This is a genomic window from Gluconacetobacter brunescens (assembly GCF_048695475.1).
Taxonomy (GTDB): domain Bacteria; phylum Pseudomonadota; class Alphaproteobacteria; order Acetobacterales; family Acetobacteraceae; genus Gluconacetobacter.
Window position 1 is genome coordinate 54,843 of the sequence record NZ_JBLHEN010000003.1, and the last position, 111,637, is coordinate 166,479.

Consider the following 111,637-nt stretch of genomic DNA (forward strand, 5'->3'; position numbering starts at 1 on the left):
CATTCTTGTCGCCGTTTCAGGTGTGGGCGGTCTGGCGCTTTCAGGACGTGAACTGATGGCATTCCGGGTCAGGTCTGCGTTCGAAGCGGGAACTGTCATGCTGGTTCTGGCATCGGTCATCATCGTCTTTGCCATTGTCCTTCCGGGCCGAAAAAAAGGGAGGCTCTCTGTCGGACGGGAGCCAGACGAAGAGACGGCGGAAGAAGCCGGTCTTTATGCAAACGAAGTGCCTTAAGCCAGGAGTGGGTTAAATGCAAAAACGGAATCTGGGGAATGCCGGTCTTGAAGTTTCGGCAATCGGTCTTGGCTGTATGGGGCTGAGCTTTGCCTATGGTCCAGCAACAGATCGCGTGGATGCGATCCGGCTTCTGCGCACGGCGGTCGAGAAAGGTGTGACTTTTTTTGATACGGCGGAAGCCTACGGTCCGTTCCTGAATGAGGACCTGCTGGGAGAGGCTCTGGAGCCCTGTCGGAACGACGTTGTCATTGCAACAAAGTTCGGATTTCAGGATGGAGACATCAGGAAGCCCCTTAACAGTCGGCCCGATCATATCCGGCACGTTGCCGAAGCATCGCTGAAGCGTTTGCGTACGGATGTCATCGACCTGTTCTATCAGCACAGGGTGGATCCGGCTGTACCGATCGAAGAAGTCGCGGGAGCGGTGCGGGATCTGATAGCAGAAGGGAAAGTCCGCCATTTCGGGCTGTCAGAAGCAGGCGTCGACACAATCCGCAGGGCTCATGCCGTGCAGCCAGTGACGGCGCTTCAGAGTGAGTATTCCATGTGGTGGCGGGAACCTGAAAAAGAAATCATCCCGACGCTGGCAGAACTCGGAATTGGGTTTGTGCCTTTCAGCCCATTGGGGAAGGGGTTTCTGACCGGAGCAATCTCGCCAGACGCCAAATTTGGTGACAATGACTTCAGACATCTTGTGCCACGTTTTTCCGCTGATGCGCTTGAGGCCAATCAGGGGCTGATTGATCTTGTTCGGGAACTCGCCGCTGGCAAAGGCGCGACGCCAGCTCAGATTGCTCTGGCATGGCTGCTGGCACAGAAGCCGTGGATCGTACCCATTCCCGGCACGACAAAGATTTTTCGTCTTGAGGAAAATATCGGAGCAGCTTCGGTCAGTTTGTCTGAGGATGAGCTTCTGAAAATGGATCAGGCTCTGTCGCAGATAAAGGTCATGGGCGATCGCTACCCTGCTTTTTTGCAAGCCATGTCGGGCCGCTAAATAACCATGCAGGCCGATCTGTCTTGAGCAGACAGGATCGCGCAACCGTCTTGAAAGTATGAGATGTGAACAAATCTCGAAAAACTCTTCTTGTTGTGGGTGCGACTGGCAGCATCGGTCGTCATGTTGTCGATGGAGCATTGCTGAAGGGGTATCGGGTCCGTGCTCTGGTCCGTCATCCCCAACGGGCTGGATTGCCAGAAGCAGTGAGCATGACTGTGGGCGATCTTACCAGGCCGGAAACACTGGCGAATGCTGTTCAGGACGTGGATGCGGTTATTTTCACCCACGGGACACATGGCAGCATCATTGAGGCAGAGCAGGTGGATTATGGCGGAGTGCTCAATATCCTCCGTCTGTTGCCTGACAGTGCGGTGCAACTGGTCCTCATGACCGCTATTGGGGTCACGGATCGTAAGGGCGCTCATGACTGGAAGCGTCGGGCAGAACGGCTTGTCCGCGCAACAGGCTCACCTTACACCATCGTTCGCCCAGGCTGGTTCGATTGCAACAAGCCGGATCAGCACCGGCTTGTCTTCCTTCAGGGTGATGCACGCCAGTCTGGAACGCCTAGCGACGGCGTTATAGCGCGTGCTGATATCGCCTATGTGCTGCTCTCCTGTCTTGAATGTGCGAGTGCCTCGGGAAAGACATTCGAACTGGTGGCGGAAACGGGGGCAAGACAGAATGATCTGGAAGAATTGTTCTGCAACTTAAAAGCTGATCAACCATACAGCATGGATGGAGCTTGTGATGTAGCGAACATGCCTCAGTCAGGTGAGCCATTGGAAGTCAATATCGCGCTTGATGCCTTTGAGCAGAAGCAGGCGCGATGATTGTTTCGGAAATTGCTCTCACCCATTGGGAGGAAACATGAGTGTTGAGACCTCCCCCTTGCAGTATCTTCGAATGAAGATCGGGAAAGCTGAATCTGAAATAACAATCTTCCTGAAAAAGGCTAACCGCGAAGCAGATCTGGTGAGACTGGGGTTCGACATACTCCGGCTGTGTGATGACGTTGCTGCCCAACTGCAACAGATCAGCCCATCGAAGGCCCTGGCGTGCAGGGAGGGGTGTGACCTATGTTGCCGTAATCTCATTCAGATCAATCCGATTTTTGCGGTTGTGGCGTTGCAGGAAGCGAGACGGTCTTTCGATGAAGAACAATTTGAGGTTCTCAAAGAGCGGCTGGTATCAGACACGCCTCACTGTCCATTTCTGTTTGATGGAAGATGCTCGATCTATTCCGTCCGTCCCCTGGTATGTCGCGGTTATTACAATCTTGACTTCGAGTTGTGTAAAATAGGTGATTATTACGAGAAAGATTCGGGATATCAGGGACAGGATGGCCATGCGGCGCATCAGCTTATGATATTTCTGTTCGTGTTGGAAAACCGCATTGAAACAATAGAAAAATCACTCGGTCTGGATACAGGCCCCGTATTCCTGAACGTGGCGGTCAGGACTCTGCTGGAACGACCGGAAACGGTCGAGGCATGGTTATCAGGTCAGAAGATTTTTCCCGGAGTTAGTGGAAATGAAGTCGTTGATAGTGCGAATGCCGTGAAAACTGCTTGATGAAATCCAGAAGAAGTTCTTGGAACCGTAAGAAGTTAACCTCTTCATATTAACAAGGGAGGCGGTAATGGTATTCGTTGCAAATAATATGCCGAAAAATAAGGAAAAATTCCTGCTGGGAAGGCGGAATTTCATGCAGAGTGCCGGTGCCATGACCGTTGTAGCAATGGCAGGTACCTTGCCGCGGAAGGCCGGGGCGCAAGCGCCCTGGGCAGGTGTGCATGTTGATGGACGACGTCAATTAGGAGCACTGGAGGTTTCAAGCGTAGGTCTTGGCTGTCAGGACATGACAGGCACGTTTTACGCAACTGCGCCGAGACGGTCTGACATGATCCAGCTTGCACGGACAGCGCATGAATACGGTGTGACGCTTTTCGATGCGGCCGAGGCTTATGGTCCGTTTGAGGTTGAACGCATCCTCGGCGAGGCACTCGGGTCTGTTCGTGACGAGGTGGTGATCAGTTCCAAATTTGGATGGAATCTGGACCTGAAAACCGGGAAATCCCTAGGAGGGCTTAATAGCAGGCCCGAGCATATCAGGCTTGCTGTCGAGGGGATGCTGAAGAGGCTTCGGACCGATCGTATCGATCTGCTTTATCAGCATCGTGTCGATCCGGCAGTTCCTATCGAAGATGTCGCAGGCACGGTCAAGGATCTGATTGCAGAGGGCAAGGTCTTACATTTTGGTCTTTCTGAACCCGGTGTAAAAACGCTTCGCCGTGCCCATGCCGTGCAGCCAGTTACGGCCGTGCAGAACGAGTATTCGATGATGGCACGCGAGCCTGAATCTGAAATCCTGCCGGTCTGCGAAGAACTTGGCATTGGTTTTGTGTGCTGGAGTCCATTGGCAATGGCTTTGCTGACAGGGGATATTTCCCTTCACACCCATTTTGCCAGGAATGATTTCAGATCTAATGTGCCCTGGTTTGCGCCCGACGCGCTTGCTGGAAACCTTGCAATGGCCGGGTTTGTGAAAGACTGGGCTCGGCGCAAGGATGCGTCACCAGCACAGATTGCTCTTGCATGGCTTATGGCCCGGAAGCCCTGGATCGTTCCGATCCCCGGCACAACAAAAATGCCCCATCTGTTCGACAATATGAGGGCGGATGCCATTCAACTGACGCCCGATGAAGTTCGGGAGATGGATACGGGTTTGGCTCACATTGTCATTCACGGTGCGCGTTTGCCTCCGGGAGTTCTGGCGCTTTCGGGAGTTGAGGCATCTGAAAAATCGCCCGCCAGTCTGTAGGCGACAAGCAGAAATTTTGCGGACGCTGTAACCGAGTATCCAGATGAGGGCAATGAAAATGAACGGCTTTTCGCGACGGGCGATGCTCGCAGCGTCAATGTTACTGTCACTGGCGCGTAGTAAACATGCAAATGCAAGGTCAAAAATTTTGCCACTACGGTCTGATGCAAAAATTCTGGTCGCTTATTTCACGCGCTCCGGCAATACACAGGTGATTGCCGGCACTCTTCATCGTGATCTAGGGGGTGAGTATTTTCAGATACAACCCCAAAAACCTTATCCAGAAGATTACGAGCAGACAGTAGCGCAGGCCAAACAGGAACGTGACAGCGGTTATGAGCCGCCTCTGGCAATGACTGTTCCCGATTTCAACACATATGACACAGTGTTTCTTGGTTTCCCGATCTGGGGAGAAACCACACCGCCGATCATACGATCTTTTCTTCGCGCGCATGACTGTAATGGTAAAACAGTCCGGCCTTTTATCACCCATGGCGGCTATGGTGTGGGGAATAGCCTCTCGGTGCTGGCGCGCCATGCACAAGGTGCCACGATAGAAGAACCGTTTGTTATGGAGGCTGATCAGGAGCGTCGAACGCTTAATCAGGTAAGGAGTTGGTTGGATGACATCCGTCGTACGTAATTTATGATCTGAGTATTTAGACCAACTAAGGTTGCCGGGCTTAACTAGCCCGGTTTCCTATCCGCAAGGCGAGTGTTTACAGACCGGTCATTTTCAGTATGGCTTCAGGCAGTCTGTCGCCTTGAACGATGATCTTCGCTGTGGCGTCATCGATTTTCTGTATGTCGACAGGTGTAAGGACGAGATCGACCGCCCCGAGATTTTCTTCCAGTCGTGAGAGTTTTGTCGTGCCGGGGATTGGCGTGATCCATGGTTTCTGTGCCAAAAGCCACGCAAGAGCTACCTGCGCAGGTGTCGTCCCTTTACTGCTTGCCACACCTTTCACGATGTCCACGAGAGCGAGATTGGCTTTGCGGGCTTCTGGTGAAAAGCGCGGAACAAAATTACGAAAGTCGCCAGGCGGAAATTTTGTGTCCATATTGATCTGACCAGTCAGGAAGCCGGCACCCAAAGGGCTGAAGGGCACAAAACCGATGCCGAGTTCCTCAAGGGCGGGGAGAAGTTCTTTTTCAGGCTCGCGCCAGAACAGGGAATATTCGCTTTGCACTGCTGTAACAGGGTGTACGGCATGGGCACGGCGGATTGTTTTTACGCTGGCTTCGGACAGGCCGAAATGTTTGACTTTTCCTTCCCAGACAAGATCCTTGATTACCCCCGCAACCTCTTCAATAGGCACAGCCGGATCAACGCGGTGTTGATAGAACAGATCAATCCGGTCTGTTTTCAGACGAGTGAGAGCAGCTTCAGCCACCGCGCGGATGTGTTCCGGTCGACTGTTGACACCACCGGAGCGTTCACCGGTTTTCAGGTTGATATCAAACCCGAATTTGGTGGCAATCACCACTTTGTCACGGATGGGGGCAAGAGCCTCGCCGACCAGTTCTTCATTGGTGAATGGTCCGTAGGCTTCGGCCGTATCGAAGAACGTCACGCCGCGGTCAAACGCATCATGGATAAGTTTGATCATGGCGGAGTGGTCAGTCGCTTCGCCATAAACGCCAGTCATGCCCATACAACCAAGGCCAAGTGCGGAGACTGTGAGGTCTTTTCCTAATGTACGATATCTCATTGTCATCTGTCTCAATTTCGTTGTTATGGATTTGGCGGGAAGTCAGGAACGATCAGTGCTGGTACTGACTGCTTTCCATTTTTCGATTTCCTGAATCTCAGCCTTGATGGCGTTAGTGGCCCATGTCACGGCATCGCTCCCAAGAAGAAGGTTATCAGGCAGCTTTTGCCCCGTGATCACGTCAACCAGAACATGAGCCGCTTTGATGGGGTCGCCCAGTTCTTTGCCGCTGGTTTTATCGACTGCCTTGCGTCGAGGGCCGACCGTTGAATCGTAATCTGCGATGACTGTTTCAGAGCCATGGAGTGAACGGCCGGCAAAGTTCGTGCGGAACGCACCTGGTTGTACGACCATGACCTTGATGCCCAGAGGAGTGACCTCTTTGCGCAGTGTTGCCGAAATCCCTTCGAGCGCCAGTTTGCTTGCCGAGTAATAACCCGATCCTGGGCTTGCGATGCGGGGCGCTACGGAAGAGATGTTGACGATTGTTCCGGCGCGACGCTTACGCATACCGGGAAGGACGGCCTTCATGACAGAAACCGGCCCAAAAACATTGGTGGCGAACAGGGCAGCTACATCGGCCTCGTCACCTTCTTCTATAGCAGCACGGTATCCATAACCGGCGTTGTTGACCAGTACGTCGATCCTGCCAAATTGCGTTTCAGCAGCATGTACGGCGGTTGCAATTTGATCCCGGTTCGTCACATCGAGTGCCTGCGGCAGTGCTTTTCCAGGATAAGCTTTCACAAGGTCTTTCAGACTGTCAGGGTGGCGGGCGGTAATGACGGCATTATGGCCGCGCCTGAGCACGTCTTGGGCCAGATCTCTCCCTAATCCGCTGGAACATCCGGTGATAAGCCATGTGGTCATTGAGTTCCTCCATCCGGGGTTTGAGCCCGGCTTCCTGATGGTCTTATTCCTGCTGAGGCAGACGAACTGTGATGACCCAGAGAGATTGCCACCACGGAAAATTCAGGTGATGGAAAATTGATGCATCAACTGCTTTGGGTCATGCCTTACAGGATGTGGGAGAAAAGCTACCCGATCTTGTGACCTGCGATTAGACGGTATAAAACGGATGTAGTTATTAGAAGGTCTAATCAATGGCGCATGAGAACTTCAATGACCTCGCCGCCTTTGCTGCGGTGGCGCAGGAGCGGAGCTTCACCCGCGCAGCTGCCAAAATGGGGGTCTCTCAATCGGCTCTCAGTCAGACCATTCGTGCCCTTGAAGAACGTTTGGGCCTGAGTCTGCTCACACGTACCACCCGTAGTGTTGCGCCAACCGAGGCAGGCGAACGTCTGTTTCAAACGATTGGACCAAGGTTTAGAGAAATTGAGGCGCAACTGGCTGATTTGAGTGCTCTGCGGGATAAGCCTGCTGGTAAAATACGGATTACGACGGGCGAGCATCCTGCCGTTTCAATCCTTCAGCCAGCTTTGAAGCGTTTTTTGCCTGATCATCCGGATATCAGTGTCGAACTGGTCGTTGATTACGGCCTGACGGATATTGTAGCTCAAGGATATGACGCGGGTGTTAGGATGGGAGAGCAGGTCGCTAAGGATATGGTCGCAGTCAGGATCGGGCCAGACATGCGGATGGCAGTCGTTGGATCTCCAAAATATTTTAAGAGCCGTTCATTACCTCAGTCACCTCACGATCTGATGGAACACAATTGCATTAATGTGCGCTTGCCTACCTATGGAGGTGTTTTCCCATGGGATTTGGAAAAAGATGGTCAGGAGGTGAATGTGCGCGTTGAAGGACAGCTTGTGTTCAACAATCTTGCTTTGCGGGTACAATCTGCGCTCGACGGCTTGGGAATAGCCTATCTTCCGGAAGACGCAGTGGCGTCGCATATCAAGTCCAGTCGGCTGACACGGGTATTGGAAGAATGGTGTCCTACATTCTCAGGTTATCATCTGTATTACCCAAGTAGAAAGCATACTCCCGCTCTATCCGTTCTGATCGATAAGCTTCGTTATCGTGGTAGACTGGATTAAGGTCGAACGAGCACCAAACTATCTCGTGCTGCCAGTGCGTTCTTCATAGCAGTTGCTCCAATTCGTTCCGGCAGATCAAAGGTATTTGAAAATATATGGCGTCGGATATGAAATAGGTCTTCCTTGCAGACATATCAGTTAGATATGTGTTCTGCTATAATCTTTAGGTCACGCGGCGAGGCGGGGTATCTTGCTATCCACCAATCGCAAGTATCGTTGGTTGCCTTCCTCCGCAACTATCTGAAGATACAAGACCCCACGAAACCAATAGGTTCGTGGGGTTTTTGTTTGGGAAGATGACGGGGCGAAAATAAAAACAAACAAAATCAATGGTATAATTTCGTAGGTTCAGATCGGGGCCGCCTAACCCGCAACCAATTGCAAAATCCATCGGAGATCCCGCTCGCGGCATGGGCCAGCACACGGTCTGGGAAGGTGGTCCGTAAAGGTGCTTGGATAAGAATCCGGATCGAATTTTCAAAACGTAGAATTGCCGCTCTCGCTCTCATTCTGGGTATATGTTTTTTGAAAAGACTCTCCGCATAGCGGACAAGATTTGTCCGAAGTTGAAATGCCGAATGGGAGGGCGTAGCGTTTCGGATAGAACAGACTGCGCAGAAGACGACCAAGAACCCCTATCTGAGAAGCTTGATACGCTCCTGCAGCACGAGCGCGTCGTTGATATTCTTTGCCGCGAGCACCGCTGCTACGCTCGAATCATTCGTGAGAATGATCGACCGCCACCTCGTGTAAGTGCGCTTGGGATGAGGTGCAAAGGCAAAGGCCCATGCCTTGGCAAACTCGAAGATCGTGTCACCGAACGTTGCCCGATACCCCGCGTTGAGGCTGTACGCTATCTCCGCCACCCATCCCAGATGAAGACCGCGGGATGCGTAAGGTAGAGAGCTAATTGGCCGACCAGAAGCGCGGTTCGAATTTCGCGACGTTGAACGGGGATGCCAAGGAAGGCCGTCGTCTTGCCTTGGGCTGGCGGCCGTTCGATATGTTCCGACGGCGTTCGCCGACCACCGTCTGCGAAGCAATCCAATGATTGCTCCGCTCGATGGGGTGGGAGACAATCTGAAGAGTCTCTTATCGATAGACGTGCTTCACCATCCCAGCCTGCACTGTTCATCGGCGAATATCCCGGTCGGTCCCTCATCATCCAGCAGGGCATATTCGATCGCGACCTTTGCCGCCTGTTCTGGCTTCCGATCCCCATAATGGTTGGTGGCATCCGTGGCGGTCAGACCCGGGCAGATCGCGTTGACCTTGATATGACGACCCGCGAGCAATTTTGCGTAGCTGAGGGTCAGGGCATTCAATGCGGCCTTGGAGGCCTGATAGGTCGGCATGGCGACATCTTCATAAATCCAGCCTTCCTCACCCCGGCTGGTAAACGAGGCAAGGACCGAAGAGACGTTGACAATTCTGCCGTGCCGGGACTTCTCAAGCAGCGGGATCATGGCGTCGGTCAGCGCGGCGGTACCGACAACGTTCGTTTCGAGTGTTTTCGACAGCTTCTCTCGCACTGACAGGTCGGGATAGAAATCCAGACTGATGCCAGCATTGTTGACGAGAATATCCAGACGACCATATTTCTCACCGATCAGGGCGGCGAGCGCGTCGATAGTTGCCTGACTGGTCGTATCCAGTTCGACGGCTTCCACCTGTGCATCCGGTGTGCCGATCTGTGCCGCGACCTCCCGGCCGGTCTCTAAATTGCGGGCGCCAAGAAGAACTTTCACGCCCTTTTGGGCGAGCCCCTGGGCGATCGCCCGGCCGATCCCGCGGGTCGCACCGCTGACGAGCGCAATCGGTTGAACCTGGTTCATGATGGATCTTTCTGATTGTTAGGATAGAACGTGGCGCGATGGCGGCTAAAATTAGAGGCCTGCTTCTGTTCCCAGGAGAGGTAAGCGGACAGGACCAGCAGGCTGAGAACAACAAGTGGCGCGATCGCGTGTGAATATTCGCCATAATAAAAAACGGTGGCAGTGGCTGAGGCCATGATGCCGATGGCAAGAAGGTTTCCCACCAGCCGGGTTGACTGCCTTGCCATGAGAAAGGCCGACGTCAGTTCAAGACAGCCGGTCACAAAATGGAACCAGTCCGGATACCCCCAGCGGGCGTACTCATCCGCGACGGGCTTCGGCGCCATGAGGTTGCCGGCCCCACCGACAATAAAGAAGGCGACCAGGACGTAGGCAAGGATCTGCTTTGCGCGCATTTTAGTCACGGTCAGCCTCCGGAGCGGCTGCGGCCAGGAAGAAGACGACACCCATGGCGACCGTTTTCTTGTCCTGATCTTCGGTCGTCGTCGGTCCGCCCGATAGCATCTGCATTTGTGTTTCCGCAGTCACCATATGGATGAAGGCATAAGACAGGGCTGAGGCGTCAAAGCCACTTCGCAGCCTGCCGAGATCCTGCTGGCGCTGAATCCATGCCTCAAGGATCGACTTTGCATTATGATGACCCGCGGACCAGATGGCCCGCGACAGCGAGGGGAAGCGTTTGCCTTCGGAAATCATCAGCCGGTGCAATTCAAGTGTTCTCGGCTGTTTGATGATGTGCAGGATCTCCGTGCCAAACTTCTCCAGTGTCTGCCGGACGCAGGCATCGGACAGAACGAGCGCTTCAAGCGGGGCGGCGAGCTTTTTGCATTCTTCGGTAATAACCGCCGAGAAAAGTCCTTCTTTGCCGCCAAAGCGCTCGTAGATGTTGCGTCTCGATCCGCCCACTTTCTGAATGAGCATGTCCATTGAGGTGGCTTCATAGCCATGCTCAAGAAAAAGTTCTGTGGCAGACTGCGTGAGTTTTTTAAGCCGCTCGATCCCCCTGGGACGCAGCTCTTTTTCCTGTGGCACAGGAAAGTGAAGATCGGTGGTCATCATGAGCGAGAACAAGTCCTCCATGCCGCTTGGGTATGGTAACATACCGTACCAAAAATGCAAGCGATTTGCCCATGAGCCAGACGAAAATAACCTCCTGTGCTGCATGGTCCTACTGAAGAGAGTTTTTGATCCTGGCTTTTAATTGCTCAGAGCCTGCTTTTGCCTGCTGACGCCAGTCTTCGATTTTTGCTTTCCACTCAGCCTTGTGCTGCTCGAAAAGAACCTTGCGCGCCGCATCGGCCGCCGCAGCTTCTGCCTTCACCGTTGCGTCGACTTCGGCGGCGACGATTTCGGCAGGGCAGCGCAGGATAACGGCGTCAAGCGAGCGTGAGATTGCATCGACTGCATCCGGCGTGGCTTCGTCGATCGTCGCGACCACGGCCGTGATGCCCACGGGAATAAGGTGCGTCATCTGGTCCAGGAGGCTGCCCTGGTCCACCGCGTCGTCGAGTGAGACGCTGCTGCCAATGAGGGCTCCGGTCGATGCGCCAAACAGCACGCCAAGTGGCCCGAGCAGCAGGCCGAGCAGGGAGCCGAGCAGGGTGCCTGTGAGAATGTGATCTCCCGAAGAGTCGTCGGCCCAGCCATCACGCGATGTAATTTCGCCATTTGCGTTGCGTGTGAGAACGACCGCATTGACGAGCGAGAAAGCGCCATCGGCGGATTTCTGCTTCAGTTCGGAAAATGCCTGGAAAGCTTTGCTTTCCTCGGCAAATGACAGAACCACGATATTTCTTGTCATGTGAGCACCTTGATGTTGGCCCATAATGGGCGACAGGCACGACACGAGGCCATGCCCCGAGAGCCGCATCCCGTGAAGGACTGATGGCCGGATTAGGCGGGCGCTGGAGGCCAGAAAGCTGGTCACACAGATCCCGCAAGATACATCTTTCTTATTCCGGGTCTGGGGATGTCAATGATGAAAGATGGCGCATGACGCTTCAATTTTGTTTCCGGCAGTCTGCTTGGTCGAACTATTCCATCCGTCGTTCTCGCCGGGTCGGCTGGGGTGTGGCCGCGCAAAAGCAGTTCCCGGTCGCATGTGTTGGGCGGACAGCAATGCCGATGCGGTTCTGTTCGTGAGCGTTGGAACTACCGATTTATCTACCCATTGTGCGTGGCGAGCCTATTTATCTTCTCGGTCAGCATCGTTGGCGATGTTGGGCTTCTCGTCGACAATGGAGGTCGGTTTCGGATTCCTGACCAGATGCAGGAGTGCTTCGGGAACTGGTTCATCGAGCACGTTGCCAAACAGCTTGCGCAATCCACTCTTCAGCCAGAGATCGAACGCCTGATCTTCAAAAGGGGGGCAGCTTCCGATCTCCCGAGGGACTCGCCGGGTCAATGGACGGCACCGCTCGTGTTGCGGGATGCCCTCAATGGCATGTCAGGCTGGTTCCTGATGCGGGGCTGGCACCTGACCTCGCCGATCGGAGGTTTCTTCGGACATCGAATGACGTGACGCTGGGCCATCCTGAAAACCTCCCTGGCATAGTCCTGATGAGGGTTGCCACGACGGTGCAGCGGCTATTCTGGCTCTCTCGTCATCTTTCGTCCTTGCACGCCGGGCAATCTTTTCCCAAAGGTCCCAACCTCTGCCTGACGTTGACGTTAGGCAAGGTGAGCGCCTCGGGCAGGCAGCAGCTTTCCCCCGTGCGTCGGGGTAACAGAATCCATTTCAGCGGAGACTATTCCCAAGCCGGATAAACGGTCTGGTAACATACCGTACCTGAACTTGCAAGCCATGAACTGCCCCCTGCTCCAGACATGGGATCGTCTCCCACCTGTGGAACGCCTACGCCGAAACAGCAATACGGCGAACGCAGCGGCCGTAAGCCTGCGCCACTATCGAGAATTCCGTTTTACGAATGCTCGCTGATGACGGGCTGGCAAAAGGCGCCAGTTTCCTCGACGAAGAACGATAGGAGACTGACGATCTGAGGTAATGATATTATTTATATTGTCGAAAGTAGTGCATGTCGTAGATATCCGTACCACGAGAAGGTGCTCTGAGGTTTATGAGTTTGTTAGGAATGGGTATCCAGCCATCTGCTGATCGCATCGACCACCTTGTTCTCAATACGAAAATAACCATGCGGGGTCAGGGAACCGCAGTTCTTTTTCGATCGCGTGGTGCCTCCCCAGACTGTTAGCACACGCACGTCTTTGCTAGCTGTCATGGAGGCAGCGATCTGTCGCGCTGACTTTGGCGGAGCAACATTGCACAAGTCATCGCGGTTGACGACCACAAGGACAGGCGCGCGCACCAGCTGAGGGGTGGCGCTGAAGACCGTCTCGCCGCTGCCACCCACGACGGATACGGATTCAGTGAGCACGACACCGGCGATGCTACCGGGGAGGGCATGGGCTGCGGCATTCACGGCCGCGATCGATCCCTGGCTCGTGCCAAGCAGGAAAACAGGACCTGATTTCGGCTGATGCGCGAATGCGGCAAGTTCCTCGACAAGGCGTGCATAGGCCGACGAACTGCGGCGGCCTCTGAGGTTGGCATGATTGATCGTATCGGGGATGAGGACCGCATAACCCCGCTTGTTCCACAGGTCGCGTGTCCGGACGACAAAATTATCTCCATGCCCGATGCGTCCATCCTCTTGAAGGCCGATGTCGCCGGTACCCCCGGGCAGCATGATGATCGTTCCCCGAGGCCTGGTCGGAGTGGAAAATAACACCGTCAGACGCCTTCCATCGTTGAGGAGCAGGTTAAGAACCCGCTCGGCATGGGGTTGATCGGCGATGAGTGTGGGTCTTTCCTGCTGATGGCGATCATGCGCGAAGACTATTGTCGGCAGGATTGCCAAGGAAAGCAGCGTAGCGATCGTATTCTGCATATCGTTCCTCACGCAACTTACTGGCGGTGATGTGGGTCGGGAGGCGTGGTGGCCGTTCTGAAAATCTCCGCCAGCCAATTGATGAAGACGCGCATGCGCGGAGACATCTGTCGGTTGTGCGGATAAAGGAGCGACACCGGCGAAGGGGCAGGCGGAAATGCGCTCAGCACCTCGACCAGGGAACCGGTCCCAATATCCTGCGCCGCGTGGTAGCGCGGGATCTGAATGATGCCCAGACCGGCCCGCGCAGCCGAGACGTAGCTTTCGGCCGCGTTGACCGCCATGTGGAGCGGCAGGACGATATCGCGGGGCTTTCCGTCAATCATGAATTCCAGCGGTAAGATCCTGCCCCGCAGGCTCGACTGGAAACCAACCATGAAGTGACTATCCGCCAGCGCGTCCGGGTGAGCCGGGATGCCATGTGCTGCCAGATAGGCCGGGGCGGCAAGTGTCACTTCCTCCAGCACGCCCAGATGTTTCACCACCATTTCACTGTTCCGCAATTCGCCCACACGAAGAACGCAGTCCATCCCTTCGCGGACCGGATCGACCAGACGGTCGCCTTCGCTCATATGCAGTTCGATATCGGGATACGTCGCGAAAAATGCTGGCAGGGATGGCAGGAGGAAATGGCGGGCGAGCGTGCCATGCACGTCGACCCGCAGTGTGCCCCTGGGCCGGACATTGCCGAAAGCGGTCTCGGCATCCTCGATGTCGGCCACGATATGACGACAGCGGCGGTAATAGGTTTCACCTTCCGGTGTTGGGCTGACCTGGCGCGTCGTACGATGCAGAAGGCGCACGCCCAGCCGGGTCTCCAGCGCCTTGATGACATCGGTGGCCGTCGAGCGCGGCAGGTTCATGTCTTCCGCGGCTTGGGTGAAACTTTCGCGTTCCACGATGCGCATGAACAGACGCATGACATCCAGTCGGTCCATCCACTGTTCCCCTATGTCGGATAATCTATCCGGATTATGCGGGATTATCAGGCGGTCGAAAAGAGGCACGGTCATGTCCGAAGGCCAGAACGGCCGCAGGCAAAAGGAAAAGCAGATATGACACAGGGCAGAAAAGTCGCGATCGTCACGGGGTCATCGCGCGGGATTGGGGCGGCCATTGCCACGCGGTTGGCGAAGGACGGGCTGGCCGTTGTCGTCAATTACGCTGGCAATGCCGCGCAAGCGGAGGAACTGGCCGCGACGATCCGTCAGGCCGGCGGCGAAGCTCTTCCCGTGAAGGCTGATATCTCGGACGCAGCGGCTGTGACCGCGCTGTTCGATGCGACGGAGAAAGCCTTTGGCGGCGTCGATGTGCTGGTCAACAATGCCGGGATCATGACGCTGGGACGGATCGCCGATGTGGACGATGCCGCCTTCACGCGACAGGTGGACATCAATTTTCGTGGCACCTTCAACACGTTGCGTGAAGCCGGGAAAAGGCTCCGGGAAGGCGGACGCATCGTCAATCTCTCGACCAGTGTCGTCGGGCTGAAGTTTGAGAATTACGGCGTGTACGCCGCGACCAAGGCGGCGGTGGAAACCCTGACCGCGATCCTGGCCAAAGAACTGCGCGGCCGGAACACGACCGTGAACGCGGTTGCCCCCGGCCCGACCGGGACGGAGCTGTTTCTCGACGGGAAAAGCCCTGAACTGATTGAAAAACTGTCGAAGATGAATCCGCTGGAACGTCTTGGGACGCCGGAAGACATCGCGGCGGCGGTTGCCTTCCTCGTCGGCCCGGATGGTGCGTGGATCAACGGCCAGACCCTGCGCGCCAATGGCGGCATGGTCTGAAAAAATCGTCCGGAAAGGGAGAGGATCATGGGCAGGCAGGTTATCCTGATCACGGGGGCGTCGAGCGGTTTTGGCGCCATGACGGCCCGGGGCCTCGCCACGGCCGGACACTGTGTCTATGCCGGTGTGCGGGACATCCACGGAAAAGGCGCGGCGGCCGTGGCGGATGCGGCCAGATTCGCGAAAGAGTGGAACGTCGATCTGCGTACCGTGGAACTCGATGTTCTCCAGCAGACACAGGTGGACGCCGCCGTGGCCCGGATCATGGCGGAACAGGGCCAGATTGACGTGGTGATCCATAATGCCGGTCATATGTGTTTCGGCCCGGCCGAGGCTTTTGCGCCGGAACAACTGGCGGCGTTGTATGATGTGAATGTCCTGTCCACCCAGCGCCTCAACCGCGCGGCGCTGCCGCATATGCGGGAAAGAGGACAGGGGCTGGTCGTGTGGGTGTCGTCCTCCAGCACGCGGGGCGGCACGCCGCCTTTCCTCGGCCCCTATTTCGCGGCGAAGGCGGCGATGGATGCTTTGGCGATTTCCTATGCGGGTGAACTGACCCGCTGGGGGATCGAGACGACCATCGTCGTGCCGGGTGCCTTTACCAAGGGGACCAACCACTTTCGCGATGCCGGGGCTCCGGCGGATCAGAGCGTGGCACAGGCCTACATGGATGGCCCTTACAAGGGTGTGGAGGAGAAGGCGCTGGCGGGGTTGGCGTCCCTCGAACCGGCCGATGCCGACCCGGAAAGTGTGGCCAGGGCGATCGAGGCCGTCGTGGATGCGCCGCGTGGCAAGCGGCCGTTCCGGGTCCATGTGGATCCGTCACAGGACGGGGCAGAGGTCGTCAACGGCGTTGCGGACAGGATGAGAGCAGAACTCCTGCGGCGTATCGGCCTTGAGGACCTGCTGCATATTGCCACGCCATCATGATATTTATGGCAAAGGGCTGAAGAGTCCCTAAGCTCATCGGGCCGTAAAGCCCAGGTCATGGAGTGACAGAATTCAGATGACAGCCGACACGATCAGGACGACTTCTGACGATACCTGTCCTCCCTTTGTGCCGGAGACGTTCTGGAAACTGTTCCGCCATGATGCGGTCAGCGTCGGCGGTGTGAGGCTTCATTTTGTCGAAGGCGGCAGCGGCGCACCCGTGCTGCTGATCCCAGGCTGGCCACAAAGCTGGTACGCGTGGCGTTATGTCATGCCATTGCTGCGCGAAAGCGGGCGGCGGGTCATCGCGCTCGACCCGCGCGGCATGGGGGATTCGGACAGACCGGCCGCCGGTTGCGATCTTCGCGCTGTGGCGCGCGATATTCATGCTCTGGTGCAGGCGCTGCACCTGACGGCGGATGGGCCGATTGATGTTGTGGGGCACGATGTCGGGACGTGGATCAGTTATGCCTACGCCGCCGACTGGCCGGAAGACGTGCGGCGTCTCGCGGTATTCGACGCGGCGCTCCCCGGAATTACGAAGGTTCCGGCCATCGGTGTCCTGCCGGAAGCCGTCAATCTGAAGACATGGCATTTCGCGTTCAATCGCCTTGACGATCTTCCTGAGATTCTGCTTGAGGGACGCGAGCGTGAATTCCTGACCTGGCTGTTCCGGGTCAAGGCGAACAGACCGTGGACCATAACCTCCACCGATCTGGATGAGTATGTGCGTGTCAACGCGGCTCCCGGCGCTACAAGAGCCGCGCTGTCTTATTACCGGCACGCCTTCAGCCCGGAAGGCCTGAAAACCAACGAAGAGCGCGCAATCCGTCCGTTGTCGATTCCGGTGCTGGCTTTTGGCGCGGATAACGGTGCGGGAGCAAGCCTGATCGAAACCATGAAAAGTATCGCGACCACTGTATCAGGCGGCGTGTTCGGGGATTGTGGTCACTACATTCCCGAAGAGGCACCGCGCAGGGTCGCGGAAGAACTCCTGCGCTTTTGGTCTTCGACGAACTGATCCCGATAGTCGATCGGGATGCCGCTCCGGTTTGAGGGGTGACGTCAGGCCGGGAACGCCTCGTTCACCAGTTCCTCGCTTCGCGCCCAGAGGGCTTCCGCCCGTTCCGGGTCGATTGCGTAGGGTCTGACCCCTTCGCTGACCATGCTGACAGTCTGTGCCGTGACAACGGGGCTGACGTGGCAATCCTCGCAATAACGGCCGCCGATGTCATCGGCTGAGGCGACAATGCCGGCCCATACGGTCGTTGCCGCACCCTGCGGGATCGTTTTCCATGTATAGGGAGGCTTGCCCTGGGCAGCCAGTTCCGCGTTGATGGTGTCGATCATGCCCTGCAGGACGGCCGGGTTGGTGTAGCGGGCGAGTTCGGTCTGGATGCCGCCCGGATGTACGGCGGCGGCCCGCACGCCCCGGTTGCGATGACGGTGATCGAAGGCCACGGCGAACAGACTATCCGCCGTTTTCGAGCGACCATAGGCCATGAACGGATCGTAGGGCGTGTGTTCGAAATTCGGGTCCTCAAGATCGACATCCGCGAAACGATGTCCTGCCGACGACAGCGTAATCAGCCGCGCGCCCGGTCGCATGAGAGGGGCAAGACGGTTCACGAACACGAAATGGCCCAGATAATTCGTGCCGAAATGCAGTTCAAAGCCATCTTCCGTATGGCTCAGCGGCACCCCCATGATCCCGGCGTTCGCGACAATAAGATCGAACGGCTTGCCCGCGTCACTGATACGCTCCGCACAAGCGCGGACGCTGCGCAGGGATGCAAGGTCGAGTTCTTCCAATTCGAGGGCGGCCGTCCCGGCGGCTTCTGTCCGGATCAAAGCCGTTGCCGCTTCCGCCTTGGCGAGATCCCGGGCCGTACCAATGACCTGCGCTCCGTGGGCGAGCAGGGTGCGCGCCGTCTCGACGCCCAGACCTGCCGAAACACCCGTGACCAGCACACGCTTGCCGGTAAGATCGAAACCGTCCAGCACCTGATCTGTGGTGGAGGTCGCGTTGAAAGATTCTGTCATGACAGCATTTCCTTGAGAAAAGGCCAGTAGAGGTCCTGTTTTGCCATCCATTTTCACGCGCCTTGTTGCGGTCGCATGGGATGGTGACGTATAAAACGGAGGAGTCCTCCGCTTTATACGGAGGACTCCTCCGTTTATCAAGGAGTTTTATCATCCATGTCTGCCGCTGCCCCTCGTAAACCCCGCGCCGATGCACAACGAAACCGGATGCATCTGCTAGCGGTGGCGAAGGCCGCTTTCGCCGGGAAGGGGCCGGATGTCAGTCTGGACGAGATCGCACGCATGGCCGGTGTCGGGATCGGGACGCTGTACCGGCATTTTCCCACGCGGGATGCGCTGGTCGAGGGGGTCTATCGCAACGAGATGCTCGGCCTTGCCGAGGCGGCGGACCGGCTGGCCCAGAGCGAGCCGCCCCTTGCCGCCCTGAGAGAATGGCTACTGCTGTTCGTCGAGCATATCGCCACAAAGCAGATCATGGCGACGGCGCTGAATAGTCTGGTCTGTGGGCCGTCCAGCCTTCAGGCCGCCTCTGCCAACCATATGACGAGGGCTATCACGAGCCTGACCGACAGGGCTGTCGCCGCTGGAGACATACGCATGGATATGGACCCGGTCGATCTTCTGCGTGCCATAGTCGGTGTGGCGACGGTCGCGGCCGGGCCAGAGTGGCAGAACAGTGCGTGCCAGCTTGTCGATATCCTGCTCGCGGGCATACGGGCCGCGTAAGCGGGTCCATGCTCGACAGACGGTCAGGGATCTATAACGCCGGTGGCTCGTGCTCTTTCAGGACGTCGATAAACGCGCGCAATGCCGGCGGGACAAGCCGATGACCGGGGTAATAGAGCGCGTGTCCTGGAAATGTGGGTGTCCAGTCGTCCAGAATGGGCAAGAGACGGCCCTGTGCAATGGCCTCCTGGGCGGTATCTTCCGAGACAAACGCGATGCCTTGTCCGTCCGCCGCCGCCTCGACCATCAGATCCATGTCGTCCAGCGTAAAGGCGCTGGAAACATCCACGTCATGAACCTGGCCGTAACGTGTGAACTCCCATCGGTAGATTTTTCCACTGGGCATGCGAAAGCGTATACAGGCGTGACGGTGCAGGTCGTCCGGTGCTTGCGGCGTGCCACGAGCGGCCAGATAATCGGGAGATGCAACGGCGATGAAGCGCCCATCCGCACCAAACCGGATGGCGATCATGTCCTGCGGAACGGCTTCGGCCAGCCTGACGCCGGCATCGAAACCCGTCGCCACGATATCGATGAAACGGCCGTTGGTCACCAGATCAAGATGTATGTCGGGATAGCGGTTCCGAAACGGCGGAACGATGTGCCGGACCAGATAGCGGGCCGCACTTTTGGAGGCGTTGATCCGAAGCGTGCCGGAAAGCCGCGTCTGCATCATGCCGACCGTGGCAAGGGTCTGGTCCAGGCTTGAGAGAATGGGGGCGAGGCTCGCAAAAAACTCTGTGCCGGCTTCTGTCGTGGCGACACTGCGCGTCGTCCTGTGAAAGAGGCGCAGGCCCAGCCCTTCTTCAAGAGCCCGGATCATATGGCTGAGTGTCGATGCCGACAGGCCGAGTTCATCCGCCGCGGCACGAAAACTCTGATGCCGTGCGACAGCCAGGAAGGCTGTCAGTTCCGTCAGGCTGGGTGTTTTATTCATGGTGTTTTTTCAATAGTCCATGCCGATTTCCGTGCATAGACCCAGCTATCCAGACGATGCACAAGATCCCTGAAGCCTGCAAGGGTGCAGATCAGGAGCGTATGATGTCCAGGAACTGGTTTATCACGGGAACGTCCTCGGGGTTCGGTCGCATCATGACCGAATGTCTTCTGGAGCGCGGCGATACCGTTTTCGCAACTTTGCGCAAACCCGACATGCTCCATGATCTTCAGGCCGGGTCTCAGGGACGTCTGTATCTGGCGGCGCTGGATGTCACCGATACAGACATGGTCCGGCAGGTTGTCGATCAGGCTTTTGCAGTGCTGGGTCGCATCGACGTGATTGTGAGCAACGCCGGGTACGGCCTGTTCGGTGCGGCGGAAGAGGTTTCGGACGCACAGATCCGGCAGCAGCTTGACACCAACATTCTCGGCTCAATCACGGTTGTCCGCGCGGCTCTGCCTCATCTGCGGGCTCAGGGTGGCGGTCGTATCCTTCAGCTTTCGTCCATGGGCGGGCAGATCGCGTTCCCCGGTCTCGGTCTCTATCACGCCAGCAAATGGGCGATTGAAGGGTTCTTTGAAAGCCTCGTTCAGGAGATCGCGTCATTCGGTATCGAGGCGACACTGATTGAACCGGGTGCTGCGAGAACGCAGTTCGGCCGGGGCAGCATGGTCATGGCCGACCCGCTTGAGGCCTATCAGGCGGTCTCGTTCAGTGCGCGCCGCGCGGTTCTGGCCCAGGACTCCTATACGCCCATCGGCGATCCGGAAAAGATGGTCCACGAGATGATCGCCAGCGTGGATGTCTCTCCGGCTCCCCTCCGGCTGGCGCTTGGCAGTGATGCCTATGGACTGATGCATGCGGCGCTGACGCGGCGGCTTGAACAGCTTGAGGCGCAGAAGGACATCGCGCTCTCGACGGATGTCGTCGTGTAAAGCCGTGCCGGGATCGGCAGAGTTCAACCATTCATCCACATATTGGCAAGGACGGGTTTCATGAGCAATTCTCTTCAGGGCAAGGTTGTGGCCATTACTGGCGCCAGCAGCGGGATCGGTGAGGCCACGGCCCGGCTGCTTGCCCGATCTGGCGCTTTCGTCGTGCTTGGGGCGCGTCGGATGAACCGGCTTTCCACCATCGTGGCGGACATCCAGCGTGAGGGCGGCAGGGCCATTGCATGCGAACTGGACGTTCAGCAGCAGGGACAGGTTCAGGCCTTTGTTGACGGGGCTGTCAGGGAATTCGGACGCCTGGATGTTCTCGTCAACAATGCGGGTGTCATGCTGGTCGCGCCGTTGAGTGACCTGAAGACCGATCAGTGGGACCGCATGATCGACGTCAACATCAAGGGCGTTCTTTATGGCATCGCGGCGGCCCTGCCGGTCATGCAGGCTCAGGAATCGGGCCATGTCGTCAATGTTTCGTCGGTTGCCGGGCATAAGGTCGGGCCGGGCTTTGCCGTTTATTGCGGCACCAAGTTTGCCGTTCGTGCGATTTCCGAGGGGTTCCGCCAGGAGGCCGGACCGAAGATCCGGAGCACGATCATTTCTCCGGGTGCGGTCGCGACCGAACTGCCGACCCATATCAGCGCTGGCCCCGCGAAAGACGCGGTGGATGCCATGTATGCCACGGCCGAGATCAGCTCTGACGCGGTTGCCAGGGCCATCCAGTATGCGATTTCCCAAACACCGGATGTCGATGTCAACGAGATCGTCATCCGACCCACGGCACAGGAGTTCTGATTATAAAAAAACAGATCGTTCGACGTCCATGTGATTAAACAATGGATGGCCGGATTGATGCGGCTTGGCATTCTGGCATCGTGCTCTTGTCATGCGGCGAGGCGGGGGATCTGGCGGTCTGCCAATCGCAAGTATCGTTGGTTTCCTTCCCCCGCAACCACCGATTCCCACATTGATGTTTTCGCAAGTCCTTTCAGGGACTTGCCCGATTTCGTGTCCCTCTGGTTCACGAATCTCAGCAGCGTGCCAAGCTCGCCATAGAGCGTCGCGAAGATCTCGCCGCGCTTATCACCCGGCGACAGGACGATCTTCTCCACCAGCGCGCGAACAGCTTCGGACGCCTCCGCGCGGTCTTCTGGCTGGTTCAGGCTCTCGGTCAGACGCTCCACCTTCTTCTTGAACATCGCCGCGACATTCGGATGAATGTCGAGCGTATCCTCCAGTTCGGAGGAGAGCAGGGCGTTCAGATCAACCTCGCGGTCACGAAGCTCCTGCATGCGTGCCTTCATATGAAGGTCAAACATCCCGTTCTCGATCGCGGTCATAATGCCGGCGATGCCCTTTTCGACCTTCGCCAGTTCAGCCTTCCAGCCGGCACTGTTTGCCCGTCGCTCATGATTCAGCCGGTTGGTCTCTTCCGTATAAGCCTTCATGGCTGCTGCCGCGGCTTCGGGCGTCATCAGTTTGTGTTTGAGGCCGACGAGTACGCGTTCCTCCAGGTCGGAACGCAGAATGGTCGCCGGGTTATGGCAGGAACGGTTCGTCACCCGATTGGAGCAGGCATAGCGGTCCTTCTCGCGGAGCGAATAGGTGCCACCGCACACACCGCAGAAGATCATCCCCGAGAACAGGGATTTCGGACGGCGCATGCCGTTCATCCGGTTCGCGGCGGACGTCCTGACGGCCGCGATGACGTTGACATATTGCGCCGCGATCTTCGCCTGGCGGTTGCGGACGGCCTGCCAGAGCGCATCATCGACGATGCGCAACTCGGGCACCTCCGTCGTGATCCAGGCGTCCGGCGGATTGGGACGCGATACGCGCTTCCCGGTTGAGGGATCTTTGATATAGCGGAGCCGGTTCCAGATGAGGCGGCCCACGTAAAGCTCGTTGTTGACGATCCCCGTGCCCCGTTGAGCATGGCCCCGGATCGTGGTGTCGATCCATGGTTTGCCATTGGGACCGAGGATACCCTCGTCGTTGAGAGTGCGTGCGATCGCACGCGGTCCGACACCAGCAGCGAAGTCCCGGAAGATCCGTCGGATCACAGTCGCCTCATTCGGGTCGATCTCGCGGTCGCCCCGGATAGGTTCGCCCCGCGCGTCTAGCTTCTTGATGACCTTGTAGCCGTAGCACAGGCCGCCACCGGATTTGCCATCCTCGACCCGACCGCGTAGGCCCCGATGCGTCTTGGCGGCCAGGTCTTTGAGGAACAGCGCGTTCATCGTCCCCTTGAGGCCGACATGCAGTTCGCTGATCTCGCCCTCGGCGAGGGTGACGATCGTCACGCCGGCGAACTTCAGGTGCTTGAACAGGGTGGCGACATCGGCCTGGTCGCGGCTGATGCGATCCAGGGCTTCGGCTAGTACGATGGTGAACTCACCCCGCTGGGCGTCCTGCAAGAGGGTCTGGATGCCGGGACGCAGGATCATGCTGGACCCGGAGATGCCTGCGTCCTTGTAGGCGCTCGCGACCTTCCACTTCTCGCGCTTGGCGTGCTCCCGACAGATACGGAACTGATCTTCGATCGAGGCCGCCCGCTGGTTGTCGGAGGAATAGCGGGCATAGAGCGCAACACGGACCATGGCGAGACTCCGGGCGGGTTCTTTCGACAGGGGAAGGCGAAAGAGGTTACCCTGGGGTCGCCCTCCGGGCGGTAGTTAATTCGTCGATACGAAGATCACGATTTTGGTGCGGGAACGGGCTGACGGGGGGACCGGCGCCGGCTGCGTTTCTGGCGCTCATGGTCCTCGCGTGCCATCTGACGGCCGATCATACGCGCGAGGCGAAGGACCGCGGCATCTGTGAGGTGTGGTGATACATCGTCCTGGTCAGGCACGATGACGGCGATCCGTGCGGTCCTCGATGGCGTGCCCATAATTTCCTCCGGATGGCTCCGGAAAATATTGGAAATACTTTTGATCCATCAGAAAAGTACGAAATCGTGCGATGCGGCAATCGGCGGTGTTTGCGTATTTGATAGGTCGAGTTGGTGAAAGCGATGATCGTCTCCGCAGACGAGGCAGGCGACGCGGGATCATGACGGGCGGTGAGGCGCCGCTGAAGCTGGGGCGTTCGTTCGGCTTGGGCCGGAAAGGGAGAGGGAAGCCGGAAAGGGAATGAGTCGGCGCAGTTTTGGAGAGTGCGGCGGCCGGCTCGATCCATTCCAATCTCTCCAAGGATTTCTCCCATGAGCAAGTTTTCTCCCATTGTGGTTCCACCGGTCAGGTCGTTTCCGGGTGCCGTGGTATTCAATGGCGGCCGTAGTTCTTTCCCGCAGACAACGGGGCCTCTGGTGCGTCGATATGACAGCGCGTCTTTCGGTGCAGGCGATCTATCGGAAATTGGAAGTTTGGAGAGCAATGTCTCATACTTCGGTGAAAGTGGTCCGTCGGTCACGGGTCGACGGGCGCCATTCCGTACGAAGGCACCCCGTTCGGCAGGGCACGAGTATGAAGCCGCTCTGTCTTCGTCCGAAGGTGGCGCGAACGCCGGACTGGACCAGCCGGACCCTCCATCTGCCGCGATGGGCCGAACTGCACCGTCTGGAACACCGGCTGCCGATCCCGTCCCGGAGAGGCGCCGCAATGTGGTCCTGAACGGAGACAGCATCGAACTGATGCGGCGAATGGAACGAGATTCAGTGGATTTCATTCTCACCGACCCGCCCTATCTGGTCAGTTATAGGGGCCGCGACGGGCGGCAGGTGCGTAATGACGACAATGCACGCTGGCTCAGGCCGTCAGTCAATCAGATGCATCGCGTCCTGAAACCCGGCAGCTTCGCGATCTCGTTCTATGGCTGGAATAGGATCGATTTGTTTGCCGAAGCCTGGAAAGCGGCGGGATTTCGCATGGTCGGGCATATCGTCTTCCGCAAATCCTATGCCTCAGCCTCCCGGTTTCTTCGGTATGAGCATGAGTGCGCTTACCTGTTGGCCAAGGGCGACGTCACCCCACCCGAGCGGGCGATCCCCGACGTGATCGACATGCCCTATTCTGGGAACCGACTGCATCCCACCCAAAAGCCCGTGGCGGCATTATTGACTCTAGTGGAGGTATTCTGCCCGGCCGGCGGCCTGGTGCTGGACCCGTTCTGCGGCTCTGGTTCCTCTCTCGTGGCGGCTCGTGACCTCGGACGGGAATGGATTGGTATGGATATCGATCCGGGCCATGCTGCGACCGCGGCGCGGCGGCTTTCGAGCCTTCATGAGGAAAGAGCGGCGGGATAGTCCGTCGCGCGCTTGGGAGCGCGGCGGATGTTTCGACCGCGCCCTAAAATGTCGCGAGCACCAAGCATTTCACTGGATATTCCGGAGATGGCACCGCAAGAATGTCGTGTTCGGGCTGCATTACAGAAGACGCCAGGAGGTGCACCATGATGCTCGGTCTCGGCATAGTGCTCGGTTTTTTCGGTATAGGCTTCCTCTGCTGGTTGCTGTTTATCGCCGCTGTTTACGCGGCACCCCTTTATGTCGGTGCGATGACGTTCGCCGCGCTTGAGTATCTCGGGGTGCCCGGCCCACTTGCGCTGATGGCGGGTTTTGTCTGTGGCGTTGCGGCGCTGGTCATGGCCCAGGGGGTGCTCGCCACGTCACGCGATCCGGCGATCAGGGGTGCCGTCTCCCTCGCCTTGGCCCTGCCGGCAGCTCTGGTCGGGTTCAGCATGACGCTCGGCTTCTGCGGCTTGGGCGGCATGGGCGCCATTCCCGAATATATCTTCGCGATCTTTGGCGCGCTTTGTGTCGGTGGAGCAGCCTGGGGTCGGCTCTGCGCTACGCCCGTCGCATAATCCGCTAGGCACGCGGGCCTAGTCCTGATGTGCTGTTGACCACCCAAAGCTCCCATTATGACTGTCATGAGGGGGTAAGCGGAATGTCGGCTCTCTGACAAAATTGGCAGAGAATTGCCATTTGCAGCGTTCAAGTCCATAATTACTGCCAACTAAAATCTGGTCCTTTAATGATCTGCGAGTGAGCATTTGAGAAGTGAGCCCGTTTGAACAAGCTTACCAATGAACCGACAGACATAGATCCCCCCTTTGGGGTGAGGCTTCGATTCTGGACAACCAAGGGGCTTAGGGCGGCGAACCAGACGGTTGTGTTTCAGGTCGATGGTCACGCGGTGACTTTGAACTCCCCGGATGGAAAACCATTGCAGAATGGTGGCTGGTATTGCCTGATGGCGACCGGTTTTAGAAATAGAGAAGAAGCGCAAGCGTTCGGCAATCATCTGAATACCGCACTCCAGATTGCGTCTATTCGGCGTATGCTGGGCGTAGATGTCGGCAGCGGTCAGGCAACCTCGTCTCTTGGAAAGGTTTTCTATGACCTATTAGCTGAACGGGGCAGGTTTGTCCGACCGAACATTCACGGCTTAGACGTATTCGAGGACAGGCTCGGTACTGAATGGCACAATGATTCGTCGGAAGGATTCGTCAGCACGGATGCAACGGGGATGCTTGACGACATTGCGATGTTGGCGAGAAAGGTCGGCGACCAAGAGTCTCCAAAGTTCGACGCGGTCCGACTGCTGAACGAAGCGCTTGTTGCCGTCGAAGCGACTACGAAGCTTACGCTTGCTATCGCCGCGGTCGAAATGCTTGTCCCACGTGAGAAATGGACGTCAACACAGAAAAAATTGATCAAGCAGATTTCAAGGATGCTCGAGAGTGACACTACGGTATCCGATGAGGAACGACAGGAACTTACTGACGCCGTTGAGAGAATGTATAAGCCAAGCGTGCTCCGTGGGCTTCGGCACCTGTTAGAGCAACAGGGACTGTCTGACCTTTGGTCGCGTTGGTCTGATTTGTATAATGACCGAAGCCGAATTCTTCACGGTCTTAGCTATGCGACACCTAGGGATCGACAACGCATGGTGGCACCGACTGTTCTCCTGTCTGCACGGATTGTCCTGACGGCCCTAAATGCCTACGTTCCGGGAGCGGCAGCAGATCTGGACACGATCCTCCTTCTTCCGAAAGTGTATGTAAAATTTGATGCGGATTTATAACTGCAATAAAAACACCCCGAGACCAGAGCAGCCTAAGCACAGTCGGGATAACAAAAACAATGGTGGCAGAATTCCCATAGAGAACAATTTTTGAGCACAACCTGTAAACATTAAGCACCTCCATTTTTTATTTCTAAATAGGAGGAAAATCAGAGTTATTTCGTCCGCTCTGCTGGCTAATTAAATTGGTCATGGCTACTTATTCTGGAAGCTACTGTTGCCGCGTGCAGATCGGGACAACTGCTTCTTTCCAAATTCGATCTGTCGCAGTTTGGCCAATGCCGTCTGCTTTCGGGAAAGCCTGAACATGTATCTTTCGTCTTGTATGAGGCGACTGCCGCCTGTCTGCTCCTGCATCACTGAGCGGACAGGCACATCAGGGGGGGAAGCGGAAGGTCCGGTTTGGGGTGGAGCAATCTAAAACCGGACATTGTTTTTTTGATGCCACAGTATATTATCTAAATTTTTAGCTAGTTAACAAATTCAACCTAAACAAAAGCTTTTTTATATTGTCAGGATAATTATGCTCATATTTTTCTTCACGCGGAAGGTCTTGATAATTCATCTCGAAATTCCACACAGTTCGGATTTCGTCTCCCATCCGTTTTTCAACCAAACGCTGTAAAAATTTGGAAGAGTTATTTTCGTTAAATTGTGCTTTTTTAAAAATTATTGTTTGTCCTGGTCGTATTGTAGCCTGCCAAAATTCTCCTGAAATTCCATAATGTTTATTGATTACATTTGGACTTGGAAAGTGATTCGGGCAAGTTTGTAATGGTAAATCAGATTCAAAATACAGAGTTATGTCGGGCTCGACCCCTGATGGTAACGCGTTGAAAGATTCTCTTTCGCCTTCCATATAAAAATGAGGAGAGGCCTCATGAGAAACCGTATTTCCCCACGCGCAGCCTGATATAGCTCGGTTCCACAGAATGGACTCTGCCCTCTCGAAAGAGGTTTTATGATAGAGAATGGTCACGCGCTTAACTTTCAGAAGTTTTTCATGCGGAACGCTAATACGAAAATATCTATTTGGGAATGAATCAAAGGTGTCTTCCTGACCCTAAGGGGAAATGTCCGTTATTGGAATAAAGACGGGAGCGTCTTACGTCCGATATGAGGGCGATTGCTGCCTGTCTGCTTCACGTTCGTTGAGCGAGCGGACAGTTAAGATTGGAAGACTGCAGCCCGCTGTTGGGCAAGGTGACGAGAGAAGCGGCCATTCACGTGAAGGACTATCACGACGGCTTCGCGCCCATTAGGCCCATTAAGCGGGTCGTGCAATTCCTGATGGCGGACAGTGTCAAGCTAGGACATACGTTGTCGGGCGTGAGAGGTAGCCTTATCTCCTTTCGATAACAGTCAGTCCATGGAGAGTGGACTCTGTAGCGTACATTGGGACAGAAATCCCGCGCGTCATACAACCGCGCGCGCACAGCTATCGACGCTCGCTGCTGCATCCGTTCCGAGGCGATGGATGAGCAGGCTCTCTCGGCGGTACTGGATCTTCCGGGTTCGCCCTGGCAACGATGGTCAGCGTCCCGTCATGCAACGGGCGCTGCAAGCGCAGGGCATCGTCGATCGGTGTTGTCATCCAGCGGTCGATCTCTGCCCCGGTAGTCAGGATTACGGGCATGGCCTTGGGATGAATGGCTCCGACTTCGTGATTCGCCTGGGTCGTGAGAAAGCCGAACAGGTCATCCGTCGTCTCTCCGTCCTTCGCCTTGCGCACGGATGTCCACCGACACCAGATGCCGGCAAAGAAAGCGAGCGGACGGGTCTCGCCGAACGCGAACCAGGCGGGCGGCCGGGAACCGTCCGGCAGCGGTTCGGGCTCGGCAAAGCTGGTAAAGGGCACGACGCAGCGGTGCGAAACGTCCAGCCACGGCCGCCAATGCGGCGACTGCGGATTGCGGATGTTGGTCACGCCCCGATCCACCGTCTTGCCGACGAGATAGCGGGGCGGCGTCGGCATCCCCCAGCGCGCCATCACCAGTTCGCGCCCGTCCGCCGAATTGCGGACGATCGGCGCCATCATGTTGGGATAGACACCAGGCAATGGTGGCAGATTACCGGTGCGGTCGACCATGACCTTCGCGAGGTCGCGGATCGCCTGCTGGTTGGTGGTCATCGAAAACAGATTGCACACGGGTCGCTCTTTCTCCTCCCTTGTCTCGCTCGTGATGGCTATGCCCGCGAAATCCAGCCAACGAAGCTCAGCCAAAGGCCTAACAGAAGCACGATCGCGGCGGCGATCAGCAGCAGCGGGGGCGTTTCCACGACCGCGGCCGTCATGGCGGCGCCGAGGCTCGGCACGACCATGAGCGTCGCGCCCTTGAGCGTGATGACAATGCCGATCAGAGAGATCGCAATCGCGCTCGGGCTCTCCCACCGAAGATGCAGCGCGATGATGGCGAGGCCCGCCATCAGGGTGAACGCGCCGGTGGCCAGCACCAGCGGGCCGTTCTGCATGAAGACCGGCAGCAGCATGGGCAATGTGCTCAGGCGGGCGAACAACGCCACAGCGAGAACGACGAGATAGGGCCCGATGATACGGGCCAGGGTTTGCGTCCGAACCGCGGGAAGATCGTCGGGCATGGGTATCTCCGTACATGCGGTAGTGGCAGGAACGCATGGAGCGAAGGCACAGAACACATTATTTTTAGCGAAGTTGCGCCATCCTGACTGGCCCCTGGTGGGCGGGGACTCGGGCGGACGGCCGATCCCCGCTCTCGTGCCATGCATGACGGCCTGGCTTTGCGCCGCGTTCAAGCCGTCGAGAGGGGCTGCTCTCATGATGCGGATGTAACCCCCTGTCGTGCAATGGAATCACGCCGTCGCCGCCACGATGTCGATCCCGGCCTCTCCACCTGTGGCGACCCCAGCACGTCCGATGCGGCGTTGACTCTTGGGTAGGGTCAGGAACAGATAGGGAACAAACTGCCCGACCGCCGGTTGGGAGCCCGTCCCGGAAACCGATCGACCATGTCCACGCCCCTATCCCGTCCCCCGCTGGAGGCGCTGCGGGACCAGATCCGCCGCCTCGAAGGATCGGCCACCCGCCGGCGGGCCGTGCTGCCCTTTGGCATCCGTGACATCGATCGCCGCCTGCCGGGTGGCGGGCTGGCGCTCGGCGCCCTGCACGAGGTGGCAGGCGGCGGGAACGACGCCCTCAACAGCGCGGCCGCCGGGCAGTTTGCCGCCGGCATCGCCGCACGCACCAGGGGCAAGGTACTGTGGATCGTCACCCGCCAGGATCTGTTCGCCCCCGCCCTGAAACAGGTCGGACTGGGTGGAAGCCGGGTGATTTATGTCGAGGCTGGGGCAGATCAGGATGTCCTGGCCTGCTTCGAAGAGGGGCTGCGGCATGGCGGTCTGGGCGCCGTCGTAGCCGAGGTCGCGCGCCTGTCGATGACCGCCTCCCGTCGGCTGCAACTGGCAGCCGAAACGTCTGGCGCGCTGGGGATCGCCGTTCGCCGCTGGCGACGGCAGACCGAAGCGGCTGATTTCGGCCAGCCGACCGCCAGTGTCACGCGCTGGCGGATTTCGGTCCTGCCGTCCGAATCCCTGCCGGTGCCCGGCGTCGGACGGGCGCGCTGGCTGCTGGAACTGATCCGGGCGCGGGCCGGGGAATCCGCCGATTTTGAAGTGGAGGCTTGCGATGGCAAGGGTCGTCTCTCTCTTCCTGCCGCTGTGGCCGACGGACCGGATCAGGAAAAGGCTGGGCGCCGACGCACCCGCGCCTGAGGCGCCGCTGGCGCTGGTCGGCCGCGAGGGACGACGCCGCGTCGTGCTGTCGGTCGGCCTCGCCGCCCGCAAGGCGGGCGTGCGCCCTGGCACACCGGTCGCCAAGGCGCAGGCGCTTTACCCCGATCTGATCGTCATGGATGCCGATCAGGAGGGCGACCGGACCGGGCTGGAGAAGCTGGCGCTGTGGTTCCAGCAGCGGATCGCCCCCCTGGTGGCGGTGGATGCGCCGGACGGTCTGGTGCTGGATACCACTGGCACCGATCATCTGCATGGCGGCGAGCCGGCCATGCTGGCGGAGATGGTGCGGCGGCTGCGAGAAGCCGGCATCACCGCCAAGGCTGTGGTCGCCGACACGCTGGGCGCGGCCCATGCGCTGGCGCGTTATGGACGCGCGCGTACCCTGGTGGTGCCGGCCGGGGAGACGGCCGCCGCAATCGCGGACCTGCCGATCGAGGCCCTGCGCCTGCCGGACAATATGATCGAGGGCCTGCGGGCGCTGGGCGTCGCGACCATCGCTTCGCTCGCCGCGATGCCGCGCGCGCCGCTGGCGCTCCGCTTTGGGCCGGACGTCGCCCGCCGGCTGGACCAGGCTTATGGTCGCATCAGTGAGGCCATCCTTCCGGTCCGGCCGGTTGACCCGGTCACGGTCAGCCGGAATTTTGCCGAACCGATCGGGGCCGCCGAGACCATCGCCCGCTACATCGGCAAGCTGGTCCCGCCGCTTTGTCAGGGACTGGAAGAACGCGGGCAAGGAGCCCGGCGTCTCGACCTGGTGCTGCACCGCGTCGACAGCCGTACCGAGGCGATCCGCATCGCCACCGCGACGCCGGTGCGCGACGCCAAGCGCCTGACCAGGCTGCTGTGCGAGAAGATCGAAACCATCGATCCGGGCTTCGGCATCGAGCGTATGGTCCTGACCGCCACGCTGGCCGAGCCGATCGCGCCGCGCCAGAAAATCTCCTCGCTGATCGCGGAGGAGGAGCCGGATGTCTCGGATCTGATCGACACCCTGGCCAATCGCGTGGGCCATCATTCCCTGTACCGCTTTGCTCCGGTGGAGAGCGATGTGCCGGAGCGGTCCTTCTGCCGGGTGCCGGCGCTGGCACCGGACGACCAGAAGGACTGGCCCCATCACTGGCCCCGGCCGACCCGGCTGTTGCCGCGGCCGGAGCCGATCGAGACGATGGCCGTGCTGCCGGACCATCCGCCGGTGTTCTTCGTGTGGCGCGGCATTCGCCGCCGGGTGAAATGCGCCGACGGTCCGGAGCGGGTGTTCGGCGAATGGTGGCAGGGGGATGCCGAACTGACCACGGTGCGCGATTATTTCCGTCTGGAAGACACATCCGGCGAGCGGTTCTGGGTCTATCGGTCGGGCGACGGCGAGCACGGTGAAACCGGCTCGCAGGGGTGGTTTCTGCACGGGATCTTCGGATGACCCGCTACGCCGAATTGCAGGTGACGAGCTATTTCTCGTTCCTGCGCGGGGCGTCATCGCCGCTTGAACTGTTCGAGCAGGCGAAGGCGCTTGGTATCGCGGCGCTGGGCATCGCCGACCGCAATTCCTTGGCCGGCATGGTACAGGCCCACGTCGCGGCGAAGGCCAGCGGCGTCCGGCTGGTCGTCGGCTGTCGCCTCGACCTCGCCGATTTCCCGCCGGTGCTGGTCTATCCGACCGACCGCGTGGCCTACGGCCGCCTGTGCCGGCTGCTCAGCCTGGGTAAGAGCCGTGCCGGCAAGGCCAGATGCCATCTGCTCTGGGAAGACCTGGTGGCCTGGGGCGACGGATTGCTCGCCATCCTGGTCCCCGACGTCGCGGACGAGGCCTGCGCCCTGCATCTGCGCAAGCTGAAGGATGCGTTCCATGACCGCGCCTATTTGGCGCTGACCCTGCTGCGCCGGCCCAACGACCAGATGCGGCTCTACGAATTGGCGGGTCTCTCCCATCGGGCACGCGTGCCGACGGTGGTGACCAACGATGTGCTGTTTCACACCCACGACCGCCGCATCCTGCAGGATGTCGTGACCTGCATCCGGCACAATACCACCATCGACGAGGCGGGTTTCGCGCGTGAGCGCCACGCCGATCGCTATCTCAAGCCATCCCAGGAGATGGCGCGCCTGTTCGGCCGCTACCCCGAGGCGGTCGACCGCACGATCGCGATCATGGAGCGCTGTCGCTTCAGCCTTGATGATCTCGCCTACCAATATCCCGATGAAGTCTCGGTGCCAGGCCAGACGCCTCAGCAGGCCCTCGAAGCGCTGACCTGGGAAGGGGCGCGGAGATTCTATCCCGAAGGGATTCCCGACGAGGTAACGGCCAGCCTGAATCACGAACTCGCCCTGATCGGGCGGATGCAATACGCACCGTATTTCCTCACCGTGAACAGCATTGTCCGCTATGCCCGCAGCCAGGACATTCTCTGCCAGGGTCGTGGCTCGGCGGCCAATAGTGCCGTCTGTTACGTGCTGGGCATCACCGCCATCGATCCGGCACGCAATTCGCTGCTGTTCGAGCGGTTCGTATCGGAGGAGCGGGGCGAGCCGCCGGATATCGACGTCGATTTCGAACACGCCCGGCGCGAGCGGGTCATTCAATGGGTCTATGGGCATTATGGCCGTGAGCGCGCCGCCCTGACCGCGGTGGTGATCCGCTATCGCGCCAAGGGCGCGTTGAGGGATGTGGGTAAAGTGATGGGCCTGCCGGAGGATCTGATCGGCACCTTGTCCGGTCAGATCTGGGGCTGGTCGAAAAATGCCGATCCGGAGCAGTTCAGGGACACCGGCATCGACCTGTCCGATCGGCGCATCCGGCTGACGCTGGATCTGGCGTGCTGCCTGATCGGCGTGCCGCGCCACCTCTCGCAGCATCCGGGAGGCTTCGTGCTGACCCATGACCGGCTCGACGAGCTGGTGCCGATTGAGCCCGCTGCGATGGATGATCGTCAGATCATCGAATGGGACAAGGACGATATCGACGTCCTCAAATTCATGAAGGTCGATATCCTGGCGCTGGGCATGCTCACCTGCATGAAAAAGGGGCTCGACCTGCTGGCCGAGCATAAGGGGCAGCGCTTCGCGCTCGCCACCATCCCGGCCGAGGACCCGCTGACCTACGCCATGATCCGCCGGGCGGACACGATCGGCGTCTTCCAGATCGAATCTCGCGCCCAGATGTCAATGTTGCCGCGTCTGAAGCCGCGCGTATTCCACGACCTGGTGATCGAGGTCGCCATCGTCCGCCCCGGTCCGATTCAGGGGGATATGGTCCATCCCTATTTGCGCCGGCGTGAGGGCATCGAGCCGGAAGAGTATCCCACCCCGGAACTGGAAAAGGTGCTGAAAAAGACCCTCGGCATCCCGCTGTTTCAGGAACAGGCGATGCAGGTGGCCATGGTCTGCGCTGATTTTACCGCCAGCGAGGCCGATCAATTACGTCGCGCGATGGCCACCTTCAAGAACACCGGCACCATCGGCCGGTTCCAGACCAAGCTGGTCGAGGGCATGAAGGCGAACGGCTATACGGAGGAATTCGCCGAGCGGATCTTCCAGCAGCTCGAAGGGTTCGGATCCTATGGATTCCCGGAGAGCCATGCGGCCAGTTTCGCGATTCTCGCTTATTCCTCCTCCTGGCTGAAATGCCATCATCCCGACGTGTTTCTGGCGGCTTTGCTCAATTCCCAGCCGATGGGCTTCTACGCGCCCGCGCAACTGGTGCGCGACGCGCGCGAGCATGGCGTCGAGATCCGGCCGATCTGCGTCAATGCCTCCCGCTGGGACAGTACGCTGGAAGGACCGGAAACGGCGGGCGGCCGGTTCGCCGTCCGGCTCGGCATGAGCCTGGTCAAGGGGCTGGTCAACACCGACGCCGCCCGCATCGTGGCGGCGCGCGGAGCGCTGCCCTTCGCATCGGTGGACGATCTCTGGCGCCGCGCCGGCGTGCCGGTCGCGGCACTGACCCATCTCGCGGAAGCCGACGCCTTCCGGCCGGCGCTCGGCCTCGCCCGGCGCGACGCGCTATGGGCGATCAAGGCGCTGCGGGACGAGCCTTTGCCGCTGTTCGCGGCGGCGGCGGTCGCCCGCGAGGCCGAGGAGCCGGACGTGCTGCTCCAGCCGATGCGCGCCGGGGCCGAGGTCACGCGCGATTATAACCGGATCGGCCTGACGCTGCGCGATCATCCCGTCGCCTTTCTCCGTGACGATCTGCGCCAGCGGAAATTTTTCTCCTGCCGTGAAGCCCATGAGGCGCGCGATGGCAAGCGGCTGGATGCCGCAGGCCTGGTCTTGGTCCGCCAGCGCCCCGGCTCCGCCGAAGGCGTCGTGTTCCTGACCCTGGAGGATGAAAGCGGCGTCCTCAATGTCATCATCTGGAAGGATATTTTCGAAAAATATCGCCGCGTCGTCCTCGCGGGGCAGATGCTCGGCATCAAGGGGCGGCTCCAGAAAGAAGGCGAGGTCGTGCATCTGGTGGCACTCGAGATCACCGATCTCTCCGCCCTGCTCGCCGATGTCGGCAACCGCGATTTCGACCGGGCGGGTGGCGCCGTCGCAGATCGTTCTGTCGAGACGTTCTCCGTAAAATCAAGAAACTTTCATTAATTCTGTAGCCGATGGCGGTGAGCCGTCACGGCCATTCTATCCGCTTGTCTAGGACCGATCTCGCCCCCCGGTGAGATCGGTCCTAGTTCCAAAATACCCCGCTCCGCCACGCTGATCCCCGCTGGCCGCATCTGTCCCGCGGCCCCAGACAGCGATCACGGAGCTTTCTCATGTCCGCCAATTACAGCGACCTGCCGCCGCGCTATCTGCGCACGCCCGACGCCTCGCGCTTCGTCGGACTGTCCATTCGCACCTTGGAAAAACATCGGATTTACGGCACCGGACCGCGCTATTCGAAGCTCGGCGGCCGTGTGGTCTATCGGGTCGATGAGTTGCAGGCCTGGGTCGAGAGCGGGGCACGCGCCCACACCTCGGACACCACCGCCGGCACCGTGCCCGCGGCCGCACGGCAAAGCCCGCTGATTCCGCCGATGTCGGCGATACCCCGCGGGAACCGCCGCTGATGTCGTCGTCTGGCAGGAAACATTCCGAGCGTGGGCAATTGGAACTCTTCCACGCTGTCGCAGGAGATTTTGCTCCTCGTGATGCACAGGATCTGATGGCGTTCCCGTTCTTCAGCCTCGCCAAATCCCCTCGCATGGTCCCGATCGATTACCGGACCCCGGATGTCACCATCCGGGTCGAGGCGTCAGCCGAACATGGCATGGCCACGATCTGGGATGCTGACGTGCTGATCTGGGCCGCCAGCCATCTCGTTGCCGCACGCGACGCCGGTCGGCGCACGTCGCGGCTGATGGTTGCCAGCCCGAGAGAGATCCTGACCTTCATCGGTCGCGGAGACAGCGCGCGGGATTATGAGCGGCTGGAAGCGGCGTTCGATCGGCTGCAATCCACCACGATCAAGACCTCGCTCCGGCAGACCGGGAAGGGGCAACTGCACCGCTTTTCCTGGATCAACGAATGGAAACGGCATACCGCGCGGGAAGGGCGCACCCGCGTGATCGAACTGATCCTGCCCGACTGGTTCTACCAGGCGGTTCTCGATGACGCGCTCGTGCTGACCATCGACCCGGCCTATTTTGGCCTCACAGGCGGTCTGGAGCGCTGGCTCTATCGCATTGTGCGCAAGCATGGCGGTCGCCAGCGTGCGGGCTGGGCCTTCGGCCTGCGCCATCTCTACGAAAAATCCGCCAGTCTTTCCCCATATCGCCGCTTTGCCTTCGAACTGCGCGAGATGGCGAAGCGTCAGCCTTTTCCGGGCTATCGGCTGTCGGTGCGCCTCGACCGCAATGGCAATGACACGCTGGCCTTCGCGCCTGTCGAATTATCCACAGGCTCCTGTGGGCAAACTGTGAATCTATCCGTGCTATCAGTTGTGGATTTATCCGTGCCATCACTGCCACCGCATCCGTGCTATCGTTTGCGGAAAACGCCGAATCACGGCATTGAATCAAACGGTTATGACGCCCTTAACTTAGAATCTAACTTAAAAGAGTCTAACTTTAAGGATGTTGGCACCTCCGCCGATCTGCGGATAACCCCCGGAGAGGGGTCATGATCGTGACGTTCCTCAACCAGAAGGGCGGCGTCGGCAAGACCACACTGGCGCTGCATCTCGCGGGCCAATGGGCTCGGGAAGGCCGGCGCGTGACGGTCATCGATGCCGACCCGCAGGGCTCGGCGCTGGACTGGTCGGCGCAGCGGGCGCGGGAGAGACTGCCACGGCTGTTCGGCGTGATCGGGCTGGCGCGCGATACGCTGCACCACGAGGCGCCGGCACTGGCTCAGGGGGTGGATCACGTCGTCATCGACGGTCCTCCGCGCGTGGCGGCGCTGCTGCGCTCCGCCCTGCTGGCCGCCGACCTGGTGCTGATTCCCGCGCAGCCTTCGCCGTTCGACGGCTGGGCCTCGGCCGAAATGCTGCGGCTGCTGGCGGAAGCACGTCTCTTCCGTCCTGGCCTGCTTGCCCGCTTCGTGCTCAACCGCTGCGCCGCGCGCACGGTCATTGCCCGCGAGACCCGACTGGCGCTGGCCGGGCATGAACCGGCGGCATTGTCGGCCCGGATCGGCCAGCGGGTCGCTTTCGCCGATGCTGCACGTTCCGGCCGCCTGGTCAGTGACCTACGACCGCAGGGGATTTCTACCCGCGAAATCGCCGCGCTAACAGCCGAGATTGGGGGGCTGGTGGCATGACCCTCCTGACCGGCGACAGCGCGCTCCTGATGCCCTGGCACGGCCCCTACGACATGATCCTGGTCGATCCCCCCTATGGCGATACGTCGCTCGCATGGGACCGGCGCATAGCGGATTGGCCTGGCAAGGCGCTCGCCGCCCTGAAACCCAGCGGCTCGCTCTGGGTTTTCGGCTCGCTGCGGAGCTTTCTCGCATCCAACGCGGCATTTCGGAATGTAGGCTGGAAATATGCCCAGGAACTGGTCTGGGAGAAGCAGAACGGTTCCAGCTTCCATGCCGATCGCTTCCGGCGCGTGCATGAACTGATCGTCCAGTTCTATCGCGACGATACGCCCTGGCGTGCCGTCTACAACGTGGTTCCGACTACTCCCGACGCGCGGGCACGCACGGTGCGGCGGAAACATCGGCCGCCGCATATGGGCCAGATCGACGCTGGCCATTACGTCAGCGAAGATGGCGGCCCGCGCCTGATGCGCTCCGTCATTCCGGTCCGCAATACGCATGGCCGCGCCATCCATCCGACCGAGAAGCCGGTGGCGTTGCTGGAGATCCTGATCCGCACGAGCTGCCCGCCGGGTGGCCTGGTGGGCGACTGGTTCGCTGGCTCTGGTGCAGTAGGCGTCGCCTGCCGGTTGACCGGCCGGCGTTATGTCGGCTGCGAGATCGATCCCGTCATGGCGCAGAAAGCGTGCGACCGTATCGCGTCTGTGCTGCCGCTCGGCGAGGGAATATCGCCATGACAGAACGTCGCACGCTGCCCGGCTTCGCGTCGCGCCCCGCCGACCCGGAACGCTGGGTCAAGGCGCCGGACAAGTCCGCGACCACCAACCGCTTTACCGCCCGGCTGACCATCGACGTCACGCCGGCGCTGCGCGCGCGGCTCAAGGTCGCGGCGTTCCAGCGCGGCATCACGGTTGCCGACATGCTGCGCGCGCTGCTGGCCCGCGAGTTCCCCGACACTTCTGGAGATGTGGCATGACCGAGACCCTCGCTCATGTCGAACTGACCTGGATCGAGAAGCGCATCGAGCACTGGATCCGCTTCGGTTCTGTCGCCCATGAGCAGATTCTCGATCGTCGGCGGCGGATACTGAGCTTTCCGCCGGACACCGTATTCGCCTTCCTGCGCTGGGCAGCGAACGATTACGGCACGGTGGTGTCCTGCATCGACATCGTGCGCGTCACCCGTCCCGGTGAGCCCTATCAGACGGTGCCGTTCGTGCGGCCCGGTGGCGAAAATCTGCTGCGCCAGAGCGGCTGGCCGAAGGTCCGGCTGGTGCTCGAAGCTGTCGATCGTATCGAAGCCATCGGCATCAATCCCGTCGATGTTGCGCCCGAGCATTGGCGGCACCTGCACAACCGGATGCTCGCCGGGCAGGGATCACGTCCCTACACGCGAGATCGCCATCAGGCCTGGCTACGCCGGAGGGCGGTGTCATGACGCGCTTCGGCTGGTTCTTCACCACGTATTTCGCAATGCTCGGTGCTGGCACGTCAGTGGCGATCCATCCGGCGCCCCGGCTGATCTGGAACGCCACCGCCAGCACACCGGTCGGACTGTATCGCCTGCAATCGGCGCGCTCATTGCATGTCGGCGACCTGATCGCGATCCGTCCTCCGGCCGACATCGCCGGAACGCTGGCGCGCGGCGGCTATCTGCCGCTCGGCGTGCCGCTGCTCAAGCCGGTCGCGGCACTGCCGGGACAACGGGTCTGTCGCATTGGTGCTGCCGTCACGGTCGACGGCAAGCAACTCGGCGATGCGCTGGCTCACGATCATCGCGGCCGTCTGCTGCCGGTCTGGCAGGGCTGTCGGCATGTCCTGCCCGGCCAGGTCTTCGTCATGAACCCGGCAGTCCCGACCAGTCTTGATGGCCGCTATTTCGGCGTCCTGCCGGTCGCTGCGGTACTCGGCCGCGCGCAGCCTCTGTGGCTCGTGCCATCACCGATTTCTTCCAACCTCAATCAGAAACGAGGCTGACATGGCCCAGATCGGAACTTTCACGCGCACGGCCGACGGCTTCGCCGGGCGCCTGCGCACGCTCGCCCTCGACGTCGAACTGACGATCGTGCCGGCGACATCGTCGGACGCCGAGCACGCGCCCGACTATCGCGTCCATCTTGGTGACGCCGATGCCGGACCGGAGATCGGTGCGGCCTGGAAACGCACCGGCGAAAAGGCGGGCACCTACCTCTCGCTGGTCCTTGACGATCCGATGCTGGCACAGCCGATCCGCGCCAATCTGTTTCAGTCCGACCGTCAGGGCCGTGCCTTTCATTTGGTCTGGAACCGTGCGGTGAAGCGTGATGACCGGCGGTAAGGCGGCGCTCCGGCTGTTCGGTGTCCTGCTTCCGGTCGTCGTTGCCATGACGATATCCGGGCATGTCGCGGTCGCCGCCCCCTACGCCGACATGATCGCGGAAGCTGCCACGCGCGCGCAGATTCCGGCCGCATGGATTGCTGCCGTGCTGCATGCGGAGAGCCGAGGCGATGCGCATGCCGTGTCATCGGCGGGTGCGATGGGGCTCATGCAGGTGATGCCCGGAACATGGGCCAGCCTGCGCATGTCGCTCGGTCTCGGCGACGATCCGTTCGACCCGCATGACAACATTCTGGCCGGTGCGACCTATCTGCGCTGGATGCGGGACCGCTACGGCGAGGCCGGGTTTCTCGCCGCCTACAATGCCGGTCCCGCGCGCTATGACGAGCATCTCGCGACCGGCCGACCGTTGCCTGCCGAGACGCGGAATTACGTTGCGTCGGTCAGCGCGCGGCTGGCTCTTCCGCTTGCCGATAACATCGCGATCGGCGCTCTGGCTGCACCATCATGGCAGGACTCTTCCCTCTTTCCGGCGTCGTTCCTGCGTGCCGGCGATGCGTCCCGGCCTGTCGATAGCGCACACGATCCGGCACATTCATCTGGTTCCCGAATGACCGACTGGACGGCACTCGCGCCGCAATCGGCAGGGCTGTTCATCGCGTCAGGACATGGGGAGGCGCGCCGATGATCCCCGTTCCGGTCCATCGGGCGCTGGCGGGCTATGGGTGCCTTGGGGATGGGGTGCTGGGGGGAGACAGGCAACGGAGGGAAGGACGGCAAGGTAAAAGCAGCGCCCCTCGGGGGCTGCATGTGGTTGGTTTGATTGGAGAATTTGTCCTCTCACTGTTAACCGCCTGCGGCTGTCCGGCCATTTTCCACAATCTTTTCAACGATCCGGGCGCCGTCAGGCGCACATCGAAGCGGAGAGCGGGCCATGGCGACGCGCGATGACGGCCTGACTGTCCGGCCCGGACGTATCCAGCATGGCAATCAGGGCGCACGCCCGAAATCCTTCGTCGGCGAGGTCATGCGTGCCGCGAAGAAGGCCGGTCACACCGGCACTCGGTTCGGAGCGACGGGCAGGGGCGGCGGCGGTGGTTCCCGTTTCGGGCGCGGCCGGCGCGCGGCCCTGTCCATGCGGCTGCGCAGCAATGCCCGTCGGGTCGTGGTCAAGGCGCGCGTCGTCCGCCAACAGGGCACGCGGTTTCGCTCCGCGCCGCTCGCCCGGCACATCGCCTATCTCAGACGGGAGGGCGTGACCCGCGACGGCGCCAAGGCCCATCTGTTCGATGCCGGCTCCGACGAAGCGGACAGTAAGGCCTTCGCGGAACGCTGCACTGACGACCGGCATCATTTCCGCTTCATCATCTCCCCCGAGGATGCGGCGCGAATGGAGGATCTGCGGGGCTTCGCGCGGGACCTGATGCAGGACATGGAACGCGACCTCGGCACCAGGCTGGACTGGGTCGGGATGGATCACTGGAATACGGATAATCCACATGTCCACATCCTGGTGCGCGGCGTGGCCGACGACGGCAAGGATCTGGTCATCAGCCGCGCTTATATCAGCCAGGGCCTGCGCGACCGCGCCGCCGAACGGGTGACGTTGGAACTTGGCCCGCGCAGCGAACAGGAAATCCGCACCGCCCTGGAGACTGAGATCGGCGCCGACCGCTGGACCAGCCTCGATCGCGCGTTGCAGGATCTCAGCGACGAGGGCGGCGGCATCGTCGATCTGCGGCCGGGCGCGGGTGCTGAAGACCCGGAACTGCGCCGATTGCTGGTTGGCCGGGCAACCAAGCTGGAAGGGCTTGGCCTGGCTGAACGGATCGGGGTGGCACGCTGGACCCTCCAGCCGGGGCTGGAGGCGACCCTGCGCGATCTCTCCATCCGGGGCGACATCATCAAGACCATGCACCGCGCCATGTCCGGCGGCGGGGCGGAACCCGATGTTGCGGGTTTCGCGATCCACGACGAGACGCTGGCCGATCCCATCATTGGCCGGCTGGTCGAGCGCGGGCTGGATGACGAGTTGAAAGGCTCGGGCTACGTGGTCATCGCGGGCACTGACGGGCGGACGCATCATGTCCGCTTCCCCGATCTGGAGCTGACCGGCGACGCGAAACTCGGCGCGATCGTGGAGACCCGGAGTTGGGACGATGCCAAGGGCACGCAGCGCCTGTCGCTGGCGACGCGCTCGGATTTCACGCTGGCTGAGCAGGTGATGGCTCCGGGTGCGACCTGGCTTGATCGCCAGTTGTTCGCCAAGGATCCGGCGCTGGCCAATGCGGGCTTCGGCGGAGAGGTCCACGAGGCGATGGCGCAGCGGATCGATCATCTGGCGTCCGAGGGGCTGGCCCGGCGGCAGGGCGAGCGCGTGGTGTTCGCGCCCGACCTGATCGGCACCCTGCGCCAGCGCGATCTCGATCAGGCGGTCGCCAGATTGGCGGCGCAGACCGGCTTGGAACATCGGCCCGTGAAGGAAGGCGAGATCGTCTCGGGGGTTTATCGCCAGCGGGTGGCCCTGTCCTCGGGGCGGTTTGCCATGGTCGATGATGGGCTGGGCTTCCAGCTCGTGCCGTGGCGCCCGGCCCTGGAGCAGAAGCTGGGACGGCAGGTTTCCGGTACCATGTCGCCGGGCGGATCGGTGGACTGGAATTTCGGGCGTAAGCGCGGGCTCGGGATTTGATGTCGGGTGGCCCGCATGCGGGTTTTCGGCTGACAAAGCGGATACTTCATAAGTATGATAAAGTATGCTCGCTCAGGAGGAGCCGCCTCATGTCCACGATCGAACGGATGACCATCACCGTGCCGTCCGAAATGGCCGCGATCCTGCGCCAGTCCGTCGACGGGGGTGAATACGCCTCAACCAGCGAGGTCGTGCGCGAGGCATTGCGCGAATGGATGCGCCGGCGCGATACCGACCGCCGCGATCTCGATGCCCTGCGGGAGGCGATCAGGATGGGCGACGAGAGTGGGTCGAGCATCCCGGCCGAAACCGTCTTCGTCGAATTGCGGGAGGCAATTGCCCGCCGCCGCGCCCAGGGATGAAACGGCTCGGCTTGACGGGAATCCGATATGGCAAATTATGCCATTATCTGCCATCGTGCGAACGCAGGGAGATATGACAATGGCTTCCATGAATGTATCCGTGCCGGACCCGATGCGCGACTGGGTGCAGCGTCGTATCGACAGCGGGCAATATGCCAGCGTGAGCGACTATGTGCGGGACCTGATCCGACGCGACCAGACCCAGGCCGAGGAACGGCAGGCGCTGGTCGAGGCCCTGGTTCAGGGCGAACGGAGCGGTGTGAGCAAACGCACGATTCCCGACATCCTCGCGGCGATGAAGACGGCCCACGACGCCACGGATGGCTAGCTACACGCTTTCCGGCGAAGCGGATTCCGACGTTCAGGCCATTATCGCGCTTTCGATCCGGAACTGGGGTTGGGTGCGTGCCGAGCGCTATATTCTCGATCTGCACGCGGCCTTCGAGACGCTGGCGACCTATCCCGACATGGGAACGGACGTCGGCGATCTGCGCACCGGCTATTTTCGCTTCGTCCATGACAGCCATGCCGTGTTCTATCAGAAGACGGATGACGGGATTTTCGTCGTTCGTGTCCTGCACCAGCGCCAGGAGCCGAAACACTACCTCTGACCGCCCGGGGTGGGGAATCGCTGCGCAGGTCGGCTGTGCATCGCGTGGTCTGACGTCATCGGTGCGTCCGAATTTTGTCCGGATCTATCCGGGAAGCCCACTGTCTCAACTCGGGGATTGAAGTCAGCGGCGCCGATCCTCTTGATCGGTGGTCGTCATGAACCAGACCAAGATCCTCTGGGGATCGGTGTTTGCCGTCGGCACCGTGATCCTCGCCTTCACCTGGGCCGCAACGCAGTGGACTGCCTGGCGGCTCGGCTTCCAGCCGCAGCTCGGCGCCCCGTGGTTCACGCTGGTCGGCTGGCCGGTCTATTATCCGCCCGAGTTTTTCTGGTGGTGGTTCGCCTACGACGCCTATGCTCCGGACATCTTCACCACCGGCGGTTACATCGCGGGGTCGGGCGGGATCGCTGCTGTCATCGTCGCGATCACCCTGTCCGTCTGGCGTGCCCGCGAGAAGAAACGCGCCACCACCTATGGTTCGGCGCATTGGGCCGACCCGCGCGAGATCCGCCGTGCCGGGCTCTTCGCCCCCGATGGCGTGGTGCTCGGTCGTTCCGCCGATGCCTACCTGCGTCATGACGGGCCAGAGCATGTGTTGTGCTTTGCCCCCACCCGATCGGGCAAGGGCGTGGGTCTGGTAGTGCCGACGCTGCTGACCTGGCCGGGCTCGGCCATCGTCCATGACATCAAAGGCGAGAACTGGACTCTGACCGCCGGCTGGCGTTCCCGCTTCGGGCGCGTGATGCTGTTCGACCCGACCAATCTCGCCAGTGCCGCCTATAATCCGCTGCTGGAGGTCCGGCGCGGCGAGCGCGAAGTTCGCGATGTGCAGAACATCGCCGATGTGCTGGTCGATCCGGAGGGCGCACTGGAGAAGCGGAACCACTGGGAAAAGACCAGCCACGCCCTGCTGGTCGGTACCATTCTCCATGTCCTCTACGCCGAGGAGGACAAGACCCTGGCTGGAGTGGCCAATTTCCTCTCCGATCCCAAGCGCGCGATCGAAACCACCCTGCGCGCGATGATGACCACGCCGCATCTCGGGACGAAGGGTGTGCATCCGGTGGTCGCCAGTTCAGCGCGGGAATTGCTCAACAAGAGCGACAATGAACGCTCGGGCGTGCTCTCCACCGCGATGTCGTTCCTCGGCCTCTATCGCGACCCGGTCGTGGCGCATGTCACGCGGCGCTGCGACTGGCGGATCCGCGATCTCGTGGCCGACAGCCATCCGGCGACGCTGTATCTGGTGGTGCCCCCATCGGATATCAGCCGCACCAAGCCGCTGGTCCGCCTGGTGCTGAACCAGATCGGCCGCCGGCTGACCGAGGAACTGGAGGCGAAGCGCCGCCATCGCCTGCTATTGATGCTCGATGAATTCCCGGCGCTGGGGCGACTGGACTTCTTCGAGAGCGCGCTGGCCTTCATGGCCGGCTATGGGATCAAGAGCTTCCTGATCGGCCAGAGCCTGAACCAGATCGAGAAAGCCTATGGCCAGAACAATTCGATCCTCGACAACTGCCATGTCCGGGTTAGCTTCGCGACCAACGATGAACGGACCGCCAAACGGGTTTCCGACGCGCTCGGCACCGCGACCGAGATCCGCGACGCCAAGAACTATGCCGGGCATCGGCTGTCCCCGTGGCTCGGGCATCTGATGGTGACACGACATGAAACCGCACGGCCGCTGTTGACGCCCGGCGAGATCATGCAGCTTCCTCCCGACGAGGAACTGGTGCTGGTGTCCGGTAGGCCGCCGATCCGGGCGCGCAAGGCGCGGTATTTCGAGGATGCCGAACTGACCGCGCGCATCCTCCCGCCGCCCCGCTTTGAGCCGCCTCTGGCCCCAGAGGGAACGCCGCCCATGGGACCGCAGCCGCCGGGGGACTGGGCCGATGTGGTCCAGCCGCCGGCAACGGACAATGGAGACGACGACCCCGCCAATGGCGGTATCCGCCGTGAGCCGGAGTTGCCAGAACAGGAAGAGGTGGTGCAGGCGCCGAGAAAGCCGGTGCATGAATTCGACCCGCCCGAGGATGAGCCCGAGGACGGTGCCACACGGGCACAGACCCTGCGACGCGGTGAGCGGGCTCTCGCGCGGCGGGTGTCGCTCGATCCTGATGACCGGATGGGGCTGTGACTGCCATGCGGCTCAAACACACGATCCGGCTGCCGGCTGATCTCAGTGTCAGGCTCGCTGATTACGCCGCCCGCAAGAAGGTGCCGCAGGCGCTGATCGTGGAGACGGCACTGGCATCGTTTCTATCTCCGGACGGCCCGGAACGGCTGGAAGCCGCGCTCGCCCGGCGGTTGGACCGGATGACGCGGCAGTTGGAGCGCATGGAGCGACGGGTGACGATCGCCAATGAATCGCTGGCCGTGTTCGTGCGGTACTGGTTGACCAGCACGCCGCCGTTGCCGGATGCGTCCCTTGCTGCGGCGCAGAGTAAGGGGCGGGAGCGGTATGACGGGTTCATCGAGGCAGTCGGGCGCAGGCTCGCCAGAGGGAAAACGCTGGACGATGAGGTGAGGCTGGACGTGGAGCCTATTGCGGAACGGCATGATACCTGACTCGGCAGACCATCTCTCAAATTTTGGTCTGGATTGCGGAGTAACAGGTCTGTCCGGTATCAAGCGACGTAGTCAGAAAAGCGGCCATGCATTCGGTCAAGATCATCAACGTTTGATATCGTTTTCATAGCCGACCGCCTGCTGCTGCGAGGGGACATATAGAAGGGGCACGATCGCCGCCGTGTGCTGCGGTCCTGCCTGATCATCGTGGTTTTCCATGCCTTGGCCGACACGCCGGAGGTCGAATATGTCCTGATCGACAGCACCATCTCGAAGGTTCATGCCGATGCGACGGGCGCAAAAGTGGGACCAAAGTTGCCGCCATCGGTCGTTCGCGCGGCGGGCTGACAACCAAGCTGCACGCTGTCGTCGATGCGATTGGCCTCCCGCTACGGATCTATCCGACGCCGGGACGGTACGGCGACCGACCCCAGGCCGAGGCTCTCCTGTCCGGGTTGCAGAGCGTCGGCCATGTCATCGCCGATGCCGCTTACGACGCAGACCCGCTATGCGCCTTCATAGTTGATGACCTCGGGGCAACCGCTCAGATCAAGGCCAATCCCAGCCGCGCCACCATGCCTCCGATCAACTGAAGCCTTTATAAGGAACGCCATCAGATTGAATGCTTCTTCAATAAAATCAAACGCTTCCGCAGAATCGCCTCGCGATGCGAGAAAACGCTCCCCGCCTTCATGGGCTTCGTCCATCTCGTATGCGCTATGATCTGGCTACGGTGAATGCAGACAGCGCCTAGCCCGTCGCGCCAATTTGCGCATCGCTCAATCGCCCTTCAGTGAAGTCGGACCAAATCAGAGGCCGCCGAACAAATTCACGCTTTGTCGCCCAATTTATGAATGTCAGAATTTATTAATTAAGATTCACAACTGATTTACGTCAACTATGCCGTGGCGAATATGGGGCTAAGCTTCTGTGCTATTGTATCACAGGAGGTTACAATGACACTTCCACTCGAAGGCATAAAAGTCGTTGATTTTACCGGTGTTCAGGCAGGCCCGGCATGCACGCAGATGCTTGCCTGGCTCGGCGCCGATGTCCTGAAGATCGAATTGCCCGGCAAGGGCGACGTGACCCGCAGCCAGCTCAGGGATATTCCCGGCAAGGACGGGCTCTATTTCACAATGCTCAATTCGAACAAGAAATCGCTCGAGCTGAACACCAAGACGCCCGAAGGCAAGGAGATCCTGACCAAGCTGCTGAAGGAGGCGGATATCTTCGTCGAGAATTTCGCCCCGGGTGCCCTGGAGCGAATGGGGTTCGACTGGGAGCATCTCCACGCCATCAACCCGCGCCTGATCTACGGCACGATCAAGGGATTCCCGGAAGACTCGCCCTATAGCGATCTGAAAACCTACGAGGATATCGCCCAATGCGCGGGCGGCGCGGCATCGACGACGGGCCTGATCGAAGGCACTCCATTGATGTCGGCGGCGGCACTGGGAGATTCGAACACCGGCATGCACCTGCTGATCGGGGTCCTGGCGGCCCTGCTGCACCGTGAAAAGACCGGTGAAGGCCAGAAAGTCTACATGTCGATGCAGGATGCGGTGCTGAACCTGGTCCGCGTCAAGATCCGCGATCAGCAACGGCTGGAACGGAACGGCGAACTGACCGAATATCCGCAATACCCCCACAAGCCCTTTGGCGACACCGTTCCGCGTGGCGAGAATGCATCCGGATCGGGTGTGCCGGGCTGGATGATGAAGTGCAAGAACTGGAAGACCGATCCCAACGACTACGTCTATGTGATTTTCCAGCCCGGCGGCTGGAAAAATGTCTGCACCGTGATCGGCAAGCCCGAATGGATTACCGACCCCAAATTCGCCACGCCGGATGCACGCATTCCCCATCTGTTCGACGTCTATAACGCCGTCGAAGCCTGGACGCTCAGCAAGGACAAGCATGAGGTCGTCGAAATCATGCGCAAGCTGGAAATCCCCTGCGGCCCCGTGCTGACGACCAAGGAAATCCTGCACGACGAATCCCTGCGGGCGAACGGCTCGATCGTGCCGGTCGAGCACAAGGAACGCGGGACCTATTATACCGTCGGCTGCCCCCCGAAATTCTCGGCCTTCACACCCAAGATCACGGCTTCGCCCCTGCTTGGCGAACATAATGCCGAAATCCTGACCGGCCTTGGCTACAGCGCCGAGAGCATCGCCGCACTGAAGGAAAAAGGCGTCATCTGAACACACCGTCCGAATCGCCCCGCCCGACCGTCACCGCGGCCGGGCGTGCCCCTGAAAGGATCAGAAAAAGATGACTGACACTGTTTCCGAAAATGCGCTGACCGATGGTTTCAACCTTGTCGTCGACGCCCTGAAACTCAACAAGATTACCGAAATCTATGGTGTTGCCGGTATCCCTGTGACCGACCTGATGCGTCTCGCACAGGAAAAGGGGATTCACTATTTCGGCTTCCGGCATGAGACATCGGCTGGATATGCCGCAGGGATATCAGGCTACCTCCGGCAATGGCCCGGGGTCTGCATGACCGTTTCGGCACCGGGATTTCTGAACGGCATGGTGGCGCTTGCCAATGCGACGACCAACGGCTTTCCGATGATCCTGATTTCAGGGTCATCCAATCGCGCCATCGTCGATCTCCAGCAAGGCGATTACGAAGAACTCGACCAGATGAACGCGGCCAAGCCCTATGCCAAGGCGGCCTATCGCGTCGAGCGGGTGGACGATATCGGGGTTGGTATCGCCAGAGCGATCCGCGCGGCACTGTCGGGGCGTCCGGGAGGCGTCTATCTGGATCTGCCGGCTGCCGTGCTGCCTGCGACGATGGCGGCCGATGCGGGAGCGGCCTCGCTGATCGAGGTCATCGATCCCGCCCCGGCCCGGATTCCCGCCGATAGCGCGATCACCCGCGCGCTGGACCTGCTGGCGCAGGCCAAACGCCCGCTGGTCATCTTCGGCAAGGGCGCGGCCTATGCCCGCATCGAAGACGACGCACGCCGGTTCCTCGAGGCGACCGGCATTCCCTTCCTGCCGATGTCGATGGCCAAGGGTCTGCTGCCCGACGACCATCCGCAATCAGCCGCGGCCGCCCGCTCGAAGGTCCTGGCCGAAGCCGATGTCGTGCTTCTTGCCGGCGCACGGCTTAACTGGCTCCTGGGCCATGGCCGGCCGCCACAATGGGCAGCGGATGGAAAATTCATCCAGATCGATATCGAACCGACCGAAATCGACAGCAACCGAAAGATCGACGCACCGATCGTGGGCGACCTCGCCTCGTCGATGAGCCTGCTGCTCAAGGGCCTCGACAAGCAGCCGGTCAAGGCGCCGCAGGACTGGATCGCGGGGATCGACGCGCACAAGGCGGCCAATGCCGCGAAGATGGCCGACCGGCTTGCCGCAAGACCTGTCCCACTTAACTTCTTTGCCGCGCTCGGCGCCGTCAATCGTGTGGTCAAGGATCATCCCGAGGCCTATCTGGTCTCCGAAGGGGCCAATACGCTCGATGTCGGGCGCAACCTGATCGACATGGCGCAGCCCCGCCACCGGCTGGATGTCGGCACCTGGGGCGTCATGGGAATCGGCATGGGCTATTCCATTGCCGCCGCCGTGACGCAGAAGGCGCCCGTCATCGCCGTCGAGGGCGACAGCGCCTTCGGCTTCTCCGGCATGGAGGTCGAGACCATCTGCCGCTACAAGTTGCCCGTCACCGTGGTGGTGATGAATAATGGCGGCATCTATCGGGGCGACGACGTCAACCGCTCGGGCGACGGCACGCCCGGTGTCACCACGCTGTCCGCAAGCGCGCGCTACGACATGATCATCGAGGCCTTCGGCGGCAAGGGCTACAACGTCACCACAGCCGAGGAACTGGAAGCCGCGCTGCGCGAATCCGTGGCCTCGGGTCGGCCGGGACTGATCAATGTCGCGATCGACATCCATGTCGGGACCGAGAGCGGCCATCTGAAGAAGCTGAACCCTACCGCCGCGAAACGGGCGGCATGAGAGGAGGCACGTAGATGGCAACCTCAGACCATGGCCTGCCCGACCGCCCCCGGGGGCCGCTTTCAGGCATTACGGTGGTCGACCTGACGCATGTGATCAACGGCCCCTTCGGCACGGCGATCCTGGCCGACATGGGCGCCCGCGTCATCAAGGTCGAACCGCCGCAGGGTGACGATACAAGGCGCAATGGCCCCTATGTCGGCGACAAGTCGCTGTATTTCGCCTGCGTCAATCGCGGCAAGGAAAGCATCGCGCTGAACCTGAAGGACGGGGCCGACCGGGCGATCTTCGCCAGCATGGTCCGCCAGGCCGATGTGGTGGTGGAAAACTTCCGTCCCGGCGTCATGGAGCGCCTGGGCTTCTCGTTCGCCGAACTGCAGACGCTCAATCCCCGCATCATCTATGCGGCTTCTTCCGGTTTCGGCCATTCGGGGCCGATGAGCCTCAATCCCGCCTATGACACGATCATCCAGGGCATGAGCGGGCTGATGGAGGCAACGGGCTTCCCGGATGGGCCGGCGACCCGTGTCGGAACCTCGATTTCCGATATCGCGGCGGGGCTGTACCTCTATGCCGGGATCGTCACCGCCCTGTATGACCGCGAGCGCACCGGCAAGGGCACGCAGGTCGACATCGCCATGTTCGATGCGACGCTGGCCTTCCTGGAGCATCCCTTCATGGCCTGGGCGGCAACCGGAAAAGCCCCCGCACGGATCGGCAACCGCCACCCTTCGATGACCCCGTTCGACACGTTCGCGGCGCAGGATCGTCCCTTCGTGCTGTGCTGCGGCAACGATCACCTGTTCACCATTCTATGCAACACGATCGACCGGCCCGACCTGCTCCAGGACCCGCGCTTTGTCACCAATGTCCTGCGCACCGATCATAATGCCGAGTTGAAGGTCGCGCTCGAGGCCGTCTTCACGACCCGCAAGGCCGACGACTGGATTGCCACGCTTCATGCCGCGGGGCTGCCGGTCGGTCCCCTGCTGGACGTGGCGGAGGCGGCCGCCCTGCCGCAAACCGCCGCGCGCAAGATGGTCGTGACGGCGGGCGGTCTGAAGATGCCCGGAAATCCGATCAAGCTCTCGGCCTACGCCGACAGCGACACGCGTCCGGCGGCTCCCGACCTCGACCAGCATGGGGCGGCGCTTCGCCGGGAATTCGCATCGTGACCGTGGCCGGGAACGTGACCGTTCCCGCCCTCGCACGCGAACTTGCACCTCTGGTCGGCATTACCCTGGCCTGCGGGATCACCGAAGTGGTCTGTTATCATGATGCGGCCCATATCTATGCCGCCATCATGACGGGAAACACCGTCCAGCTTGGCTGGGCAATCGCGGATGGCGATCTGTCCAGGGCGCTGCCTATCACCATCGCGCTTGGCTCCTTCTTCGTCGGCTGCGTCATCGCCAGCATATTTCGTGTCCAGTTGAAACCGCCGCGGCGGGTCTACTGGTCGATGGCCCTGCTGCTTGCCGCCGCCGCGTTGGTTCGTTCCAACGCGGCGCTGCGTCTGCCGGTCGAACTGCCGCTGCTTGCGTTCGCCCTGGCCTTGCAGGGAGAGGGGCTTTCGCAATTTGCCGGCGTCAACCTGCAAACCGTCGTCGTGACGAACAACCTCGTCAAATTCGCGAAAACCATGACAGCGCGCTATATCAATCCGTCCAGTGATGTCTCAAAGGTTCCCTCGCGTGAAGAGGTTGTTGTACCCGGAGTGTGTTGGATTACGTTCTGCGTCGGCGCGGGACTCGGCGGCTGGCTTACCCTCCATATTGTAAATCCACTTATTGTGCCAATCGGATTGCTGTTTTGTCTCGGAATCAGAGCAGACTGATCGTACTCGCCGGTTGGGAGAACGGGACCTGCTGCAACTCGGACACGCATTTGGGTGACAAGTGTTTGCCCTTGATGCCTCGAATACAATCCATCTGAGCAGGACCGTACACGCGGACAAAGCCATCCTTTTTCCGAGCAAATTTTGGCCCCGCGAATGCCGCCCGCATGCTCATCCGAACACCAATCTGCTCTTATTACGGTGAGCCTATTGGAATTCGAGCCCCTCATGTCACATCGACACCGCCATACCAAAGTATGATAGATACGATCTCGTGCCTGAATTATATGACCTCGTAGGATAAGTCTGCCGAATCCCATTTCTGGGTAAATAGAAGATAATTGCCTGGATCAGAAATATAATCTGCGCAATACTTCTTGCAATACAGTGCGGATGTGCCACGGACAACGGCGACAATGCTTTTTCGGCGTCGCCACCTGAAGTAGGCGATTTCTCTATCGCGCCCGATGATATCATCTAAGGCCTCAAAAATCGAGTGCAACTCCCGGAGCAGAGAGGCTGCGTATTCGTCGGTAGTTAGCGCATACTCGGGAAACTACTCATGTCCGCTAAGCAGAAAGCCATCAGGGAAATCATATGCCCGGCATGAGGGCGGCAACTGCCAATCTCCTATCTTCTATTCCCGAACATTGCCGTCTGGGGGGCACTGGACGACAAGTCCAATCAGACCGCCTTCTTCAGGACGGGACTGGCCTTGAACCGCACAGTCTTGCCGGCCTTGACCTTCACGGGTTCGCCGGTGCGCGGATTGAGCGCCTTGCGGGCCTTGGTCTTGTGGACGGTGAACGTCCCGAAGGACGGCAGCGTGAACCCGCCCTCCTGCTTCAGTTCGGCGACAATGGCCCCGACCAAGTCATCGGCCGCCTTGGTAGCGGCAACGCCGGTGCAGTCGAGGGAATCCTGAAGAACGGCAGCAATGAAGGCTTTGCTCATGCGGGCGCAAGTCCGTGTGGTGGTCGATTCCGTGAACGGTAGCAGCGCCCTTTCGCCCCGTCACCGTTGAAACGGCGACACACCCCTATGCAAGTTCTTCTATCCCAGCGCCCTACGGCTCCGAGAGACTTGTTGCGCTTCCGTGTCTATGCCTCTTTCTAATCAACCCCGCTGATCCATCGCCTCCCTCTGGAGGCCAATCGCGGGGTTCCCGGTGTCTGTCGCTCCCTTCCGCTCCGAAGCCGTCGCCCGAGGCACGCGCATGCTGCGCACCGCCCTCGGCCCGGCGATTGCCGGGCATCTCGACGATCCGTCGATCGTCGAGGTGATGCTCAATCCCGACGGTAGGCTGTGGATCGACCGGCTGACCGGCGGGATGGAGGACACCGGCACCCGGATCGCGCCGGCCGATGCCGAGCGGATCGTCCGCCTGGTCGCCCACCATGTCGGGGTCGAGGTCCATCCGGGCAGCCCGCGCGTCTCTGCCGAACTGCCGGGAAGCGGGGAGCGGTTCGAGGGGCTGGTGCCCCCGGTGGTGGCAGCACCCTGCTTTGCCATCCGGCGTCCCGCCGTCGCGGTGTTCTCGCTCGACGATTATGTGGCCGCCGGGATCATGACCGCCGAGCAGGCCGCGTTTCTGCGCCGCGCCGTCGCCGACCGGCAGAACATCCTGGTCGCCGGGGGCACCTCCACCGGCAAGACCACCATGGTCAACGCCCTGCTGGCCGAGATCGCGCAGACCGGGGACCGGGTGGTGCTGATCGAGGATACCCGCGAACTGCAATGCGCGGCGCCCAATCTGGTCGCTCTGCGCACCAGGGACGGCGCGGCCTCGCTCTCCGATCTGGTGCGCTCCTCTCTGCGCCTGCGTCCCGACCGGATTCCGATCGGCGAGGTGCGCGGCGCCGAGGCGCTGGACCTGCTCAAGGCCTGGGGTACCGGCCATCCCGGCGGCGTCGGCACGCTACATGCGGGCTCGGCGATCGGTGCCCTGCGCCGGCTGGAGCAGCTGATCCAGGAAGCCGTCGTCACCGTGCCGCGCACCCTGATCGCCGAGACCATCGACGTGATCGCGATCTTGTCCGGGCGCGGAAACGCGCGCCGGCTGGCCGAACTCGCCACTGTCCGGGGCCTGACCCTGGACGGGGACTACATCCTCACCCCCGCCGGAGACCCGTCATGACAAGCATGATCGCCCTGCGCCGCCGCCTCGCCGTGGCCGGCGCCACCCTGTCGCTCGCCCTGCTGTCGGCCCCGGCCTATGCCTCGGGCTCCAGCATGCCGTGGGAAACCCCGCTCAACGAGATCCTGGAATCCGTGCAGGGGCCGGTGGCCAAGATCATCTCGGTGATCATCATCACCGTGACCGGCCTGACGCTGGCCTTCGGCGAAACCTCGGGCGGGTTCCGCCGCCTGATCCAGATCGTCTTCGGCCTCTCGATCGCCTTCGCCGCGTCCAGCTTCTTCCTGTCCTTCTTCTCCTTCTCGGGCGGGGCGCTGATCTGATGGAGCCGGACGCCATCTCCGGCTTCGCTGCCCCGGTGCATCGCGCCCTGATCGAGCCGATCCTGCTCGGCGGCGCGCCGCGCACGGTGGCAATCGTCAACGGCACGTTGGCCGCAGCAATCGGGCTTGGCCTGCGACTGTGGATTGCGGGCGGCATTTTCTGGCTGGTCGGCCATGTCGCCGCCGTCTGGGCGGCCAAGCGCGATCCCGCCTTCGTCGACGTGGTGCGCCGGCATCTGCGCTATCCCACCCATCTGGTCGGGTGAGGGCACCATGCTGCACCTCGCCGAATACCGCCATCGCCGCGACCGGCTGGCCGATTTCCTGCCCTGGGCGGCGCTGGTCGCCAGAGGCGTGGTGCTGAACAAGGACGGTGCCTTCCAGCGCACTGCCCGGTTCCGTGGTCCCGACCTGGATTCCTCGACCGCGTCCGAGTTGGTCGCCATCACGTCCCGCCTGAACAATGCCCTGCGGCGGCTTGGCTCCGGCTGGGCCATTTTCGTCGAGGCACAGCGCCGCCAGGCGCGGGGCTATCCTTCCAGCCCGTTCCCAGATCCAGCCTCCGAATTGGTCGATGCCGAACGCCGGGCACAGTTCGAGGAAGAGGGGGCGCATTACGAGAGCCGCTATTTTTTGACCCTGGTCTGGTTGCCGCCGGCTGACGATGCCGCCCGCGCGGAAGCGTGGCTCTACGAGAACCGCGCCCGTGGCGGCTCCGACTGGCGGGCGGTGGTCGCGGGTTTCATCGACCAGACCGATCGGGTGCTGGCCCTGCTCGACGGCTTCATGCCGGAAGCAGACTGGCTCGATGACGGCGAAACCCTGACCTATCTGCATTCCTGCATCTCCACGCGCATGCAGCGGGTGCGGGTGCCCGAGATTCCGATGCACCTCGACGCGATTCTGGTCGACGAGGAACTGACCGGCGGGCTGGAGCCGCGCCTGGGTGATGCCCACCTGCGCACGCTCACCGTCACTGGCTTCCCGACCCAGACCTGGCCCGGCCTGCTGGACGAGCTGAACCGGCTGGCCTTTCCCTATCGCTGGTCGACGCGGGCGATCTGTCTCGACCGCACCGATGCGACCAGGGTGCTGGGCCGGATCCGGCGGCAATGGTTCGCCAAGCGCAAATCGATCATGGCCATCCTCAAGGAGGTGATGACCAACGAGGCGTCGGTGCTGCTGGATTCCGACGCCGCCAACAAGGCGGCCGACGCCGATGCCGCCCTGCAGGAACTCGGCACCGATCAGGTCGGTCAGGCCTATGTCACTGCCACCGTGACGGTGTGGGACGAGGATCCGACCGTCGCCGCCGATCGGCTGCGGCTGGTGGAGAAGACCATCCAGGGCCGCGACTTCACCTGCATGCGTGAGACGGTGAACGCCATCGAGGCCTGGTTCGGCAGCTTGCCGGGCCATGTCTACGCCAATGTCCGCCAGCCCTGCGTTTCGACCCTGAACCTCGCGCATATGATCCCGCTCTCCGCGGTGTGGGCGGGGCCGGAGCGGGACGGGCATTTCGCGGCGCCACCGCTGTTCTATGCCCGCACCGAGGGCTCGACCCCGTTCCGCTTCGCACTCCACGTCGGCGATGTCGGTCACACGCTGATCGCCGGGCCGACGGGTGCCGGCAAATCCGTGCTGCTTGCCTTCATGGCGATGCAGTTCCGCCGCTATGCCGGCGCCCGGATCTTCGCCTTCGATTTCGGCGGCTCGATCCGTGCGGCCACCCTGGCGATGGGTGGCGACTGGCACGACCTCGGTGGCGCGCTGACGCAGGACGTGAACGAACCGGTCGCGCTGCAGCCGCTGGCGCGGATCGACGAGCCGGGCAAACGGGCCTGGGCGGCAGAATGGGTCGCGACCCTGCTGGAACGCGAGGGCGTCACGGTTACGCCTGACCTCAAGGAGCATCTGTGGTCGGCGCTGACCTCGCTGGCTTCGGCACCCGCAGGAGAACGCACCCTTACCGGCCTGTCCGCGCTGCTCCAGTCGCTGGCGCTGAAGCAGGCGTTGCAGCCTTACTGCGTAGGTGGCCCGTGGGGGCAATTGCTTGACGCCGAACATGAGCGTCTTGGTGTCGCCGATATCCAGGCCTTCGAGATCGAGGGGCTGATCGGCTCGGGCGCCGCGTCCGGCGTGCTGTCCTATCTGTTCCATCGCATCGAGGACCGCTTTGACGGCAGCCCGACGCTGTTGATCATCGACGAGGGCTGGCTGGCGTTGGACGATCGCGCCTTCGCCGGACAACTCCGGGAATGGCTGAAGACGCTGCGCAAGAAGAACGCCTCCGTCATCTTCGCCACCCAATCTCTGGCCGATATCGACGCCAGCCCGATCGCCCCCGCGCTGATCGAAAGCTGCCCGACCCGGATCTTCCTGCCCAACGACCGGGCACTGGAGCCGCAGATCACCGCGATCTATCGCCGGTTTGGGTTGAACGACCGGCAGATCGAGATCCTCAGCCGGGCGACGCCCAAGCGCGACTATTACTGCCAGTCCCGGCGCGGCAACCGGCTGTTCGATCTCGGCCTGTCCGAGGTGGCGCTGGCCTTCACCGCTGCGTCTTCCCCCGACGATCAGGCCGTGATCGACCGGATCTTCGCCCGGCATGGGCGTGACGGGTTCGCGGCGGCCTGGCTGGCGCACAGGGGCGTGGACTGGGCGATCGAAATGCTCAGGCCGGGAGAGGGATCATGAAAAATGGGCTGACAATGAAATCGGCTTTCCTATTTGGCGCTGTCCTGGTGCTGCCGTTTTCTGTGACCGCACCGGCCCAGGCGCAATGGGCGGTCTATGACGGCGCCGCCCATGTCCAGACGGTGCTGATCGCGGCGCGGGAATTGCAGCAGGTCAACCAGGAGGCGCAAAGCCTCACCAATGAGGCGATCATGCTGGAGAACCAGGCCCGCAACCTCGCCAATCTCCCGCTCTCGGTGCTGGCGCCGCTGGAGCAGTCGATCGAAGCGACCGAGCAGATCGTCGGGCAGGCGCAGGGCTTGGCCTATAACCTGACCAGCATCGATCAGGCCTTTACCCAGACTTACCCGCAGGCGCTGGCGAGCCCGAGTTCGGCGGCGCAGATGACGGCCGACGCCCAGACGCGATGGCAGAACGCGCGGGGCGCCTATCAGGACGCGCTGCGCGTACAGACCGGCGCGGTGCAGAATCTCGACGCCACGCGCAGCCAGATCGACAGTCTGGTCACCTCGAGCCAGGCGGCGAGCGGCGCCTTGCAGGCCGCGCAATCGGGCAACCAGCTTACGGCGCTGCAGACCCGCCAGCTTGCCGACCTCACCGCGGTCGTGACGGCGATGGGTCGCGCCCAGGCGCTGGAAGGCGCCCGTCAGGTCGAGGGCGAGGAGCAGGGCAGGGCTCAACTGGCGAATTTCCTGAATTACGGGGCCGGTTACACCCCCGGCACCGCGCAGATGTTCCACTGATGCACTGGCCGCGCCTTTCCCCGCCGATCGTCTTCCGGCTCGTTGCCGTCGGGCTGGTCGTTCTGATCCTGGTTGCCGCGAGCCTGCATCTCCGGCACGTCCCTCGTGACGTGGGGGTGCCGGATCTAGGACCGCCGGGCTCTCGTGACCGGTTGGCCGCTGGTCTCGCACGCTGCCAGGCCCTCGGCATAAAGGCCGACGGCGATCCGGCTTGTGCCGCGATCTGGGCCGAGAACCGCAAGCGCTTCTTCGCGCCTGACGCGGCACGGTGACGCCATGCAGCAGGGCACCGGCGTCATCGACAATTTCCTCGCCACCTTCACCCAGTATATCGATTCCGGTTTCGGTCTGGTGCAGGGCGACGTCCACTGGCTGGCCGCAACCCTGATCACGATCGACATTACCCTGGCCGGACTATTCTGGGCGCTGGCGCCGGATGAGGATGTGCTGGCGCGGCTGATCCGCAAGACCCTGTTCATCGGAATGTTCGCCTTCATTATCGGCGACTTCAACGGGCTGGCGAAGATCATCTATGAGTCCTTCGCCGGGCTGGGCATTGAGGCCGGCGGTGGGCACCTCACCCAGGCGCAACTGCTCCAGCCGGGGCGGCTGGCGCAGGTCGGCATCGATGCCGGCAAGCCGATCCTGACCTCGATCTCCTCGCTGGTCGGTTTCGTCGCCATCTTCAACAATGCGATCCAGATCGCGGTGCTGCTGATCGCCTGGCTGATCGTGGTCATCAGCTTCTTCGTGATGGCGATCCAGCTCTTCGTGGCGCTGATCGAGTTCAAGCTGACCACCCTCGCCGGGTTCGTACTGGTGCCGTTCGGCCTGTTCGGCCGCACCGCCTTCCTCGCCGAGAAGGTGCTGGGCAATGTGGTGTCGTCCGGGATCAAGGTGCTGATGCTGGCGGTCATCGTCGGCATCGGCTCGACGGTATTCGGCCAGTTCACCAGCGGTTTCAACGACCCGCCCACCATCAATGATGCGCTGACCCTGATCCTCGCTTCCCTGACCTTGCTCGGCCTGACCGTGTTCGGCCCGGCATTGGCCAATGGGCTGATCGCCGGTGGTCCGCAGTTGGGTGCGGGCTCCGCCGTTGCCACCGCAGCCGGGGTTGTCGGTGCCGGCGTCGCTGCCGCGTCAGGGGTTGGGCTCGCTGCGGGTGCTGCGGCGGCCGCTGTGCGTGGTGGCGCCTTTGTCGCCGGAGGTGTCACCGCCGCCTATCGAGCGGGCGGCGCGGCAGGTGTGGCCAAAACCGGACTGTCCGCTGCCGCCAGCCCGCTGCGCCGCGCGGCGGCAGGTGTCCGCACCAGCTATCAGGCCGGCGGGGCGGCCGCGACCGGCGGCGCTGGTGGTGCCACGGCTTCGGGTGCTGGCGGTGGAGGGAGTGCGGCCGGCAAGCCACCGGCCTGGGCCAGCCGGATGCAGCGCAACAACCGGATCAGGGGCGGGGCTGACGCCGCCGCGCAGGCGATCAAGGGCGGCGACCGGCCCAGTGGCGGCCACGACGTCGATCTCTCGGAAGGAGAATAGCCATGTTCCGCCGCCCTACCGTGCGTTTCGGCCGGACGCCGGAGCCCGAGACGCCCTATCACAAAGCCGGACAGGTCTGGGACGACCGCATCGGCTCGGCCCGCGTCCAGGCCCGGAACTGGCGGCTGGCTTTCTTCGGCTCTCTCGCTTTGAGCGGCGGCCTGGGCGCCGGGCTGGTCTGGCAGTCGGTGCGCGGGACCATCACCCCCTGGGTGGTGCAGATCGACCATCTCGGCCAGGCGCAGGCCGTCGGTCCGGCGACGGCTGCCTATCGGCCGACCGATCCGCAGATCGCCTGGTATCTGGCGCGCTTCGTCTCCGAGGTGCGCGGCATCCCGGCCGATCCGGTGGTGCTGCGCCAGAACTGGCTCGACGCCTATAACTACGTCACCGACCGCGGCGCGCTGGCCCTGAACGATTATGCCCGCACCAGCGATCCGTTCAGCCGGCTCGGCAAGATGCAGGTGGCGATCGAGATCGCCAGCGTCATCCGTGCCTCCGATGACAGCTTCCGGGTGGAATGGGTCGAGCGCCGCTATGTCGACGGCGCGCTGGCCGCCACCGAGCGCTGGAGCGCGATCCTCACCATCGTCGTCACCACCCCCACCGACGCCGAACGGCTGCGCAAGAACCCGCTCGGCATCTACATCCACGCCCTCAACTGGTCCAGGGAACTCGGCTGATGCGAACCATGCAGAACCTCGCGCCACTCATGATCCTGCTGGCGCCGCTCGCGGCCTGCTCTTCATGGAAGCCGCCTGCCATCCGGTACGACGATACGCCCCGGCAGGCGGTTCTCACCCCGGAGCCGCCCAAGCCGGTGCAGGTGGTGGCGCTGCCAGAGCCCTTGCCGCTACCGGGGCAGCTCAAGCCGATCCCCTACCGGCATGCCGTGCCGGAACCGACGGATCCGCATCAGCGGGTCGAGCGCGCCAACAGTGCAGCGCGGATCCAGCCGACGCGGGCCGGCTATCTCAATGCAATCCAGGTCTATCCCTTCTCCGAGGGTGCGCTCTATCAGCTCTACACGGCGCCGGGGGAGATCACCGACATCGCGTTGCAGCCTGGCGAAAAGCTGGTCGGTGCCGGTCCGGTCGCGGCGGGTGATACCGTGCGCTGGATTATCGGTGACACCGAGAGCGGGGCAGGGGCGGCCAGGCGGATTCATATCCTGCTCAAGCCGACCCGCCCGGACCTGACCACCAACCTGGTCATTAATACCGATCGGCGGACCTACCATCTGGAACTGCGCTCCGATGAGCGGACCTACATGGCCTCGGTGTCCTGGGATTATCCGCAGGACCAGATCGTTGCCCTGCGCGGCCAGGATCGTGATGCGGACCTCACAGCACCGGTCGCGACCGGCGTCGATCTCGATGCGCTGACTTTCCGCTACCGGATCGAGGGCGACGACGCGCCGTGGCGTCCGCTGCGCGCGTTTGATGACGGGCGGCAGGTCTTCATCGAGTTCCCCACCGGCATTGCCCAGGGCGAGATGCCGCCGCTGTGGGTGATCGGTCCGCAGGGCGACGGCCAGCTGGTGAACTACCGGGTGCGCGGCAACCGGATGATCGTCGATCGCCTGTTTGCCGCCGCCGAACTGCGGCTGGGGGCGAAGCATCAGCAGGTGGTGCGCATTGTCCGCACCGACGGGACGCGGCGGTCATGAGCGAAAGCGCCGGAAATGGCGGCACTGAAACGCCAGGGGCCACCGTCAGGCCACCCGGAGAGATGCGGCTGCGGACGACGCGGCCGCCGGTCACGCGGCTGTCGCGCAAGGTGATCGTGGGGCTGGCCGTCGTCGCCGTGGCCGGCATCGGCGGCGCGCTCTATCTGGCGCTGAGGCCGGTGCCACCGAAGAGCAATGCCGAACTCTATAATACCGGCAGTCGCACCACGCCCGACGGGTTGGCCAATCTGCCGGGAGACTATAGCCATCCGCCGCGTATCGGTCCGCCGCTGCCCGGCGATCTTGGCGGGCCGTTGCTCAAGGCTGGCGTGGGTGCTCCCGGCATGGCGACACCGGCTGCACCCGCCGATCCGGAGAAGCAACGTGTCGCCCAAGAGCAGGAAGCTGCACGGGTCAGCCATCTGTTCACCCAGACGCAGATGAGTCGGGATGTCGCCACGCTGGCGACGCCGGGCGCGACCGCAGCCCAGTCCAGCGTTGCCCCTACCGATCGCAAGCAGGCATTCCTAGACGGCCCGGTCGACCAGCGCACCGTCAGCGTCGAGCGCCTCACATCCGCCGCCAGCCCCTATGTGCTGCAGGCGGGATCGATTATTCCCGGCGCGCTGATCACCGGCATCCGCTCTGACCTGCCGGGCGAGGTCACCGCCCAGGTAACGGAGAATGTTTATGACAGCCCGACCGGACATATCCTGCTGATCCCCCAAGGAGCGAAACTGATCGGGCGCTATGACTCTCAGATCGCCTATGGCCAGACCCGTGTGCTGCTGGTCTGGACCCGGCTGATGCGCGGGGCGACTGATTCGATCGTCCTGGAGAACGAGCCGGCCGCCGATGCGGCGGGTTTTGCGGGGTTGCAGGACCAGACCGACAATCATTGGGGCGAGGTGTTCAAGGCCGCCCTGGTTTCGACCATTCTCAGCGTCGGTTCCGAAGCGGATATCAGCGGCGGCAATGGCATCGCCCAGGCGTTGCGGACCGGCGGCTCGCAGGGATTCAACCAGATTGGCGAGCAGATCGTCGGACGCTCGCTGAATATCCAGCCCACCAACATCATCCGGCCGGGCTTTCCGGTGCGGGTTATGGTGCATCGTGACCTGGTTCTTACCCCCTACGGACAGGAGGTTTCCCGATGACGAAACTCCGGCTTGGGCCGATCGCGGATGACAAACCGGTTCGGCTCACCTTGGAACTTCCTGCCGCCGTGCATCGCGATCTGGTCGAATACGGGCGGCTGCTGGCGCGTGAGAGCGGTCAGGCCGAGATCATGCCAGCAAAGCTGATTCCCCCGATGCTTTCACGCTTTATGGAAGGGGACAGGGCCTTCTCCAGGGCCAGACGTCTTCGAATCAACGCTGCCGAACAAAATCGCGAATAAAGGCAACGAAACGGCCCGTAACAGCGTCCTGGCGATCAGCATCCCAGCCAAGGCGAATATGCAGGTGAGCATCACCTTCCCGCAGCGGCCGGAAAACAATACCTGGAAAGCCTCGCTCCGCTTGACTCTGGACGGCAAGTGTCACGCCATATCCTGCACTTACGAGGGCGAACACGGATTGCTTTCCCGCAGGATGCGTCTCAATGGTCACATCCTTGCCAAGAATCTCCATATATTGGTCCCTTACGCTATGATCGCGCCCCCAGTCCTGGACCAAGAAAGTCTCATTTCGCAATTGTTGCCGCGTGATGCTCGGATATTGGTGCAGAGAGTGTCCACTCGAAAGCGCCACCATCAAGTTCTCGCTGCAAAACGGAAGTGATTCAATCGCTCCGGATCTGGCAAAAGGCGTAGAAAAGATCACATCTAAACGACGACGAAACAAGGCGGATCGAAGGTCTCGTGTACCCATTTCGTAAAAAATAACTCTTATATCTGGGTGTTTCGACTTCCAAACCGATAATGCAAGCCCGAACTGGACACCGACCGGAGGGAGTAAAGTGCCGATCCGAATGACTCCGCGGCGGCCTGTTCCAAGCATTTGGCATAGGGCTTTGACTTCATCCAGATCATCAATCAGTGTAACGATTCTACGAAAAAGTAAATCACCAGCTTCCGTCAGGCGAACGCCAGCGTGGTCTCGCTCCAGTAAGGTAACGCCAAACTCATCTTCGAGCCTGTCGATTGCACGCGCGAGTGTGGAAACTCTCACGTCGTGAAGTGCGGCGGCCCGCGTCAGGCTGCCAGCCTCCACCGCCAGTTTGAAATATTCAAGATTCGCGGTGCGCATGACACGGTCGGAGTTGTGCAAGTATCGCTGACCCGCGAATCACCAGGATAATAAGTATGCAAAAGAGAAACGAGCCAACCCTCTGCCATGTTCGGTTGATGATCGCTTTCATGTAGGCCAGCCTCCCCCCAAGGCTCTGAAGGAGCTGACCGCCGCGCGCGCCGCGTTCGCCCGGTTGAGGGCCAGTTGGTCCTGCGTGTCGAGAAGCTGCCGGTCAGCGTCCAATACATCGGTCAAAGGAATGATACCCGCCTGGAACGATTGTTGCGAAAGATCGCGTGCGCGGGTCAGCGAGGCGACTTCAATCTGCAATTCACCAGTGCGCTGCTCGGTCTGTACCAGGGTCGTGAATGCATTTTCGATGTCCTCGGCGGCGTGGAGAACCGTCACCTGGTAACGCGCGAGGGCCTCGGCATTGGCACCACGTGCCTGCTGTACCTCAGCGTCGATTTTGCCGAAATCAAAGATCCGCCAGCGAATGGCGCCTGATCCGACAGCCTGGAACCCCGGTGCCGTGAATAGATGCTGAGGATTGATGCTCTGAAATCCCAGGATGCCGGAAAGGGAGAGCTTGGGATAATAGTCGCCGAGTGCTGCGCCTATTCTGGCATTTGATGCCGCCAGTCTGCGTTCGGCAGCCAGAATGTCCGGTCGGCGGCGCAGCATGTCCGTGGGTTTGTCGGTGGCGCCGATAGCCGGGATGGCCGGAATTTCGGACGGCGTTCCCAGTTCCGCAGCATAGGTACCGGGCTGTGCGCCCATCAGCACGTCGAGGCGATTGAGCTGGGCTTCGAGCGCAATGCGGATCAGTGGCACGGTCTGGCGGGCGGACTGCAGCAGGGCTTCAGTCTGGGCCAGCTCGCGCTCATTCGAAACGCCGCTCGTTCGCCGTTGCCGCACCAGTTCCAGCAGATGGGCGTCCACCACGATCTGTCTTTCCGCGACTGACAGGCGGGCTTGGTCTCCTCGGACCTGGAAGTACGCGTCTGCCGCGTCGGCGGCCACCGTGATACGCTCCCCCACGCGTTCCATCTGGGCGGCTTCTGCCTCGTCACGCGCTGCCTCTTGCCCACGTCGCAGGCTACCGAACAGGTCGATTTCCCAGCTTGCAGCGCCACTGACGTCATAGGTGCGATAGTCGCGGTGGAAGCTCGGTACTGTGCGCACGACATGGCCGATCAGCCCCTCCTGCGACAGTCGGTTTGCGGAAGCCTGCGGATTGAAATCCAAGGTCGGGAGCAAACGCGCCGTGGCCGCCTCCGCGGCGCCTCGCGACTGGCGGACGCGCGCTATCGCGGCCGCGAGATCAAGGTTCTGAGCCAGGACACGCTGTTCTATGCGTAAGAGTTCGAGATCGTGAAATCCCTCCCACCATGTATCCAGCGGTGGAGCTGCGGCTGCCTGGCGTGCATCGACGGCGGTGGCACTGTGGAAGGGCTGAAGATGCGTATCGGGCGCATGATAGTTGGGGCCGACCGCGCAGGCCGTCGTCAGGAGCGTTATGGCCACGGCTGCGGCGGATTGCAGTCGCATGCCCAGCGTGTGATGACGCGGGGGATTGGCGTTCCGCTGGGATGGGGGAAGCGAAAGGTTCATAGCGCACGACTTTCGATCAGCCCTGGACATACATCGCCCTGGTGTTGTCAAGTGACCAATATACATAACAGTCACTCGTTGTCAATTTACAAGCTGCGTTCTATCTAGAAGGCGGAATTCAGTCGGGAGGAACAGGATGCGCGCGCCTCACAGCGGACAACGCGGCCCGGTCGATCATGAACGCCGGGATCAGATCATGACGGCGGCCATCGAGCATTTCGGGCATTACGGATACAAGAAGACCACGATCGCTGATCTGGCTGATGCCATCGGGCTGTCAAAGGCCTACATTTACAAATTCTTCGAATCGAAGAAGGCGATCGGCGAGGCGATCTGCGCGCTTCAGCATGGCAAGATGCAGGCAGATATCCAGGCGATCGTTGAGGAAGACAAGCCGGCTTCCGACAGAATGCGCAGGGTTTTCCTCGCTCTGGCGCGCAATACGGTCGCGCTGTTTTCCCACGAGCGTAAACTGCACGATATCGTCTATTCGGCGGTGGAAGAGGAATGGACATCTGCCAGGAGTTTTGCCGATGCGTTGCGCAGTATGGTCGAACACCTGATTCGCGAAGGCCGCGAGGGAGGCGAGTTCGAGCGCAAGACGCCCGTTGACGAGACCTGTCACGCCATCATGCTGGTCCTGCAGTCGATCTATCATCCCCTCCTGCTCGAACAGCACATGGATACGCTGGACGACGATGCGGCGACGCTGGCCAGTCTCGTCTTGAGAAGTCTCGCGCCGTGAATGGGGCACAAGGCTTTATGTGACCGATTGACAATATGGTCACTCGTGTACAATTTGGGCTTCCAAACCCGTTGGGAGCCCGAACATGGCTGGAACACGCCTGTCCCTTCTTGCAGCGGCCGGCATCTGCACCGTTTTCGGGCTGTCGGCTTGCAAATCCAAAGACGATCCTGATCCGCGCACGGCCGACCGCATTGTGGAGACGGTGCGGATCGAGTCCGCAACGACTGCCGAGCATGTCTATACGGGGGTCGTAGCGGCCCGCGTCCAAAGCGATCTCGGCTTTCGCGTGTCCGGCAAGATCGTCGAGCGCCTCGTCGATACCGGGCAGACTGTGTCCAAGGGGCAGGTGCTGATGCGCCTGGATCCGACGGATTACCTCCATGCCGTGACGACCCAGGTCGGCAGTGTGGCATCGTTGCGTGCCCGCTGGGTCCAGGCCGCGGCGGACGAGCGTCGCTATCGCGGTCTTGTCGCGACCGGTGCCGTGGCAGCCTCGGCCTACGATCAGGTGAAGGCCGACGCGGACAGTGCCCGTGCGCAACTGGACGCGGCGATTGCCCAGGAGAAGATTGCCCGCAACCAGGACGATTATTCCCTGCTGCGGGCGGATGAAGACGGTGTCGTCGTCCAGACCCTGGCGGAACCCGGGCATGTCGTCGCGGCCGGTCAGACCGTGGTCGTGCTGGCACATGCCGGCCCGCGCGAGGCTGCGGTCGACCTGCCGGAAGGGGTGCGTCCGATCCTGCATTCCGCGGCGGAAGCCGAACTGTATGACGAGGGTTCTCGCGTATCCGCGCACCTGCGGCAACTGTCCGACGCCGCCGACCCGCGCACCCGCACGTTCGAGGCCCGTTACGTCATGGACGGACTGGGCGCGGACGCGCCGCTGGGGGCGACGGTGCGTGTCCACCTGCCTGAAGCCAGCGACGATCCGTCCGTGCTCATCGTGCCGTTGGGCGCCGTCGATGACGAGGGCAGGGGGCCCGGCGTCTGGAGTGTGGATAGCCGGGCATCGACGGTCAGCTTTCATCCGGTACAGATCGCACATATCGGCGAGGATACAGCGACGATCCTCCCCGGTGCGGATCTTCGTCCGGGCATGCTGATCGCTGCGGCCGGCGGTCACTATCTGCATGCCGGCGAGCATGTGCAGATCGCCTCGACAAAGGTCGCGATGCAATGAGCGGATTCAATCTTTCTGCCCTCGCGGTGCGCGAGCGCGGGATTACATTGTTCCTGATCGTGGCATTGGCCCTGTCGGGAGCCTATGCATTCTTCAGCCTCGGTCGGGCCGAGGATCCGCCTTTTACGGTCAAGACCCTGACGGCGACCGCTATCTGGCCGGGCGCCACGGCGCAGGAAATGCAGGACCTGGTGGCCGATCCGCTGGAAAAGCGCGTGCAGGAACTGCAATGGTACGACCGGGTGGAAACATTGACCCGGCCGGGCCTGGCGCTGATGATGGTCACGCTCAGGGACAACACGCCGCCTGCCGCCGTTCCCGAGCAATTCTACCAGACGCGCAAGAAGCTGTACGACACCATGCCCCTTCTGCCGAAAGGCGTGCAGGGGCCGTTCGTCAATGACGAATATTCCGATGTCGATTTTGCGGTCTATGCGCTGGATGGTCATGGATTGCCCGAACGCCTGCTGGTCCGTCAGGCGGAAACGGTGCGGCAGCGCCTGCTGCATGTGCCGGGCGTGCGCAAGGTCGATATTATCGGCGAACGGCCGGAACAGATCTTCGTCAATTTTTCCAATGCCAGATTGGTCACGCTCGGGATCGGCGCGCAGGACGTGTTCGCGGCACTTCAGCGTCAGAATGCGGTGACGGCCGCGGGTTCGATCGATACGCGCGGCCCGCAGGTCTTCGTGCGGCTGGACGGTGCGCTGGACGACCTGGAGAAAATTCGCGACATCCCCATCGTGGCGGGCGGCAGGACGCTCAAGATCTCGGACATCGCGACGGTGGAGCGGGGATACGAGGACCCACCGACCTACCTTGTCCGGCATGCCGGGGCCCAGACTCTGGTGCTGAACGTCGTGATGCAGGATCACTGGAACGGGCTGAAGCTCGGCCAGTCCCTGGCCGCGGCGGAGAAGACGCTGGGGGCGGGACTGCCCGTCGGGGTTACGTTGACGAAAATCGTCGACCAGGCCGGCATAATTCATGCTGCGGTCGGCGAGTTCATGCTGAAGTTTTTCGTGGCCCTCGCGGTGGTGATGGTCGTCAGCCTGGTAAGCCTGGGCTGGCGGGTCGGCATCGTCGTCGCGGCCGCCGTGCCGCTGACGCTGTCGATCGTCATGGTCATCATGCTTGTGACCGGTCGGGCGCTGGACCGCATCACGCTGGGGGCGCTGATCATCTCGCTGGGCCTTCTGGTCGATGACGCGATCATCGCGATCGAAATGATGGTGGTGAAGCTGGAGGAAGGGTACGAACGCACGAAGGCCGCCGCCTATGCCTGGAGCCACACGGCGGCTCCGATGCTGGCCGGCACGCTGGTCACGATCATCGGTTTCACCCCGGTCGGCTTCGCGCGCTCGACCGCCGGCGAGTATGCCGGCAACATTTTCTGGATCGTCGGCTATGCGCTGCTGACCTCCTGGTTCGTGGCCGTGGTGTTCACGCCCTATCTCGGTGTCAAGCTGTTGCCCGACATCAAGCGGATCGACGGCGCCTACGAACATATCTACGCCACGCCCAATTACCGTCGCTTCCGGCGCCTGGTCGTGTGGGTCGTGCGCCGCAAGTTCCTGGTTGCGGGGGCGGTGCTGGCGTTGTTCCTGCTGGCCTTCGTCGGGATGGGTTCTGTCCGGCAGCAATTCTTCCCCAGTTCGGACCGCCCGGAACTGCTGGCCGAGGTGCAGATGCCGGAGGGCACCAGTATCGAAGCCACTGCGCGGGTCACGGCCCGTGTGGAGGCCTGGTTGAAGACGCAGCCCGAGGCAAAGATCGTCACCAGCTATGTGGGGGCCGGCGCACCGCGTTTCTTCCTGGCGTACAACCCCGAGTTGCCCGACCCTTCCTTCGCGAAGGTCGTTGTCCTGACACCAAGTGCCCAGGACCGCGACCGCTTGCGCGATCGTATGCGCCAGGCCGTGGCCCAGGGGATGGCGCCTGATGCCAGGATCCGCGTGACGCAGTTCGTCTTCGGCCCCTACACCCATTTCCCGGTCATGTTCCGTGTCATGGGACCGGATGCGGATCGGCTGCGTGATATCGCGGCCCAGGTCGACACGATCATGCGGAACAATCCGCATACGCGGCAGGTCAATGCCGATTGGGGCGAGCGCGTGCAGACGGCGCATTTCGTGCTGGACCAGGCGCGGCTGCAACTGATCGGCCTGTCCCCCCAGGAAGCATCCGAACAGATCCAGTTCCTGCTGCTGGGCGTGCCAGTCACGCAGGTTCGCGAGGACGTCCGGACCGTCGATCTCGTGGTTCGCAGCGCAGGACCCGATCGTCTGGACCCGGCGAAGCTGGGCGACATGACCATCAGCAACCGCACGGGCCAATTGATTCCGCTTGGCCAGATCGGTCATGTCGAGATCCGTGCCGAAGACCCTATCCTGCGTCGGCGCGACCGGATCCCGACGATCACGGTACAGAGCGATATCGACGAAAACCTGCAGCCGCCGCAGGTCACGGCGGAGGTCGATCAGGCTTTGGCGCCGATCCGTGCGACGCTGCCCCCCGGCTATCGTATTGAGGCCGGCGGCAACGCGGAAGAATCCGGAAAGGCAAACAAGGCCCTGGTGCCGATCTTTCCGGTGATGGTCCTGCTGACCCTGATCGTCCTGGTGTTCGAGACCCGGTCCATCTCCGGCATGTTCATGGTGTTCCTGACGGCCCCGCTGGGGCTGATCGGGACCGTGCCGACCCTGCTGATCTTCCATCAGCCATTCGGCTTCAACGCGATCCTGGGGCTGATCGGCCTGTCGGGCATCCTGATGCGCAACACGTTGATTCTGATCGGACAGATCAAGGTCAATCAGGAAGCGGGGCTCGATCCGTTCCATTCGGTGGTCGAGGCGACCGTGCAGCGAGCCCGTCCGGTCATTCTTACGGCCTTGGCGGCCGTGCTGGCCTTCATCCCGTTGACAGAATCGGTGTTCTGGGGCTCGCTGGCCTATACGCTGATCGGCGGTACGGCGGCCGGCACGGGGCTGATCCTGATGTTTCTGCCAGCGCTGTATGCGATTTGGTACAGAGTGCGCCCAACCATGGATAATCAGCCAGGAGAACCAATTGTTACCCAGAATTTTAGCGGTACACGGTCAAGTGACGCGTAAATCCAACTTCCGGGTTACCGGCTTGCGTCCCAAGGCGTTGCGTAGGAACGGATTGAGCTGCTGAGCCGGCTACCGCCAGTCTATGATGGGGTGCGGATGCGAAACCGTACCTGAAGAACCTGGTGATGCCCGACAAGAAGATCGCGTTTGGGGATCTGATTGGGCGAGATCCTGGAAGCCTACGTGGAGGTGATTTGCAGCCGCCGAGGACCCATGCGAGGCATGGCTACGGGCGGGAGTCCCAAAAGCTGGGTCAGTCGGTTGGTTCCGAAATCGACGAGCGGCTGAACGCTTTCCTTTCTTGACCTTTGGAATGAGAACGGCCGAATCCGCAGATCGACACGACCTAGCTTAAGGTCCGTGAAGGCGGACGGGCCGCTTCGACTGCCGTGATAATGGCCGTGTACGTGAACATCGGGGCAGATCTTCCAAGATCAACATATGGCGCACCTGCGCTGACATTCTGCGCTTTCGGTATGGAGCCGCCTCTTCCTCACATAGCCCGATTTTGACGCTGTGGGACAACTAGCTTTGCCGTTAGTGTCTAAACAATTTCTCCTCGTTGGTTCCGCGTATTTCTTCGGACCCGTGCTATGCCGCGATCTGGCTTCGAGCGCGAACGCGTGATCTCGATGACCTCACTTTCGACATGAAGCACGTCACCAGGTCGTGTCGGTCTCGGCCATTCGACCTCAATCCCTGCGCCGACGAGCCCGCCGGCGATCGGAAGGCTACCGACGAGCAGCCTCATGGTGATCGCAGCCGTGTTCCATCCACTGGCCGCCAGCCTTTGAAACAGGGTGGCCTCGGCGGCGCGCTCATCGAGATGGAAGATCTGCGGATCGTATTGTCCCGCGAAGGCCTTAATTTCCTCCATCGTGATTTCGTAGTCTGTGCTGCTGAAGCGCTGTCCGATGCTGAGGTCTTCCAGATACAGCGCGTGTGTCTGCTTTAACCCGGTCATGTCTGCGGTCTCCATATATCTCTTTGAGCGATTGGCAGAAGGCGCTTACGTGAGCGCGCAGATCCGTGTGCCGGGTGGTCCGGCAACGCAGGTCCATCCATTGCGCGAGTGCTGATCGATACTCAGTGTACGGCTCTTTGATCAGAAGGCGAGTAGCATCCCACGTTCTCTATGCTCGTTCGCCCTGCGCTTCAGAATGAACGTCTTTTGTGCTTCCGAAATCTCGACGCCTCCATTGTTTTGGTCCTTCCAGCCAGAGAAAAATCGCATGGAAAATTCTAACTAAGACAATCCCGTTTGCCACCAACAGATCAAGAGCTTGACTCCCTTCTGATCGAAAGCCATCAATATATGAAAGATGAAATCTAACAGCGCGATACGGGGAAGCTGGGAAGGAGATGATGGCGTGTGCGGGGGTATCGCGCTTGCCCGACCGATACGGTGTATTCCGGCGACGACAGCACTGACCCTGAATGGAAAATCTCGCCGAAATCGCCAAGAAGCTCCTTGCTATTTTTCTGGAGTTTACTCGCCGCAACCCGCGACACAGGAGCCATAAAATGACACACGACATCGATTTGACGCACCTGTTGGGAACCGTAGGCGGCGGCTACGATGGCGCGCTCAAGGGAATTGCCGCCACGGAGCATGACGCGAACGCCTTCCGCGAAACCCTCGGTCGAATCGACATCGCCCCCGATCGGATTGACGCGGTGCTGGCCTCCCGCACCTTGGCTACCAGTTGGTGCGACGGTATGCGGCGCTGCGTCGTTACGCTGCGCATCGGCTGGGGTCAGCGCGCAATGCTAGCCCTGGAAGCATCATGATAGACGCCACACAACAACCCGATCCGGCGGCCAAGGCGGCGGACGGGATTTTCACCGAAACGACGATCGCGATCAAACACGCGAAAATCGTGCTGGCGTGGTCATTCGAGAGCGTGCGTGAAAGCTTTGAATCCATCTTGCCGCAGCTGAACATGGAAGCCCTCGGACGCCTGCATGACGGTCAAGTCGATCGCGCGCGGGAACTGCTTGAAGGTGGCCCGGATCTCTCTATTTTCCTGAGTCGGGATCATGGAGATGTGTTGCGGATGGCGGGTCTCTCTCGAAAGGCGCTTCAGTATGACGTCGGGAACCCGCTCACGGCATCGAAGATGACGAGGCATCAACTGCCGGCTGCCCTTTACGCGCCTTTCCGAGTTTTGCTTTACGAGGATGCTCACGGCTGCGCGGTCTTCGAGTACGACAAGCCCTCTTCGCTCTTTGGGCAGTTCGGCGATGACGAGGTCACCGCAGTCTCACGAGGACTCGACGCCGCCATTGAACGTGCCATCAAGCAGGTTCGCGATCGATGTTCGCTTCAGTAAGCCAATCTGGCGTTTGGCGCGCCGTCTCTCTCGCGACGACTTAGGAGGCTCTCATGCAGCGCAGAATAATGATTATAGGCACAGCCCTGCTGGGCGTCGTGCCGCTGGCTTCGACGTCGGTGCGTGCCGCAGCCGAGACGGTAGCGAATCGCTTCGCACAAACACTCAACGAGCATGATCTCAATGCCTTCGCGGCTCTATTCGACGATGACTACGTCAATCATCAGCTTAGCGCCGCTGCGCGGCCCCAAGGCGGCGTCGCGCCCAAGGTCGCCTCGGTCGCCTTTTTCGGCGCGCGGCTGAAGGCTTTACCGGATCTGACTGTTACGATTGAGGCGATGGTCGCCCAAGACGACCGCGTCGCGGCCAGTTTCGTCTACGAGGGAACGCATCAGGCTGCCTATTTCGGCATCGCGCCGACGGGTCGGCGCCTGCGCTTCACCTCCTGCGATATTTTCCGCGTCGCGGATGGAAGGATCGTCGAACATTGGGGCATGGGTGACATTGCTGGCATTCTCGCACAACTGAAAGGATAGAATGGATTTCGCCAGCTTTCCTAGAGATAGCACGCGAGCACCATCGTCATGTTGGAGCTGAGAGTTGCTGACATTCGTCCTTCTTCTTAGCACGCGTCGTCGAGCGGCTGCCTATAGAAGACGGCTCGAAGTGCAGCTCGAAAGTATCTAAGCTTGGATCGTTCAGGATGAAGCGACGCAAAGGCGCCCGTCCTAGAGCCGTTGGTCTTCGCTGTTGCTTTGGCGACGGGCCCATGCACACCGGGTTCGGTTGTGCTTCTATGACGTGAGAGAGGGATGCAGCTCGGGCGGTCCCCCCATGGCGTAGCGGTGCGAAATCGGACGAGAGCCGTCGATGTCAGCGACACCCAGGAAAGCGCCGAGCTCGGCCCCGATTAGTGCCCGACCCGAGAGCGTCATTCTCTGGTCCGATCCGTAGAGCGCGGCGATGACCCGCCCGGTGAACCGCGGCGACTCGCGTTTCGCGGTCGGTCGGGCTTCCGGCGGCAGGCTGGCGAAGTAAGCACGCGCACGTTCCGTATCGAGGCCGCCCATCCAGATGGACACCGCAGCAACATTGTGCGGCCGTAGCTCTTTAGCCATGTCGGCGGCCATCTTGTCTGCTCCAGCTTTCTGCGCGCCGTAGGCGGGACCATGGTAATAGCACACAGCGCCATAGTGGCCGGTGTTGACGATCAGTCCGCGACCGCCAGCGATTAGCAGCGGCGCGGCGTAATAGCTCGCGACGTAATGGGAGCGAAGGCCCACGGTGATCAGGTCCACAGCTTTCAGCGGTTTCTCCCAGAAGCCGCCGGGATCGGTGATGGTGACCAGGCTGGCAGCATTGTTGACCAAGACATCGAGCCTCCCGTGCTCGTGCCGGATACGCTCGAATAAGGCCTTGACCGCGCCGTCGTCAGCATGATCGACCGTGACTGCGATCCCGGTGCCGCCGGCCTTGGTGACCAGGTTGGCAGTCTCGACGGCGGTACCGCCATAAGGCGAATCCGCATCTGCAAGGCTGCGGGCGGTGACATAGACGGTCATCCCTGCCTCGCCCAGAGCGATCGCGATCCCTTTTCCGGCTCCGCGGCTTGCTCCGGTTACGACGGCTATCCTCTGCATGCCTTCTTCCTTGTTGCTCAGCCATCTGTGCAGCGGCGCTCTCGCTGCCAGCCGGGATGGTTATTAATTGTGGTCCAATCTAAATATGAAACCGATATAGGAGGCGCAAGAACGCATAATCATGGGACTTGGTCAGATGGATAGGACTTCCTCCGGCGGCTTGATCCTGAAGGACAGCCGCAAGGTCGGAAGAGTGCTCGCCCGGGTCGGGGATAAATGGAGCGTACTTGTCATCGTTCTGCTCTGTCACGGCCCACGCCGCTTCAATGACATCAAGCGGAGCGTAGATGGCATCTCCCAGCAGATGTTGACGCGAACCCTGCGAGGTCTGGAGCGCGACGGCCTCGTGTCTCGGACAATACGACCGACCAGCCCACCTCAAGTTGAGTATGCGTTGACGCGTCTTGGCCGATCGCTGAGCGGTCCTGTTCTGACGCTCGGCAACTGGGCTTGCCGACACATCGAGCAGATCAATGTGGCTCAGGAGCACTTCGACGCTTGCGCAGATGGATCACCCTAAGCCATGGCACCGATCACCGGTCGGCATAGCCCAGCGCCACCGGATAAGCATCCACTTAATCGCTGAGGCGTCGCACTGTAACGCCGAAGAGGCGCTGACACTCGGGAGGCGAAAATTGCGGCACGCTTCGGAACGCAAAGCCTTTTGTGGCAGTTTTCGAAATTATAACGTCCAGCCTCCACCCAAAGCACGGAACGTCCGCACTGCCGCCTGGGCGCTTTGCACTCGGCTGTCTACAAGTTCGCTCTCGGACGAAAGAAGATGAAACTCAGCTTCGAGAACAGGACTCAGACTTTCTGATCCCGCACGGAAGTTATCATCGGAAAGTGCGGCGAAATGGCGCAGGTTGGACACTTTATCGGCCAATTCCTCCACTCTCTCATGCGTTCGATCAAAGGACATAAGCGCGTCTTCGACATCCTCGACCGCTTGCAGGATGGATTTCCGGTAGCTTGCGAGGGCTTCGGCGCGGGCGCCGGTCGCGTTCGCAACTTCTGCGTCGATCTTTCCGAAGTCGAAAATGCGCCATCTCAATGCGCCTTCTCCCAATGGCTGAAACCCGGCGGGCGTGAACATCTTGTTCGCACGTAAACTCTCAAAACCGACAAGGCCGGATAGCGATATCTTGGGATAGTAGTCCGACAGAACCTGGCCGATCCTGGCGTTGGCGGCGGCCAGACGACGCTCTGCTGCGATGACGTCAGGTCGTCTGCGCAGCACATCGGTCGGTGAATCGCCCGGCGGTATGGCCGGCGGGTCAGGAACCGACGCGGTCTCGGCAAGTTCCTTCGCGCTCGTGCCAGGCTGGACGCCCGAGAGCACGTCTAAGCGATTGAGCTGAACTTCCCTTGCAATCTCCAAAAGCGGTAAGGCTTTCTTCGCGTCGTCAAGTGCCGCCACCCCATTTACGATATCACGATCATCCACCGCTCCACGCGCTCGGCGGATCTTCACCAAATCCAGTTCTCGGGCGCGATTACGGACCATCTGCCTCGCGAAGAGGAGCTGCGCCTGTGCGCCCCTGATTTGAAGATACGCATCGACCGCATCGGCAACGACCGTAATCCGTACGCCTGTCTGCAGCGCGTCCGCGGCCTGCGCCTCGGCCCTGGCGGCCTCACGGCCCCTTCGCAAGCCGCCGAATACATCGATTTCCCAGCTTGCCGCCGCTCCGACGTCGTATAGCCGTTGATCGCGGCTATAACCTGGAATCGTGCTGCCAATCCGCCCGAACCGGCTCCACAAGGATTGATGGGTCGCCGCCGCGCTGGAGTTGAAGTCCAGTGTGGGCAGCAATCGCGCCGCCGCCGACGCCGCCGACGCGTCGGCCTGTCGGACGCGGGCATAGGAGGCGTCAAGATCAAGATTCTGGGCTAGAACGCGCTCGACAAGGCGCGAAAGTTCCTTGTCATGAAATCCTTCCCACCAGCGGTCGATCCGGACAAGGCTGTGGCTTCCCGGCGACCTCACGCTCTCCAGCATCGCGTTGTGGAATGGTGTCATCGTTACAGACGGCCGCCTGTAATTCGGTCCCACGGCACAGCCGCCAAGATTGAACAGAACCATAAAAAATAAGGACGCTTGCGCGCCGTACAGGCTACGGAAACTTCGGGCCAGAAAACCGCCCTGACGAAACACGCACAGGGCCGGTGCCGGGTCAGGCGGCCTGGAACAAATCATGTTCTTTCTCCAGCGTCGTTTCCAGGCTGGTCGCAGTCCTTCCGAGAATCGTCTGGACGGAATCCGTGAGTCGATCATAGCGCCCCGCCGCATGCAGCTTCGCCATCGTCAGGATGTGGGCGCGGACATAGTCTGGAAGCGGACGCTTGCTCAGTTCCTCGTCGCGCCAGATGTCGAACGGCACGTCCACGTAACTGACAGAACGTTTGAGAGCGGTGGCATACTCGTCAGCCAGTCCGTAGAGATCGGCGCAACGAGGTCCGGTGAGTTCGATCGTCCGGCCTGTGTAGCCTGCTGGCGCGCGCAGAATCCTAGCGGCGACTTCGGCGACATCCTCGGCGGCGATCGGTGACGTTCGGCTGTGCCCGAAAGGCAAGCGAATCGTTCCGGATTTGAAGATCGATTCCGCCGCCCAATCCCAGAACAGGAAATTCTGCTGGAAGACCGTTGGGCGAAGATGCGTCACAGGGAGACCTGACCAGTTCAGGGCCTGCTCGCATAACCAATGCTGCCTCTGTTGCGGAGAATCGGTCATGTGCGTCAGGTCCATCTCGGAGATGGTCATTTGCGACATATTGAGAAACAACTCGACGCCCCCGATCGCGCGCGCTGCGGCCGCTGTCACCAACGTGGCTTCGAGATAGTCAGGCGAGACGCCCGTGCCGAAATAGACCCGCTTGCAGCGCTCCAGGGCAGGTAGGACTTCTTCGGACTTTGTCAGATCTGCGATCACGACGTCGGCGCCAAGATGCCGTAACCGTGACGCTCGCTCGTCGTCGCATCTGACCAATGCCCTTACCGGTATATCAGCATCACGCAGAAGCCTCACGATGCGGCCGCCGATATTACCAATATGACCGGCGGCGCCGGTCACAAGGATTGGTTCTGGATTCGACGACATCCTTGCTTCCTTTAACAGACGGGCATACTCATTTTAGATGATAACAAACATCTAAAATGAGTATGATCGCTCTCCTCGCAGAGTCAAGCATGAGCACCCGGCATAGTCGCCGGATGGCCAGGTCAGCTTTCTGGAGTTTGCCCGGCGATAATCGCATCCGCCGAGGCCTTCAGAAACCGTTCTGAAAGCAAAGGGTTGTTCACAGCACGGGAGATGACGAGCGCGCCGACCATTGTCGATAGCGCCGCGATCGATCTGTTCCGCGTCTCCTCGTCCGGCTTGGCCGACAAGACATTATCCAGAAAATCGAGATGCGCTTCGAGTTCCGTTTCGAAAATCTGGCGGAAGTCGTGGTCCAGGCGTCCAGCATCGGCTCCGAGCGCCGCGAACGCGCATCCGTCCCCCGGATTGTCGCGGTGCCGAGGCGAAAGATAGAAGCGGACGATCGCGGCAAAGGGGCTTTCCTTAGCCCTGACAACGACGCGCGCCCATTTGACCCGGCTCTTGTCGAGAGCGCGGGTGCAGGCCTGCATGGCGAGATCCTCCTTGGATTTGAATTTCTTGTAGAAGCCACCATGCGTAAGGCCGGCTGCTTTCATAAGATCATTCAGGCCGATCCCGTCAAAACCGCGCTCCCGGAAGAGACGGCTCGCCGCATTGATGACCGCCTGCCGGTTCTCTTCGGATTGGACGCGTGTCACTCTCATTCGAAATCCTCCTGCGCGGCGGCCCATTCAGTTGTGCTTATATGGTGTACGACATTCAACTATCACCGTCGAGTTTATGCTGGTAGACGAGCAGGTGAACATAGGTCGCTGAAAGAAGCGGGATCGCGATCCCGGCCGTTGCGGCATGGCGCACCAGGTCGCCGATGATTTCTTCGACCTCCACCCGCCGTCCACGTTGAAGATCCCGGAACATCGACGACACGAGGGATGATCCCGCAGCGGTAATTTGCGTCCGGGCGACGTGCATAAAAGCATCCGATGGCGATTCGCCGACCGCCCTCACGATTGCGGCGACTTCATCGAGCAAGTGCGAGGCGAGCGTTGCTCCTCCTGTACAGGCTTCAACCTCACCGATCGTTCCACGCATGAGGCATGTAATCGCACCGACCGTTGCAAGAAGAACCCATTTCTCCCACATTTCGCGACGGATGGCGGTGGAAAGACGGGCATCGATACCTGTTCCCTGCATGAAGGCGTCCAGAACCCGGATACGGGGCGTCACACTTCCGTCGAGTTCTCCGTAGGCGAGATCCTGCAGCGGGGAAAGTTGCACGATGCTGCCGTCGTTCTCCAGAACCGTCGCCACCTTCAGGGCACAGCCAACGACATTCCGCGGGTTGAAGCGCCGGGAGAGAATATCCATGTGCCGCATGCCGTTGAGAACGGGGAGGATCATCGTATCGGGGCCGATCGCCGGTGCGAGATCGTCCAGCGCGGCCTCGAGTTGGTACGCCTTCACCGTGAGCAGAACCGCGTCGTAAGGGTGTGCAAGATCCTCTGCCGTCACGAGCGCCGGATTCAGCGTCAGGTCACCGTGCGGGCTTATGATACGCAACCCATCCTGGCGGAGCTGAGCTGCCCGTTTCGGACGCACGAGAAACGTGACGTCCCGTCCCGCTTGCGCAAGTCGTCCGCCGAAATAACCGCCGGTGGAGCCGGCGCCAACCACAAGAAGACGCATGGTGCATGATTTCCTTCATATGCGATATGCGATATGCGCGAGGCGCAACCGGCGCCAGACAGGTCGCTGCTCCAGTCCCGAGAGCACCACCAGAGGCGGTGCGGGTCCTCCGCCCGTCCCGGCGAGCGGGAGAGGTCGGATGATCACTGGCCGGTATGTCACATGAAGCGGACTTTGAACACGGCCGCTCACAAAGGTTTTATGACGATAAGTGAAATCTAAAAATTTTTGATCGTTTGCATCATTTCCCATCGGGAAGCCTTAACTCGAAATTATAAATATCGTTGAAATTAAGACTATATCGTGAACGATGGAGACGTTGCGAGGCCTCACCAGACATTCTTCCTTGACTAGTTAGATGTCACATACCATCAATATGGTCCGCATTCGAACTTGGCGGCGAGCAGCCTTATAAAACGGGGACGAACGAGATGAACGTAAAGGGATCAGTGGCGCTGGTCACAGGCGCGAACCGTGGAATCGGCGCCGAATTCGTACGGGAGTTGCTTCGGCGAGGGGTGAAAAAGGTCTATGCGGCCGCGCGAGACGCAGATGAACTTGGTGCTCTCGTGGAACTGGATAGCCGCGTAATCGCGGTAACGCTCGATGTCACGAACGAGGCCCAGGTTCATGCTGCGGCGGGCCGGGCGAGGGACATCACGCTTTTGATCAACAACGCGGGCGTTGCCGGGTGGCAGGGTGCGTTGTCCGCTCCGGACCTTTCGGTCGCGCGCAACGAAATGGAGGTTAACTATTTCGGTGTCCTGTCGCTCTCCCGCACCTTTGCGCCAATCCTGGCCCAGAACGGGGGCGGGACCATTGTCAACATGCTAAGTATGCTTGCCCTTGTCACGCTTCCGGCAGCCGGAACCTATTCCGCCTCCAAGGCTGCTGCGCTTGCGCTTACCCGAAGCCTCCGCGCGGAGTTGAAGCAGCGCGGGACACTGGTGGTTGGAAGTTTCCCGGTCCAGGTCGAGACGGCGATGGGCCAAGCGTTGCCGAAACCGCGCCTGTCTCCGCAGGAGGTTGTGGCTGAGACGCTAGACGCCGTGGATCGCGGCATTGAGGAGGTCTTTCCCGGTGCATTGAGCCGCGACGTGGCGAAGGCATTCAGCACGGATCCGAAGGCCGTCCAGGCAAAGTTATCCGAGTCCCTTCCAGTCGTATGATGAAGCCGCGCCCTGATATCGCGCTAAGCCCGGAAGCCGAACCTTGTGGGTATAATCTTCCGAATAGGAGCGGGCGTCATAACCAACATCATAACAAGGACGGATCAGGAAAATGATCGACGTTCCGTGGTTCAAGTCGCCGCACGACGAAACCATTGCGGCCTTCTCTAAAGCAATGCCGCTGATTGCGTAATGTCAGTTCTTGAAGGATCAGCCACTCTCGAACGGAGTCCATTCATGGAGACCACGATGAATTGGAAAGCTCAATGTGCAGCAGGTCAAATACTGGAACGCCATGCCCGAGCCCATTGATACGCCGCCGGCCGCATCCAAGTCGGGCAAGAAACGGCGTGTTATCATGGCGCTTCTGTGCGTCGCTGTTCTCGGCGGTGTCGCATTTGGCGTACATTGGTGGACCGTCGGCCGCTTTCTGGAAGCAACGGATGATGCCTATGTCGGGGGCGATACGACTCCCATCTCGCCGCATGTCAGCGGTTTCGTAGCCCGGATTTTGATCAAGGATAACCAGTTCGTCCAGGCAGGCCAGACGCTGCTGATCCTCGACGACAGAGATTATCAGGCCGCGGCGGATAAGGCACGGGCGGCACTCCAGGAGAAGGAGGCGACGCTAGGCGTTCTGCTCGCTCGCAAAGCCCGGCTTGTAATCGCTGTCACGCAAATTGCAGCGGAGCTTGAGGGCCGGCTCGCGCGCGCAATTTATACCAGTCAGAATTCCACCCGATATCGTGGCCTCGCCGCACGTAGCGCCTCTCCGGTTCAGGGCGCCCAGCAAGCATTATCCGAAGACAGGATCGCGAAAGCGTCGGTTGATGCCACAAAAGCCGCCCTTGCGGGCGCACGTCAGGAGCTGACTGTCATCGACGCGCAAATCGTCGAGGCACGCGCGAGCATCGGTCAGGCCGAAGCCGATCTGCGTCAGGCGCGCCTCAACGTCAGCTATACGACGATCCGTGCGCCGATCGACGGCTACATCGGCAATCGCGCCGCGCAGACCGGAGCGTATGTGTCCAGCGGCACTTATCTGCTGAGCGTGGTCCCATCGCATGGGCTCTGGATCGACGCGAATTTCAAGGAAGATCAGCTAACGAACATGAAGCTCGGCCAGCCGGCCGAAGTCGAGGCGGACGTCCTTCCCGGACACCGCTTCCATGGCCATGTTTTAAGCCTTGCTCCCGGAACTGGCGCGATCTTCAGTGTCATTCCGCCAGAAAACGCCACAGGTAACTTTACCAAGATCGTTCAGCGCGTTCCAGTTCGCATCCTGCTTGATGGCGAAGACGCGACACTTGGCAAAATCCGGCCCGGCCTTTCCACGGAGGTCACTGTCGACACAAAAGCATCCGGAACTGCGGTTCATGAGTGACTCTGCCGCGCAAGGGGGAACGATCGCGAGGCTGGTACCATTTATTATTATGTGTATCGGCATGTTCATTGCACTGCTCGACATCCAGATTGTCGCATCTTCGCTCGAGAATATAGGCGGGGGACTTTCTGCGACACAGGACCAGATCGGCTGGGTCCAGACGGCATATCTGATTGCCGAGATTGTCGTCATACCCATGTCAGGATGGCTCACGCGGGTCTTTTCTACCAGGTGGCTATTCACTGTCTCGGCCGCCGGCTTTACAGTGGCCAGTATGCTTTGCGGCGTCGCGTGGAACATCCAGAGCATGATCGTGTTCAGGGCGTTGCAAGGGGGCCTCGGCGCTTCCATGGTTCCGATCGTCTTTACCTCGTCCTTCCATTATTTTCAGGGACCTCAAAGAGTCTATTCCGCCGCCGTCATTGGTTCCATCGCGGCGATCGCGCCCGCCCTTGGACCGGTGATAGGTGGCTGGATCACCGATACCCTGAACTGGCACTGGCTCTTCTACGTCAATCTCATTCCCGGTCTCTTTATCGCCTTCGCCGTTCCCCTGACGGTTAATATCGACAAGCCGGACGTCAAGCTCATTGGTGAAGCTGATTATCTCGGCATCGTTTCCATGGCGATCTTCCTCGGCACGCTTGAGTACGTACTGGAAGAAGGCACACGCTGGAACTGGTTCGATGACAAGACGATCCGGGACTGCGCGTGGATCTCTCTTTTCGCTGCCATCGTCTTTGTTATCCGCAGCCTGACCTTCGATCGTCCCATCGCCGACCTTCGGGCATTTAAGAATCGGAACTTCACGATCGGGTGCATTCTGTCATTCATAACCGGCGTCGGTATGTTCTCGACGATTTATATGACGCCCCTTTTTCTCGATTATGTTAGGGGCTATAGCGCCTGGCAAACCGGATCCGCGGTTTTCTCGACTGGCGTGGCGACTCTCGTCGGTGTGCCGCTCTACATTACCTTGGCGAAGCGGTTCGACACCCGATGGATCATGATGGGAGGTCTCGCGCTCTTCGGCCTCTCCATGTGGAGCTTCAGCTTCATTATGAGCGACTGGAGCGCGAAGGAACTTCTCGTCCCGCAAATATTGCGTGGTCTTCCGCAGGTTTTTGCCGTTGCTCCGAGCGTCAATCTTGGGCTGGGGAGCCTTCCGCCGGAACGTTTGAAATACGCAAGCGGCTTGTTTAACATGATGCGTAATCTCGGAGGAGCTGTCGGCATCGCAATATGTGGCGCGATCATCAATTCGCGTACCAATTACCATTTTTCGATGATCGCATCGACACTCACGCCCCGGAACCAACCCATGGTCCGGCTGCTTCAGAGTAGCGAACGCCGTTTCGGGGCTTTCCCCTGGAGCGTCCAAGATGGCCACGTGGCCGCGCTCAAGGCCCTCTGGAGGCTTGCCTATCGTGAGGCAGCGACATTGGCCTACGCAGACGCGTTCCGGACCATCATGCTCGCTTTCGTTATCGGAACGCTCCTCGTGCCGCTTATGCGCAATATCACGCCAATTAAAAAAAATTAATTGAAATAAAGTAAAAACTCGTATCTTATTTGATGGTATAGCGGGAAGTATATTCTATATAGCACCCTTTTTTATTTCATCGCGGTTTTATATATGAAGTGGCTATTCTTTATTTGCGCATTGGCCAGCGCAGAAACTCCCGCCGAACCCACTAATTGGAAGATCTCGGGAGCACTAGCGGTAGGTCGGGTGTCTATCTCCAAGGACGAGATGGTAGGATGCAGGTGTGCGGAAGTTGAAGGCCAGCGACCCAACGCGGTTCCCTCGGCACCCCTGTCGTCAACATGCCCGTCATGCCAGGGAGAAGGTGCCCCGTGGCTGTCGCTCAGACCAGGCCGCCAAATCCACATGTCCCGTCTGAAAACAGAGAGAAAGCCTCTCTATAACCCGTTAGCGCAAGAGTTAGGTGAGGCGCGCACGAACGGACGACGCACGGTTAAATCGGCAACGATAGAGCGGTCTGCCAAACCAATTGGCAGATTAAGCCACTGAAGTGGGTTCGGGGATGATGACCCTGCCCCCTGAAATGCCCTCGATTTGAAGTAAGGTCTGTCCACTGGAGACGGGCGACGAAGAAAGCGCGTTTCACACAGGACCAGATCATTGGAATCTTGAAGGAGCATCAGGCGGGCGCCACGGCGGCCGATCTGTGCCGCAGGCACGGGATCGGCGATGCGACGTTCTACACCTGGCGATCGAAATACGGCGGGATGGAAGTGTCGGAAGCGCGGCGGCTCAAGGCTCTTGAAGAGGAGAACGCGAAGCTGAAGCGGCTCCTGGCGGAGAGCGTGATGGACGTCTCGACGCTGAAGGAATTGCTGGCAAAAAACTCGTGACGCCCGGTTTGCGGCGGGACGCCGTGACCTGGGCGATGACCGAACGAGATTACTCACAGCGGCGCGCCTGCCGCCTGATCGGCATGGACCCGAAGACGTGGCGCTATGCGTCACGCCGCCCGGATGATGCCGAGGCGCGCGGTCGGCTGCGCGATCTTGCGGGCGAACGACGCCGGTTCGGCTACCGGCGTCTGCACATCCTCCTGGAGCGCGAGGGAGTGACCATGAACCACAAGAAGCTTTACCGGTTGTATCGCGAGGAAGGACTGTCGGTCCGCAAGCGTGGTGGCCGGAAACGGGTGATGGGCACGCGCTCGCCAATGATGCTGCCCGACGGTCCCAATCAGCGCTGGAGCCTGGATTTCGTCTCGGACGCGCTGAACAACGGACGGCGCTTCCGCGTGCTGACAGTGGTGGACGACTACACGCGGGAGTGTCTGGCGCTGGTGACGGATACGTCGCTGTCAGGCGAACGGCTCGGCCGCGAACTCGACCGGATCGGGGAACATCGCGGCTTTCCCATGATGATCGTCAGTGACAACGGCACCGAGATGACCTCGAACGCCATCCTGGCCTGGCAGGAAAAACGGTCGGTGCTGTGGCACTACATCGCACCAGGCAAGCCGCAGCAGAACGGGTTCGTCGAGAGCTTCAACGGCCGGTTCCGTGACGAATGCCTCAACGAGCACCTGTTCCGCAACATCGCCCACGCTCGGACGGTCATCGACGCCTGGCGGGCTGACTACAACGCCGTCAGGCCCCACACCAGCCTCAATGGCATGACGCCAGAAGCATTCGCCCAACACGCCAACAAGGCATACAACAACCCACGGACCCTAACTCAGAATTGAGGGCATGTCGGGGGCAAGGTCATGACCGATGCCCGATTCCACCGAGCCAACGTCTGGAATTTCGGAAAATGTACCAGTGGATGTGGCGCTAGATGACTTTACTTAGCGTTCTTCTAGAACGCGCAGCCCACGCACGGTTAAAGGACATTGGTTGATTTGCATTTTGTCTCGTCGTATTCTTCGTAGAAAGTTCGGGATGAATCTGCTGTATATTGATCTGATTTATTTTGGAGCAATATATGAATATATTGCAATATCTCCGATTTGTTTGCTTCCGAATGAAATTTTATATAGTCCTGGGTCTCGCGATTGATTACACTCGGGAGGTCGTGCTCGAGCTTGCGATAGTAAGAAAACATATACTCGCCTTTCTTCTTGTAGAATTCCTCCAAATTATTACCTTCACAGATATTTTGCTCGAGATCGCTTGCTACTTCGACGGTCGGATCATTGATACCGACATCGACGGAAATTAAATAAGAGTCGGGATATTCTTTTTCGATTTTAATATTGTCGGAGAATACGGAATAAAAGAATCCCCGCGGCCATTGATTTTCTCTATTACCCTTTTGCATCGCAAACTCGTGCATCTGCTGTAATGTGTAATCGTGCCGAACGTCTATTTTATAAAAATGAAACGAGACTTTGGACTCCACCTGACGCGTGGGGGCTGCTCTGAGCGTTGAAGACTGGGCGAGAATTGCCAAGGCAAAAAGGCAGGAAGATTGTCTTACATTCGGCATCAGCGTTCTTTCAGAAATAAACTCCTCGGCATGCTACCAGGCGAACCTGATGCGAAGCTGAAGAAGACGACACCAGGTCGAGAGGGCCCCCAAAAGCCGCGCCGGAGCACGCATCTTCATAAGGAGAAAGGCAGGTAGATTGCCTTACATTCGGCATCAGTATTCGTCCAAAAACAAACTATATAGTTAGGGAAGATAGATAGCGGGAGAACATCGTGAAGGAGGGCGCACATCCGCTGGGCCCCGGAATGCAGCTCGTGATCAGCGCCTCTTGCCTCACACCGTTCCCTTAGCCTGCATGCAATGTCCGTTCGGAAAATTGTTCACTCGCCGGGGAAGTGTCTGGCTGTGGCAGCAATGTGTCTTCAGATTGTAGGTCCGTTACCTCCTTGCGAAAGATCCTCAGGCCGCGGCCAAGATCTCCCATGGTGGAGGACAGACGCTTGCCGCCACCGAAGAGAACCAACACGACACAGAGCACGATGAGCCAATGCCAGATGCTAAGAGAGCCCATATCCTCGTTCTCCTTTCTATTGATTTTGTTTCCTCCGGCCCGGTGGGCCGGAGGAAACAACGATTACACAGGCGAGAAGTCAGGACGGGTCGTCGGGAAGCAATTGATCGTGTCGCGATCCAAGTTCAGCGTCTGCTGGACCATCGCGGGCGGAATGTGGGTGAGCCAATCTGACAGTGAGACTTCGGCGAAGCGATCCGACTTGAAGACGGAAATCACCTTCACATCGTCATTGCCCGTATTTTCCACATAATGGCCGAGGCTCTTTTTGATGTACCAAACATCACCGGGATTGAAATTGGCGGTCTGGGCCTTCGGTCCGGTGTTGAAGACGGTTACCCGCGCCTGACCTTGGATAACGAATGCCCATTCGTCCGCGTTGGGGTGCCAGTGCATTTCCCGCATCCCACCAGGGCGAATCGTTTCAAGCGCCGCCGCGATGGTCTTCGAAATGGGAAAATTACGGCTATCTGCTACCTGTGCTTGGCCGCCATGTGCCTTAGACAGCGGCTGCGCGCGTGAAAGACGGTAGATCACTTTCTCGGCCCCTGGGACGACCCGTGCGCTCCTTTGGTCCATGGGTAGATCCGGGGGAATATCACCTTGGAAGATCCAGAGATTATCGAGGGGTATGTTCTTGAACGCCGCCTCGGGGACGCCGAAGTTCTTCGCCAGTACCTCGGGCGGTGTGTGCGCGATCCAGTCAGTAAGAAGCAGCGTATTGAACTCTGAAGACTTTCCGTCGTCAAATGCGATGACAAATTCCGCCCCGTCGGGCCCAAGACCCTGAAGCGAATGCGGGAGGCCGGGGGGGAAATACCAAAGATCGCCGGCTTCTACATCCTCGACGCTTGGGCGTCCCTGCTCGTCCAGCGTGGTAATTCGGCATTTGCCGTAGAGCATGATTGCCCACTCGGCCTGCTGATGCCAGTGCATTTCGCGAATCCCGCCGGCGCTCAGGCGCATGTTGACGCCCGAGATGTCTTCGGAAATGGCGAAGTCAGCCTGCGTGACTTCCCGTGCCCACCCACCGTTCTGGATGCGCCGATGGGCGTTGTTAAATGACGCCCAGAAGAGAGGCATCCCGTCGACGTCAGTCGACGGCGGAGATTGAAAATCGGGAAATTGTGATGCTATGGCCGGATTCTTTGGTCCTGGGTCAGACTTGCTTGATGGATTGAGGGCGTTCTGCATACCCTGAAGAGGATGGTCCGGGTTGCCAAACGTAGCGGCATGGGCTGCGCCCGCAACGCCCAACATGCCCGCCGCTGTAAGAAAGCCCCTGCGCTGTAATGCACTCATTTTTGCCCTCCTGATTGAACGGGCATGATCATGAGGCTTCCTCGCATTTTCATCTATTATACCTTGGTTTGAACGTGATGCCCCCGCGAGTTCATTTTTGCGCATCGCAAAATATGGCGTGGCAATTCAGCTTGCGCTTTGCCTTGCGGTAAAAGTCCGACTGAGACGAGGGTCTCGGAGACGAAAGCTTTCATTGCGATTTCGCGTATCTGAGTCGAGACTTGGAAGGCGCGTTTCCTGCGTTGTCGGCCGGTGGGGGAACAGCGTTCGATGCGCTTTTGTCCTGGCGAATGCCGAAGATTTCGAGCTGGTCCGGCGCCTTCTATACCAAGGTATGATCGCCGGCCGCATCTGGGCTGAGTATGAATCGCGACGTTCGGGGGCGTCGGAAACCTGCGCCTGTGCCGATCTCGACGCAGCGGTCTGTTGGCTGAGAAGGAATATATAAGATGAGCGACCTGCCCTGGGGCGTATCCCCCTCCGATGAGAGCCCGCAGCCCTGTCGTGACAATCGCGGAGGCACCATACTCGGCCCGCGTCATCCCGCCCTGGAACGTGAGAACCCGGACCTCCTCGCGTCACCGGACACCGACGCCGGCACGATACCAAATCTCAAGTTCCCTTATGGAATGGCGCGTAATCGCCTTGGGAGTGGGGGATGGGCTCGCGAGGTCACGGTGCGCGAGTTGCCGGTGGCTACAACGCTGGCGGCAGTCAATATGCGGCTCAATAGAGGGGGCTACCGCGAACTTCATTACCATAAGGAAGCTGAATGGGGGCTAATGCTCGCGGGGCGGGCCCGCGTTACCGCGATTGATCCCCAGGGCCGTAATTTCATGGATGACGTGGAGGCCGGTGATATCTGGAACTTCCCCGCAGGAGTTCCGCATTCGATACAAGGCCTCGGTGATGACGGATGCGAGTTTCTGCTTGTCTTCGATGACGGCAGCTTTTCGGAGAACGAAACTTTTCTGATCACCGACTGGCTGCTTCACACGCCGCCTCACATTCTTGCAAAGAACTTTGGGGTCCCCGAGGCCAAGTTCGAAGACCTTCCTGTTGACATCGAACACACGCGTTGGATTTTTTCGGGAACAGTTCCAGGCCCGATTGAGCAGGATAAAGTCGCGTCGCCCCAAGGCGCCTCGCCGATCCAGTATACCCATAAGCTCATGCGCCAGACCCCGATCAAGGTCGCTGGTGGCGAAGTCAGGATCGTTGACTCAACCAACTTCCCTGCCGCATCCACGATTGCGGCCGCCATCGTTGTCGTCGAGCCTGGCCGGCTACGCGAGCTTCATTGGCATAGCAATAATGACGAATGGCAGTATTTCATTCGGGGGAAGGCCCGGATGACCGTATTTGCATCGGGCGGGAAAGCAAGAACGTTTGATTATAGCGCAGGTGATGTGGGCTATGTCCCCTTTGGAATGGGCCATTACCTGGAAAATATCGGAGACGAGCCTCTTGTTTTCCTGGAGGCATTTAGAAGTTCCGTCTTCACCGACTTTTCAGCTAACCAGTGGCTAGCGCTGTCACCACCGGAAATGGTGAAGGAGCACCTGAACGTGGACGATGAGACGATACATGCGCTTTCCAAGGTGAAGCCTCTTATCGTGTGAGGGATGAATGGCACTCTGCCGGCAGACTGGTAGGCGTGCTATGGCTCTTGGGTCCGCATGACGGCGACCGACGCCGGCCTGCCCGCGCACGTAAGGAGGAATGAGCGTATTGTTTCCTGCTTTCCTTCCCTGGCAGCTCCGACTGGTACAGCTCCATGGCTGGGGCCTGCGGTCGGCGGCAGTCGTCATAGCGCTTTTTGTGTTCGGTTTGAGTACCGCGACACAGTTTCACGACGCGTTCGCGGTGCTTTACGTGCTGGTCGTTCTCCTGATCGCTACGTCATGCGGCCTGCGTGCGATTTTGGCGACATGCGCTGCCTGTGTCATGCTGGCCTGCATATCTTTCCTTGTGAAGCATCACGGTGAATCGTTCGATGGTGCCTATCTTCGTCTTGCGGTCAGTATCATCGCGATTGGCGTTGCGACGATGCTTTCCGCGCGTGACCGGCGAACGAGAGGTGCGCTCGCGGAGCAGGTCCGTCTGTTGGCGTTCACCCATGATACGGTCATCGTCCGGGATCTCGACGATACGATTATCTATTGGAATGAAGGCGCCGTGAGGCTGTACGGCTGGCATGCCAATGAGGCGATCGGCGAGAAGGGCTCGACGTTGCTCCAGAGTACTCACCTGCCGCCATCTGCGGCCGAGCAACTGCGCCTGGTGGGACAATGGGCCGGCGAAATCACAAGGACACGGCGCGACGGCCAGCAGATCGTTTTGGATGTTCGGTGGGCCGTAAGGCTGGACGGCAATGGGCGGGAATGCGGTATCATTGAATTCGGTGCTGATCTTACGGAGCAGAAGGAAGCTGCGGCGGAACGAGAGCGCTCCGAGCAGCGGTACAGCGCCATTTTTCAGGCGGTAGCCTTCGCGATTTTTGAGGTGGATTGTTCTGTTGTGGACATTCTGTTCCGGAAAGAGGGAGGGCTACCCCAAGCGTGCTGGCGTGATCGCCTGGAGCGACTTCGTGACAAGCCTTACATAAGGGATGCGAATGAGGCAGCCGCCGCGCTGCTTGGAGCAGAAGATCCGCGGGACCTCACGGGTACGCCGCTTCGCTCTCTTTTCGCGGACGAGAACGTCTTCATCGAGGTCTTGGCCCATCTTGCGAGTTGCAATGTCGCTTATGAGACCGAGACTGTCTTCGTCGGTCGCGGCCATCGTCCCCTGGACGTTGTGCTGCGCGTGACCCGGCCGGTCGCTGATCTGGAAAGTCGGCGCGTGCTGGTCATGGCCCTCGACATCACCGAACACAACGAAGCACAAATGAAACTTCGCGCCGCGCAGGGCGAACTGGCCCATGCCGATCGCGTCACGACATTGGGGCAATTGGCCGTGTCGATTGCCCACGAGGTCAACCAGCCTCTGTCGGCGATCACGACCTTTGCCCGCTCTGGGCGGCGATGGATCGATCGACCGCGACCCAATGTCGGAGAGGCCCTTCGGTGCCTCGATGAAATCGTATCGAACAGTACCCGGGCCGCAGAGGTGATCACACGGGTGCGGGCATTGACGCGCAAGGAGACGGTTTTTTGTACGGCGATGGATCTCGGCGTGCTGGTAGAAGAAGTTCGGGTCCTGCTTCGCGGAGAAATCCGGAGACGGCAGGTGGACGTGAGAATCGAGAAAGCGGGCGATACGCCAATGGTCTCGGGTGACAGAATCCAGCTTCAGCAGATCATCATGAACGTGATGATGAATGCCATTCAGGCCATGGACACTATCTGCGATCGGCCGAAGGTTCTTGATGTCCAGATCGGGGGCAGTAAGGCTCGGTCCGACAGTGCGGTGGTGAGCTTCGGCGACACGGGACCCGGCTTTGGCGACGTGGGCGATGGAGAAATTTTTGAACCCTTTTTCACCACCAAGCCGCAGGGAATGGGCATGGGGCTCCCGATCTGTCGGGAGATCGCGCGCGCACACGGAGGCACGATCGACGCCTCGAATCGCTCTCCCTATGGCGCCGTCGTCACTGTGACACTCCCCGCTTCCCGACGGGGGATGTGATGAGAGGAGTTCGTGACAATACACCTGCGCCCGAGACGCGCACGATCGCCGGAACGGTCATTGTTGTCGACGACGATCCAGGCATCCGCGCCTCGCTCGACAGTCTGTTCCGTTCGGTGGATCTCTGCGTGGCGACTTTCCCCGACCCGTCGGAGTTTCTGGCCGCCGGTCTGCCGGACGGCGATTGCTGCCTCCTGCTGGACGTTCGGTTGAAGGCGGCTGACGGCCTGACGTTTCAAGCATCGCTTGTTCAGACTGGGATCAACGTCCCTGTTATCATCATGACCGGCCACGGCGATATCTCGATGGCCGTCAAGGGCATGAGGGCCGGCGCGATTGACTTCCTGACAAAACCGTTCTCGGATGAGGCCGTCTTGTCCGCAGTCAGCGATGCGCTGAAAATTTCGCGATCGCAGAGGGAGGAGGGTCTGCAGCGGGCCGAGATGCAAGCGCGCTACGAGCAGCTTTCGGCTCGTGAAAGGGAGGTTATGGCTCTTGTGGCCAGTGGCCTGATGAATAAGCAGGTTGCAGCTCGCCTTAAAATAAGCCTGATAACGGTCAAGATCTATCGGGCGAATGCCATGAAGAAAATGCAGGCCAGTTCACTCGCTGACCTGGTCCGCCAGGCCGAGGAACTGGGGATTCGCGACGAATCGATCTCCCGCTATCACATAGAGGAAGATACAAGGAGAAGATGAGAAAAATTATGCGTTCGGAGCTTGTGCGCTCTGAAGATCAGGACGCTTTATAATTTTTTGCAGGAAAAAAGACATTGTCAAGCAGAGGCCGGTTCGGGTTGTGGCCGATGTCTGGTCCCAGACGCGATAAATGAGGGCATGCGCGTGTTCGCGTTCAACAGGCGGAGTTTTATACGTTACAGTTGCTTTCACGCATGCTTTCGATCTCTTCCCTTGAGTCTATATGCTGCTCCAATAGATGCTGTTCACGCGCGAAGGCGTCCAATTCGTCATGAATAATAATGGATCCTTCCTTTCCGACAGCGCCAGCCGGGCTACGCTTCCACGCGATCTCGAAGCGCCTGGAGATATCAACGGTCTGCCTTTTCAGGAGATCATCGGCTGCATCTGCGTGCTTTTGGTAGTGCCTGACTACATTATCGAATCGGCACTGCCCGCCATCCAGATCCCGAGCTACTTCTATTTTTCGATCAACGAGTCCGACATATAATACCGGTATCCCTTTGATTGTCTCTATTTGTATCTTGATCGCATGTACATAGAATCCGTAGAGCGGTCGGCTCATGGATGGATCGGCTTTTTCCTTGATGGCCTCGAGCTGTGAGAGATCAAAGTCACGATCAATTCGTACAGGTTGGGAGATATTGAGTAAGCGCCGATGTAAGGCGGCGTTGACGTAACGACTATTTGGCCTTTCGCTGGCGGGGTGCCCATTTCTTTGCCAGGGCAGTGAAGCGGGTTTGGATCAAGTCGACGTTTGGCTGAGTGTGGAGATCATGGGCGTCCCCCAGGGCTTCCAGTGCGTCCTCATGAAATTCATGCGTCGGATCAGTGAGGGCCTCCAGCTTTTCAGCATAGCCCCAGGGGCCTCCCGAGTCCTCGGGCGGACACATTCCGGTGGCCTCGAGCAGGCGTGGATAGCTGGCGTGCGGGTCGGCAGGGGCGATATCGTGGATCCTGACGCTATGCTCCCAGCCATCGCCGAAGTCGTAGAGGTATCGGAAGGACTTGCCTCGCATTTCCTCCAGAGCCTCAGCCAAGGTCGTCTTGCGCGCATCGAGCGGACCATCGAGACCATAGGAGGGGTCGGGGATGCCGAATCCCGTGCGTCCGAAGGTCAGTTCCCACAAGTGGCTGTCGGTCCATGCCAGCGCAGCCTGGAGGACGGTGTGCAAGCGATCGAGCCTGATACCCAGCGGCACTTCGATCATACGGCTCACAGCCGGTGTCACGTCATCCAGTGTGATCGTCATCCGCACGACGAAGGCATTGCTCAAGCAGCATGCTCCAGTTTTTGGATCTCTCTCGCTGCCTGCCAGTTCCAGGGCAGGAGTTCGTCGATCCGGTTAATCGGGTGGTTGCCGATACGTGCGATGACGTCGGTGAACCAGGCTTCGGGGTGCACGCTGTTCAGGCGGCAGGTCTCGACCAGCGAGTAAAACAGGGCCGAAGCGTCGCCCCCCTTGGTCGAACCGACAAACATCCAGTTGCGGCGGCCAAGGGCAACCCCACGCAGGGAATTTTCGACCAGATTATTGCTGATTTCGAGCAGACCGTCATCGCAATAGCGGACCATCGCCGCCCAGCGGTTGAGCGGATAGCGGCATGCCTTTGCCAAGGCACTGTCCGATGACAGCCCCCGCATCCGCGCTTCCAGCCATGGTCGCAAGGTAGCCAGCTTCGGGCATGCCAACTGCTGGCGAACCTGCCGTCGTTCATCGGGAGGCGCCCCCTTGATGGCGCGTTCGATCGCGAAAAGCTCGCCGATCCTTACCACGGCCTCGGCCGCGATCGGCGACGGGTTCTTTTCCAGGATGTCGGTAAACTTGCGTCGCGAGTGGGCCCAGCAGCCGACCTCGGTTACCTCGCGCGGTGCCTTCGTGCTGGGATCACGGTACAGCGTGTTGTAGCCGGCGTAGCCGTCCGCCTGAAGATATCCCCGATAGCCGGCGAGATGAGCTGCGGGATGCTCACCACCGCGACCGATTGTAAAGCGGAACGTTACGGCGGGCGGGCGCATGTCACCGCTCGAACGATCGTCGCGCAGATAGACCCAGAAGTACGCGGTGTGGCTACCGCCCTCGCCTGTGAGCAATGTGACCGGCGTCTCATCACCATGTATCTTGGAAGCTTCGAGAATGTAGGAGAGCAGCCGTTCGCCGAGCGGGGCCATCAGCCAGGCCAGTTTGCGGGACCAGCGGCCCATCACATCGCGATCGATGTCCACGCCCAGGCGACGCAGGATCATCGATTGACGGTGCCAGGGCTGATGATCGACGAAGCGGCTGACGAGAAGATGCGCAAGCAACGCGCTGCTCGCCATCACCTTCGGCAACGGCAGATCAATGGCTGGAGCCTGGCCGATTTTCTCGCAGGAACGACAGGCGATGCGGGGACGAACATGGCGCAGGACGCGGAAGCGGGCCGGAACGTAGTCCAGCACTTCGGTGACGTCCTGGCAGATGATGGTTTCGGCGCCGCCACAACCGCATGGCTGCGGGCGATGCTCCGTCGTCACGCGCGGGATGTGCGCGGGGATCGGCGCCCGGGTTCCAGCTTTCCGTGCAGATTGCGGCTTTGACGCTGCGGGAGCATCATCGTTGGCGAGTTGGGAGGCATCGACCTCTTCGAACATCAGGCGCAGTTGCGCGATGTCCATCTTCTCGGAACTGCGACCGAACTGGATGCGCAGAAGCCGAGCAAGGCGATGCTCCAGCTTTTCGATTGTCAGGGTCTGGATTTTGACGGTCTGCTTCGTTGCCCTCAGTTCGCTCCGTTCCAATTCCATGGCTTCGGCCATCTCCCGCAGCATTTTCTGCAGGAGAACCGGATCTGTGGGGAGGCGATCAAGGTCGAACCGCATGCCTTGAACTATAGCGCGAGCAACGTTCCGATCCTATATAAAACCTCAGTTTTCTGCGGTTTTACCGTTCACGCAAAGGTCGGTGCAGGCACCTCGTCATGGATGATCGCCTGCCTCCAATCGAGACCTTCAATCAGCATCGCCAATTGCGCAGCCGAGAGTCGGGCTGCCGCCCCGTCCTGGGTTCGGGGCCACACGAACTTCCCACGCTCAAGGCGTTTCGCATACAGGCAGAGCCCCGACCCGTCCCAGACCAGCGCCTTCAACCTGTCACCTCTTTTGCCGCGGAACAGGAATACAGCGCCGGAGAATGGATCGAGTTGCAGGATATTACTAACCTGGGACGACAATCCGTCGAAGCCTTTGCGCATGTCGCACGGCGCCAGCGACAGATAGATCTTCGCCGACGGCGGCAGCGTCAGACTCAACGTTCAAGCTCCCCGACGATGTCGAGGACCAGCCTCAGTGCTTCCCGGTCAACGAGCCTGTCGACCGATACGGTGAAGCCGCCCTCCCGCCGAATGTCGATGCGGCCGACCTCCGATGGCTTTGCAGGAGACTCGGAACTCACCAGTTCGACCGGCACGAACCCGGCCATCGCACCGCGCACCAATTGCTTGCGCCATGTGTATAGCTGGCCAGTTCCGATCCCGTAGCGTCGCGCCACTACCGCAACGATAGCGCCTGGCTGCGTCGTCTCTTTCAGAATCGCGAGTTTTTCCTCATTGCTCCAATGCCGCCGCCGCTCCATTCGCACGACCGCTCCACCATCCCGGCATGCGCTCATACGAGGCTCTTTTGACTGCTCAATATCCACTCGCAAGGCCTCCATGTGCCTCGCCAGCTTCACGCTATTCCCGCCCCGAACAAGGTCGGGTTCCGTCGGCGCTTACGATATTGACGATCTTGATCCCCTGATATTCTGGACGCGCAGCACGTACCGGACCGGATACCAAGGCAATGACACCAAAGATAATTCCGGCTCCGAGTGCGCCTATCGGATGTTCACTAGTTTTACCCATGATTGGGTCCCTTGTGCCCTAACGGTCTTTGAAGTCGGCGCTTCGCAAATGAATTTCGAGTTGTGCATCCGACACGAAAAAATATGTCACCGATAAAATATGTATGTTGCCGTGTAAGGCACCGGCAGCAGGTCTTCCGCGCTTGAGCAGGATTCCGGCGGCATTCCGCCCTTTGTGTCTTCGCGTTCAACACTGGTGGCCTGCGCCAGGCGTCCACGACCGTTGTTTTGCGTGACAGCGAGACGTGCCTGCGGGACATCGGTGCGAGAGCGTCCTGGCGACTCGCTGACGGCGCGCCCCTCGAGATCACTTCCATCTTCGAGCTTCCAGGATGGCCCTCGGCTATGAGTGCCGACCGTGCGGTCTCCTTCGAGCAGGGCCGCGACCGGCTCCCTTAACATCCACCGCAGATGTCCAGGCGCTGTCTCCCGGCACTGATAAATCTGGGCACCGACCGCGCGCAACGCCAAAATCGGCTTGGCCGGGGCACCGTTAGCCTCTTGTCCGTATGCGGCATTTACGGCACCCATCGTGCTGATAGAGGCAGTAGTACCAATTATGGCTCGGAAGAGACGCTTTTGGTGGAAAAGCAGAATGGCTCGCCCAAGATGAGCCGAAAAAATGCGTTGGCCCTTAGACATTTGATGGATTCCTCGCGGACGGAGAACGGAGCGGCCAAGTGGCCTCTGATTTCGTTCTTGTTTGATCCGTCACCGCGCATCAGGCCAGTTATACCTTGGCATGATCGATGCAGTGAGAAGCGCCTGGAGTCGCCGAATAATGAAGGAAGTTCCAGGTTCTGTTCGCTTTTCGATATATCGTTCTTCGCGTGGTGACCTTCGGGATCAGGAACGACGTCGATAAGACCGCCCAGTCCGCCACACAGAAATTCGCCGCGGGAAGTAGTTGTGGCCGAAGCTACCGATTGGATTGAATCGATTTCACGAAGGCCGGTCCGTTCGACTCACGGCAGGCTCTCAATAATGAGGCTTACACGGGACGGGAAGCCGGATCCTGATTTGAGATCGGAGTCGTCCGATAGGTTGCGTAAAGCGCGCCGCCCGTAAAGACGAGCCCACCCACAAGATTGCCCAACGTCACCGGAATCTCGTTCCAGAGCCACCAATCGGCGAAACTGACGGGTGCGCCAAGCATCATGCCCGTCGGAATGGCAAACATGTTCACGACGCTATGCTCATATCCCTGCGCCACGAAGATCATGATCGGCAGCCACGAAGCGGCGATCTTGCCGATCGTGGAGGTTGAGGCTAGGCCAACGACAGAGCCGAGGCTGACCATCCAGTTGCATAAGATGGCCTTCACGAACACCGTCACCATCCCGGCTACGCCGAACGCCTCGTATGCCGTTGTCTTGGTAACAGCAAGTGCGCGCAGTTTGTCGCCCAGCGCGCCCCCTGAAACATGGCCGCAATCGGTGATCGCAATCCAAAACATAGTTGCGTAGATCAAACTGCCGAGCAGGTTGCCGATGAAGACCAGGACCCAGTTGCGAAACACTGCGCCGGCGCCGATACGGCCTGCAAAAGCTGCGAGTGGCATTATTCCGAAATTTCCGGTCAGAAGCTCCATCCCCAGCAGGATGATAAGCACAAACCCAGCCGGAAAGAGGATCGCCCCCACGACGAACTGCCCGGTTTGCGCCGCAACCAGAAAGGCGAGGGTGGTCACGAAGGCGAGATACGCACCAGCGAGCATTGCTCGGATCAGCAGATCCTTCATGGGAAGTTCCGCCTTGAGCACAGCGGCTTCGATCATGTTGTCGAGGATAACTGAGGGTTTGACGTAATCAGCCATCGGAAGCACTTTCTTTTCGAGGCTTTATGCAGCAAGCTTTCAATCCATCATAGCTGCTCCGCCCCACGGTCGCTATTATACTTAGGGGTACGTCTACCTGACGAGATCCGGGCGAGGCGACGTTCGGCGATTGCACAGATCGGTTCATTGAGTGGCCGACGCGTCATAATAGGGCCCGGCGATGTGCTCGGTTTTTGGATGCCGTGGCCCCGTCGCCCGCTCGCCGCCCGGCCTCATCGCGACAAATCGATGATGGCGTCCTCCGCGCCATTGATTGTCGGTCAGCTATATTATGGGCGTTCCATCTGGCGCGACATAGAAATCCCCAACTTGTGGTGGCAAGGCGGAAAGAGCATTGTTCCCGCTGTCCATGGCGCATCCGCACTGTAGAGCGAGTAGCACTACGCAAATAGCATTTCTAACCAGAGTAACCATGCTCTATTTCCCATGAATGTAATACAGACGACCTATCCTCCAAGGGTATATATTTTAAGTGAATTGCCGTATCTATCATACCTTGGTATGGAGAGGCGGCCACTATTTGGCGGTCGATCAACATGCGTTCGGCACCATGACTTTCAGCTAAGGTCTTCCCCATATTGGCATTAGATGCGCCGTGCAATTTCCGATCTGCTTGGCCAACTCGGGGAACCTGACCGTTCAGATGCACATGCAGGCGACATCCGAGCGGGCCGTGATTTGCTCGGGCGAAAGGAGGCGTCCTTCCAGGTTACAATTCCGCTCAAACCGAATGCGCTCAAGCCATCGACGTCAGACGACCGTCACTCGCTCGCGAGTCCGAGTTGCAGCACGTCATGTTCGCCGAGGCGCCGAGCATGACCCCACACCAGTTCCATCAGCGCTGACTGCATCGGAAGGCGCAAGCGTGCGACTCCGACTTGTGCGGCTCCTGGTGAGCAAAGAGTTCGGGTCGTGAGGCCGGAAGGGCCGACGTCGTGTGGCAGTGCAGCAGAAGGCAAAATACTGCAAACGCGGCCCCCTCGTAACTCGGCATGCAGGACCGCAAGGGAGTCGGTTTCCATGACGATCGTGGGCATTACCCCCTCCCGCTTGAATGCGTCATCGACGAATTGCCGGCACCGGAAGCTCGAGGTGAACAGGCAAAGTGGATATTGAGCGGCCTCTCGCCAGTTACAATGATCCCCTGGTGGCAGGACGGCGCTCCCATGGGCCGCGAGCACGTACTGCTCGGTGTAGAGCGGAAGGACCTCGAACTGACTATCCGATTCAATCTGATCCAGATAGGTGACGCCAAGCTGGACTCGGCGTTCAAGAAGTGCCGTCTGCATTTCCGTTGCGGATAAGGTCAAAATTTCCTGGTGCAGTCCAGGAATGGCGCTACGGAAGCTTTCAAGCAGAAGCGGCACTGTTAGGAGCGCCGATGGAATCACGCCGATCGCCAGGGAGCCGCCGGTTACTGTCTGCGCGAAGGCGGCATCTTGACGCAGTCCGTCCAACGCCGCGAGCGTTTGGCGCGCCCACGCGAGCGCTCGCAGACCGTCGTCCGTAAATCCTATGAACCGGTGGTTGCGCTGGATGATCGCAATACCGAGTTCGCTTTCCAACTGCCTGATTCCAGCGGACAATGCGGGTTGCGAAACGCCGCAGTGCGCCGCCGCGCGCGAAAAATGCCTGTGGAGATCGAGTGCCACCAGATAGCTGAGCTGACGAAGGAACATCGAAGCGTGTCACCCATAACTGTCGCAGCCCTGATCCGACGTGCGACGAACCGATGATAAGAGCGCGTCTTTCTTCGCACGCCCGCGCAGATGAAATGTGGCTCCCCCTGATAGTCAAGCCAAATGATCGGGCACGAGCAAATATCATCCGGCGCTGTGCAGCGCCCGGCGCGAGTCGTGTTGGAAGCAACCCGGAATGCCTTCGCCCAGAAAGCGCCTTGAACATGATAGTCCGCCACATGGTGGGGACCGCTGTGCCTCCAAACCGTGGAATGTTCATAACACGTGTGTGTGAAAATACGGCGCAAGAGCGGTCAGGCTCGAAAAAACTTCGGCGCATGGGGATGGCTGCCACATCGACTTGGCGGAGGCGTGTGGCGGCACCTTCTTACGCGAACGTCCCTCCATGCCACTGATCGACCAAGGATCTTTTTTTGCGTTCCGGGAAGAATACAGGGCATTGCCGGTGGCGTAGTGGCCCAAACGTGGTTCGTGGAGACCCATCAGATCCTTCCTCATAAGTGCCATTTATCGTTTGGTCAGCAATAGAAATTGGACAGCGTCATTGTGGATCGGCCAGCGTCCGGTCACGCCGTTGACCATGAAGGAAGAGGGCGCAAAAAAATGGAGGATACGATGGCGAAGATTCTATGTGTGCTGTACCCGGACCCGGAAGTCGGCTACCCTCCGGAATATGCGCGAGACGATATTCCGACAATTGCGTCCTACGCGAATGGTCAGAAAGCCCCAGTGACCGATGACATTGGCTTCCGTCCGGGCGAACTGGTTGGCTGCGTTTCAGGCGAACTGGGCCTCCGGCCTTATCTTGAATCGCTTGGCCACGAGCTGATCGTCACCAGCGACAAGGACGGTCCGAACTCCGAATTCGAACGGCATCTGCCAGACGCAGAGATCGTGATTTCGCAGCCTTTCTGGCCTGCCTATCTCACGCCGGACCGGATTGCCAGGGCCAAGAAGCTCAAGCTCGCTATCACCGCCGGCATTGGCTCCGACCATGTCGATCTCGCGGCGGCGACAAAAAACAACATCACTGTCGCGGAAGTGACGGGGTCGAACAGCATCAGCGTGGCCGAGCATGTCGTCATGATGGTGCTGTCGCTCGTCCGCAACTATCTGCCGTCGCATGAATATGCCAGGAACGGAGGTTGGAATATCGCTGATTGCGTGTCTCGTAGCTATGACGTGGAGGGCATGAAGTTTGGGACGATCGCGGCGGGTCGTATCGGTCTTGCCGTTCTACGGCGCCTGAAGCCGTTCGGCCTCGATCTTCATTACACCGATCCGCATCGTCTTGCGCCGGAAATCGAGAAGGAGCTGGGTCTGACCTATCACCCGGAGCCGCATTCGCTCATTCAGACGATGGACATCGTCAATCTTCAGATGCCGCTTTATCCGTCGACCGAGCATTTTTTCAACGATGAGCTCTTTTCGCAAATGAAGCGCGGGGCCTATTTGGTAAACACAGCCCGCGGGAAACTGGTTGACCGCGATGCCGTCGTGCGCGCCCTGGAATCTGGGCAACTGGCCGGGTATGCGGGCGACGTCTGGTATCCGCAGCCGGCGCCCGCTGATCATCCGTGGCGGACCATGCCGTGGAACGGGATGACGCCACATATTTCAGGCACGTCCTTGTCGGCACAGGCGCGCTACGCAGCGGGCACGCTCGAAATTCTGAAATGGTTTTTCGAAAAAAAGCCGATTCCGGAGGTATATTTCATTGCCCATGAGGGCAAGCTCGCCGGTGCTGGGGCGCATGCTTACAAACTAACCTGAACCAGTCCGACTAGGTTAGGCGGCATCGTCCCGTGCTTCGTCCTGGTCTCAAAGACGGGATGGTGCCCCGCTTTCCTTCCGATCGGTGCATCCTTATAGCCAGTTGCGTGATGCTTTGTTTCGCGGGGTGACAGGCCCAAAGGGGGCATCGGGGACGGAATATTTTCTTCGTGAGACCAATAGGGTGAGCTCTGGATCAGCTACGATGATTTTCGATTTTGAAAGCGATTTCGCCGGTTCGCTCCGTTGTATCCCGATGATTGTGCGGCAGAAGCTCGACATCGTCGGAATCAAGCTCAGCCTGCGGCAATGGAGCCGTTTCACTCGGGATGAGCGGGGGAGGCTCACCGAGCTTTCTTGTGAAAGCTCCGATGCACAGGCCGCGTATCGTGCGCTTGTACTGCGCCTCGTTGAATTGCGCAGCGACGAGCCGGCGGTCTGGCTGGTAACGAAGAATTTGGGAGATTGGCAGGATGCGAACTGGATGCCCGAACCTGTCAAGGTGCAGGCGGCGGCGGTCGGTGTACCGCCGCCCACCCAGCAGCAATGGGCGGAGCTGACGGCTTTGCAGCGCTTTGCGCTGGTCAAACTTGCGCGATCGAAGCATGAGAACGAGAATTTTTTGCCGGCGATGAAGGAATTCGGAATCCTTTAATGGACGACGGTCTTCCGGTGACATAACGAAAGACCATCGCTGGATGTGGATTCCGGTGCCGGCGACACCTCCGCAACCCGGCCGCGGCCGACAGGGTTAAGACCATGAGCAAAGACAAAGAAGCCGAGTTCAAGCCCTACCATCACCCCGCCGGCGGCTGGGGGGCGGCCGGGGCGACCGCAAAGGTGCTCATGGAGCAGAGCGTGCTCGTCAAGGGCTCGCGTGGCCTGCTGTCGATGAACCAGCCGGGCGGCTTCAAATGCCCGAGTTGCGCCTTTCCGGACGCGGACCACCACAAGAAGCTGGAATTCTGCGAGAACGGTGCGAAGGCGCTGGCGCACGAGGCGACCAAGGCGCGGGTGACGCGGGAGCTTTTTGAAAAATACACCGTCACGGAGTTGATGGAGCGCAGCGACTACTGGCTGGAAATGCAGGGGCGCCTGACCGAGCCGATGCGCTATGACCCGAAGACCGACAAATACGTGCCGGTCGCGTGGGAGGACGCGTTCGCGCTGATCGGGCAGCATCTTCAGGCGCTCGACAGCCCGCACCAGGCGGAATTCTACACCTCCGGGCGCACCGCCAACGAGACGGCGTTCCTGTATTCGATTTTCATCCGGGAATTCGGCACCAACAATTTCCCGGATTGTTCGAACATGTGCCATGAGCCGACCAGCCGTGGCCTGATGCCGGCCATCGGCATCGGCAAGGGCACGATCGTCCTGGCTGACTTCGAACATGCCGAAGCGATCTTCGTCATCGGGCAAAATACTGGCACCAATTCGCCGCGCATGATGACCAACCTGGTCGACGCGCGGAAGCGCGGGGTGCCGATCGTGCTGATCAATCCGATGCCGGAACGCGCGCTGATCCGCTTCACCGAGCCGCAGGATGTGCTCCAGATGGCGACCTTCGGGTCGACGCCGATTTCCAGCGAATTCGTGCATGTGCGGATCGGTGGTGATCTTGCCATCTTCAAGGGCATGATGCGGGTGCTGTTCGAGGCCGAGGACGCGGGTGAGGCTGCCCTCGACATGGAGTTCATCAATCAGCACACGGCCGGCCTCGACGGCCTGCGTGCCGATGTGATGCGCTATTCCTGGGCGGACATCACGCGGATCTCCGGTGTGTCGGAAGAGCAGATCCGGCGGATCGCGGGGATCTATCAGAAATCCAGGGCAACGGTCATCTGCTATGGCATGGGGATAACGCAGCATCAGGAGGGATCGCGCCTGGTGCAGCAGATTGCCAACCTGCTCATGCTGCGTGGTAATTTTGGCAAGCCCGGTGCCGGCGTCGCACCGATCCGGGGCCATTCCAACGTGCAGGGCGATCGCACGGTCGGGATCGACGAGAAACCGACACAGGACTATCTCGATCGCGTTCGCGATGTGTTCGGGTTCGAGCCGCCGCGTGAGCAGGGCCACCATGTGGTCGAGGCGCTGGAGGCCATGGAAGCCGGCACGGCGAAAGTCTTTATCGGGATGGGCGGCAATTTTGCCCGTGCGGTTCCGGATACCGAGCGGTCTTATGCCGCGATGGCGAAGCTCAACCTGACCGTCGGGGTCGCGACGAAGCTGAATCGCGGCCATCTGATCCATGGCCAGGATGCGCTCATCCTGCCGGTGGTGGCACGCTCGGAGATCATCCGCACCGCGGCTGGCGAGCAGTTCGTGACCATCGAGGATGCCATGTCGAACGTGACGGCATCTCGTGGCGTGTTCGAGCCGGTAACGCAGGCTGTTCTGCCGGAAACGGAAATCGTCTGCCGCATGGCGATGGCGACCCTGCCGAACTCGAAGACGCCCTGGGACCTTTACATCCAGGATTATGGCCTGATCCGCGACAAGATCGCCGAGGTCTATCCCGCCATCTATGCGGACTTCTCGGAGCGGATCAAGGACCCGAAAGGGTTTCACCTCGACATCCCGCCGCGCCGCCGGGTCTGGAAGACGCCGAGCGGCAAGGCCAATTTCCTGCTGCTGCCGGGCCTGGAAGTGAACACGCCGGTGGAAGACACGGCTATGCTGCGTCTCGCGACGATCCGCTCGCACGACCAGTACAACACGACGATCTACAGCAACAACGACCGCTATCGCGGCGTCTATAACAACCGCCTCGTGATCTTCATGAACCGGGACGACATGAAGGACCGGGCGCTTGAGAACGGCGCGGTGATCGGGCTTGAGACCTATAGCAACGACGGGTATCGCCGCTATGTCGATGGTCTTACCGTCATCGACTACCCGATGCCGCGCGGTGCGATTGCCGGGTATTATCCGGAACTCAATCCGCTGCTGCCGCTCGACTATTTCGACGAGGTCAGCGGCACACCGGCCGCGAAGTCGATTCCGGTCAGGATCATACCCAGCGTAGCATCGGCGGTGCCGATGCGGTTCGCCGGGTAATAGCGTCCGGCAGAGGGATGGGTCTTCCCGACGACATGTCGGGACACCGTTCCGGCGGCGGGTCAGAATGTCAGCGGAGCAGGCGAAGCAGAAGTCATGAACGGCACCACGCCTCTTTTAGACCGGCTCGGCCGCCCGCTGCGCGATCTGCGCATTTCGGTGATGGACCGGTGCAATTTCCGCTGCCCGTACTGTATGCCGGAATCGACCTATCACGAAGGTTTTCACTTTCTGGCACCACGGGAACGGCTTGATTTCAATGAGATCGAGCGTGTGGCGCGGGCGGCGTCCGCGCTGGGCGTGACCAAGCTGCGCCTGACGGGTGGTGAGCCGCTTCTGCGACCCGGTCTGCCGGAACTGGTGGCGCGGCTGGCCGGCATTCCGGGTATCGAGGATGTCGCCCTCACCACGAACGGCGTGCTGCTGGAACGTCATGCCCCTATGCTGCGCGCGGCCGGACTAAGCCGAGTTACGGTCAGTCTCGACAGTATCAATCCGGCCGTTTTCGCGCGGTTGAGCGGCGGGCGCCCCGATCTGGATGCGGTGTTGGGCGGTCTTGAAGCCGCCCGCGCCGCCGGATTTCCCGGCGGTATCAAGGTCAATACCGTCGTGCAAAAGGGCGTGAATGACGGGGGTGTCCCCGAACTGCTCGCGTATTTTCGTCATACCGGGGTCGTCGTGCGTTTGATCGAATATATGGACGTGGGGAACCGCAACGGGTGGACACACGCCGATGTGGTGACTTCACGCACCCTGCTGGAGCGGATCGACTCCCTCTGGCCGCTGGAGCCGCTCTCTGCGCATTATCGCGGCGAAGTGGCCCGACGCTGGCGCTACAGGGACGGTGCCGGCGAGATCGGGTTTATTTCCTCGGTCAGCGCCCCGTTCTGCGGGGCGTGTTCGCGGGCGCGCCTTTCTTCGGAAGGGCAGCTTTTTACCTGCCTTTTTGCGACGAAAGGCACGGATCTGCGGGTGATCCTGCGTGATGGCGATCCCGGAGACGACGACGCGGCGCTCCGCCAGGCGCTTTCCCGGATCTGGCATCAGAGAACCGACCGATACAGCGAGGAACGCGGGGAGGGTGACCGGCCCGTACCTATCGCCACGACCGGAAACCGGGCGACGGCCGGGAAAATCGAAATGCACTATATCGGGGGGTGAAATGACTGGACGCAGACCTGCACTGGTCCGGCCCGACGATAGCGGCAAGGGGCGACGCATGGTGCAAGTTCCGTGACAGTCCCGCTTTACGGTCTAGTGCTTGCTGGGGGCGCTAGCCGCCGCATGGGGCAGGACAAGGCGGCTTTATCCTATGACGGGCATCCTCAGCTCGCCCGCGCGTTCGCTCTCCTTACTCCGCGTGTGACGCGGTCCTTCGTGTCCCTGCGTGTCGACCAGATGGATGATCCCCTTCGCCGTGCGTTGCCGTGTATCGTGGATACGCTTGCCTCGATCGGGCCCGCCGCCGGGCTGCTGGCTGCCCATGCCGCCTGTCCGGACGTGGCGTGGCTGGTCCTTGCCTGCGACCTGCCGTTGCTGGACGGCCTCACGCTCGATGCCCTGACCCAGGCTCGCGGAGATGATTGCTCGGCCGTCGCCTTCCGCAGTGAACATGACGGCGAACCGGAGCCGCTCTGCGCGATCTGGGAACCGGGAGCGCTGGAAACCCTTCGCAGGGAGATTTCGCACGGCAGGGGGAGTTTGCGCACGATCCTGGCCGGAGTGGGGAAGATCTTGCCGCCTCATACGCCCGGCGCGCTGGACAATATCAATACCCCGGCGGACCGCACGCGCGCCATGGCGAGGCTTGCCGGCGCTCGGGATGGAGCAGGGCAGGAGCATAAATGCCGCGGATAGAATTGGAATATTTCGCGCAGCTTTCCGGCGCGACCGGTCAGCGCACCGAGACACGGGAAACGGCCGCCCTGACGGTGACCGCGCTCTGTGACGAGTTGCGCGCAATATGGGTTCGCGCTGCGCACCTGTCTGCTGCGGGCGGAAGCGAGGGGCTTCGGCAGTTTCGAAGGCTGGGTCCGGCAGACCAGTGACGGCCGTCCGCCCTGGGGATCGCGTACGAGGCATATGCTCTGCTGGCCGTGACCGAGGGGCAGACGATCCCCGACGAGGCGCTGGCGCGTTTCGACATTATGGATGTCTTGGCTGCGCATCGCAGTGGTTATCTGCCGGTGGGGCGACATCGCGGTGTGGATCTGCGTTGCCGCTCCGCATCGGCATGCAGCGCTCAGCGCGTGCCGATCTGAAGCTGGAGCACTATGCCGGTAAGAAGGTCTGCTGGCTCGCCTGTCTTCGTAGTGAATAATAGTAGCCGGGGCGGTCCGGTACCGGCATTAGCCAGACCGAGGGAGAGTCCATGTCCATGGATGCGTTGTTTCGTGCTTTGACGGTGACGCCCCTTGGGCAGCCGGAGACGGACCTTGTTCTGAACGTCGCGAACGAGGTGCCCGTAAAGCTGGCCTTCAACGGAATCTTTCCGCACGGTGTCATGATGATGACGCCCGATCATCTGGAGGACTTCGCGTATGGCTACTGTCTGACGGAAAAGATCATCCGCTCTGCCGAACAGATACGCGCCGTCGTGGTCACGCAGGAGGATGACGGTCTTGCAATGGACGTCACACTCACCGGGGAGTGCCTGAGCGCCCTGCTCAAACGCCGTCCACGGGCTCAGACCGGGCATACGAGCTGCGGGCTTTGCGGCAGTGAAGACGTCCCTGCCGTGGAGACGGTCGGCGCCCGTGCGCTTCCACTGACGCAGACGATCACGGTGGGCGCGCTACGCAAGGCATTGAACGATCTCGATAGATGGCAGGAACTCAATGCCGTGACGCGCATGGCACATGCGGCGGCATGGGCGGATGGCGATGGGCACATTCAGATGATTCGGGAAGATGTCGGTCGGCATAACGCTCTGGACAAACTGATCGGAGCGCGCCTGCGGAATGGTTCTGCGATGCAGACAGGGTTCTGCCTGCTGACCAGCCGCTATTCATTCGAGATGGCGCTCAAGACCCTGCGGGCGGGTATTGCCATTGTCGCCGCCGTTTCCGCACCGACATATCGGGCTTACCGCCTCGCGGAGCTGATGAACCAGACGCTGATCGCCATCGCGCGCCGGGACAACCAGATCCTGTTCTGTGGCGGGGAGCGTATTGCTCAATGAAATGAGAGCGGATCGATGATGCAGTTGCTGTCTGCCGACGAACTTGTGCCAGTCTCGGGCTATCCGACGATGCCGAGGCACAAGGTGCGCTATTTCGAGCACGCTGGCCTGACCGCGTGTATCCTTCCGGCACCTGGGTTCAAGTCGCCACCATGTGTGGTGGGCAACACATGGCAGCGCTGCTATCGGTTTACTGCTGAAGCTCGAACGCGCCGGCGATCGTCAGCGTCACGGTGTCACCCACAAGCGGCACGTACTGCTTCACGCCAAACTGGCTGCGGGCAATCGTGCCGGTCGCTTCAAAGCCCACGGTGAACATCTTGTCGAGCGGGTTGGTCCCGCTGCCGACCAGACGGGCCTTGAGCGTGACCGGATGTTTCACGCCGTGCAGGGTCAGGTCGCCGGTGATGTTCGCGGTGTTCGCCCCGGTCCGGACAATGCGGGTGGATTTGAACGTCGCGTTGGGGAACTGGTCGGCATCGAACCATTGCGCGCCCTTCAACTCGCCATCCAGCTTCGGCACCGTGGTGTCGACCGACTGCACCGGAATCGTGACATCGAGGCTGCTGGCCGAAAGATGGGCGGGATCAATCGTAAGCGAACCGGATGCTCCCGTGAAAAAACCGGAGAAGTTGCTGAATCCCAGATGCGAGAGGGTGAAGCCGACCTGCGTGTGATAGGGCTCGACCTTGTAGGTGCCAGCCTTCACTGCCGACGGATCAGGGCTGGCAACCTGCTGGGCGGACGCCTGTGAAACCGCACCGAAGACGACCGCCGCCATCAGGGCAGACGTGGCGACATGAGCTTTGATCATGAAGAGTATTCCTGTGGGATAAACGGATTTTTAGACCGGAAGACCGACGATCTCGCCCTGGGCCTGCACGATGGCGGCGTCTTTTGCGTCCTGCCCCAGCGCCAGTCCTTCGGCGCGGATCCAGGTGACATCCGTCAGGCCGATGAACGCCAGGACCGCGCCGAGATATTTTTCCTGATGATCCAGGGCGGCAGCCGGGCTGTCCCCGGTATAGACCCCGCCACGGGTCGAGATGAGGAACGCCTTCTTGCCCTTCGGAAGCAGACCCTCGGGGCCGGCCGCCCCGTACTGGAACGTCTTGCCCGCGACGACCACGCGGTCGATCCAGGATTTGAGCTGGGCGGGAAGGGAGAAATTATACATCGGCGCGCCGATGACGACGATGTCGGCTGCCAGGAGGTCATCGATATAGCCGTTCCCGATCGCCAGATCGTCGGCGAGCGCGGCATCCGTTACCGGCGCCCCCTGGAAGGCCGCCATATGCGCTCCGGTCAGGTAGGGCACGGGATCGGCAGCGAGATCCCGATAGGTGATGGTGGCGTCCGGGTGCCCGGCCTTCTGCCGCGCGACGGTTTCGGCCGAAAGCTGGCGGCTGACCGAATAATCTCCGAGAATACTGGAATCGATATGCAGGATCTTCATCGTGGTCTTCTCCGTAGAGGAAGGGGACAGGGACTCTCTGTGGCGCCCTGAGAAGAGGTTTCTGATTGCCCTGAACATGGGTCAGCGTTTCTCATGGATAGATCCATCTATAAAGGCGCTATATTCCGATATATAATACCGGCAGGACCGATGGATCGAGGAGGCCCTATGCTGGATGGCGTATCACTGGATCAGCTGCGCACATTCATTGCGGCCAGTGATGAGGGCAGCTTCTCGGCGGCGGCCCGGATGCTGCACCGGTCGCAATCGGCGGTCAGTGAAATGATCGCCACCCTTGAGGCGCAGATGGGGATCGTGCTGTTCGACCGGACGAGCCGCTACCCGCAATTGACGGCCGCTGGCCGGGTGCTGCTGGCCGATGCGCGCGGCGTGGTCGCGAATGTGGATTTCATGAAGGCACGGGCGAAGGGCATGTCGTCGGGACTGGAACCCGAACTGTCAGTTGTGGTCGACGTGTTCTTCCCGATGGACCGCGTGACAGCCGTGGCGACCGAGTTCCGCGAGACATTTCCGCATACACCCCTGCGGTTGTATGTCGAGGCCCTTGGCGGCGTGTTTCAGCCGCTTCTCGATGGGCGAGCCAGCATCGGCATTGCAGGCCCCCTTCCCGATCTTCCCGCCTCCCTGTCCAGCGAAGCTTTGGGGGGCATCCATTTCATGATGGTGGCGTCCCGCGACCATCCGCTGGCGCAGATTGACGGCGTTATTCCCAAGGAAGAACTGGCGCGCCACGTCCAGCTCGTGCTGACCGACCGGACCGAACTGTCCGCTGGCAAGGAACGCGGCGTGATGTCTCCGCTGACATGGAGGCTCGCCGATCTCTATGCGAAGCACCATTTCCTTCTGGGTGGCCTGGGCTGGGGCGGGATGCCGTTCCACACCGTTCGGGCCGATATCGAAAGCGGTCGGCTGGTCGAACTCCGCGTCGAGAACATCTCCCAGGGCGGAGCCGACATGCCCATGACGGTCGTTTATCCCACGGCCGAGCCGCCTGGACCTGCCGGCCGTTGGCTTATAGACAGACTGAAGCTCTGCCGAGGTGGAAAAGCCGACCTGTGATTCAGATTTCCCTCTCCCTCATACTGTCGGGAAACTCTGGTCGATTTCACGGCGCTTCGACGCGGGATTTCAGGGCCTGGTTCATTTTGATGAATTCGGCCCGAACCGTCTCAACGTCATAGAACCAGAGCAGAACCCCGGCGAACGCTTCGCTCTGGCGGAACAATGTTCCATGGCCAGTTTGCGTGATCTCGAAATCATGCGTCCCGGTCGCCAATCTGGGCACCCCCCAACGGCAGCCAATCCACTGCAACCTCCGACCAGGCATGAGAGTGACGATCCAGGGATGAAACACCATTTCGCTCTCTTGTCTGTCGCCGGTGTGATCGCACTACAGATACAAGCGAGATGAGAACCGGTACGAGAAGAGCGGCAATTGAGACATTGTTGATCGACAGTTTCTGTTCGTTCCTCAGTAATCTTAGGTCTTCCCTCGGTGCGTCAAGATCTTACATAGATTCAACGGATGTCTCCTACATTTTCCGGTCAACTCTGGTGTGGAGTATCAAGCAGCAGCCGTGCCAGTTTCCCGGCCTGTGCCGCGGGTCCGGGAGAGAGAAAGACCTGTCCGCCGGTATAGGTGCCTTCCATCAACAGGATCAGGCCATCGGTCACCAGGTCGGGATCGTCTATGGGCAGGGTGCAGACTTTCTTCCTGACCCACTCACGGATCTCCTGTTTCAGGCGTGCAGCTTCTTGCCTTACGGGTTGTTCCGGTTCCGGATACTCGATGATCGCGTTGGTCAGTGCGCAACCGCGATAGCCTGGTTGAGCCGCCCGCCGCGCCAGGTCATCGAAATAGGCGAGAAGTTGTGCGCGGGGATCATCTGGATGATCGTGGCAGATCGCGTCAATCCGGTCCCAGAACGTCTGCTGATAGTCAGCCAGATACGCGGCCGTCAGCCCATCCTTGGAGTCAAAAGCGCGATAGAGGGAAGGCTTGGTGACACCCGCTCTTTGTACGATCTCATCCACACCAACGGCACGAATACCCTGATTGTAGAACAGATCGCGCGCCGAACTGCGGATTTTATCGGCAGCGCAGGGGCGGGAAACAGTTTTGTGAGACGACATTCCTGAACTCGCAGCTTGACGATGTTACCGATCGGTACCTAGGATCGGGATAACGGAACTTACCGGTCAGTAATATGAAGCCTTCGATACCCCGAAACAAGAGAACACAGCACCCGCACGTCTTCGTGCTGGTGGTGGGACTCACCTTTCTCTCGCTGCTGGTTTCCGCCGGTGTCCGCTCCACGCCCGGCGTGTTGATGATGCCGCTGCAGGACGCCCTAGGCTGGAGCCGCAGCAGCATTTCCATCTCCGCTGCCGTGGGGATCTTTCTTTATGGCCTTGTCGGACCGTTTTCCGCCGCTCTCATGCAGAAATTCGGTATTCGTCGCATCTTGATCGGCGCGCTGTTGCTGATTGGCCTGTCGGCATTGCTGTCACTGGGCATGACGCAGCCCTGGCAGTTCTTCCTGACCTGGGGTGTGCTGACGGGCTTCGGCACGGGTGCGGTGGCGATGGTGCTGGGCGCCACTGTGGTGAACCGCTGGTTCGTGTCTCGACGCGGCACGATCATGGGCCTGCTGGCCGCCAGCACGGCAACAGGTTCATTGCTTTTCCTGCCGGGTCTTGCTGCACTTGCCCATCGTTTCGGATGGCAGGCGCCTGTCATGGCTGTAGCTTCCACCACCCTGATACTGGTACCCCTTGTGGCCCTTTTCCTGCCCGAACATCCGGCTAATCGTGGACTGGTGCCGCATGGAGCGGAGCCGGATCATGAACCGCTGCGGTATACGGACCAGAACCCTTTACGCACGGCCATAACGGCCCTGCTGGCGGCCGCGCGGAAACGCGACTTCTGGTTTCTGTTCGCCACCTTTTTTGTCTGCGGCTTCACCACGAATGGACTGATTGGCACGCACTTCATCGCGATCTGCGCCGACCATGGCATCGAGGAGGTTCCGGCGGCGGGATATCTTGCCATGATGGGGATGTTCGATCTTGTTGGTACCACGCTGTCCGGCTGGCTGACCGACCGGCTGGATGCGCGCTGGCTACTGTTTTCCTATTACGGATTGCGAGGACTCTCGCTGATTGCGTTGCCATTCATTAATTTTTCGCCTGGAAGCCTGACGATTTTCGGGATTTTCTATGGTCTCGACTGGATCGCGACGGTACCGCCGACCCTACGTCTGTCCAACATGGCGTTTGGGGATCGGTCTGCTCCGATCGTGTTTGGCTGGATCGTGTTCGGGCATCAGATCGGGGCTGCCTGTGCCGCGTCTCTCGCGGGCGTGCTGCGACAGGCGCAGGGGAGCTATCAGGACATGCTTGTTCTGGCGGGGGCCGCCGGCGTGATCGCAGCGTTTCTTGCCGTGAGCATTGGCAATGGTCGCGCCCTGCAGAAGGCAGTGAGCTGACTG

General features: G+C 60.4%; 111 protein-coding genes and 1 pseudogene (1 of these 112 running past the window's edge). 75 read left to right on the plus strand and 37 right to left on the minus strand.

Annotated elements, in window-relative coordinates:
- The 6 genes from ACMAUO_RS18355 to ACMAUO_RS18380 all read left to right on the plus strand — a co-directional run.
- Nucleotides 1-235, plus strand: partial view of an MFS transporter gene (locus ACMAUO_RS18355; RefSeq protein ID WP_410368834.1) — the 3' portion only. 1,238 nt of this gene lie to the left of the window's left edge; only the last 235 of its 1,473 coding nucleotides appear in the window; the start codon falls outside the window, past its left edge; it ends in the stop codon at nt 233-235.
- 16 nt (nt 236-251) lie between these two features.
- Entirely contained in the window at nt 252-1,235 is a 984-nt protein-coding gene (locus ACMAUO_RS18360) for an aldo/keto reductase (RefSeq protein WP_420358360.1), read from the plus strand.
- A gap of 65 nt (nt 1,236-1,300) precedes the next feature.
- Complete coding sequence (locus tag ACMAUO_RS18365; protein ID WP_410368836.1) at nt 1,301-2,071, plus strand: SDR family oxidoreductase; 771 nt, start codon at nt 1,301-1,303, stop codon at nt 2,069-2,071.
- 37 nt (nt 2,072-2,108) lie between these two features.
- Nucleotides 2,109-2,813 (plus strand): YkgJ family cysteine cluster protein, encoded by a 705-nt coding sequence (locus ACMAUO_RS18370; RefSeq protein ID WP_420358361.1) that lies wholly within the window; start codon nt 2,109-2,111, stop codon nt 2,811-2,813.
- A gap of 67 nt (nt 2,814-2,880) precedes the next feature.
- Complete coding sequence (locus ACMAUO_RS18375; RefSeq protein WP_420358362.1) at nt 2,881-4,062, plus strand: aldo/keto reductase; 1,182 nt, start codon at nt 2,881-2,883, stop codon at nt 4,060-4,062.
- Nucleotides 4,063-4,120: 58 nt separating this feature from the next.
- On the plus strand, nt 4,121-4,705 hold the full coding sequence (locus ACMAUO_RS18380; RefSeq protein ID WP_420358363.1) for a flavodoxin: 585 nt from the start codon (nt 4,121-4,123) through the stop codon (nt 4,703-4,705).
- Between the two features lie 76 nt (nt 4,706-4,781).
- On the opposite strand, the gene ACMAUO_RS18385 is transcribed toward ACMAUO_RS18380, so the two are convergent.
- Both ACMAUO_RS18385 and ACMAUO_RS18390 read right to left on the minus strand, forming a co-directional pair.
- Nucleotides 4,782-5,780 (minus strand): aldo/keto reductase, encoded by a 999-nt coding sequence (locus tag ACMAUO_RS18385; RefSeq protein ID WP_473965186.1) that lies wholly within the window; start codon nt 5,778-5,780, stop codon nt 4,782-4,784.
- 36 nt (nt 5,781-5,816) lie between these two features.
- The gene (locus tag ACMAUO_RS18390; protein WP_420358364.1) at nt 5,817-6,644 is read right to left on the minus strand and encodes an oxidoreductase; all 828 of its coding nucleotides are present in this window, start codon (nt 6,642-6,644) and stop codon (nt 5,817-5,819) included.
- Nucleotides 6,645-6,877: 233 nt separating this feature from the next.
- On the opposite strand from ACMAUO_RS18390, the gene ACMAUO_RS18395 reads away from it, so the two are divergent.
- Complete coding sequence (locus tag ACMAUO_RS18395) at nt 6,878-7,777, plus strand: LysR family transcriptional regulator (protein ID WP_420358365.1); 900 nt, start codon at nt 6,878-6,880, stop codon at nt 7,775-7,777.
- Nucleotides 7,778-8,886: 1,109 nt separating this feature from the next.
- On the opposite strand, the gene ACMAUO_RS18400 is transcribed toward ACMAUO_RS18395, so the two are convergent.
- From ACMAUO_RS18400 to ACMAUO_RS18415, 4 genes are all read right to left on the minus strand, one after another.
- Entirely contained in the window at nt 8,887-9,612 is a 726-nt protein-coding gene (locus ACMAUO_RS18400; RefSeq protein ID WP_420358366.1) for an SDR family NAD(P)-dependent oxidoreductase, read from the minus strand.
- Entirely contained in the window at nt 9,609-10,007 is a 399-nt protein-coding gene (locus ACMAUO_RS18405) for a DoxX family protein (RefSeq protein ID WP_420358659.1), read from the minus strand. Before ACMAUO_RS18405 ends, ACMAUO_RS18400 begins: the two co-directional genes overlap by 4 nt.
- Nucleotide 10,008: 1 nt before the next feature.
- Entirely contained in the window at nt 10,009-10,671 is a 663-nt protein-coding gene (locus tag ACMAUO_RS18410) for a TetR/AcrR family transcriptional regulator (protein ID WP_420358367.1), read from the minus strand.
- 109 nt (nt 10,672-10,780) lie between these two features.
- Nucleotides 10,781-11,413, minus strand: a complete 633-nt coding sequence (locus tag ACMAUO_RS18415; protein WP_420358368.1) for a DUF1269 domain-containing protein — start codon at nt 11,411-11,413, stop codon at nt 10,781-10,783.
- Nucleotides 11,414-11,878: 465 nt separating this feature from the next.
- Between ACMAUO_RS18415 and ACMAUO_RS18420 the strand changes: the two genes are divergently transcribed.
- Nucleotides 11,879-12,133 (plus strand): hypothetical protein, encoded by a 255-nt coding sequence (locus ACMAUO_RS18420; RefSeq protein ID WP_420358369.1) that lies wholly within the window; start codon nt 11,879-11,881, stop codon nt 12,131-12,133.
- A gap of 565 nt (nt 12,134-12,698) precedes the next feature.
- Here ACMAUO_RS18420 and ACMAUO_RS18425 read toward each other — a convergent pair.
- Nucleotides 12,699-13,520, minus strand: coding sequence for an alpha/beta hydrolase (locus ACMAUO_RS18425; RefSeq protein WP_420358370.1), 822 nt, complete (start codon nt 13,518-13,520; stop codon nt 12,699-12,701).
- A gap of 17 nt (nt 13,521-13,537) precedes the next feature.
- Nucleotides 13,538-14,458 (minus strand): LysR family transcriptional regulator, encoded by a 921-nt coding sequence (locus ACMAUO_RS18430; protein WP_420358371.1) that lies wholly within the window; start codon nt 14,456-14,458, stop codon nt 13,538-13,540.
- Between the two features lie 117 nt (nt 14,459-14,575).
- On the opposite strand from ACMAUO_RS18430, the gene ACMAUO_RS18435 reads away from it, so the two are divergent.
- The 3 genes from ACMAUO_RS18435 (at nt 14,576) to ACMAUO_RS18445 (ending at nt 17,264) form a co-directional block, all read left to right on the plus strand.
- The gene (locus tag ACMAUO_RS18435; RefSeq protein ID WP_420358372.1) at nt 14,576-15,313 is read left to right on the plus strand and encodes an SDR family oxidoreductase; all 738 of its coding nucleotides are present in this window, start codon (nt 14,576-14,578) and stop codon (nt 15,311-15,313) included.
- Nucleotides 15,314-15,340: 27 nt separating this feature from the next.
- On the plus strand, nt 15,341-16,243 hold the full coding sequence (locus tag ACMAUO_RS18440; protein WP_420358373.1) for an SDR family oxidoreductase: 903 nt from the start codon (nt 15,341-15,343) through the stop codon (nt 16,241-16,243).
- Between the two features lie 76 nt (nt 16,244-16,319).
- Complete coding sequence (locus ACMAUO_RS18445) at nt 16,320-17,264, plus strand: alpha/beta fold hydrolase (protein ID WP_061506525.1); 945 nt, start codon at nt 16,320-16,322, stop codon at nt 17,262-17,264.
- 44 nt (nt 17,265-17,308) lie between these two features.
- Here ACMAUO_RS18445 and ACMAUO_RS18450 read toward each other — a convergent pair whose 3' ends face one another.
- Nucleotides 17,309-18,286 (minus strand): SDR family NAD(P)-dependent oxidoreductase, encoded by a 978-nt coding sequence (locus ACMAUO_RS18450; RefSeq protein ID WP_420358660.1) that lies wholly within the window; start codon nt 18,284-18,286, stop codon nt 17,309-17,311.
- Between the two features lie 207 nt (nt 18,287-18,493).
- On the opposite strand from ACMAUO_RS18450, the gene ACMAUO_RS18455 reads away from it, so the two are divergent.
- Complete coding sequence (locus ACMAUO_RS18455; protein WP_420358374.1) at nt 18,494-19,012, plus strand: TetR/AcrR family transcriptional regulator; 519 nt, start codon at nt 18,494-18,496, stop codon at nt 19,010-19,012.
- A 31-nt stretch (nt 19,013-19,043) separates the two neighbouring features.
- On the opposite strand, the gene ACMAUO_RS18460 is transcribed toward ACMAUO_RS18455, so the two are convergent.
- Nucleotides 19,044-19,949 (minus strand): LysR family transcriptional regulator, encoded by a 906-nt coding sequence (locus tag ACMAUO_RS18460; protein WP_420358375.1) that lies wholly within the window; start codon nt 19,947-19,949, stop codon nt 19,044-19,046.
- Nucleotides 19,950-20,053: 104 nt separating this feature from the next.
- Between ACMAUO_RS18460 and ACMAUO_RS18465 the strand changes: the two genes are divergently transcribed.
- Together ACMAUO_RS18465 and ACMAUO_RS18470 are read left to right on the plus strand one after the other, a co-directional pair.
- Nucleotides 20,054-20,887, plus strand: a complete 834-nt coding sequence (locus ACMAUO_RS18465) for an SDR family oxidoreductase (RefSeq protein WP_420358376.1) — start codon at nt 20,054-20,056, stop codon at nt 20,885-20,887.
- Between the two features lie 60 nt (nt 20,888-20,947).
- Nucleotides 20,948-21,691, plus strand: coding sequence for an SDR family oxidoreductase (locus ACMAUO_RS18470; protein WP_420358378.1), 744 nt, complete (start codon nt 20,948-20,950; stop codon nt 21,689-21,691).
- 89 nt (nt 21,692-21,780) lie between these two features.
- Here the strand turns inward: ACMAUO_RS18470 and ACMAUO_RS18475 are convergent, their stop codons facing one another.
- Complete coding sequence (locus ACMAUO_RS18475) at nt 21,781-23,496, minus strand: recombinase family protein (RefSeq protein WP_420358379.1); 1,716 nt, start codon at nt 23,494-23,496, stop codon at nt 21,781-21,783.
- 941 nt (nt 23,497-24,437) lie between these two features.
- Here ACMAUO_RS18475 and ACMAUO_RS18480 point away from each other — a divergent pair.
- The 3 genes from ACMAUO_RS18480 (at nt 24,438) to ACMAUO_RS18490 (ending at nt 26,925) form a co-directional block, all read left to right on the plus strand.
- Nucleotides 24,438-25,142, plus strand: coding sequence for a DNA methyltransferase (locus tag ACMAUO_RS18480; protein ID WP_420358661.1), 705 nt, complete (start codon nt 24,438-24,440; stop codon nt 25,140-25,142).
- A gap of 146 nt (nt 25,143-25,288) precedes the next feature.
- Nucleotides 25,289-25,702: a hypothetical protein gene (locus ACMAUO_RS18485; protein ID WP_420358380.1), complete on the plus strand. Its 414-nt coding sequence runs from the start codon at nt 25,289-25,291 to the stop codon at nt 25,700-25,702.
- A gap of 206 nt (nt 25,703-25,908) precedes the next feature.
- Nucleotides 25,909-26,925 carry a hypothetical protein gene (locus tag ACMAUO_RS18490; RefSeq protein WP_420358381.1) on the plus strand — a complete coding sequence of 339 codons (1,017 nt, stop codon included), beginning with the start codon at nt 25,909-25,911 and terminating at the stop codon, nt 26,923-26,925.
- Between the two features lie 466 nt (nt 26,926-27,391).
- On the opposite strand, the gene ACMAUO_RS18495 is transcribed toward ACMAUO_RS18490, so the two are convergent.
- From ACMAUO_RS18495 to ACMAUO_RS18505, 3 genes are all read right to left on the minus strand, one after another.
- Nucleotides 27,392-27,904: a hypothetical protein gene (locus ACMAUO_RS18495; RefSeq protein ID WP_420358382.1), complete on the minus strand. Its 513-nt coding sequence runs from the start codon at nt 27,902-27,904 to the stop codon at nt 27,392-27,394.
- Nucleotides 27,905-28,363: 459 nt separating this feature from the next.
- Nucleotides 28,364-29,074 carry an SOS response-associated peptidase gene (locus ACMAUO_RS18500; protein ID WP_420358383.1) on the minus strand — a complete coding sequence of 237 codons (711 nt, stop codon included), beginning with the start codon at nt 29,072-29,074 and terminating at the stop codon, nt 28,364-28,366.
- A 38-nt stretch (nt 29,075-29,112) separates the two neighbouring features.
- A complete protein-coding gene (locus ACMAUO_RS18505; protein WP_420358384.1) occupies nt 29,113-29,523 on the minus strand; it encodes a hypothetical protein in 411 nt (136 codons plus the stop codon).
- A gap of 387 nt (nt 29,524-29,910) precedes the next feature.
- Between ACMAUO_RS18505 and ACMAUO_RS18510 the strand changes: the two genes are divergently transcribed.
- The 23 genes and pseudogenes from ACMAUO_RS18510 to ACMAUO_RS18620 all read left to right on the plus strand — a co-directional run bounded on the left by ACMAUO_RS18510 (nt 29,911) and on the right by ACMAUO_RS18620 (nt 51,801).
- Entirely contained in the window at nt 29,911-30,672 is a 762-nt protein-coding gene (locus ACMAUO_RS18510; RefSeq protein WP_420358385.1) for an ImuA family protein, read from the plus strand.
- A complete protein-coding gene (locus ACMAUO_RS18515) occupies nt 30,587-32,110 on the plus strand; it encodes a Y-family DNA polymerase (protein ID WP_420358386.1) in 1,524 nt (507 codons plus the stop codon). Before ACMAUO_RS18510 ends, ACMAUO_RS18515 begins: the two co-directional genes overlap by 86 nt.
- The gene (locus ACMAUO_RS18520; protein WP_420358387.1) at nt 32,107-35,271 is read left to right on the plus strand and encodes an error-prone DNA polymerase; all 3,165 of its coding nucleotides are present in this window, start codon (nt 32,107-32,109) and stop codon (nt 35,269-35,271) included. The genes ACMAUO_RS18515 and ACMAUO_RS18520 overlap by 4 nt, the downstream gene beginning before the upstream one ends.
- A gap of 170 nt (nt 35,272-35,441) precedes the next feature.
- Nucleotides 35,442-35,735, plus strand: a complete 294-nt coding sequence (locus tag ACMAUO_RS18525; protein WP_420358388.1) for a helix-turn-helix transcriptional regulator — start codon at nt 35,442-35,444, stop codon at nt 35,733-35,735.
- Entirely contained in the window at nt 35,735-36,790 is a 1,056-nt protein-coding gene (locus ACMAUO_RS18530) for a replication initiator protein A (protein ID WP_420358389.1), read from the plus strand. Before ACMAUO_RS18525 ends, ACMAUO_RS18530 begins: the two co-directional genes overlap by 1 nt.
- Nucleotides 36,787-37,425, plus strand: a complete 639-nt coding sequence (gene parA / locus ACMAUO_RS18535) for a ParA family partition ATPase (RefSeq protein WP_420358390.1) — start codon at nt 36,787-36,789, stop codon at nt 37,423-37,425. Before ACMAUO_RS18530 ends, parA begins: the two co-directional genes overlap by 4 nt.
- Nucleotides 37,422-38,165 carry a DNA-methyltransferase gene (locus tag ACMAUO_RS18540; RefSeq protein ID WP_420358391.1) on the plus strand — a complete coding sequence of 248 codons (744 nt, stop codon included), beginning with the start codon at nt 37,422-37,424 and terminating at the stop codon, nt 38,163-38,165. Before parA ends, ACMAUO_RS18540 begins: the two co-directional genes overlap by 4 nt.
- On the plus strand, nt 38,162-38,404 hold the full coding sequence (locus tag ACMAUO_RS18545) for a ribbon-helix-helix protein (protein ID WP_420358392.1): 243 nt from the start codon (nt 38,162-38,164) through the stop codon (nt 38,402-38,404). Before ACMAUO_RS18540 ends, ACMAUO_RS18545 begins: the two co-directional genes overlap by 4 nt.
- Nucleotides 38,401-38,865 carry a DUF2840 domain-containing protein gene (locus tag ACMAUO_RS18550; protein WP_420358393.1) on the plus strand — a complete coding sequence of 155 codons (465 nt, stop codon included), beginning with the start codon at nt 38,401-38,403 and terminating at the stop codon, nt 38,863-38,865. The genes ACMAUO_RS18545 and ACMAUO_RS18550 overlap by 4 nt, the downstream gene beginning before the upstream one ends.
- Nucleotides 38,862-39,404, plus strand: coding sequence for a S26 family signal peptidase (locus ACMAUO_RS18555; RefSeq protein WP_420358394.1), 543 nt, complete (start codon nt 38,862-38,864; stop codon nt 39,402-39,404). Before ACMAUO_RS18550 ends, ACMAUO_RS18555 begins: the two co-directional genes overlap by 4 nt.
- Before the next feature lies 1 nt (nt 39,405).
- Nucleotides 39,406-39,744, plus strand: coding sequence for a DUF736 domain-containing protein (locus ACMAUO_RS18560; RefSeq protein WP_420358395.1), 339 nt, complete (start codon nt 39,406-39,408; stop codon nt 39,742-39,744).
- Complete coding sequence (locus ACMAUO_RS18565) at nt 39,731-40,432, plus strand: lytic transglycosylase domain-containing protein (RefSeq protein ID WP_420358396.1); 702 nt, start codon at nt 39,731-39,733, stop codon at nt 40,430-40,432. Before ACMAUO_RS18560 ends, ACMAUO_RS18565 begins: the two co-directional genes overlap by 14 nt.
- A gap of 246 nt (nt 40,433-40,678) precedes the next feature.
- Nucleotides 40,679-42,433, plus strand: coding sequence for a relaxase/mobilization nuclease domain-containing protein (locus ACMAUO_RS18570; RefSeq protein WP_420358397.1), 1,755 nt, complete (start codon nt 40,679-40,681; stop codon nt 42,431-42,433).
- Nucleotides 42,434-42,522: 89 nt separating this feature from the next.
- Complete coding sequence (locus ACMAUO_RS18575; protein WP_420358398.1) at nt 42,523-42,795, plus strand: type II toxin-antitoxin system ParD family antitoxin; 273 nt, start codon at nt 42,523-42,525, stop codon at nt 42,793-42,795.
- A gap of 79 nt (nt 42,796-42,874) precedes the next feature.
- Entirely contained in the window at nt 42,875-43,123 is a 249-nt protein-coding gene (locus ACMAUO_RS18580) for a type II toxin-antitoxin system ParD family antitoxin (protein WP_420358399.1), read from the plus strand.
- Entirely contained in the window at nt 43,116-43,406 is a 291-nt protein-coding gene (locus ACMAUO_RS18585) for a type II toxin-antitoxin system RelE/ParE family toxin (protein ID WP_420358400.1), read from the plus strand. Before ACMAUO_RS18580 ends, ACMAUO_RS18585 begins: the two co-directional genes overlap by 8 nt.
- A gap of 157 nt (nt 43,407-43,563) precedes the next feature.
- Nucleotides 43,564-45,546 carry a conjugal transfer protein TraG gene (locus ACMAUO_RS18590; protein ID WP_420358401.1) on the plus strand — a complete coding sequence of 661 codons (1,983 nt, stop codon included), beginning with the start codon at nt 43,564-43,566 and terminating at the stop codon, nt 45,544-45,546.
- Between the two features lie 5 nt (nt 45,547-45,551).
- Nucleotides 45,552-45,977 carry a CopG family transcriptional regulator gene (locus ACMAUO_RS18595; protein WP_420358402.1) on the plus strand — a complete coding sequence of 142 codons (426 nt, stop codon included), beginning with the start codon at nt 45,552-45,554 and terminating at the stop codon, nt 45,975-45,977.
- Between the two features lie 210 nt (nt 45,978-46,187).
- A pseudogene (locus ACMAUO_RS18600) lies at nt 46,188-46,714 on the plus strand (IS5 family transposase); the annotation flags it as partial.
- A gap of 219 nt (nt 46,715-46,933) precedes the next feature.
- On the plus strand, nt 46,934-48,184 hold the full coding sequence (frc, locus tag ACMAUO_RS18605; protein WP_420358403.1) for a formyl-CoA transferase: 1,251 nt from the start codon (nt 46,934-46,936) through the stop codon (nt 48,182-48,184).
- A 70-nt stretch (nt 48,185-48,254) separates the two neighbouring features.
- Nucleotides 48,255-49,964 (plus strand): oxalyl-CoA decarboxylase, encoded by a 1,710-nt coding sequence (oxc, locus tag ACMAUO_RS18610; RefSeq protein ID WP_420358404.1) that lies wholly within the window; start codon nt 48,255-48,257, stop codon nt 49,962-49,964.
- A 14-nt stretch (nt 49,965-49,978) separates the two neighbouring features.
- The gene (gene yfdE, locus ACMAUO_RS18615; protein WP_420358405.1) at nt 49,979-51,139 is read left to right on the plus strand and encodes a CoA:oxalate CoA-transferase; all 1,161 of its coding nucleotides are present in this window, start codon (nt 49,979-49,981) and stop codon (nt 51,137-51,139) included.
- A complete protein-coding gene (locus ACMAUO_RS18620; protein WP_420358406.1) occupies nt 51,136-51,801 on the plus strand; it encodes a DUF1275 family protein in 666 nt (221 codons plus the stop codon). The genes yfdE and ACMAUO_RS18620 overlap by 4 nt, the downstream gene beginning before the upstream one ends.
- A gap of 684 nt (nt 51,802-52,485) precedes the next feature.
- On the opposite strand, the gene ACMAUO_RS18625 is transcribed toward ACMAUO_RS18620, so the two are convergent.
- Nucleotides 52,486-52,755: an HU family DNA-binding protein gene (locus ACMAUO_RS18625; protein WP_182959353.1), complete on the minus strand. Its 270-nt coding sequence runs from the start codon at nt 52,753-52,755 to the stop codon at nt 52,486-52,488.
- 214 nt (nt 52,756-52,969) lie between these two features.
- Here ACMAUO_RS18625 and trbB point away from each other — a divergent pair, with 214 nt between their 5' ends.
- The 11 genes from trbB to ACMAUO_RS18680 are packed head-to-tail and all read left to right on the plus strand — an operon-like array spanning nt 52,970 to nt 62,308.
- A complete protein-coding gene (gene trbB, locus ACMAUO_RS18630; RefSeq protein ID WP_420358407.1) occupies nt 52,970-53,938 on the plus strand; it encodes a P-type conjugative transfer ATPase TrbB in 969 nt (322 codons plus the stop codon).
- Nucleotides 53,935-54,261 (plus strand): TrbC/VirB2 family type IV secretion system protein, encoded by a 327-nt coding sequence (locus ACMAUO_RS18635; RefSeq protein ID WP_182980273.1) that lies wholly within the window; start codon nt 53,935-53,937, stop codon nt 54,259-54,261. The genes trbB and ACMAUO_RS18635 overlap by 4 nt, the downstream gene beginning before the upstream one ends.
- Entirely contained in the window at nt 54,261-54,527 is a 267-nt protein-coding gene (locus ACMAUO_RS18640; protein ID WP_420358408.1) for a VirB3 family type IV secretion system protein, read from the plus strand. The genes ACMAUO_RS18635 and ACMAUO_RS18640 overlap by 1 nt, the downstream gene beginning before the upstream one ends.
- 7 nt (nt 54,528-54,534) lie before the next feature.
- Nucleotides 54,535-56,961: a conjugal transfer protein TrbE gene (trbE, locus tag ACMAUO_RS18645; protein WP_420358409.1), complete on the plus strand. Its 2,427-nt coding sequence runs from the start codon at nt 54,535-54,537 to the stop codon at nt 56,959-56,961.
- Nucleotides 56,958-57,704, plus strand: coding sequence for a P-type conjugative transfer protein TrbJ (gene trbJ / locus ACMAUO_RS18650; RefSeq protein WP_420358410.1), 747 nt, complete (start codon nt 56,958-56,960; stop codon nt 57,702-57,704). Before trbE ends, trbJ begins: the two co-directional genes overlap by 4 nt.
- The gene (gene trbK-alt / locus ACMAUO_RS18655; protein ID WP_182980269.1) at nt 57,704-57,976 is read left to right on the plus strand and encodes a putative entry exclusion protein TrbK-alt; all 273 of its coding nucleotides are present in this window, start codon (nt 57,704-57,706) and stop codon (nt 57,974-57,976) included. The genes trbJ and trbK-alt overlap by 1 nt, the downstream gene beginning before the upstream one ends.
- 4 nt (nt 57,977-57,980) lie before the next feature.
- Nucleotides 57,981-59,240, plus strand: a complete 1,260-nt coding sequence (gene trbL / locus ACMAUO_RS18660) for a P-type conjugative transfer protein TrbL (RefSeq protein WP_420358411.1) — start codon at nt 57,981-57,983, stop codon at nt 59,238-59,240.
- A gap of 2 nt (nt 59,241-59,242) precedes the next feature.
- Nucleotides 59,243-59,923, plus strand: a complete 681-nt coding sequence (gene trbF / locus ACMAUO_RS18665; RefSeq protein ID WP_420358412.1) for a conjugal transfer protein TrbF — start codon at nt 59,243-59,245, stop codon at nt 59,921-59,923.
- Entirely contained in the window at nt 59,923-60,909 is a 987-nt protein-coding gene (gene trbG, locus ACMAUO_RS18670; RefSeq protein WP_420358413.1) for a P-type conjugative transfer protein TrbG, read from the plus strand. The genes trbF and trbG overlap by 1 nt, the downstream gene beginning before the upstream one ends.
- Entirely contained in the window at nt 60,906-62,066 is a 1,161-nt protein-coding gene (locus ACMAUO_RS18675) for a TraB/TrbI/VirB10 family type IV secretion system protein (RefSeq protein WP_420358414.1), read from the plus strand. The genes trbG and ACMAUO_RS18675 overlap by 4 nt, the downstream gene beginning before the upstream one ends.
- A complete protein-coding gene (locus ACMAUO_RS18680; protein ID WP_420358415.1) occupies nt 62,063-62,308 on the plus strand; it encodes a DUF2274 domain-containing protein in 246 nt (81 codons plus the stop codon). The genes ACMAUO_RS18675 and ACMAUO_RS18680 overlap by 4 nt, the downstream gene beginning before the upstream one ends.
- Here ACMAUO_RS18680 and ACMAUO_RS18685 read toward each other — a convergent pair.
- Nucleotides 62,280-63,158, minus strand: a complete 879-nt coding sequence (locus ACMAUO_RS18685; RefSeq protein WP_420358416.1) for a LysR family transcriptional regulator — start codon at nt 63,156-63,158, stop codon at nt 62,280-62,282. The genes ACMAUO_RS18680 and ACMAUO_RS18685 overlap by 29 nt on opposite strands.
- Nucleotides 63,159-63,266: 108 nt before the next feature.
- On the minus strand, nt 63,267-64,691 hold the full coding sequence (locus tag ACMAUO_RS18690; RefSeq protein ID WP_420358417.1) for an efflux transporter outer membrane subunit: 1,425 nt from the start codon (nt 64,689-64,691) through the stop codon (nt 63,267-63,269).
- Between the two features lie 199 nt (nt 64,692-64,890).
- On the opposite strand from ACMAUO_RS18690, the gene ACMAUO_RS18695 reads away from it, so the two are divergent.
- From ACMAUO_RS18695 to ACMAUO_RS18705, 3 genes are all read left to right on the plus strand, one after another.
- Nucleotides 64,891-65,499, plus strand: a complete 609-nt coding sequence (locus tag ACMAUO_RS18695) for a TetR/AcrR family transcriptional regulator (RefSeq protein ID WP_420358418.1) — start codon at nt 64,891-64,893, stop codon at nt 65,497-65,499.
- Between the two features lie 85 nt (nt 65,500-65,584).
- Nucleotides 65,585-66,685, plus strand: coding sequence for an efflux RND transporter periplasmic adaptor subunit (locus ACMAUO_RS18700; RefSeq protein ID WP_420358419.1), 1,101 nt, complete (start codon nt 65,585-65,587; stop codon nt 66,683-66,685).
- Nucleotides 66,682-69,798, plus strand: coding sequence for an efflux RND transporter permease subunit (locus ACMAUO_RS18705; protein WP_420358420.1), 3,117 nt, complete (start codon nt 66,682-66,684; stop codon nt 69,796-69,798). The genes ACMAUO_RS18700 and ACMAUO_RS18705 overlap by 4 nt, the downstream gene beginning before the upstream one ends.
- A gap of 544 nt (nt 69,799-70,342) precedes the next feature.
- Here ACMAUO_RS18705 and ACMAUO_RS18710 read toward each other — a convergent pair.
- On the minus strand, nt 70,343-70,762 hold the full coding sequence (locus ACMAUO_RS18710) for a MaoC family dehydratase (RefSeq protein ID WP_420358421.1): 420 nt from the start codon (nt 70,760-70,762) through the stop codon (nt 70,343-70,345).
- Between the two features lie 473 nt (nt 70,763-71,235).
- On the opposite strand from ACMAUO_RS18710, the gene ACMAUO_RS18715 reads away from it, so the two are divergent.
- The 3 genes from ACMAUO_RS18715 to ACMAUO_RS18725 are packed head-to-tail and all read left to right on the plus strand — an operon-like array spanning nt 71,236 to nt 72,667.
- A complete protein-coding gene (locus ACMAUO_RS18715; RefSeq protein WP_420358422.1) occupies nt 71,236-71,589 on the plus strand; it encodes a hypothetical protein in 354 nt (117 codons plus the stop codon).
- Nucleotides 71,586-72,131 (plus strand): DUF302 domain-containing protein, encoded by a 546-nt coding sequence (locus ACMAUO_RS18720; protein ID WP_420358423.1) that lies wholly within the window; start codon nt 71,586-71,588, stop codon nt 72,129-72,131. Before ACMAUO_RS18715 ends, ACMAUO_RS18720 begins: the two co-directional genes overlap by 4 nt.
- A 53-nt stretch (nt 72,132-72,184) precedes the next feature.
- A complete protein-coding gene (locus ACMAUO_RS18725) occupies nt 72,185-72,667 on the plus strand; it encodes an ester cyclase (RefSeq protein ID WP_420358424.1) in 483 nt (160 codons plus the stop codon).
- Nucleotides 72,668-72,925: 258 nt separating this feature from the next.
- On the opposite strand, the gene ACMAUO_RS18730 is transcribed toward ACMAUO_RS18725, so the two are convergent.
- Nucleotides 72,926-73,771: an SDR family NAD(P)-dependent oxidoreductase gene (locus tag ACMAUO_RS18730; protein WP_420358425.1), complete on the minus strand. Its 846-nt coding sequence runs from the start codon at nt 73,769-73,771 to the stop codon at nt 72,926-72,928.
- A gap of 136 nt (nt 73,772-73,907) precedes the next feature.
- Between ACMAUO_RS18730 and ACMAUO_RS18735 the strand changes: the two genes are divergently transcribed.
- A complete protein-coding gene (locus tag ACMAUO_RS18735) occupies nt 73,908-74,291 on the plus strand; it encodes a winged helix-turn-helix transcriptional regulator (protein WP_420358426.1) in 384 nt (127 codons plus the stop codon).
- A gap of 162 nt (nt 74,292-74,453) precedes the next feature.
- On the opposite strand, the gene ACMAUO_RS18740 is transcribed toward ACMAUO_RS18735, so the two are convergent.
- The 4 genes from ACMAUO_RS18740 to ACMAUO_RS18755 all read right to left on the minus strand — a co-directional run bounded on the left by ACMAUO_RS18740 (nt 74,454) and on the right by ACMAUO_RS18755 (nt 78,561).
- A complete protein-coding gene (locus tag ACMAUO_RS18740) occupies nt 74,454-75,971 on the minus strand; it encodes an efflux transporter outer membrane subunit (RefSeq protein WP_420358427.1) in 1,518 nt (505 codons plus the stop codon).
- Nucleotides 75,949-76,872: an NmrA family NAD(P)-binding protein gene (locus ACMAUO_RS18745; protein ID WP_420358428.1), complete on the minus strand. Its 924-nt coding sequence runs from the start codon at nt 76,870-76,872 to the stop codon at nt 75,949-75,951. Before ACMAUO_RS18745 ends, ACMAUO_RS18740 begins: the two co-directional genes overlap by 23 nt.
- 122 nt (nt 76,873-76,994) lie before the next feature.
- The gene (locus tag ACMAUO_RS18750; RefSeq protein ID WP_420358429.1) at nt 76,995-77,579 is read right to left on the minus strand and encodes a TetR/AcrR family transcriptional regulator; all 585 of its coding nucleotides are present in this window, start codon (nt 77,577-77,579) and stop codon (nt 76,995-76,997) included.
- Between the two features lie 55 nt (nt 77,580-77,634).
- Nucleotides 77,635-78,561, minus strand: coding sequence for a ketopantoate reductase family protein (locus ACMAUO_RS18755; RefSeq protein WP_420358430.1), 927 nt, complete (start codon nt 78,559-78,561; stop codon nt 77,635-77,637).
- Nucleotides 78,562-78,992: 431 nt separating this feature from the next.
- Between ACMAUO_RS18755 and ACMAUO_RS18760 the strand changes: the two genes are divergently transcribed.
- The 4 genes from ACMAUO_RS18760 to ACMAUO_RS18775 all read left to right on the plus strand — a co-directional run bounded on the left by ACMAUO_RS18760 (nt 78,993) and on the right by ACMAUO_RS18775 (nt 84,344).
- Nucleotides 78,993-79,730 carry an SDR family oxidoreductase gene (locus tag ACMAUO_RS18760; protein WP_420358431.1) on the plus strand — a complete coding sequence of 246 codons (738 nt, stop codon included), beginning with the start codon at nt 78,993-78,995 and terminating at the stop codon, nt 79,728-79,730.
- A gap of 268 nt (nt 79,731-79,998) precedes the next feature.
- Nucleotides 79,999-81,114, plus strand: a complete 1,116-nt coding sequence (locus ACMAUO_RS18765) for an HlyD family secretion protein (RefSeq protein ID WP_420358432.1) — start codon at nt 79,999-80,001, stop codon at nt 81,112-81,114.
- Nucleotides 81,107-82,657, plus strand: a complete 1,551-nt coding sequence (locus ACMAUO_RS18770; RefSeq protein ID WP_420358433.1) for a DHA2 family efflux MFS transporter permease subunit — start codon at nt 81,107-81,109, stop codon at nt 82,655-82,657. The genes ACMAUO_RS18765 and ACMAUO_RS18770 overlap by 8 nt, the downstream gene beginning before the upstream one ends.
- 521 nt (nt 82,658-83,178) lie before the next feature.
- Nucleotides 83,179-84,344 (plus strand): IS3 family transposase gene (locus ACMAUO_RS18775; RefSeq protein ID WP_420358662.1). Its coding sequence is split into 2 segments (ribosomal slippage): nt 83,179-83,479 and nt 83,479-84,344, totalling 1,167 coding nucleotides; the frame shifts between segments, so codons are not numbered across the junction.
- A 137-nt stretch (nt 84,345-84,481) separates the two neighbouring features.
- On the opposite strand, the gene ACMAUO_RS18780 is transcribed toward ACMAUO_RS18775, so the two are convergent.
- The 3 genes from ACMAUO_RS18780 to ACMAUO_RS18790 all read right to left on the minus strand — a co-directional run bounded on the left by ACMAUO_RS18780 (nt 84,482) and on the right by ACMAUO_RS18790 (nt 86,903).
- On the minus strand, nt 84,482-85,087 hold the full coding sequence (locus ACMAUO_RS18780; RefSeq protein ID WP_420358434.1) for a hypothetical protein: 606 nt from the start codon (nt 85,085-85,087) through the stop codon (nt 84,482-84,484).
- A gap of 289 nt (nt 85,088-85,376) precedes the next feature.
- Complete coding sequence (gene tatA, locus ACMAUO_RS18785) at nt 85,377-85,601, minus strand: twin-arginine translocase TatA/TatE family subunit (RefSeq protein WP_420358435.1); 225 nt, start codon at nt 85,599-85,601, stop codon at nt 85,377-85,379.
- A 63-nt stretch (nt 85,602-85,664) separates the two neighbouring features.
- Nucleotides 85,665-86,903, minus strand: coding sequence for a cupin domain-containing protein (locus ACMAUO_RS18790; protein ID WP_420358436.1), 1,239 nt, complete (start codon nt 86,901-86,903; stop codon nt 85,665-85,667).
- 449 nt (nt 86,904-87,352) lie between these two features.
- Between ACMAUO_RS18790 and ACMAUO_RS18795 the strand changes: the two genes are divergently transcribed.
- The 4 genes from ACMAUO_RS18795 (at nt 87,353) to ACMAUO_RS18810 (ending at nt 91,721) form a co-directional block, all read left to right on the plus strand.
- Nucleotides 87,353-88,525, plus strand: coding sequence for an oxalate decarboxylase family bicupin (locus tag ACMAUO_RS18795; RefSeq protein ID WP_420358437.1), 1,173 nt, complete (start codon nt 87,353-87,355; stop codon nt 88,523-88,525).
- 100 nt (nt 88,526-88,625) lie between these two features.
- Nucleotides 88,626-90,533 carry a PAS domain-containing sensor histidine kinase gene (locus ACMAUO_RS18800; protein ID WP_420358438.1) on the plus strand — a complete coding sequence of 636 codons (1,908 nt, stop codon included), beginning with the start codon at nt 88,626-88,628 and terminating at the stop codon, nt 90,531-90,533.
- Nucleotides 90,533-91,231, plus strand: a complete 699-nt coding sequence (locus ACMAUO_RS18805) for a response regulator transcription factor (protein WP_420358439.1) — start codon at nt 90,533-90,535, stop codon at nt 91,229-91,231. Before ACMAUO_RS18800 ends, ACMAUO_RS18805 begins: the two co-directional genes overlap by 1 nt.
- A gap of 238 nt (nt 91,232-91,469) precedes the next feature.
- Entirely contained in the window at nt 91,470-91,721 is a 252-nt protein-coding gene (locus ACMAUO_RS18810; protein ID WP_420358440.1) for a hypothetical protein, read from the plus strand.
- 193 nt (nt 91,722-91,914) lie between these two features.
- Here ACMAUO_RS18810 and ACMAUO_RS18815 read toward each other — a convergent pair whose 3' ends face one another.
- From ACMAUO_RS18815 to ACMAUO_RS18845, 7 genes are all read right to left on the minus strand, one after another.
- Nucleotides 91,915-92,508, minus strand: coding sequence for a plasmid pRiA4b ORF-3 family protein (locus ACMAUO_RS18815; protein ID WP_420355401.1), 594 nt, complete (start codon nt 92,506-92,508; stop codon nt 91,915-91,917).
- Nucleotides 92,505-94,019 carry an IS66 family transposase gene (tnpC, locus tag ACMAUO_RS18820; protein WP_420355400.1) on the minus strand — a complete coding sequence of 505 codons (1,515 nt, stop codon included), beginning with the start codon at nt 94,017-94,019 and terminating at the stop codon, nt 92,505-92,507. Before tnpC ends, ACMAUO_RS18815 begins: the two co-directional genes overlap by 4 nt.
- A 143-nt stretch (nt 94,020-94,162) precedes the next feature.
- Nucleotides 94,163-94,522: an IS66 family insertion sequence element accessory protein TnpB gene (tnpB, locus tag ACMAUO_RS18825; RefSeq protein WP_420355399.1), complete on the minus strand. Its 360-nt coding sequence runs from the start codon at nt 94,520-94,522 to the stop codon at nt 94,163-94,165.
- Nucleotides 94,519-94,926: an IS66-like element accessory protein TnpA gene (tnpA, locus tag ACMAUO_RS18830; protein WP_420355398.1), complete on the minus strand. Its 408-nt coding sequence runs from the start codon at nt 94,924-94,926 to the stop codon at nt 94,519-94,521. The genes tnpB and tnpA overlap by 4 nt, the downstream gene beginning before the upstream one ends.
- A gap of 276 nt (nt 94,927-95,202) precedes the next feature.
- Complete coding sequence (locus tag ACMAUO_RS18835) at nt 95,203-95,757, minus strand: DUF3455 domain-containing protein (protein WP_420358441.1); 555 nt, start codon at nt 95,755-95,757, stop codon at nt 95,203-95,205.
- 349 nt (nt 95,758-96,106) lie between these two features.
- On the minus strand, nt 96,107-96,931 hold the full coding sequence (locus ACMAUO_RS18840) for a formate/nitrite transporter family protein (protein ID WP_420358442.1): 825 nt from the start codon (nt 96,929-96,931) through the stop codon (nt 96,107-96,109).
- Between the two features lie 782 nt (nt 96,932-97,713).
- Nucleotides 97,714-98,631, minus strand: a complete 918-nt coding sequence (locus ACMAUO_RS18845; RefSeq protein ID WP_420358443.1) for a LysR substrate-binding domain-containing protein — start codon at nt 98,629-98,631, stop codon at nt 97,714-97,716.
- Between the two features lie 636 nt (nt 98,632-99,267).
- On the opposite strand from ACMAUO_RS18845, the gene ACMAUO_RS18850 reads away from it, so the two are divergent.
- The 7 genes from ACMAUO_RS18850 to fdhD all read left to right on the plus strand — a co-directional run bounded on the left by ACMAUO_RS18850 (nt 99,268) and on the right by fdhD (nt 106,669).
- The gene (locus tag ACMAUO_RS18850) at nt 99,268-100,425 is read left to right on the plus strand and encodes an NAD-dependent formate dehydrogenase (protein ID WP_420358444.1); all 1,158 of its coding nucleotides are present in this window, start codon (nt 99,268-99,270) and stop codon (nt 100,423-100,425) included.
- Between the two features lie 205 nt (nt 100,426-100,630).
- Entirely contained in the window at nt 100,631-101,080 is a 450-nt protein-coding gene (locus tag ACMAUO_RS18855; RefSeq protein ID WP_420358445.1) for a nitrate reductase associated protein, read from the plus strand.
- A gap of 104 nt (nt 101,081-101,184) precedes the next feature.
- Nucleotides 101,185-103,488: an FdhF/YdeP family oxidoreductase gene (locus ACMAUO_RS18860; protein ID WP_420358446.1), complete on the plus strand. Its 2,304-nt coding sequence runs from the start codon at nt 101,185-101,187 to the stop codon at nt 103,486-103,488.
- 96 nt (nt 103,489-103,584) lie between these two features.
- Complete coding sequence (gene moaA, locus ACMAUO_RS18865) at nt 103,585-104,649, plus strand: GTP 3',8-cyclase MoaA (protein ID WP_420358447.1); 1,065 nt, start codon at nt 103,585-103,587, stop codon at nt 104,647-104,649.
- A gap of 96 nt (nt 104,650-104,745) precedes the next feature.
- On the plus strand, nt 104,746-105,345 hold the full coding sequence (locus ACMAUO_RS18870; protein ID WP_420358663.1) for an NTP transferase domain-containing protein: 600 nt from the start codon (nt 104,746-104,748) through the stop codon (nt 105,343-105,345).
- A gap of 239 nt (nt 105,346-105,584) precedes the next feature.
- Nucleotides 105,585-105,749, plus strand: coding sequence for a hypothetical protein (locus tag ACMAUO_RS18875; RefSeq protein ID WP_420358448.1), 165 nt, complete (start codon nt 105,585-105,587; stop codon nt 105,747-105,749).
- A gap of 116 nt (nt 105,750-105,865) precedes the next feature.
- Entirely contained in the window at nt 105,866-106,669 is an 804-nt protein-coding gene (gene fdhD / locus ACMAUO_RS18880; protein WP_420358664.1) for a formate dehydrogenase accessory sulfurtransferase FdhD, read from the plus strand.
- Nucleotides 106,670-106,859: 190 nt separating this feature from the next.
- Here the strand turns inward: fdhD and ACMAUO_RS18885 are convergent, their stop codons facing one another.
- Both ACMAUO_RS18885 and ACMAUO_RS18890 read right to left on the minus strand, forming a co-directional pair.
- Nucleotides 106,860-107,483, minus strand: a complete 624-nt coding sequence (locus ACMAUO_RS18885) for a YceI family protein (RefSeq protein ID WP_420358449.1) — start codon at nt 107,481-107,483, stop codon at nt 106,860-106,862.
- Between the two features lie 30 nt (nt 107,484-107,513).
- The gene (locus ACMAUO_RS18890) at nt 107,514-108,125 is read right to left on the minus strand and encodes an FMN-dependent NADH-azoreductase (RefSeq protein ID WP_420358450.1); all 612 of its coding nucleotides are present in this window, start codon (nt 108,123-108,125) and stop codon (nt 107,514-107,516) included.
- A gap of 168 nt (nt 108,126-108,293) precedes the next feature.
- On the opposite strand from ACMAUO_RS18890, the gene ACMAUO_RS18895 reads away from it, so the two are divergent.
- Entirely contained in the window at nt 108,294-109,205 is a 912-nt protein-coding gene (locus tag ACMAUO_RS18895) for a LysR family transcriptional regulator (RefSeq protein WP_420358451.1), read from the plus strand.
- Nucleotides 109,206-109,251: 46 nt separating this feature from the next.
- On the opposite strand, the gene ACMAUO_RS18900 is transcribed toward ACMAUO_RS18895, so the two are convergent.
- Complete coding sequence (locus tag ACMAUO_RS18900; RefSeq protein WP_420358452.1) at nt 109,252-109,503, minus strand: hypothetical protein; 252 nt, start codon at nt 109,501-109,503, stop codon at nt 109,252-109,254.
- A 188-nt stretch (nt 109,504-109,691) separates the two neighbouring features.
- Nucleotides 109,692-110,279, minus strand: coding sequence for a TetR/AcrR family transcriptional regulator (locus ACMAUO_RS18905; protein WP_420358453.1), 588 nt, complete (start codon nt 110,277-110,279; stop codon nt 109,692-109,694).
- Between the two features lie 74 nt (nt 110,280-110,353).
- Here ACMAUO_RS18905 and ACMAUO_RS18910 point away from each other — a divergent pair, with 74 nt between their 5' ends.
- Nucleotides 110,354-111,634, plus strand: a complete 1,281-nt coding sequence (locus tag ACMAUO_RS18910) for an MFS transporter (RefSeq protein WP_420358454.1) — start codon at nt 110,354-110,356, stop codon at nt 111,632-111,634.
- The last annotated feature ends 3 nt before the right edge of the window (nt 111,635-111,637 follow it).

Bases quoted from the DNA above. Each gene is read 5' to 3' on its own strand.
- ACMAUO_RS18360 (WP_420358360.1), top strand. From the start codon at position 252: ATGCAAAAACGGAATCTGGGGAATGCCGGTCTTGAAGTTTCGGCAATC.
- ACMAUO_RS18370 (WP_420358361.1), top strand. From the start codon at position 2,109: ATGAGTGTTGAGACCTCCCCCTTGCAGTATCTTCGAATGAAGATCGGG.
- ACMAUO_RS18375 (WP_420358362.1), top strand. From the start codon at position 2,881: ATGGTATTCGTTGCAAATAATATGCCGAAAAATAAGGAAAAATTCCTG.
- ACMAUO_RS18380 (WP_420358363.1), top strand. From the start codon at position 4,121: ATGAACGGCTTTTCGCGACGGGCGATGCTCGCAGCGTCAATGTTACTG.
- ACMAUO_RS18385 (WP_473965186.1), bottom strand. From the start codon at position 5,780: ATGACAATGAGATATCGTACATTAGGAAAAGACCTCACAGTCTCCGCA.
- ACMAUO_RS18390 (WP_420358364.1), bottom strand. From the start codon at position 6,644: ATGACCACATGGCTTATCACCGGATGTTCCAGCGGATTAGGGAGAGAT.
- ACMAUO_RS18395 (WP_420358365.1), top strand. From the start codon at position 6,878: ATGGCGCATGAGAACTTCAATGACCTCGCCGCCTTTGCTGCGGTGGCG.
- ACMAUO_RS18400 (WP_420358366.1), bottom strand. From the start codon at position 9,612: ATGAACCAGGTTCAACCGATTGCGCTCGTCAGCGGTGCGACCCGCGGG.
- ACMAUO_RS18405 (WP_420358659.1), bottom strand. From the start codon at position 10,007: ATGCGCGCAAAGCAGATCCTTGCCTACGTCCTGGTCGCCTTCTTTATT.
- ACMAUO_RS18410 (WP_420358367.1), bottom strand. From the start codon at position 10,671: ATGATGACCACCGATCTTCACTTTCCTGTGCCACAGGAAAAAGAGCTG.
- ACMAUO_RS18415 (WP_420358368.1), bottom strand. From the start codon at position 11,413: ATGACAAGAAATATCGTGGTTCTGTCATTTGCCGAGGAAAGCAAAGCT.
- ACMAUO_RS18420 (WP_420358369.1), top strand. From the start codon at position 11,879: ATGCAGGAGTGCTTCGGGAACTGGTTCATCGAGCACGTTGCCAAACAG.
- ACMAUO_RS18425 (WP_420358370.1), bottom strand. From the start codon at position 13,520: ATGCAGAATACGATCGCTACGCTGCTTTCCTTGGCAATCCTGCCGACA.
- ACMAUO_RS18430 (WP_420358371.1), bottom strand. From the start codon at position 14,458: ATGGACCGACTGGATGTCATGCGTCTGTTCATGCGCATCGTGGAACGC.
- ACMAUO_RS18435 (WP_420358372.1), top strand. From the start codon at position 14,576: ATGACACAGGGCAGAAAAGTCGCGATCGTCACGGGGTCATCGCGCGGG.
- ACMAUO_RS18440 (WP_420358373.1), top strand. From the start codon at position 15,341: ATGGGCAGGCAGGTTATCCTGATCACGGGGGCGTCGAGCGGTTTTGGC.
- ACMAUO_RS18445 (WP_061506525.1), top strand. From the start codon at position 16,320: ATGACAGCCGACACGATCAGGACGACTTCTGACGATACCTGTCCTCCC.
- ACMAUO_RS18450 (WP_420358660.1), bottom strand. From the start codon at position 18,286: ATGACAGAATCTTTCAACGCGACCTCCACCACAGATCAGGTGCTGGAC.
- ACMAUO_RS18455 (WP_420358374.1), top strand. From the start codon at position 18,494: ATGCATCTGCTAGCGGTGGCGAAGGCCGCTTTCGCCGGGAAGGGGCCG.
- ACMAUO_RS18460 (WP_420358375.1), bottom strand. From the start codon at position 19,949: ATGAATAAAACACCCAGCCTGACGGAACTGACAGCCTTCCTGGCTGTC.
- ACMAUO_RS18465 (WP_420358376.1), top strand. From the start codon at position 20,054: ATGTCCAGGAACTGGTTTATCACGGGAACGTCCTCGGGGTTCGGTCGC.
- ACMAUO_RS18470 (WP_420358378.1), top strand. From the start codon at position 20,948: ATGAGCAATTCTCTTCAGGGCAAGGTTGTGGCCATTACTGGCGCCAGC.
- ACMAUO_RS18475 (WP_420358379.1), bottom strand. From the start codon at position 23,496: ATGGTCCGTGTTGCGCTCTATGCCCGCTATTCCTCCGACAACCAGCGG.
- ACMAUO_RS18480 (WP_420358661.1), top strand. From the start codon at position 24,438: ATGGGCCGAACTGCACCGTCTGGAACACCGGCTGCCGATCCCGTCCCG.
- ACMAUO_RS18485 (WP_420358380.1), top strand. From the start codon at position 25,289: ATGATGCTCGGTCTCGGCATAGTGCTCGGTTTTTTCGGTATAGGCTTC.
- ACMAUO_RS18505 (WP_420358384.1), bottom strand. From the start codon at position 29,523: ATGCCCGACGATCTTCCCGCGGTTCGGACGCAAACCCTGGCCCGTATC.
- ACMAUO_RS18510 (WP_420358385.1), top strand. From the start codon at position 29,911: ATGTCCACGCCCCTATCCCGTCCCCCGCTGGAGGCGCTGCGGGACCAG.
- ACMAUO_RS18515 (WP_420358386.1), top strand. From the start codon at position 30,587: ATGGCAAGGGTCGTCTCTCTCTTCCTGCCGCTGTGGCCGACGGACCGG.
- ACMAUO_RS18520 (WP_420358387.1), top strand. From the start codon at position 32,107: ATGACCCGCTACGCCGAATTGCAGGTGACGAGCTATTTCTCGTTCCTG.
- ACMAUO_RS18525 (WP_420358388.1), top strand. From the start codon at position 35,442: ATGTCCGCCAATTACAGCGACCTGCCGCCGCGCTATCTGCGCACGCCC.
- ACMAUO_RS18530 (WP_420358389.1), top strand. From the start codon at position 35,735: ATGTCGTCGTCTGGCAGGAAACATTCCGAGCGTGGGCAATTGGAACTC.
- parA (WP_420358390.1), top strand. From the start codon at position 36,787: ATGATCGTGACGTTCCTCAACCAGAAGGGCGGCGTCGGCAAGACCACA.
- ACMAUO_RS18540 (WP_420358391.1), top strand. From the start codon at position 37,422: ATGACCCTCCTGACCGGCGACAGCGCGCTCCTGATGCCCTGGCACGGC.
- ACMAUO_RS18545 (WP_420358392.1), top strand. From the start codon at position 38,162: ATGACAGAACGTCGCACGCTGCCCGGCTTCGCGTCGCGCCCCGCCGAC.
- ACMAUO_RS18550 (WP_420358393.1), top strand. From the start codon at position 38,401: ATGACCGAGACCCTCGCTCATGTCGAACTGACCTGGATCGAGAAGCGC.
- ACMAUO_RS18555 (WP_420358394.1), top strand. From the start codon at position 38,862: ATGACGCGCTTCGGCTGGTTCTTCACCACGTATTTCGCAATGCTCGGT.
- ACMAUO_RS18560 (WP_420358395.1), top strand. From the start codon at position 39,406: ATGGCCCAGATCGGAACTTTCACGCGCACGGCCGACGGCTTCGCCGGG.
- ACMAUO_RS18565 (WP_420358396.1), top strand. From the start codon at position 39,731: ATGACCGGCGGTAAGGCGGCGCTCCGGCTGTTCGGTGTCCTGCTTCCG.
- ACMAUO_RS18570 (WP_420358397.1), top strand. From the start codon at position 40,679: ATGGCGACGCGCGATGACGGCCTGACTGTCCGGCCCGGACGTATCCAG.
- ACMAUO_RS18575 (WP_420358398.1), top strand. From the start codon at position 42,523: ATGTCCACGATCGAACGGATGACCATCACCGTGCCGTCCGAAATGGCC.
- ACMAUO_RS18580 (WP_420358399.1), top strand. From the start codon at position 42,875: ATGGCTTCCATGAATGTATCCGTGCCGGACCCGATGCGCGACTGGGTG.
- ACMAUO_RS18585 (WP_420358400.1), top strand. From the start codon at position 43,116: ATGGCTAGCTACACGCTTTCCGGCGAAGCGGATTCCGACGTTCAGGCC.
- ACMAUO_RS18590 (WP_420358401.1), top strand. From the start codon at position 43,564: ATGAACCAGACCAAGATCCTCTGGGGATCGGTGTTTGCCGTCGGCACC.
- ACMAUO_RS18595 (WP_420358402.1), top strand. From the start codon at position 45,552: ATGCGGCTCAAACACACGATCCGGCTGCCGGCTGATCTCAGTGTCAGG.
- frc (WP_420358403.1), top strand. From the start codon at position 46,934: ATGACACTTCCACTCGAAGGCATAAAAGTCGTTGATTTTACCGGTGTT.
- oxc (WP_420358404.1), top strand. From the start codon at position 48,255: ATGACTGACACTGTTTCCGAAAATGCGCTGACCGATGGTTTCAACCTT.
- yfdE (WP_420358405.1), top strand. From the start codon at position 49,979: ATGGCAACCTCAGACCATGGCCTGCCCGACCGCCCCCGGGGGCCGCTT.
- ACMAUO_RS18625 (WP_182959353.1), bottom strand. From the start codon at position 52,755: ATGAGCAAAGCCTTCATTGCTGCCGTTCTTCAGGATTCCCTCGACTGC.
- ACMAUO_RS18635 (WP_182980273.1), top strand. From the start codon at position 53,935: ATGACAAGCATGATCGCCCTGCGCCGCCGCCTCGCCGTGGCCGGCGCC.
- ACMAUO_RS18640 (WP_420358408.1), top strand. From the start codon at position 54,261: ATGGAGCCGGACGCCATCTCCGGCTTCGCTGCCCCGGTGCATCGCGCC.
- trbE (WP_420358409.1), top strand. From the start codon at position 54,535: ATGCTGCACCTCGCCGAATACCGCCATCGCCGCGACCGGCTGGCCGAT.
- trbJ (WP_420358410.1), top strand. From the start codon at position 56,958: ATGAAAAATGGGCTGACAATGAAATCGGCTTTCCTATTTGGCGCTGTC.
- trbK-alt (WP_182980269.1), top strand. From the start codon at position 57,704: ATGCACTGGCCGCGCCTTTCCCCGCCGATCGTCTTCCGGCTCGTTGCC.
- trbL (WP_420358411.1), top strand. From the start codon at position 57,981: ATGCAGCAGGGCACCGGCGTCATCGACAATTTCCTCGCCACCTTCACC.
- trbF (WP_420358412.1), top strand. From the start codon at position 59,243: ATGTTCCGCCGCCCTACCGTGCGTTTCGGCCGGACGCCGGAGCCCGAG.
- trbG (WP_420358413.1), top strand. From the start codon at position 59,923: ATGCGAACCATGCAGAACCTCGCGCCACTCATGATCCTGCTGGCGCCG.
- ACMAUO_RS18675 (WP_420358414.1), top strand. From the start codon at position 60,906: ATGAGCGAAAGCGCCGGAAATGGCGGCACTGAAACGCCAGGGGCCACC.
- ACMAUO_RS18680 (WP_420358415.1), top strand. From the start codon at position 62,063: ATGACGAAACTCCGGCTTGGGCCGATCGCGGATGACAAACCGGTTCGG.
- ACMAUO_RS18685 (WP_420358416.1), bottom strand. From the start codon at position 63,158: ATGCGCACCGCGAATCTTGAATATTTCAAACTGGCGGTGGAGGCTGGC.
- ACMAUO_RS18690 (WP_420358417.1), bottom strand. From the start codon at position 64,691: ATGCGACTGCAATCCGCCGCAGCCGTGGCCATAACGCTCCTGACGACG.
- ACMAUO_RS18695 (WP_420358418.1), top strand. From the start codon at position 64,891: ATGCGCGCGCCTCACAGCGGACAACGCGGCCCGGTCGATCATGAACGC.
- ACMAUO_RS18700 (WP_420358419.1), top strand. From the start codon at position 65,585: ATGGCTGGAACACGCCTGTCCCTTCTTGCAGCGGCCGGCATCTGCACC.
- ACMAUO_RS18705 (WP_420358420.1), top strand. From the start codon at position 66,682: ATGAGCGGATTCAATCTTTCTGCCCTCGCGGTGCGCGAGCGCGGGATT.
- ACMAUO_RS18710 (WP_420358421.1), bottom strand. From the start codon at position 70,762: ATGACCGGGTTAAAGCAGACACACGCGCTGTATCTGGAAGACCTCAGC.
- ACMAUO_RS18715 (WP_420358422.1), top strand. From the start codon at position 71,236: ATGGAAAATCTCGCCGAAATCGCCAAGAAGCTCCTTGCTATTTTTCTG.
- ACMAUO_RS18720 (WP_420358423.1), top strand. From the start codon at position 71,586: ATGATAGACGCCACACAACAACCCGATCCGGCGGCCAAGGCGGCGGAC.
- ACMAUO_RS18725 (WP_420358424.1), top strand. From the start codon at position 72,185: ATGCAGCGCAGAATAATGATTATAGGCACAGCCCTGCTGGGCGTCGTG.
- ACMAUO_RS18730 (WP_420358425.1), bottom strand. From the start codon at position 73,771: ATGCAGAGGATAGCCGTCGTAACCGGAGCAAGCCGCGGAGCCGGAAAA.
- ACMAUO_RS18735 (WP_420358426.1), top strand. From the start codon at position 73,908: ATGGATAGGACTTCCTCCGGCGGCTTGATCCTGAAGGACAGCCGCAAG.
- ACMAUO_RS18740 (WP_420358427.1), bottom strand. From the start codon at position 75,971: ATGATTTGTTCCAGGCCGCCTGACCCGGCACCGGCCCTGTGCGTGTTT.
- ACMAUO_RS18745 (WP_420358428.1), bottom strand. From the start codon at position 76,872: ATGTCGTCGAATCCAGAACCAATCCTTGTGACCGGCGCCGCCGGTCAT.
- ACMAUO_RS18750 (WP_420358429.1), bottom strand. From the start codon at position 77,579: ATGAGAGTGACACGCGTCCAATCCGAAGAGAACCGGCAGGCGGTCATC.
- ACMAUO_RS18755 (WP_420358430.1), bottom strand. From the start codon at position 78,561: ATGCGTCTTCTTGTGGTTGGCGCCGGCTCCACCGGCGGTTATTTCGGC.
- ACMAUO_RS18760 (WP_420358431.1), top strand. From the start codon at position 78,993: ATGAACGTAAAGGGATCAGTGGCGCTGGTCACAGGCGCGAACCGTGGA.
- ACMAUO_RS18770 (WP_420358433.1), top strand. From the start codon at position 81,107: ATGAGTGACTCTGCCGCGCAAGGGGGAACGATCGCGAGGCTGGTACCA.
- ACMAUO_RS18780 (WP_420358434.1), bottom strand. From the start codon at position 85,087: ATGCCGAATGTAAGACAATCTTCCTGCCTTTTTGCCTTGGCAATTCTC.
- tatA (WP_420358435.1), bottom strand. From the start codon at position 85,601: ATGGGCTCTCTTAGCATCTGGCATTGGCTCATCGTGCTCTGTGTCGTG.
- ACMAUO_RS18790 (WP_420358436.1), bottom strand. From the start codon at position 86,903: ATGAGTGCATTACAGCGCAGGGGCTTTCTTACAGCGGCGGGCATGTTG.
- ACMAUO_RS18795 (WP_420358437.1), top strand. From the start codon at position 87,353: ATGAGCGACCTGCCCTGGGGCGTATCCCCCTCCGATGAGAGCCCGCAG.
- ACMAUO_RS18800 (WP_420358438.1), top strand. From the start codon at position 88,626: ATGAGCGTATTGTTTCCTGCTTTCCTTCCCTGGCAGCTCCGACTGGTA.
- ACMAUO_RS18805 (WP_420358439.1), top strand. From the start codon at position 90,533: ATGAGAGGAGTTCGTGACAATACACCTGCGCCCGAGACGCGCACGATC.
- ACMAUO_RS18810 (WP_420358440.1), top strand. From the start codon at position 91,470: ATGCTGTTCACGCGCGAAGGCGTCCAATTCGTCATGAATAATAATGGA.
- tnpC (WP_420355400.1), bottom strand. From the start codon at position 94,019: ATGGAATTGGAACGGAGCGAACTGAGGGCAACGAAGCAGACCGTCAAA.
- tnpA (WP_420355398.1), bottom strand. From the start codon at position 94,926: ATGGAGGCCTTGCGAGTGGATATTGAGCAGTCAAAAGAGCCTCGTATG.
- ACMAUO_RS18835 (WP_420358441.1), bottom strand. From the start codon at position 95,757: ATGTCTAAGGGCCAACGCATTTTTTCGGCTCATCTTGGGCGAGCCATT.
- ACMAUO_RS18840 (WP_420358442.1), bottom strand. From the start codon at position 96,931: ATGGCTGATTACGTCAAACCCTCAGTTATCCTCGACAACATGATCGAA.
- ACMAUO_RS18845 (WP_420358443.1), bottom strand. From the start codon at position 98,631: ATGTTCCTTCGTCAGCTCAGCTATCTGGTGGCACTCGATCTCCACAGG.
- ACMAUO_RS18850 (WP_420358444.1), top strand. From the start codon at position 99,268: ATGGCGAAGATTCTATGTGTGCTGTACCCGGACCCGGAAGTCGGCTAC.
- ACMAUO_RS18855 (WP_420358445.1), top strand. From the start codon at position 100,631: ATGATTTTCGATTTTGAAAGCGATTTCGCCGGTTCGCTCCGTTGTATC.
- ACMAUO_RS18860 (WP_420358446.1), top strand. From the start codon at position 101,185: ATGAGCAAAGACAAAGAAGCCGAGTTCAAGCCCTACCATCACCCCGCC.
- moaA (WP_420358447.1), top strand. From the start codon at position 103,585: ATGAACGGCACCACGCCTCTTTTAGACCGGCTCGGCCGCCCGCTGCGC.
- fdhD (WP_420358664.1), top strand. From the start codon at position 105,866: ATGGATGCGTTGTTTCGTGCTTTGACGGTGACGCCCCTTGGGCAGCCG.
- ACMAUO_RS18885 (WP_420358449.1), bottom strand. From the start codon at position 107,483: ATGATCAAAGCTCATGTCGCCACGTCTGCCCTGATGGCGGCGGTCGTC.
- ACMAUO_RS18890 (WP_420358450.1), bottom strand. From the start codon at position 108,125: ATGAAGATCCTGCATATCGATTCCAGTATTCTCGGAGATTATTCGGTC.
- ACMAUO_RS18895 (WP_420358451.1), top strand. From the start codon at position 108,294: ATGCTGGATGGCGTATCACTGGATCAGCTGCGCACATTCATTGCGGCC.
- ACMAUO_RS18900 (WP_420358452.1), bottom strand. From the start codon at position 109,503: ATGGTGTTTCATCCCTGGATCGTCACTCTCATGCCTGGTCGGAGGTTG.
- ACMAUO_RS18905 (WP_420358453.1), bottom strand. From the start codon at position 110,279: ATGTCGTCTCACAAAACTGTTTCCCGCCCCTGCGCTGCCGATAAAATC.
- ACMAUO_RS18910 (WP_420358454.1), top strand. From the start codon at position 110,354: ATGAAGCCTTCGATACCCCGAAACAAGAGAACACAGCACCCGCACGTC.